We start from the raw sequence: 115343 nt of genomic DNA, 5'->3' as shown, positions 1-115343 counted from the left end.
GTGGCGCCTCGGCCATCGGCGCGATGGCGGGTGTCACGCGCGCGAAGGACTCCGACACGGCCACCCCGATCGCGCTCGTCACGCTGTGTGGCACTCTCGCCATCGCCTTACTCCCAGCACTACGCCCGCTCCTCGGTCTCGACACCGCTGAGTTCGGGATGTGGGTGGGGGCGAGCGTGCACGATGTCGGCCAGGTCGTCGCTACCGCGCAAATCGCGGGAGCTACCGCCCTCGCGGTTGCCGTCGTTGTGAAGCTCACCCGGGTCGCGATGCTCGCGCCGATGGTGGCGCTGGCGGGCGTTGTTGCCGCGCGGGCTGACCGAGTGCAGGCTGCTGCTGCGAGCGCCGCTGGTGAACCCGCTACTGATCGCGGCGAGGTGAAGCGCCCCGCCATCCTGCCCCTGTTTGTTGTTGGTTTTTTGGCGGCCGTTCTCGTGCGTACCTTCGTTCCGCTGTCCGACGGTTTTCTTGAGGCAGCAGCCTACGGCCAAGAGCTTGTACTCGGCATGGCCCTCTTCGGGCTCGGAGCGTCGATCAGCATTGGCAACCTCGTTCGCACCGGCGGGCGCGCTCTCGTGGTCGCGCTCATCTCCTGGGCCGTTATTGCTCTGCTCTCCTACGGCGCGGTGGAAATCGCCCGCGCCGCAGGAGTCGCTGCCCTGGGTTAGAGCCAAAGCCAGAGCCAAAGCCGTTTGCTGATGCCAGCCCCCGCGGCTGACATCAGCAAGGGGCTACAGCCAGCGCCGGACCGGAGCCGAGAACCAGCGGGTTTCGGGCTTCTTGCGTCGCACGAGCTTCTCGACGATTGTCGTGACCGACAGTCGTGACGCGCTGACCACGAAGACTGCGGTAACGATCGAGAGCGCCAGCATGATCGGGTACTCGTCAATCAGTTGGTCGGCGGCCCAGTAGGTGAGCAACGTGAAGGCGCTCATCAAGGCTGCCGGAAGGGTGAGCACTCCGACGATAAGGGCGATACCAAGGCCGACCTCACGAGCGGGAATGGCCCAGCCGAAGAAGCCCGGGGCTCCCCCGAGGAACGTGGGGGTGAATGCCTCGAAGAAGTCGGGCACGCGATTGTTGGAGACGGTGCTGTCTACAACGAGTCCGATATCGGCCCCGTCGAATCCTGCCTTGAGCTTGAACAGACCTTCGTTAAGCCACAGGATGCCGAGGCCCACCCTCGCCGCTCCCGTGATGACGGAAGCGACGAGGGAAAGCGCACGGTTCATCATGAGAGAAGTGCGGATCCGAAGATTGCCTTGACCTTGTCGCAGTAGATGACGACGGTGTCGTAACCGGAGACATCCATGGCATCGAAGGTGAAGGTCTGGGTCTCTTCATCGAAGACGACGGAGTCGATCTGCATGCCGGCTGCAATGGCATCCTCATCGTCACCGTTGGTGAGGTAAATGTGGAGGTCGGGGCCCTCGTCCGAGGAGTACCCGGAGAGCACGATCTCGGAGTCGCTGACCGTGACGGTACCCGCGACCGACTTGTCGCCCTGGCCGGCGAACTCACCGGTGCGCGTTACTTCGTCAACGGGAGCCACAGTCTCGGACTGCGATGACTCCGGGGCGGTGGATTCGCTGCTCGTGGTGTCGGTCGCTGCACCGCTGCAGGCACTGAGCATGAGCGAGAGAGCGAGGATTGCTGCGCGGGCGGGGATATTCCGTTACGGGCATTAGCGACGGTATTCAGGCGCGCGATGCCCTGCGCGGCCCGCTACCCGACGTGCTCATTCTCGATCGGATGCTGCCCGGCGTCGGCGGCGACGAACTGTGCCGACAGGCACGAGCGGCATCCCCACAGCTGCCGATCATCATGCTGACCGCTCTGGATGCCGTGGAAGAACGCATCGATGGTCTCGAACACGGTGCCGATGACTACATCGCCAAGCCATTCTCGTTGCGCGAACTGCAACTGCGGGTCGATGCGATGGTGCGCCGAACGCGCAGCTCGCACGTGTCATCCGAACCGTTCACGCTCGGTCAGTTTCGCGTCGACCCGGCGCACCGCAAGATCTTGCTCGACGGCAACGAGATGACGTTGACCACCCGCGAATACGAGCTGTTTCTCTTTCTGCTGCAAAACCCCGAACGTGTGCTGAGCCGCGACGACATCCTGCGCGAGGTGTGGGGCTGGAGCTTTGGCGAAGCTTCTACCGTCACCGTGCACGTGCGCCGCCTGCACAACCGCCGTGATGCTCGTTGCGCTGCTCGCGCTGCGGCTAGGCCGTCGGCGCTCGATTGCGTTTCAGTTCACGGTCGTCGTGATCGCCGCAATCGTCTCAATCGCCGTGACTACCGTTGTCGCGACCGCGCAAATGTATCTCTCGGCCCACGATCTGCAGGTCGTGCTGTGGGTCGTCGGCATCTCCACAGTGATGAGCCTCCTCGCCGCGCTCGTGAGCGGGCGTGCTGTTCGCCGGGCCTTCGCCAAGTTGCGCGAAAGCGTGGCGCAGGTTGGAGCCGGCGATGTTGTCGCCCCTAATTCCGACACGTGGAAAGAGGTCGCTGAAGTCTCGGTGCAGCTCTCCGAAGCCTCCGAGCGTCTCGCCGCCGCCCGCGACGAGATTGCTCGCCTTGACGCGTCGCGCCGCCAGTTCTTCGCCTGGATCTCGCACGACCTCCGCACTCCCCTGACCGGTATCAGCGCCCTCGCTGAGGCCCTCGACGCGGGCGTCGTGGAAGACCCGAGCGACTACCTGCGCCAGATTCGCGCCCAGGTCGGCACCATGAATCGACTCGTCGACGACCTCTTCGAGCTGTCGCTCATCCAGAGCGGCACGCTCAAGCTGCGTCCCGAGAACGTCGAGCTGCTCGATATTGTGTCGGATGCCGTTGCCGACGTCAGCCAGCTGGCTGCGGCTCGCGGCATCCAGATCAGCCATGCCGGGGTGGAGGGACGGATGCTCTGGGCCGACCCGCACGAGCTCACGCGCGTGGTCGTGAATCTGCTCACCAACAGCATCCGCTACGCACCGGCGAACTCGCAGATTCTCGTCAGCGCCGACCAGCGCGACGAGTCGAGTCTGATGCTCTCAGTGCTCGATCAGGGCAGCGGTGTCGCCAGCGAAGACCTCAGTCACATGTTCGAGATCGGTTGGCGCGCTACCGAAGCGCGCACTCCCGAGCAGGAGTCGAGCGGTTCGGCCGGCGCCGGGCTCGGCCTCGCGATTGTGCGCGGCATCGTGGAAGCCCACGGCGGCGGCGTGAACGCCGAGCAGCTCCCCGAGGGGTTCCGGCTCAACGTCGCACTACCGACCGTCGCGGCCTAGCACGCTAGCTAGCGTTCTAAGAGAGCAGTTCGTCGAGTTCGAGCCAGCGGGTCTCGACAGTGTCGAGCGCCTCTTGCAGAGCCTGCTGTTCACCAACGAGGGCACCCAAACCAGCAAAGTCTGACTGGTCGTGCGTGGCCATGCGCTCGTGAAGTTCAGCGATCTGCCCCTGCAGCTTGGCGATCTTGCGACCGGCAGCAGCGTGCTCCTTCTGCGAGTTGCGCAGTTCGGCACCGCCCAGCTTGGGCTTGGCTTTCGCGGCCGTGGCATCCGGAGCACCCGCAGCAGCACCGGAAGCATTGCCCGAGGAGCCCTTGAGTTGCTGGTTGCGCAGTTCGAGGTACTGGTCGACACCACGCGGAAGGTGACGGAAGTTACCCTCCATCACGGCGTACTGCTGGTCGGTCACGCGCTCGAGCAGGTACCGGTCGTGGCTCACGACGAGCAAGGTGCCCGGGTAGGTGTCGAGAAGGTCTTCGATGGCCGCGAGCATGTCGGTGTCGAGGTCGTTAGTCGGCTCATCGAGAATCAGAACGTTCGGCTCCGAGAGCAAAATGAGCAGCAATTGCAGGCGACGCTTCTGGCCACCCGAGAGGTCTTTCACCGGGGTGGAGAGCTGTGTGCTCGTAAAGCCAACGCGCTCGAGCATCTGGGTGGGCGTCATCTCCTTGCCGCCGGCAACATAGGTGCTCTTGTGGCGACCGATAACGGTGCTCACGCGCTCGTTCCACACGTCTTCGAGCTCAGCGAGCTGCTGTGTGAGTGTCGCGACCTTGATGGTCTTGCCGCGCTTGACGCGACCCTTCGTGGGCAACAGGGTTCCCGAGACGAGCGACAGCAGCGTCGACTTTCCGGCACCATTGACGCCGAGGATGCCGGTGCGCTCGCCGGGAGCGATGCGCCAGGTGACGTCCTTGAGTACGGTCTTCTCGCCCGTGGTTCCGGATGCCGGGTCAGTGACCTGATAGGTGACCGTGACGTCTTCGAGGTCAACAACATCCTTACCGAGGCGCTGCATCGCCATCGACGACAGCGAGACGCTGTCGCGGGCGGGAGGCTCGTTTTCGATGAGTTCGTTGGCGGCATCGATGCGGAATTTCGGCTTTGTGGTGCGCGCGGGAGCACCTCGGCGCAGCCACGCGAGCTCTTTACGCATGAGGTTCTGGCGCTTCGACTCGGAGGCAGCCGCCATGCGGTCACGCTCCACGCGCTGCAGAATGTAGGCCGCGTAGCCACCTTCGAAGGGCTCGATCAGACGATCGTGCACCTCCCACGTTGCGGTACAAATCTCATCGAGGAACCACCGGTCGTGAGTGACAACCAGCAGCCCGCCGGCGTTGGTTCCCCAGCGACGCTTGAGGTGGCTCGCAAGCCACGAGATACCTTCGACGTCGAGGTGGTTAGTGGGCTCATCCAAGAAGATGACATCCCAGTCACCAATCAGCAGAGCGGCAAGAGCAACACGACGACGCTGACCACCGGAGAGGTCGCCAACCTTGGCTTCCCACGGGATGTCGGAGGCGAGGCCCGCAATGACGTCGCGAACCTTGGGGTCGCCCGCCCACACGTGCTCGTCGATATCGCCGATGACGGTCTCGTGCACGGTCTTGGTGCCATCGAGTTCGTCGGCCTGGTCGAGCATGCCGAGGCGCACACCGTTTCGGCGCGTAACGCGACCCTCGTCGGGCTCGAGTCGGCCCGAAAGCATCCGCATAAGGGTGGTTTTGCCGTCACCGTTGCGACCGACGATGCCGATACGGTCGCCCTCGTCGAGGCCGATCGTGACATTGTCAAAGATTACGCGGGTCGGAAATTCAAGATGAAGGGACTCAGCGCCAAGAAGGTGTGCCATTCGGGCAAGCCTAGCCGGGTTAGTCGTTAATAATTCGCGCGCCGTGAACCGGACCGGTCGCCCGCACGACGTTCATTTGCGCTGCGCTCAACGCGATCTGCAATTCGAGGGCCGAATCGAGGTCAGCGGTGAGGAAGGCAACCGTGGGGCCCGAGCCAGAAACGACACCAGCGAGGGCACCGTTTTTCTCACCGAGTTCGATCACGCCAGCAAGCGACGGTGCCATCTTGAGGGCGGGAGCCTGCAGGTCATTGTGGAGGCACTCGGCAAGCATGTGCGGGTCGCCGGCACGCAGCGCCTGCAGAACATCGGCGTCAACCGACGGGGCAACTTCGGCCGGGAAGATGTCTTGAGAGTACTGCTGGCGGTGCTCATCGAGCGCCGTGTACACCTCGGGAGTCGAGAGGCCCGCATCGGAAAGAGCGAGAACCCATTGAAACTGACCCTTGGCAAGAGCAGGGCTGAGCTGGTCGCCACGACCTGTTCCGATAGCGGTTCCGCCGGTGAGTGCGAAGGGCACGTCGGCACCCAATTCGCTGGCAAGGCCGAGCATTTCTTCGCGAGAGATGTTGGTGCCCCAGAGCGCATCGCAGGCCAAGAGGGTTGCTGCGGCATCCGCCGAGCCGCCACCCATGCCGCCCGTGACAGGAACGTGCTTATCGATCTCGAGCCGAACGCCGCCGCGGTAGCCCGTGCGGCGCGCGAGGAGCCGAGCTGCCTTGATGGCGATGTTGGAGCCGTCGGTGGGCATACGAGAAAGATCTACGGTGCCGGTAACCGACACCGAGAAGTCGTCGGCGTGAAAAGCGCGCACATCTTCACACAGTGAAACAGCCTGATAAGCGATGGCAACGTCGTGATATCCGTCATCGAGCAGCGCGCCGACTTTGAGGAAGACATTGATCTTGCCGGGGGCACGAGCGTGAACCATTGTGGAGGCTGCCGGGACGGTAGTCATGATCCAAACTTACCTTGTGGAACGTACCGGTCTGTGCGCAGGCTGGGGATAACGGGCCTCGACGAAAAATCGTGAAGGTCTCGTTACCCTGGTGAAACTACTTCGAAATACTGAGCCCGCGAACTGCCGCGTAGCGGGCCGTCACCGACTCTGCCCACTCGGCGCTCACATGAGCAGCATTGGCCTCAAACCAGCTCAGGAACTCGGCATGCTGCCATTGAGACGCTCCGGCCATATCGAGAAATGCGAACCATTCATCCGGATGCCGCCCCGTTCCTTCCAGAACGTCGCGGTCACTGGGGGTGTTGTTCGCTGCTTCCGACATGAGGCCAACTTACCGTCGTTCGGCACCAAACGGAATGGCTGATCTGACGCAGCCCGCAGCGGGCGAAGTGATCTTGCTAGTTACGCAGCGCGCGCAATAGCAAGGAAATCGAGCACCGTGAGTTCCTCGCCGCGCGCGGTGGGTGCGATACCCGCCGCCACGAGTCGCTCGGAGGCGGCCGCTGAGCTGCCCAGCACACTGGAGAGCGACTGACGCAGCATCTTGCGACGCTGCTGGAACGCGGCATCCACAAGGGCGAACGTTGCTTTACGTTCCTCGATCGTGCCGGGCTGTTCGCGACGCTCGAAGCGCACGAGCACGGAGTCGACATTGGGCACGGGCCAGAACACTTGGCGGCTAACCAGACCGGCGGTGGAGAACTCGCCGTACCAGGCAGCCTTGATGCTCGGCGAACCGTAGACCTTGCTGCCGGGGCCGGCCGCGACGCGATTGCCGACTTCGGCCTGCACCATCACGAGACCGCGGTCGAGCGAATCGAAATGCTCCAAGAAATGCAGCAGCACGGGAACCGACACGTTGTACGGCAGGTTGGCGACAAAAACGCGGGGCTCGTTGGGCAGCTCAGTGACGCGCAAAGCGTCTTCGGTGATGACAGTGAGCTGAGCATCCGGCTGCATCTGGCTCACCGTAATGGGCAACTGGGCGGCCAAGCGCTTATCGATTTCGACGGCGACGACGGATGCCCCGGTCTCCAGAATTCCGAGCGTCAAGGAGCCCAGCCCTGGTCCGACCTCGACCACCGTTTCGCCCGAGACGACGTGCGCGGCCTTGACGATGCGGCGCACCGTGTTGGGATCGATGACAAAGTTTTGGCCCAGCTTTTTGGTGGGCTGGATGCCGAGCAGATCAGCGAGATCGCGGATCTCGGCGGGGCCGAGCAGGGTATTCATCGCGTGCCTACATTCTGTGCGCTCGAGACGGATGCAGCGGTCGTCTCGCCGCGTGCCGGTGCCGGTTCGATGCCCGCGGGAAGTTCGGTATCCCACGAACCATAGACGGCCTCGGTGGTGGCAGCGAGTTGCGCCGAGAGTTCGAGTTCGCTGATTTCGAGGTGGGCTGCCATCGCGCGCACCGTGTGCGGCATCAGGTACGGCGCATTCGGACGGCCGCGCAGCGGATGCGGCGTGAGATAGGGAGCATCGGTCTCGACCATGATGCGGTCGAGATCGATCACGGAAAGCGCTTCGCGAAGGTTCGCCGCATTCTTGAACGTGACCGTTCCGGCAAACGACAAGAACCAGCCGTTGTCGGCGGCGATGCGTGCCATTGCAGCATCGCCCGAGAAGCAATGGAAGACCGTGCGCTCTGGAGCGCCGACGCGCAGCAGCGTCTCGATGACGTCATCGTGGGCGTCGCGATCGTGAATCTGCAGCGCCAGGCCGTGCCGCTTGGCAATCGCAATGTGCTCTTCAAAAGAGCGGAATTGCGCGGGGCGGCCCTCGTCATCCGTGCGGAAAAAGTCGAGACCCGTTTCGCCGATGGCGCGCACTCGCGGAAGCGCGGCAAGTTCGTCGATGGCGGCGAGCGCGGCATCCAACTCCCCCGCCGCAGCGAGCTCAGGAGCATCGTTCGGGTGAATTGCTACCGCAGCGAGAACGCGTGGGTTGGAGGCAGCGAGTTCAGCCGACCAGCGACTCGTGGCGACATCCGTGCCGACCTGCACAACACCGCGAACGCCGACCGAAGCGGCTCGGGCGAGGTGTTCGGTGAAGTCGAGCGCGCCGTCAGGGCCACCGTCAGCGATCTCGAGGTGCGTGTGATTGTCGTAGACAACGCCCCCGAGAGGTTCGGGCAGCCGCGGGTACTGCAGTTTCTCGGAGGCTTTCTCGTCGGCGCTGCGGTGACGCTGCCTGATGAACGGTTCGGTCACGCCGTGCCGCTCTCGGCATCCACTTCAATGCGCGGGAACAGCGACGATTCGAGAGCCGTGACGCGACCGGAGTGCGACCAGTTCTGAGCGTCGTCGATGCGCTGCTCGCGCAATTCGCCGATACCACCGATGGCGGTCCAGAGCTTTTCGGTTGCCTTGGGCAGCACCGGCGACAACAGAATGGCGAGCGTGCCCAGACCGTTGACGGTCGTGGCCAACACGGTGCCGAGGCGTTCGCGGTTGGCGGGGTCTTTCGACAGCGCCCAAGGCTCCTGCTCGGTGATGTATCCGTTGAGTTCATCCACGAGTTGCCACACCGACGAGAGTGCTTCGTTAATCGCAAAGGTGTCGATGTATGCGTTCGACTTCTCGGTGGCACGCTTCTGCGTCGCGATGATCGCTTCGTCGGATGCCGTGAGCTCACCGAGCGTCGGAATCTCACCATCAAAGTACTTATTCACCATCGCGATAACGCGCGAGGCAAGGTTGCCGAAGCCGTTAGCCAGCTCTGCTTGGTAGCGCGCGCTCAGGTCTTCCCAGCTGAAGGAGCCGTCTTGACCGAAGGTAATGGCGCTCATGAAGTAGTAGCGGAAGGCGTCGGAACCGAAGGTGTCGGTGATCTGGCTCGGAGCAATACCGGTGAGCTTCGACTTGGACATCTTCTCGCCACCGACGAGCAACCAGCCGTGGCCGAAGACAGCACGGGGAACGGGCAGTCCAGCAGCCATGAGCATGGCGGGCCAGATGACCGCGTGGAATCGAGCGATGTCTTTACCGACGAGTTGAACGGCGGGCCAGCGCTTGGCGAACTGTTCGTCGTCGACGCCGTAGCCGATGGCGCTGACGTAGTTGAGCAGGGCGTCGAACCAGACGTACACGACGTGGGTTTCATCCCAGGGAACCTTGACACCCCAGTCGAAGCTGGAACGCGAAATAGAGAGGTCGTCGAGACCCTGCTTGACGAACTGCACGATTTCGTTGCGCACGCTCGCGGGCTGCACGAAGTCGGGCTGGCTTTCGTAGAGGTCAAGCAACTTCTGACCGAAGTCGCTCATACGGAAGAAGTAGTTCTTCTCCTTGAGAATCTCAACGGGGCGCGAGTGAATCGCACAGACGAGTTGGCCCTTGTACTCACCGTCGGGGGCGGTGACGAGGTCATCGAGCTGCTTGTACTCTTCGCAACCGACGCAGTAATAGCCCTCGTATTCACCGGCGTAAATGTGGCCGTCGTCGTAGAGGCGCTGCAAGAACGTGGCAACGGCCTTCTCGTGACGCTCATCGGTCGTGCGAATGAAGTCGTCGTTGGCGATGTCGATGGTCTCGAGCAGCGGCTGCCAGGAGTCGGCAACGAGGCGGTCGGCCCACTCTTGCGGCGTGGTGTTGTTGGCGACGGCGGTGCGCAGAATCTTCTGGCCGTGCTCGTCGGTGCCCGTGAGCAGCCAGGCGTCTTCACCCCGCTGACGGTGCCAGCGCGCAAGAACGTCGGCGGCCACCTCCGTATACGCGTGCCCGATGTGGGGAACGTCGTTCACATAGAAGATGGGCGTCGCAATGTAGAAGGAGTCGCCGGCAGACATGCCTTCATTCTATTCGCCTGTGCCGATTGATTACGTCGGGGGTGCTCGCGTTCGCTGGGAGCACTGGATGCCGCACTCCCGAATGTGGGAGTTTGTGGTTTTTTCTGTATTTATGTTGCATTGCCAGACGAAGCCGCGTAGTCTCACAGAAACGCAGTCGGGTGCGTTGACAATCAAAGGAGATTACGGATGTACGCAGAAGAGCGGCAACAGCACATAGAGGGACAACTTGCTGAAGCTGGTCGCGTCGCCGTAATCGACCTCGCTCGCACGTTCGACGTGTCGAGCGAAACGGTCCGTCGAGACCTCGATCAGCTTGAAGCACGAGGCGTGTTGCGCCGAGTGCACGGGGGCGCGGTCTCGACGGCTCGGATTAGTCGGGTTGAAGAAAGCGTCGCCGCCCGCACCGACCGCAACTCCGACGCCAAAGAGCGCATAGCGCTGGCAGCGATGGCCCTCATTCCGTCCACCTTCACGGGCGCGATCAGCATCGACTCGGGCACCACGACCAGCCGCCTGGCTCAGCACTTGAGCGACTGGCAGCCCGCGGCATCCACCGGTTCACTGACGGTCATCACCAACTCGATCTCCATCGCTGCGATCGTAAGCGAGAACCCGCACATCGAGGTTCAGCTCATCGGCGGTCGCCTGCGCGGCATCACGGGGGCTGCGGTTGGTTCCGCCACCCTTGCTCAGCTCTCGGGCATCCGCCCCGACATTGCTTTTCTCGGCGCCAACGGCGTTCATGCCGACTTCGGCTTCAGCACGCCCGACCCCGACGAAGCGGCCGTGAAGAGCGCGCTCACTCGAGGTTCGCGTCGCGCCATCGCTCTCGTCGACGCCTCGAAGCTCGGCATCGAAACCCTCATGAGTTTCGCCTCGCTCTCAGAGGTCGACACGATCATTACCGATCATTCCCCCGACGACGACCTCACCCTTGCCCTCGAGCGCGCGGATGTTGAAACGGTGATCGCATGATTGTCACCGTCACCGCCAACCCGAGCCTCGATCGCACGATCGAGCTCGACTCCGCTCTCGAGCGCGGCGAAGTGCAGCGTTCGATAGCCAGCAGCGAGCAGCCCGGCGGCAAGGGCGTCAACGTGTCGCGAGCGCTCATTGCGTCAGGACTCGACACGATTGCCGTGCTTCCCGGTGATGCTTCTGACCCGATGCTCGTCGCCCTGCGCGCCGAGCACACGCCGACCGCTGGCCTGCCGATCGCGGGTCGCGTGCGCTCCAACGTGACGATCACCGAGCCCGATGGCACGACCACCAAAATCAACGAGCCCGGTCCGCAGCTCACTGCCGACGACGATGCTGCGCTGATTGATCTCGTGGTCTCGCACGCCCGCCGGGCCGAGTGGGTTGTTCTTGCCGGCTCGCTTCCTCCCGGACTGAGCAGCGACTTCTATGTTCGCGTAGTTCAGGCTATTCGCGCCGCTACCGACGGGGGCGGCCCGCGCATCGCCGTCGATTCTTCGGGTACCCCGATGCAGGCCCTCATCGAATCAGGCATTGGCGTTGACCTCATCAAGCCCAACGCTGAAGAGCTCGCCGAAATGACCGGCCTAGCCGACACCTTTGAAGACGACCCGGATGCCGCCGCTGCCGCCGCTCTCAGCCTCGTCGCTCGCGGCTGCCGTGCCGTACTCGCCACACTCGGATCACGCGGAGCACTCCTCGTGACCGCCGACGAAACCTGGCGAGCCACCATGCCTCCCGTCGCTGCCAAAAGCACCGTCGGAGCAGGGGACGCCTCCCTGGCCGGCTACCTCTTGGCCGACCAACGCGGTGCTGCCCCAGAACGACGACTGGCCCAGGCTGTCGCCCACGGGGCCGCTGCCGCCGCCCTCCCCGGCAGCACCATGCCGAGCCCCGAAAACACCACCCCCAACGCCGCTGACGTGCACTTACTCAGCCGCCCCACCGCACCATAAACCTCAGCACGCCAACTGCTGCATACAAGGAGAAAGCAATGTCGCAACTCATCACCCCCGACCTCGTGTTGTTGGATGCCGATCTCGGCACCGACCGCGCGGGCGTCATCCGTGCGCTGACGAATCTCGTCGCCGAACAGGGCCGGGCCACCGCTGCAGAATCACTTTTTGACGACGCGTGGGCTCGTGAGCAGCTGACCGATACCGGAGTTCCTGGCGGTATCGCGATTCCTCACTGCCGTTCCGAAGCCGTCACCGAAGCAACCCTCGTGATGGCACGCCTCGCGCCTGCCGTTGACTTTGGCGCCACGGATGCTCCCGCCGACCTCATCTTCTTGATTGCTGCTCCCGCGGGCGCCGACCAAGAACACCTCACGGTGCTCTCCGCTCTCGCGCGGTCGCTCGTGAACCCCGAATTCGTGGACAGCCTGCGGGCCGCGGCTACTCGCGAGGAGATCGTTGCTCTCGTGGAGCAGGCGACCGCTCCCGAAGAGAAGGCCGCGCCCGCAGCCGCTGGTGCCGGTGCTGCCGCCGCGACGGCTTCCGCAGCTCCTTCCCAGGATGCGAATGCAGACGCGGACGCCGCCGCTCGCCCCGTGCTCATTGCCGTCACCGCGTGCCCCACCGGCATCGCCCACACCTACATGGCAGCCGATTCACTCGCCGCCGCCGCTGAGCGTGCTGGCGTAGAACTCCACGTCGAGACTCAGGGCTCTTCGGGGGCGACGCCGCTTGATCCTGCGGTGATTGCTGCGGCATCCGCCGTCATCTTTGCTGTCGATGTGGATGTTCGCGACAAGGCTCGCTTCGCAGGCAAGGCTGTCGTGCAGTCGCCCGTCAAGCGCGGCATTGACGCCCCCGATGCGATGATCGCGGAAGCCCTTGCCGCCGCCAGCGACCCCAACGCCACGCGCGTTGCCGGGGGCGGAGCAGCCAGCGAAGCCACCAGCAGCACGAGCGACGAGCACTTCGGCCAGACCGTCAAGCGTGCTCTGCTCACCGGTGTGAGCTACATGATTCCGTTCGTCGCCGGTGGCGGTCTGTTGATCGCGCTCGGCTTCCTGCTCGGTGGATACCTCATCACCGAGACCGCGGGCAGCATCATTCTCGAGAACAGTCTGTGGAACCTGCCTGAGGGCGGCATTGCTGCCTATCTCGGCGCCGCGGCCTTCCAGATCGGTGCCGCCTCGATGGGCTTCCTCGTTCCCGCCCTTGCCGGTTACATCGCCTACGCGATCGCTGACCGCCCCGGCATCGCTCCCGGCTTCACCGCCGGCGCGGTAGCTGGGCTCATGGGTGCCGGCTTCCTCGGCGGTATCGTCGGTGGACTCCTCGCGGGTGTTGCCGCTCACTGGCTCGCTCAGCGCAAGACCGCCGCGTGGTTCCGTGGTCTCATGCCCGTTGTCGTGATTCCGCTGCTCGCGTCGATCTTCGCCTCCGGCCTCATGGTGCTCATTCTCGGCGGACCGATCGCTTCGCTCACCGTGGCCCTCAACGACTTCCTCAACGGCCTGAACGGGGCATCCGCCATCGTTCTCGGTCTCATTCTGGGAGCCATGATGGGCTTCGATCTCGGTGGCCCCGTCAACAAGGTTGCGTACTCGTTTGCTGTCGCCGGCCTCGGTGCGGGTGCGATCGACAATCAGGGACCGTGGATGATCATGGCCGCTGTCATGGCATCCGGAATGGTTGCTCCTCTCGCGATGGCTCTCGCCTCTACCGTTCTTGCTCGCCGCCTCTTCTCGCCCGTCGAGAAGGAAAACGGCAAGGCTGCGTGGTTGCTCGGTGCTTCGTTTATCTCCGAAGGTGCCATCCCGTTCGCTGCTGCTGACCCGCTGCGCGTGATCCCCGCCAGCGCGATCGGCAGTGCGGTTACCGGTGCCATCATCATGGCGTTCGGTGTCACGTCGCAGGCACCGCACGGTGGTGTCTTCGTGTTCTTCGCGATCAACCCCTTCCCGATGTTCCTGGTCGCGATTGTCGCAGGAACCATCGTGACGGCACTGATCGTGGTCGCCCTCAAGCGCTTCGTGCGGAAGAGCGACACCGTCGCTCCCGCTGCAGCGCAGGTGCCGGTCGCCGCGTAACGTCGTAGGCTGGATCCCCGGGCACGCTGCATCTCGTTCGCCGAAAGCATCGTGACTCGACTACGGACAAGGGAGCCCTTATGAAGATCACCGAGAGCGTGCACATTGACGCCCCGGTGGAGCGCGTATTCGAAGTCTTCTGTGACCTCGACAACGCTCCCGCTCATCTCAGCGGCATCAACTCCCTAGAAGTGCTCGAGGGTCCAGCCCAACTCAAGCTCGGTACAAAGTGGCGCGAAACGCGCACGTTCGCTGGCCGGGAGGCCACCGAAGTGATGTGGGTCACCGACTACGAACAGGATGTGTCGTACACGGTTGACGCGCAATCACACGGTACGCACTACCAAAGCGTCTACCTGTTCATGCCCAGTCACGGCGGAACGCGCCTCGAGTATCGCTTCACAATGACGCCGCTCACGTTCGGGGCGCGGCTCATGAGCGTTGTCGGTTTGCTGTTTCTCGGCGTCACCAAGAAAGCGTTAACTCAAGACCACCACGAGTTGAAAACGGTGTGCGAAGCCCAAGCCTAATCGCCTTGGGTGCGCGGGCTACTTCTTCTTAGCCTGCAACGCCGCTTCGTAGAGTTCACGCTTGCTCAGCCCGGTCTGCTCGGCCACTTCAGTTGCCGCTTCTTTCAGTCGAGCGCCGTCGGCGACGAGCGAGAGTACGTAGGTGACCGCGGTCGGCAGATCGGATGTCGCGGGGGCCGCACCTTCGACCACGAGACAGATCTCGCCCCGGGCTCCATCTTTGAATTTCTCGGCGAGCTCAGCGGCGGTGCCGCGAGCGACCTCTTCGTACATCTTGGTGAGTTCGCGGCAGACGACAGCGCGACGGTCATCGCCCAGCGCGGTGGCGAGGTCGGCGAGCGCCGCTGGTAAACGGTTGGGGCTCTCGAAGAACACCATCGTGCGTTCTTCGCGAGCAAGGCCACGGAAGTACGCAACCCGTCCCTTGCGGGGCAAGAAACCTTCGAAGCTGAAACGGTCGGTGGGCAATCCCGACACCGCGAGGGCGGTGAGCACGGCACTCGGCCCGGGCAGAGCGGTAACGGTGACCCCGGCGGCGGCGGCGGCGGCAACGAGTGGGAATCCCGGGTCGCTGATGGCGGGCATCCCGGCGTCGCTGAGTACAAGAACATCGGCATCGCGGGCGAGGTCGACGATCTCGGTCGCCTTTTCCGACTCGTTGTGTTCGTGCAGCGGAATCAGTCGCGGGCGGTTCTCAATGCCTAAAGCCCGCATGAGATGGATGGTCGTTCTCGTGTCTTCGCTCGCGATCACCTCAGCGTTCGTGAGTGCCTCGATGAGACGCTGAGAAGCGTCGCCCAGATTGCCGATGGGAGTCGCCGCAAGAATGATCACTCCCCCATTCTCCCACCCGCTCTCGCTGCGTGCGGCGCGGGCGCATTCCGGCACGATCTGACGTGCGCAAAGCACCCCTGCTGAGGTCGTAGTGTTGCACTATGTCGACTCCCCCGCCCTTGAGAGGAACCCCTCTCGGCGCCGCCATGCTCGTGGTCTTTGGGCTCATCTTCCAAGACGTTGGTGCCTCGGTTGCCGTGCTGTTATTCCCCGAGGTGGGGCCCGCCGGAATGGTGTCGCTGCGGCTGGTTTTCTCGGCGGCAATCTTGCTCGCCATCGCCCGCCCTAACCTGCGTGCTATCTCGAAGCGCGCGTGGCTCATGGCGGTCATTTTTGGTATTTCGCTCGGCGGCATGAACCTGCTGTTTTACGAAGCCCTCTCGCGCGTCGACCTAGGCGCTACCGTGACAATCGAGGTGCTGGGCCCTCTCGTTCTTTCCGTCATTGTTGCCCGCCGCGCCAGCGCGTGGCTGTGGGCAGTGCTCGCCTTCGCCGGCGTTGCCCTGCTAAGCCTCGGCAGCGTCGGCGCTCTCGACCCGGTCGGTGTTGCCTTCGCGCTTGCCGCCGCGGTGTCATGGGCAGGCTACATTTTGGCGTCGCGCAAGACCGGGCAGGTGTTTGCCGGGTTGGATGGCCTCGCCATCGCCATGGCGATCGGCGCGATCATCAGCCTCCCCTTCGGTATCGCGCAAGCAGGTAGCACGCTGCTCGAGCCGTCAATTCTGGTGCGCGGCCTCGCGGTGGCTATTTGCTCCTCGGCGATTCCCTATGCTCTCGAACTCATTGCGCTGCGTCGCATTTCGGCCTCGGCCTTCTCGGTGCTCATGGCACTGGCTCCGGCCATCGCGACAGGCGCGGGATTCTTCGTGCTCGGCCAGAGCATCACGCTCATCCAGGGTGTCGGCATCGTGCTCGTGATCGCAGCCTCCATCGGGGCGGTGCGGGCGGCATCCCGCATCCCCGGCGCACCCGGGGCGGGGCCAAACGCACTACTGCCCGAAGAGACTCCGCTGTAGAGCGAAGCTTCTCCGGGCAGTAAACGCCGCGAGCGCGGGTGTGAGGTGTAGCCGGGCGCTAACGGGCAGTCGGTGCTGGGCCGCTGCTCACGTCATCCGGAGCCACGGGGTGAATCGCGTGGCTGCGCTCGAGCGCGGCGCCCTCTACGTCCACGCTCGGCAGGATGCGGTCGAGCCAGCGAGGCAACCACCACACGGACTTACCGAACAGGTGCATCAGGGCCGGGACCAACATCATCCGCACGACAAAAGCGTCGAAGAGCACGCCGATGGCGAGGCCGAAGCCGAGCGGGCGAACGATCGCCAAGTGCGAGAAGATGAAGCCGCCGAAGACGGCAATCATGATGATGGCGGCAGCGGTGACAACGGCACGGCCACTGCGCAGCCCACTCATAACGGCGGCCTTGGCGGGCACCCCGTGAATGTACGCTTCGCGCATTCCCGACACGAGGAAGAGCTGGTAGTCCATCGCGAGGCCGAACAGCACGCCCATGATGATGATCGGGGCAAAGTTCAACAGCGGACCCGGGTCGGTGACGCCGAAGAGCGCGCCCAACCAACCCCACTGGTACACGGCAACCATCGCGCCGAAGGCCGCCAACAGCGACAGCACGTAGCCCGCGGTGGCGATGACCGGCACGAGAAGAGAGCGGAACACCAGAATCAGGATGATCAGCGACAGGCCGACGACGACCGCAAGATACAGCGGCAGCACGTTAGCGAGGTTCTCGGAGATGTCGATGTTGCCACTGGCCGAGCCAGCAACGCCGAGCTCGATGTCTCCCGCTAGCGGAGAGCTATCGCGCAGCTCGTGAACGAGCTCGCCCGTCGACACGCTCGTGGGCCCCTCCACAGGAACGAGCTGGAACGCGAAGTAGTCCCGATCGGCAGAGACGCCGATGGGAGCGACCGCTTCGACGTTATCGAAGGCGAGTAGCTGGTCGACGAGGTCGGCTTGAGTTTCGAGCTCGTTTTCTTCGGAGACGCCGGTGGGGAGCGTCGCCGTGACAAGGAGGGTGCCGTTCTGGCCCGCCCCAAACTCTTCGGCGATCGTCATGTAGGTGCGGTATTGCGTGGAATCTGCGGGTTCTGACGAGCCGTCGGGAAGCCCCAATCGCATCGACAGCGCGGGAATCGCCACGATCAGCAGCCCGAGCGTTGCCACAATGAGCATGACTACCGCACGACTGGTGCGCATAGCGCGGGCCGGAGGAAGCACGTGCGACTCGTGACCAATGTTGGCGCGCGCCTTGCGAGAAAGCACGCGCTTGCCGAGCAGCGCCAGCAGGGCCGGAGTAAGGCTCACAGCGATCAGCACCGAGATGAGAACGCAGACAGCGCCGACAGTACCCATAACGCCAAGGAACGGGATGCCGCTCACATTGAGTGCGAGCAGCGCGACGAGAACCGTCGACCCGGCGAACAGCACGGCGTTACCCGAGGTTCCGTTGGCGAGACCGATCGACTCGTGGAGCTCCATGCCCGCCGCGAGTTGGCGACGGTGACGCTGCACGATGAAGAGCGTGTAGTCGATACCGACCGCGAGGCCGAGCATCACACCCAGAATCGGCGTCACGGAGGTCATGTCGACTACCCCCGAGAACGCGAGCGAGCCTGCGACGCCGACGCCGACACCGATGATTGACGACACGATCGGCAGCGTTGCTGGCAAGAACGAGCGGAACAGCACCAGCAGAACGACGCCAGCCAGCAGCACACCGATAATCTCACCCACGCCTAGCAGACCATCAGTGGAGAGCGTCAGCGTCGACGAATAATCGACCGTCACGCCCTCGATGTCGACACTGTCCAGTTTTTCGGTGATCTCGCTCTTGGTTTCCGCCGAGAGGTCGAGAAGTTCGCTATCGAAGGTAATGAGACCGAGAGCCGTCGCACCATCGTCGGAGACAAAGCTGATGTTGGCGGCCGCATCCATGAGGCGCTCGCCAAAGCCGAGCTCACGCTCTTGCTTTCCGAGCTCGATGACGCCGTCTTCCCACGCTTCTTCTTGCACGCCCAGCTCGTCGAATACCGCGTCGAGCTGCGCCTGTTGAGCATCGAACTCGGCCTGCGAGAGCTCGTAGTAACCACCAGCCTTCGCTTCGGCGATTGCGGCATCCAGTTGGATCTGCCCGTTCTCATATTGCTCGAAAGCGGCGTCAAGCTGGTCGCGAGCCTCGACGAGTTGCGCGTTGGCCGCGTCGATCTGCTCGCGGCCGTCCACGAGCTGTTGCGCTTGCTCTTCACGCTGAGCGTCGGTCTCGAAGGGGTCGATGACCGCGCTGACATCGCTCTGCGAGGTGAGGTCGGCGAGAGCATCCGTAATCTCACTCTGTTGGGAGTCGCTCAGCGCGCTGCCATCTTCTGAACTGAACACGACCGTGGCAGAGATTCCGCCCACGTTTCCGAGTTGTTCGGTGAGTTCATCGGCGACGCGTTCGGTTTCGGTGCCGGGAATGGTCATGGTCGACGAGAGGGTGCCGCCGAAGAGCGCGAAGGCTCCGCCAGCAAGGCCGAGAACGGCGATCCAGCTCACGATAAAGAGCCACGCGCGGCGAGCCGAGAGCCGGCCCAGTCGGTACAGGAGTTCAGCCATGCTGAAGAAAACCTCTCGTTGGGAATACGAAAACGAGCACTTCATCGGGCCTGCGCCAATCGTATTGCTATTTGGCGAGTTTTCCAACAGTTGTCGGAAAACTCTCAATTTGGCCCTCGACATCTGCGACAATCAGAGAATGGATGCCCGAGTCGAACGCACGCGTCACAGCCTGCAGCAGGCACTCTTCGCCCTCACTCAAGAGCGCCCCTTCGATGAAGTCACCGTCGGTGATATTGCCGAACGGGCGGGAGTGAACCGCAGCAGCTTCTACCAGCACTACACCGACAAAGAGACGCTGCTGGCCTTCGCCATCGAATCCGCGGCAGCGGAAGCCAGCGCCCAGTTAACCGACCTCGACCCCGAGAGCGACGTCGCCCCACCCGCCCTCAGCGACTACCTCAGCCATATCGACGCCAACGCTGCCGTGTACTCCAGCGCGCTCGGCCCCCGAGGTTCGGCGCTCGTGGCCTTTCGCATGCGTACCCGCCTCAAACAGATCGTGCGCGACGGCATCGTCAACCACGGCACGGAGCAACTCGAAGGTGTGGCTCTCGAGATCGAAAGCGCCAGCGTTACCGGGGCGACCTTCGGAATTATCGAAGCGTGGCTTGCGATGGAGCCGCGTCCGCCCGCCGAAACCGCTGTGAATTGGATCTGGCGAGCCTTCGGAACTCCGAGCGTGCGCGGGGATGACGCAAGCACTGCCCCCTAGCCGCGCTCTACCGTGGTCCCCGCCGGGCGGCGCGCCGAAACCTGCGATCCGGTCAGCAGCTCACGACTTCCCTCAGTAGCATTACGGGGTGAGCCAGACGAACCCGCGCGACTTCGACGCCATCGTGGCGAACGACTCTCCCGCGAGTTCGACTACGGATGCTGAAGCGGCTTCGGATGCGAATTCCGCACGTGCCACCGGCCACCACTACGCCACCGCCGGGGGTTCCCGCCTCGATGACTGGTGGGCGGCGAGAAGTCCGCTGACCCGCCGCTGGCTCGGGTGGGCCGGGCCGGCGATCGTGCTGGTGATCGCTGCGTTCACGCGACTGGTGGGCCTCGCGCATCCGTCGTCGCTGGTGTTTGACGAGACCTTCTATGTGAAAGATTCGTGGACGCTCGTGAACCTCGGCTACGAGGCACAGTGGCCGGCCGAAGCAGATGCGCTCTTCAACAGCGGCAAGGTCAACATCTTTCTTAACGATCCGTCGTTCGTCGTGCATCCCCCGCTCGGCAAGTGGTTGATTGGTTTGGGCATGTTGCCGGGCGGCGGCGAAGACCCGTTCGGCTGGCGCATCGCCACGGCCCTCGTCGGCATTCTCGCGGTCGTTGTGCTCATGCTGATTACCAAGAAACTCTTCGGCTCCACGCTTCTCGCCACGCTGGCAGGGTTGCTGATGGCGATCGATGGCAACGCGATTGTCATGAGCCGCGTCGCCTTGCTCGACAACTTCGTCATGATCTTCGCTCTGCTCGGGGTCGGTGCCATGCTGCTCGATCGTGAGCATTCGGCCACCCGGCTGGCGCTGTGGATCAGTCGCCGTGGGCTTCGCGGTGCGAGCACCGAATGGGGCCCGGCGCTGTGGTGGCGACCGTGGCTCATGCTCGCCGCCGTTGCCTTTGGGCTGGCTGCCGCCGTCAAATGGAACGGGCTCTACTTCTTGGCGGCCTTCGCCGTCTACAGCCTGGTGGTGGATGCCCTCGCTCGCCGCCAGGCTGGCATCAGCTTCTGGGGCTCCGGCACTCTCTTCAAGCAAGCCCCCGTGAGCTTCCTGCTGACCGTGCCGATTGCGCTGCTCGTGTACCTCAGCACGTGGACGGCCTGGTTTCTCAGCGACAACAGCTACGACCGATCGTGGGCCGACACTGACGGCAATGCGTGGACGGGTGTTCTCAGCTGGGTGCCCCTCGACATCCAGAGCCTGTGGCACTTTCAGTCGAGCGTGTACAACTATCACGTGGGCGAAACCCGACCACACCCCTACCAAGCGAACCCTCTGACGTGGCTGCTACTCATCCGCCCCACGAGCATGTTCTACGAGAACCTCTCCCGCGGCGACGATGGCTGTTTTGCGGATGCCTGCGGCGCCTCCATCTCTGGAATCGCCAACCCGATCATCTGGTGGGCTGCAACCGCAGCCATGCTGTACCTCGTGTATCGCTTGGTTCGCTACCGCCAGTGGCAGACCGGCTTCATTCTGATGGGCGTCGCGGCCGGCTACTTGCCGTGGTTGTTGTACCTGAACCGCACTGTTTTTCAGTTCTACACAATCGTGTTCGAGCCGTACCTGATTTTGGCGCTCGTGGCGGCGCTCGGAGTGATCCTCGGTAGCCGCGACGACGACCGCTATCGACGAACGAGCGGCCTCGGAGTGGTCGCGGTATTCCTGGTCGTCGTGATCGCGGTCAGCGTGTTCTTCTGGCCGCTCTGGACGGGCCAGGTCATCGACTACGACCTGCTGCGGCTGCGCTGGTGGTTGCCGACCTGGATCTAGGCCAGCCGTTTCGTGGCGTTCTGTTACGTCACAAATCTTGAGGCGGCATCCGCTTGGGTAGCCTGTGGCTATGGCTGATCAGAGTGGTTCCGACCGCAATTATGGTTTTCGCACGCGCGCAATTCACGCGGGCAACATTCCCGATGCGACTACGGGCTCTCGCGCCCTGCCGATTTACCAGACGAGCGCGTACGTCTTTGATGACACCGCGGATGCCGCCGCCCGCTTCGCGCTGCAGAAGTACGGCAACATCTATTCCCGGCTTGCTAACCCGACGGTCGCGAGTTTCGAGGAACGAGTTGCGTCGCTCGAAGGCGGACTCGGCGCCGTTGCCACCGGTAGTGGGCTGAGCGCGCAGTTCATTACCTTCGCGTCGCTCGCCGGCGCCGGCGATCACATTGTGTCGAGCGCCAATCTTTATGGCGGTTCCATTACGCAGCTGGATGTCACGCTGCGCCGTTTTGGCGTAGAGACAACATTCGTGCGCTCCGCCGACCCCGAAGACTATGCTGCGGCCATCACTGACAAGACCAAGTTGATTTTCGCGGAGACCATCGCGAACCCGTCGGGCGAGATTGCCGACATTGAGGGTTTGGCGGAGGTCGCTCACGCGCACAATCTGCCGCTCATCATCGACTCAACGGTCGCGACGCCGTACCTGAACCGCCCGATCGAGTGGGGCGCCGATGTCGTCACGCACTCGGCCACGAAGTTCTTGGGTGGCGCGGGCACAACCCTCGGCGGCGTAGTGGTGGAGAGCGGCCGCTTCGACTGGGCCACCGACCGCTTCCCCCTCTTCGATGAGCCGGTGCCAAGCTATGGCGGTCTCAACTGGAGCGGCAACTTTGGCGAATACGCCTTCCTCACTCGCTTGCGCGCAGAGCAGCTACGCGACATCGGGCCCGCCCTGTCGCCGCACTCGGCCTGGCTACTCGCGACCGGCGTCGAAACCCTTCCCTTCCGAATGCAAGCCCACGTCGACAACGCGCGCACGGTTGCCGAGTGGCTCGAAGCCGATTCGCGGGTCGAGACCGTCTACTGGGCGGGCCTGCCGGGGCATCCACATTTCGAGCGTGCGCTGAAGTACCTACCGAAGGGCGCCGGCTCGGTGTTCTCGTTCGAGGTGCGTGGATCGGCAACACAGAGCAGCCGCACTGTCGGCCAAAAGTTCATCGAAAGTGTTGAGCTAGCCAGCCACCTCGCCAACATTGGTGATGCGAAAACGCTCGTGATTCATCCCGCGTCGACGACTCACGCGCAGCTCACCGAGCAGCAGCTCACCGATGCCGGCGTACTGCCCGGTGTCGTGCGCATCAGCGTGGGAATTGAAGACCCCGAAGACATCATCGCCGACCTCGATCAGGCACTAACCGCAGCGACGAAGGGCTAAGGATGTCGACCGAAGACCTGCAGACCACCCAGCTCAGCAACGGGCTCACGTGCGACCTGCCCGCCAGCTCGCCGCTCGCCAAACTGCTCAAGTCGCAGCGAACCTGGGTGGGGCCGGATGCCAAGAAGCGTGCCGCTATTTTGCGCGGTGCGAAGTCGATCGCGATCGTGGGGGCCTCCCCCAATCCCTCGCGTTCGAGCTATTTCGTGGGCACCTACCTGTTGCAGTCGACGGATTACCGCGTGTACTTCGTGAACCCCAACGCCGACACGATCCTCGGCGAGAAGGCGTACCCCGATCTGGCATCGCTGCCCGAAGTGCCCGACATTGTGGATGTCTTTCGCAAAGCCAGCGACATCCCCAGTGTGATCGACGATGTGCTCGCCATCGGCGCACTGCATGGCCAGAATCCGGCTGTGTGGGTGCAGCTCGGCATCTGGAACGAAGAAGCCGCCGTCTACGGCGAATCGCAAGGGCTCACGGTGGTCATGGACTGCTGCCTCAAGGTCGAGCACGCCCGCTTCAATGGCGGACTCAACCTCATGGGCTTCGACACCGGGGTCATCTCCTCGCGTCGCGCGGGGCGCTAGGCGACCGGCTCTTAGTTCGGCTGCTGGCTCGTTCGACGCTCGTCAGCCATGAGCTCGCGCAGAAAGTTCGCGTCGCGGTCATACTCGACGGCTTCATCACGCAAGTGGGGTTTCGCGAGTTCCACAGCCTTGTCGAGAGACATCTGCGCGAGGTCGTGGAGCCGAATAGCTGCCACTCGCAGGATGTCGCTCCACGTCGCATCCGAACCGTAAGCGGCCAAGAGAAGTTCGACCCGACGGCGCGCATCATCCATACCCGGTGCGTTGTCGGGGGTCATTGATGTCAGCGGAACTGCCCGCGTCGCGAAGTAGGCGAGATCCCAGAGCCGAGGGCCTGGCGAGCACATGTCGAAATCAATCGCTCCCACGATCTCTCCGTCAGCGAAGGCCAGATTGTGGGGTGAAAAATCGTTGTGGCAGATGACTTCTGCTGGGACTTTCGCTGGCGACTGCCACACAGCACCGTCTAGGCCGAACCCGATGCTGGCGTCGTGAAGTTGCCGAAGGTGGCGCGCGCCCTGCTCAAGCACGGCATCCGTCCACACCCAGTCGGGCAGCGGATAGAGCGGCACGTCACCCTCGATAAAGGAGAGGCGTTCCCGATCATTCTCAATACCAAGCGGACGCGGCGCCCAGTCGATCCCCGCCACCGCAAGGTAGTCGAGGTAGCGGTGCACGGTCGGTGTCCACGGGCCAGCATTGCGAAGCACCGTGTCGCCGCTGCGCTCAACCGCATTCATGTTTCCGCCGGGAAGAAATCCATCCATGGTTTCAGCCTAGGTGGTGGCCAGCGGTGCAGTAACTTAGCCCTATGGCTGTGGCTCAAACTCGACGGGCGCGTGCTGCACGACGCCGCAAACGTCGGGTTGACGCCGCCGACAACGACCTCACCGCCGCGCAATGGGAAGAGCTCAAGCGCGAGTGGGGCGGCTGCGCGTATTGCACCGCTGCCGATGCTGCGCTTCAGAAGGATTGCGTGCAGCCCATCTCGCGCGGCGGCAGCTACACCGTCGGCAACGTCGTGCCCGCCTGCGGCTCTTGCAACGCCAGCAAAGGCAACAGCGAAGTGACGTCGTGGATGCGCCGCAAACGTCTCGATGAGCGCGCCTTCCTCACGCAATACGTGCACGTGCGGCAGGCGCTCGGGCTCTTCTAGCTCGCCGGCTTGGCTGCCCTCGCGGGTGGCCAGAACACTGTTATGTACATTTCGTTGCCGCAAACGTACAATTGACTCATGTCGACCACCAGCATCGCGGACGCCCGCAAGAACTTCTCCGAGGTCATCGCCACGTCGGAGCGCGAAGCTGTTTTCATTGAACGTCGCGGACAGCGCGCGGCCGTTGTCGTTAGCCCAGAGCAGTATGAGCGCATGATGGATGCGCTAGAAGATGCTGAAGACGTGGCCGCCTTTGACGAAGCGATGGCCGACGAGGGCCCGAACATTCCCTGGGATCAGGTCAAGGCTGACTTGGGCTGGTAGTGGCTTATCGCATTGAGGTCACGCCCGCCGCGGCGCGCGCCCTCACACGAGTTGACCATCATCATCGCGACAGGATTCGTGGCGCGATCGCGCTGCTCGGCCACGACCCGCGACCTCCCGGCACCAAGGCACTTCAGGGGCGACCCGGTTTTCGCGTGCGCATCGGTGACTACCGCATCATCTACACAATTCAGGACGACGTGCTGCTCGTCGTTGTCGTCACGCTGGGGCATCGGCGCGACGTCTACGAACGCTAGTTCGCGCCCAGCAATGCTCGCAGCGCAGGCGCATCGGTGAGCGGCAAGCGACACACAAACTCTTCACACAGGTACGCCGTCGGTTCGCCGCCGGTCGCGGTGCGGGCAGCAAACAGCTCGAAACCGGATGCCGCAAAAGCGTCGGCCTGAGCCTGCGAGACCGCAACACCAATGCCTCCAGCGCGGTGCAACGTGCGGGCCAGACTCGTGAGCTCGCCGCCCGTTGCGGCGCTTCCGTCGGAGGTGCCGCCAGCCGCATCCGCAGCATCACCGGAGGAAGCCGCGCCCGCCTCATCCCCCGTCACAACGACAAGTTGGCGCAAAGGCGCACCAAGCTCCGACATGAGGGTGAGGGCGGTTCCGAACGAGATCGGTTGCTGGGCTGCGAGTTGGCCGACCAGCTTCATGGACGCCTCGGCGGCATCCCGGTACCGGGCATCGCCGGTGAGAGCGAAAAGGGTGTGGGCGGCGGCGGCCATGGCGCTGAGGCCACTGGGGTGGGCTCCGTCGCTGATGTCGGCTTCGGTCGAAAGGCCTTGCGCGGCGAGTACTGAGTCGCTGCCGCCGGGGAGGCCGAAGGGTGAGCTTCCCGAACCTGCCGCGCCCGCGGCGAGCGCTCCGTCGATGAGGTCGCGGGCGGCGAGCGCGTAGCGAACCTCGCCGGTAGCGATCGAGAGTTCGAGCAGACCTTGAGCGAGCATCCCGCTGTCTTCGAGGGTTGCTGCTGCGTCGGAGAGGATGCCGTCAATCGAGGTGCGCACAAGCCGCTCCCCCGCCGCGCCAACGCTCGCAACCGCACCGGCATCACCACCCGAGCCACCACCACGCACGTGCTCGGCAAGCAGGAAGTCGGCGGCACCGCGGGCCAGCGCGATCCACTCGGGCTCGCTGAAACGAGCGCCGGCGAGAGCAAGGGCTTCGATGGCGAGACCGTTCCAGCCGGTGAGGATCTTGTCGTCGCGGGGCGGGGCTTCGACGCGGGCGCGGCTCGCGGCATCCAGCGAATAGTAGAAGCCTTCGACACGTTTGCCGTCGACGGTGCTTTCCGAGTCGAGACCTGATGCGAATGCTCCCGAGGGCAGCAGCAGTTTGTCGCGCAAGAACTCGGCGACGCCCGTCGCGATCTCAGCCGAGTCGGCGAGCGCATACGCGGCAAGCAGTTGGGCGTTGTCGTAGAGCATGCGTTCGTAGTGCGGGTCGGTCCAGTCGGCCTGGGTGGAGTAACGGAAGAAGCCGCCATCGACCGGGTCACGCAGGGCGGATGCCGCCATCGCCGCGAGCGTGCGGTCAGCGAGGCCGGCTGCCTCGGGCGAGTGTTCCGCGGAGCGGGCGCCGCGATCGAGAAGGAACCGCAGCACCGGCGTGACCGGAAATTTGGGGGCGTCGCCGAATCCGCCATGGTCAAGATCTTCGGCGGCAGCGAGCGCATCGATTACGGGCGCGAAGTCGGCGACGAGCTCACTCTCGACGGCACGACTCTGGGCGAGCGCCTGCGCAATCGCAGCCCCGCTGGTCTCCACTTGCTCACGCCGCGCCGTCCACGCCTCCGTCACCGATTCAAGCACTTGCCGAAATGCCGGATGCTGCCCCACCGCGGTCGGCGGCCAGTAGGTGCCGGCAAAGAAGGCTCGCCCCGCGGGCGTAACGAACACGTTGAGGGGCCAACCTAGGTTGGGCGTGAAAGCGGATGCCGCGGCCAGATAGGTGGAGTCCACTTCGGCGTGCTCTTCGCGGTCGACTTTGATCGCCACGAAGTTTTCGTTGAGGTAGGCGGCCAGCACGGGGTCGCTGAAGGATTCGCGCGCCATTACGTGACACCAGTGACACGTGGAGTAGCCAATGGAGACCAGCACGGGCACATCGCGACGTTCCGCTTCGGCGAAAGCTTCGGCAGACCACTCCCACCAGTCCACCGGATTGGTGGCGTGTGATCTCAGGTACGGGCTCGCAGCAGTTTCCAGACGATTGGGCATAGTCTCAGAGTATGTCGAAGTTGACCGTGACCTACATTGGCGGCCCCACCGCGTTGCTCGAATATGCGGGATTACGCATCGTGACTGATCCCACATTCGATGCCCCGCAGCTTTACCCCGACGAGGGCGGTGTGCCGCTCACGAAGACGGCGGGTCCGGCGCTGAGCCGAGCGGATGTTGGCGCTGTCGATCTGGTGTTGCTGTCGCATCACGAACACCAAGACAACCTCGACTATGAGGGACTCGAACTTCTCGCCACGGGTGTGCTGACGATTAGCACCATGAAGGCGGGCTCTGACCTCTTCGGCGGCGGCGTTGTCGGTCTCGACTCGTGGGAATCCCGCGAAGTCGGTGCCGTAACCGTCACCGCAGTGCCGGCGCTGCATGGCCCTCCCGGTTCTGAGGCCCGGCTCGGCCCGGTCACCGGTTTCGTGCTGCAGGCCGAGGGCGAACCCACCATCTACGTCAGCGGTGACAACGCTTCCCTGCCGCTCGTGCAGCAGATCGCAGACCGTTTCCCCGACATCAGCATCGCCGTGCTCTTCGCGGGTGCTGCCCGCATCTCCGCGGTCAACGGTCCTCTCACTTTGACATCAGCGGATGCCGCAGAAGCCGCCAACATCTTGGGCGCCACCCACGTGGTCGGCCTCCACACCGAAGGGTGGGAACACTTCACCGAAACCCGCGCCGACCTCGAAACTGCGTTCGCGGGCACGCGATTGCTCGTGGAGACGCCGCCGGGGGTTGCGGTGGATATTGCGTGCTTGGCTGCGGGCGCGTAGCGCTTCCCGAAACTGATTTATCTTCACTAATCGTCTCGCTTGACGACGCGATCAGGACCGGCTTCGAGGGTGTACGGGAGCTCGCAACGCGGGTGTGTCAGCGCCTAAACACTCGCCGAAAGGTATCGCCCACCGACAGGCCGAGTTTGAGAGGTCTGTCCTCCAAGTGAATTGTGACGAAAGGAAGCCGGAAGAACCGCGATTTACCTAGTGACCAGCGGCCATCGAGGTACGCGGTTGCGGCCTGCAAGTATTCTTCCAAATATTCCAAAGTGTCTTCATCGGAGGCGAGATCATCAGCCTGAAGGTGATAGTAGGGGCCCGGTATCTCCAATTGAAACCACCCGGCACCCCCCAGCGAGATGATCGCATAATCGTCTGGGGCGGAAGGTGACGTCAATTTCAGGAAAGCATGATGGTGTGGAGGAACGCCGTCTATTCCAACATCAGAATTCATTCCGACCGCAGTGCTCGCCAGCTCGCTTAGGAGGGCCTTCTTGTCAACTACATTCAACGGGGCCACCCCCAGACTCTACCCGAACGGTGAAAAGTAACGATTCGCTTCGCTCGCTCCAGATGGACATGAACAGGAAGCAGACGTTTCTTCAAAGGAGAAAGTTTCTCCCAGTATTTAGGTGAGGCGCCCAATGACACCCTGTTCACCGTTCCAGGCGTCTGGGGGCCCCAACGTAAGACCGGTTCAACGAACTTGCGAATCGCCGCCATACTCGCAGAGACGCCAACTTTTCTCAGACCGACAGCTAGCAGCCCGCCCGGAATCAGTAGGCTCAGAGCGGTGGCCGCCGTTTCTGCGTACACCATCTCATCTTCGGTCACTGGATCAAAGCGCTCGCACCCTCGATACCCGTCCCAGCTACCACAAGTTCTATCCTCATCGGCCCCGTTTACGCCGCAAGCTACGTCCCAAGAACAACGCCCGCTCAAGTCGAGCCTGCTAATCGGGTCAGCCGGATAGTCATAAGCATTCGTCACCCCACCCTCAACAGGGTCCACTTCCAGGAACCTGCCGAGCCCGGCAACATACTGCCTGGCACCCATTTCAATCGTCGCGATCGAACCCTGATGCTCATAGAGCTTCCGATGCTGACCCACGAAGGCGTAATCTGCGTCGCCCGGCGAGGTATCCGTGACCGCGTCATCCGCAACCTCTGTGCCAATATCGCCGGTGACCGGGTCGATGGATTGCCCGAACGGATCAAACGCCGCCCGCACACCAATCCGAATACCAACACGGTCCGTGAGGATTATCGAGTCACCGTGCAAGTTCGGGTACGACCACCTCGCATCCGCACCCACCGGCAGTGACACACTTACCCCGCCCGGCAACGACAGGGTCTCCTCGACCAGAGCACCGGCACCATCCAACACACCAAACATGCCACCAGCGGTAAACGTGTAACGGATAACCTCCGCCTCCGCCGCACCCGGTGCTGTGGAGCTGCGCTGAACAATCCGCCCCGTCGCATCCCGCAGATATTCGATCTCGGTGCCGTCATCCAACACGGTCTTCATATGCCGATCAGCGCCGTCATAGAACAGCTGCTGATCGGCCAACCTCGTTGTGTTGCCATGCGCGTCATAAGTCAGACCCGCAGCACCCAGATTTGTCGAGAGCAGAGTGTTTGCCCCCGCCGGAGCACCCGCCACCGCCGTCGACAACAACCGATCAGAGCCGTCATAACAGTAGTCAGTCGTGATCGGGGTGCCGGCATCCTTCACATCCGAGAACGACGTGCGGTTACCGTTACGACCAGCAAGATCACTCGCACCCCCACCACACGTAGTGTCGCCAAAACCATACGACAGCACATGCCTCGGGATGACCGCCTCAGTCAAACGGCCAGCAGCATCGAAGGTGTAGGTAGAGGTTTCCGTTCGCGGATCAGCGGCCCACGAATCCGACAGAGTGTTCTGAATAATCCGCCCCGACTGCGACCGCACCACCGAATCCGACACCACCGTCAAATCCGTGAAAGACCAACTGAATCCAGTACCCGCACCAGCCTCATTGCGGGTGATGCTGCCCAGGCTGCTGCCGTTCGTGCAGCAATTCGCGGACCGCTTCCCCGACATCAGCATCGCGGTGCTGTTCGCTGGCGCCGCTCGCATCTCCACCGTCAATAGTCCTCTCACCTTGACGTCAGCGGATGCCGCAGAAGCCGCCCAAATCCTGGGCGTGGCCACGTGGTCGGCCTCCACACCGAAGGGTGGGAACACTTCACCGAAACCCGTGCCGACCTCGAAGCTGCGTCCGCGGGGACGGGGTTGCTCGTGGAGACGCCGCCAGGGGTTGCGGTGGAGGTTGGGCAGTTCGCTGCGGAAGCGTAGAGAGCCACGTTGACCCGCTCTAGGCCGGCCTCGAGCCTTAGCGTCGCGAGCCCTAAGCGTGACTTCGGCTCCGCTAAGTAGTGCCGAGGTGCATCTCAGCAAGCATCTGCAGCACAGCGCTGGTTACATCTAGTCGCCATCGGAGATCAATTTGACGCAATTCGGCGGAACTCTCCGTTCCCAATAGTCGCTCCCAGTCCAGGCTGGACGCCAATTCAGCGGGCACCGGCAACCCAACGAATGGCTCCTCGGCGGTCTCATCGATTACGAGCAAGTCGAGTTCATCCGCGATAGTCCAATTGAACTCAGTCAATTCGTCATCCAGCACTTCCCGAGCCTCCGGGCTGCATGTGCTCAGATACGCCCTGAGGCCGCTGAGTTCCTTAACATCGCTCGGTAGCGACACAGTATTCACCAAACCGTTTGCGGTTCGCCACATCTAAATCACCGCCGAAAATAAAAATGACGCGTATGCCACAAGTATCCATTCCGATAGGTATCTACATGATAATGATTCCCCGTGGAGCAGAGCCCACGAAACTTGCATATGTGAGGGCGTTTCGCAGCGTAAGTGGTTGCAGCCGACGAAGCAGCTGCCTGAGACTCATAGTTTCCGCCACTGTTTCCGGCGTTATTTCCACCAGTTCGAGGTTTCGTACTCCCGCCGGGAGGACGACCCGATGGCTTTTTCGAGGCCATCGCAGTCACAGTTACTGTTGCTAGGGACACTGCTGCCGCAATCGCGGTCGCCAATGCCGCTCGCTGGATATCTTTCACTGTACGCGCGACCCACTTAGTGGTCTCCACCACAGCCCATACGGTTACCACGACGAGAGCGACGACTACTGCCGTTGCGAGCAGCGCCTCCGCGAGGCCAATCGCGATCGCAACAGGCGCCAAAAATGCGATCTCACCGCTCAGATCGAGCTTGTTAATCGGGTCTGCCGGATAGTCATACGCATTAGTAACACCACCTTCAACCGGGTCAACCTCTAAGAATCTGCCCAATCCGGCAACGTACTGTCTGGCACCCATCTCGATCGTCGCGATCGACCCCTGATGCTCATACAACTTCCGATGCTGGCCAACGAAGGCGTAGTCAGCATCCCCCGGCGACGTGTCAGTGACCGCGTCATCCGCGACCTCGCTGCCGATGTCGCCCGTGACCGGGTCGATGGGTTGCCCGAACGGATCAAACGCCGCCCGCGCACCAATGCGAACACCAACATGGTTGGTGAGGATGATCGAGTCGCCATGCAGGTTCGGGTACGACCACCGCGCATCCGCCCCCACCGGCAGAGACACGCTCACCCCGCCCGGTAGCGACAGCGTCTCCTCAATCAACACACCGGCACCATCCAACACACCAAACATGCCACCAGCGGTAAACGTGTACCGGATAACCTCCGCATCCTCACCCGGTGCTTGGGAGCTGCGCTGAACGATCCGCCCCGTCGCATCCCGCAGATATTCGATCTCGGTGCCGTCATCCAACACCTTCTTCATATGCCGATCCGCGCCGTCATAGAAGAGTTGCTGATCAGCCAGCCGGGTCGTGTTGCCATGCGCGTCATAGGTGAGGGTTGCCGCGCTCAGGTTTGTTGAGAGCAGGGTGTTTGCGCCTGCCGGAGCCCCCGCCACCGCTGTCGATAACAACCGGTCAGAGGCGTCGTAACAGTAATCAGTGTTGATCGGGGTGCCCGCGTCCTTCACGTCCGAGAACGACGTGCGATTACCGTTGCGGCCGGCAAGATCACTCGCTCCCGCACCACACGTGGTGCCACCAAAACCATACGACAGCACATGCCTCGGGATGACCGCCTCAGTCAAACGACCAACAGCATCGAACGTGTAAGTCGACGTTTCCGTACGCGGATCAGCCACCCACGAATCCGACAAAGTGTTCTGAATAATCCGGCCCGACTGCGACCGCACCACCGAATCCGACACCACCGTTGAATCCGGGAAACTCCAACTGAAACCAGTACCCGCACCAGCCTCATTGCGCGTGATGCTACCCAGGCTGCTGCCGTTGGCATACGCGACCGACTCCAGAAGCTGCGTTGCCGATACGTACGAGGGCGTCGCAATGACAACGCCGTTGTGTTTGACCACAGTGACCTTGCCATCTGCGTCGTATGTGAAGGACTGCTCGCCCGTCACACCACCACCGGTCGTCGTGACCGACTTGACGCGACCCGTCTTGACCTCATAATCAGGCGTCGTCACCGTGCCCCACACATCCGTGTAGGTCACCGTGCGGCCAAGAAGGTCACTAGTCGAGACTATGTCGCCAGCCGAATCTGCTGTCGTCACAACCATTTCATCTCCGACGAACCCGTAGGTTGTCGTGGTCGTGCGGGCCGGAGACGAACCGAATGCAGACAGCACACTCGAGGTTGCCCTGCCGCGATCGTCGAAGTAGTTGCAGCTCCAACTCGTGTCGCCAGAACGCTTCGTTCCGACCGAGCGACCCCACAAATCATAGACAAACTCCGTCACTACCGCGCTGCCCACCGCGGGCGTTGCACCGGTCGAAGTCTTTATGAAGCCGTGCTGCGGTGTGCTCAACGGAACTCCACAGACATCCGCAGTGAAACCAGCCTCGGCCAGCGTTTCAGCGTCACCGTAGTAGACCGAGGAGTTGCCCTCAGACGCGGCCGGCGCGGACGCCCCTGCCGCCTCAACAGCGCCCGGAAGGTGACGGGTCAGACGACGCAGATACCCGCTGCCGCCCGGAGCTTCGTAACTTTCCGCCGTCGTCAATGCCAGACCATCGGGGTCAATCGTTGTGCTCGTCGCCGCACCCAACCACGGGTGCTCATACTGCAGCGACGTCACGATGTCAGGCACCTGTGCATTAGACAGCCCACTCGATACCGGTGCTGAATCGTGCACGGTGGTGCGGTTCGCCAGCCCATAATCGGGTGAGAACGCAGAGCCAGGGACCGTTGCCCAGGTCGCCGACCCGGGCACCTTCCACTGCAGATCCAGCTTGGCATTACCCGTGCGATCCGCGTAGGCCAGTCGGATGCTCTTCGTTTGGCCCGCCGTGACCGCAGGGATATCGCGCTCAGCAGAAGTGTGAGCGTTCTCCCCCGCCCAGTCACCGATCACCAAAATGTCGTCGATCCACAACTGCGTCGCGTCATCGGCGACCGTGCGGAAGTTATAGACGCCAGCATCCGGGAAAGTGATCAAACCAGTCGCTCGAAGTGACCAATTATCGGTGACGCCCACCCCTGCCGGTGCTGCTGCGCCCCAGTCCTTGGCCAGCGCGCCACCGGTGCCCTCCAGCCCAAAGTTGAATGCCTTCGGGGAGCCCGACAAAATCGGGTTCGAGTAAAACGCGACGTGCAAACCCTCAAGCGAGTCGTCGAACGCGGTCTCAGTATGCGCAGGCACAATCGCACACGACGGCAACGGCAGTCGGTCTGTACCGAAGCAACTCTCCGGCGCTGGGCCATAGCTGTCCGTCGCGCGGTCTTCGCTGTCGTAGATCGTTGTCGTCATCAGCTTTGTGGCGTCTGTCGCCGACAGAATCATGTCGTCGTCGTTCCACACCTGTGATGCCGTGAGCCCCATCGCGGATGTTGCCGTCAGCTGGCGCCACGCCGAGTCGAAAGTGACCGTCTTTGATGGCGTCGCCGGGGACTCAGAGAGACCAACTACTCGAACCGCGGTGCTGCCTGCTCCATACTCATAACGCTTCTCGGGGCGATCCGCGGCCGTGGTGCCATCGGGTGCCGGCAAAGTCACCGAAGTCGCCTTACCTTCGGCATCGTAGACAATCTCGACAGTCGACTCCGCTGCCAGAGCATTCGACGTCGCCGCGAGCCAGTCGTTAGCAAGCGAATCGCGGATGGACGACATGCGGCCCTCGGTGTCATACCCGAAACTCGACAGTTCGTTGCCGGGATCAAGAATCGCGGCCAACTGTCCGTTGCTGTTGTAGAACAGACGGGTCGTATCATCCGCGCCCTCGACATGGCCAGGGTAAATGATGCGACACAACATGTTTGCCGGTGGCGCTGCATAATCGAGGCCCGACTCGAACGGACAGGCATTTCCTGACAGGTCGGTCGAGTCAGTTAGGCCCAGCCCTACATCGCCAACAACATCGCCCGAATAGGCGAAACGCACCTCGCGCGAGTACGTCGGCGGAGACGTCGCGGGCAGCACCTCAGAAAGCGGGTCAGAAATCCGGTCAATCTGACCAGTGCCCTCCCGGTAGTGCACGATCGGCGTCGCAGGCTTCTGCGAGTCAGCGGGGCTCGTTACCGACCCCACTTTGCCCTGCGCTGTGAACGAATAGACCGTGCCGTCGTCTTCGGTGAGCGTGACGAGCCCCTTGCCATCAACCGAGAGCACACCGTATTCGCCCTTGGGAGTCGTGTAGCCGCCCGCAGACTTCTTGGCGTAGATATGCACGGAGCCGGAGATGTCGGTGAGGGTCACCGATGACTCAGTGACCGTCGCTGAGGCGTAGACACCAGAGTTGCCGTTCACCGGAGCAGAACCGTTCCACCCGAACGGAAGAACAGGGATCTCGGTGGTGAACCAATCCGGCGGAACCTCCATCGCCGTGGCGGCGCCGGCGAATTTCACCAGAAGCTTGACGTTGGCGGCTCCTGTGGCTTGGTAGTAGTCGAATTGGAAGCGCGCAGGAACGCCCGCGGTCAACGAAATGGGGGTGGCGGGGAGCTCTTTCGCGCCGGTCGTCCAAGCGCTAAGCAGTTCAGTATCCGCGACGCGCAACTTCACGCCGTCGTCGCCTACGACCTCGAACACATACTCGCCAGTGCCACCCGTGGGCGGAGTGATGAAACCTGTCCATCGAACCAAGAAATTTTCTTCTGGCACTGCCGGCGCACGCGACTCATCAGTCCACTCGAACGACACTGCTGGGTCTGTGCGCACCAGCACCGGCTGCTTGTCATCAAAATCAAAATCCGGGGTGGATGTCGGCGATGCTTTCGCGTTGTAGTAGCTACCGATAAGCCCCTTCTTGGAGGCAGGCGACCGCAGCGAGTTATAGGCGAACGACATGCCCATCGGCCCACCGACAGTCGACACCATCGGCGAGGTGAAGCCCAAGCTCACGTTTCCATTCGCAAGGTTGACAGATACGGGACCTGCAGCATCGGTCGGAGCGGGACCAGCCGAACCGATGCGCTGGTCGACCTTGAATGAATTAACCCAGTCGGGATCACGGTCGCGGTCAATGCCGTCAGTCGTTTGCACCACCCAGGTGTAGGTACCACCGTCTTGCAGGGTTCCCGCTGGAACTTCCCACGATGGCGTCGGCAACCACCCCGATGAAATGATGGCGCCCGTCTTGCGATCAGTGCCCGTCGCGATGCGGAACTGGTACTCCACCGTCGCGCCGTCAGGATCGGTAACCGCGTCGCTGCTGAGCGTCGGCGTCAGCGAAACTAACACGGCGTCATCGACCGGTGAAGCTGATGCACGGTCAGGCGTGGGCGGCGGCGCACTAGTGGTGAACGATCGCGTCGCAGACGACCTGATAGTTGACGTACCGAGATGACCGTTGTAGCCGTCTTTGACGTAGGCCTTCCAGTAGTACTTAATTCCGCCATCCAGCTGGTCCTGCGACGGCACCTGATGCTCCGCTGTTGTCGACCACGGCGACGTGTAAACGGCGCTCGCCTCAACGTTGCTCGTCGTACCGATTTTGTATTGATACGCCAAACCTTGGCCACCCGGATCACTACCTGTGACCTTGAGGCGAGGCATGACAGGCGCGCCAACGGCTCCGTCGGCCGGTGACGGTGCAACGAATCCAGTAACGGACGGGTAGTTCTTCCATGCGATTGCTAGTGCTGTATTCAGTTGCTTATACGTGTAGTTGGAACTCTCATCGCCACGAATGTTCAGCGCGCCACTCGTTGCTCCAGCATTCACGGCGTTGGAGTAGAACTGTGCAATCGGGGTTGCGGAGGTGCTCCCCGATCCAGAACTTATTGAGAATGACCCAAGAGTTGGGCCGTAACAGTTGTATCCCCAACATTGGTTGACGGTAATTTTCTGGGTGCGGGTCGTTGTAGTGCCATAGCCGTCATATGCCCCGGCAAACGTCGCGGCCAGAACCTGCTTGCCCGCCAATGTAGGGAACCTGTATGTCGCTCCGGTACGCCAGAACGTGTTCCCATTGCTACGCGAATTTCCAACCTGAACGGCGTCTGTACGAATGTAGCCATCTGATTTATAAGCCCGAAGGGAGGACACTCCTACGCTGAGCGTCGGGTCGATCATCACGGGGTATTCTCGCTCAGGTGCCGTGAGCCACTCGGGGTCAGCGGACAGCTGCAGCCGCCACTTATCGCCGACTTGACTCAGTTCGGTGTCGAGGTTGATGAGCGATGGCTCGCGCACCTCTTCTATGCCCGAGGAGTCCCAAGCGATCGGCGCAGGAATGTGAAATTTGGTGACGCCAGCCTTGTCGAGGAATACGATCTCGCGGAACTCGTTCGTTTCCAAAGTGAGGCCCGGTGCAGACACAATCCACGCCCACGAGGAGTCAGCCTTCGACGGCACTTCGTTCAATACGAGAGTCTCTTTGACGGACCCGGCTTCTACGTCGTACCGAAGATCAACATCGTCGAATACTTCGTGGTATTCAATGCTGCTCGGGTCGGCCAGACGACGGTTCGCGATCGGACGCGACATCCGACTATCCGCGGAGCCTTCGAGCGCAAAAGACACCTTGTATCCATCGCGGGCAACCTCAAGCACCGCCTTGTCGTCAGCCTCGTCTCCAAAAGTTGGCTTGAGCGGATGCTCGTCTGCTCCCCACCGACCAGCTTCCCAATCGGTGATCTCGGTAGAGAGTTCTGTCCAGTTTCCGTCCGGAGTGCGAACATTCAGCGGCACGAGCGACAGCTCGGTCACGTTCGTTCCGTCTTCGAGTCGATATGTCGTCTCGAATTCAGTGCGCGACACGACATCGGCATCGGCGGGATCGAAATCATCGAGGTCCACGTTCGCAGGGCGGGGCGCCGACTTAGCCAGGCCCCTGCGCGTTGCTTCGTTCAAGGGTTGGCTTGACGCTTCATCAAAGCGGCCGGCCGGAAATTCCGAGGCATCAGGCACGACCGGTGGTGAGTCAATTGCCGGAAGCAGCTCAACCGATTCGGCGAGATCAACAGGAGCCGCGGCTGCGCGCTGCACCGGCTGAATCAGCGTGGCGACCAGAACCAACGATGTGGTCATTGCAACCACGAAGAACAGGGACCAACGAACAGAAAGAAGCAAGACAGCACCTTCGGATGGCGGTACCCGCGACCCTCGGGGAGGACGTGGGGGCGAATCCACGCGAATGGCTGCCAATTCAGAAGGTAGCGGTTCTGAGATTTACTCCGCTGTCCACATTGATGAGGACAACCCAGCTCCTTGTGACCCCAGTTCAGGGGTGCTCGACAGGCAATTCCCTCACTTTTGGGGGCGCGCAATGCCGTCCCCGCCGTGCTCCTAGCTCGGAGCTGGGAGCACGGCACGACCGCACGGCTCTATCGCCGACAACGTAACGTCTGCGAGCTAGTTGAGTAAAATATGACGCGTAAGCTATATTTGCGAGAGAGAAGGCGGTGATACGTATGCCGAATGCATCCACGTTGATCCGGGCTGCCCGAAAAAGTCGTCGCCTAACCCAGAAGCAGCTCGCTTCCCGCTCCTCAATCGATCAGGGCAGCGTTTCCCGCTCAGAACGAGGTCGCGATGCAAGCTTCGACACGATTGACCGCCTCCTAGCTGGAGCGGGGCACCGGTTATATTCGGCCCCCACTCGCCGGGACGACGCAGCAACCGCCGCTACCGAAATCCGTCACCAGCTCGCTGCCGGCGACAAAGACAGGGCGCTTCGGGCCTTGCTGCAGCTCAACGACAACCTTGTGGCCGAGCACGGACTGATTCGCGGAGTCCTTGGGCTTGCCGAGCCCGAGTCGACTCGAGACCCAGTGTGGGATGCCGCACTAGCAGCGCTTGTAGCGTGGCGACTCGCAGACGGGGGCATTCCTCTGCCGCAGTGGGTTGATCTCCCCAACCGGTTCCTCAGCAAACACCGAGCTCTTGACGTGGATCCCGCAGACCCTGTTGCTCCCCTCGCAGATGTCCCCGCCGAGTTCGCTAAACGCGGCGTTCTTGCGTGGCGTGACACGTTCGAAAGCGTGTAATCGTGGCAACCACTCTCGGCCTTTCACCGAAACGTCTGCGGGATTTCTCGCAGTGGCGAAAAATCGCCTTTGAACACGTCGAGCTCAAATAGTTCATCGAACTGATCCACGTTCAACGTGGCGGAAATCCACATGCCGTCGACATCAAAGAAAGTTACCTCCGCTACTTGATCCTCGAACCGTCGTTCGAGCGAAGGAGGACCGATTGCCAAGCTGCCCATACCGCCATCGTTCATCGCTGCGACGGTCAGTTCTGTTAGGGCGGCAGGCGAACCCGAGAACCCCGGGGCTCGCTCGACCAAAGCACGCAAAAGCCGCAGCTCTGCCTCGGTTGGGGATCGATAGTTTTCCGATGAAGGACTAACGAACTTTCGTCGAGTTGCGGCGGCCTGTGAGGACCGCATCCGCGACCAGAAGCCGAACCACACGACGCCAACAACGGCAAAGGTGATCGGCAGCCATATCAAGAAAGTGAGTGCGAGTGGCCCGCTAGCAACCCAAATCACAAGGAGCGCCGTCGTCAGGACGGCCGCGCCCGAAGTAACCGCTAGAGAAATACCATCCAGTCGGCCACGACTACCGAGAAGAGCGCGGAGGCCGAGCCCCGAGCCAACCGCCACAAGCCCAACGACGCCGCCACCGATTGGGGCGGCGATCACTAAAATCAGACCGAAGATTCCGAACATCTCTGAGCCCCAGCTTGGGACGATCATCGCGAACCCAAGAAGAAGACCAGCGGCTGCTCCGAACAGCGATCCGTAGAGCGCAACGACCCACGGGCCTACGTTGAGCGGTCGTCGGATTCCGCGGATCATTCACTCAATGTAGCGGCAGCAGCGTTCAGCGCGAAGCATCCGGAGGCGTGAATCACCGCCGCCCTCACTGGCGTGCTTATGCAGGCTGCTCGAAACGAGCCCACGGGCCGTCCGCGGCGACGCGTGAAACGTATTGCAATTGGTCGCCATCGCGCTCCCAACCCGAGGGGTGCTGAATGGGTTCATCAATCCTGAGCCCGTGGAACAACTCGCGGCGGGCAACATTCTGAAGGTGCGCCGGAGCCCACTCGATGTCGAGATCGCGAACGGTTGCGACTCCGAAGGCGTCTTGGGCTACAAAAACTTCGTCTTCGCCATCGGGGCCTCCGCCCGCAATGCTGATCTCCCACATGCGCTCAGCACGGGGAAAGAGCTTGACCAGATTGGAAAAGACGTACTGCCCTCGATACTCACCGGCGCGACAGACGCCCACCGTAGGAAGCAATGGAATAGAAAAATCCACCCGATCTCTATCACTCACGGGAACGAACGTCGACGTGTCAGAGTCGGCCGCCGGAACCGTTCGACGCCGGAACACCCGCCGACATGATTCATCGACCGAGAGCGAGAGAGGGAGCGGTATCGAGCCATCGCCAGTGTCGATGACAACAGACGGCAGCCGGAACAGTCGCGATGTTCGAGCACTCCAGTGGCCAGAAAAGTACGCCAACGCAGCGCTGACATACTTCTCCAGATACTCGCGAGCATCATCATTAGTGGCCAAGTCATCCGCTACAACATGCGCCAGCCTGCCCGGGATCTCCAGCTGAAACCAGCCGGCCGTATCCACGGAAACGATCGCGTACTCATCGCGGTTCGACAGCGAGGTGAGCTGGAGAAACGTCTCATCGTTCGGGTGCACTCCCCCGATACCAACTTCGGCGTGCACGCCGTCAGTCGATGCCGCCAGCTTTTTGAGGAGCGTGAGAAGAAAGGTCCGGTCCATGCTGCCTCTTTCGTGGGGCGCTATTGAGCCGGAAGTTCTCGAGCGTCGTGCAGTTCAACATCGCCGTTCGCAGACACGACTTCAAGAAGCACACGCCAGTCGCCGCCGTTGCGTTCTATAACCGCGGGCCGTCCCTGAGTCATGTCGAGCACATCATCTTCAGTAAGGATGACACCGTATTCGTCAGCAGCCCAGCCCTGCACTGCGGTGGTGTATTCCGCGAACGCCACTGAATGACGTTCCTCGAAGCTTTCCGCCGCAGCCACGAGGCCAAGCGCGCTTGCCGCTCCCGCAGCAACGGCCAGCACGGTGAGCGCGAAAGCACGAAGCCGAAACTTGCGGCCGGGGCCGGCGAACCAGTACAGCACCGCGATCACAGCGATGCCAAAGGTCGCTATCGCACCCAGAAACGGAACAAACGCCCACCCCTCAGTGGGGCTCTGATAGAGACCGGGGTTTGTCATGACTCTGGTCCTCGCCGCTCGATGTGTTTTGTAGCACCCGGATGAAATAAACCGAGCAACACTCTGTGAGCGTCTAGCGTACCAGCGCCTCAACGACAGAGGCCGGCATCCACACACCGAAGTGAGTAGGGATGCCGGCCCCTGTGCGAAGCGCGAAGCGAGCTTTAGAAAGTAGCCTCGTCGGGGTTCGAGCCCACGCGCTGGTCGCGGTCGATCGCGTCGATGGAGGCCATCTCATCCGCCGAAAGTTCAAACCCGAAGACGTCGAAGTTTTGAGCCATACGCTCGCGCGAGTTCGACTTCGGGAACACGATGATGCCGCTCTGCAGGTGCCAACGGATCGCAACCTGAGCCGGTGAAACACCGTGTGCTTCGGCGGCATTCTGCAGTGCCGTCTCGCTGAACAGGTCGTACTTACCCTGCCCAAGCGGGCCCCACGCCTCAGTGTGGATACCAAGCTCGGCACCATAGGCGCGCAGCTCGCGCTGAGCAAAAGCGGGGTGAAGTTCGATCTGGTTCACTGCGGGAACCGTTTCACTGCCCGCGAGAATCTTCTCGAGGTGCGGGCGGTGGAAGTTGCTGACACCAATCGAGCGCGTCTTACCTTCAGCCTTGATGTCTTCCATCGCGAGCCACGTCTCGAGGTAGCGGTCGAGGTCGGGGCGAGGCCAGTGGATGAGGTAGAGATCCACGTAGTCAAGGCCCAGCTTTTCGAGGCTGAGATCCATGGCATCGCGAGCAGAGTCTGTGCCCTGGTCGCTGTTCCACAGCTTCGTCGTGATGAAGAGTTCTTCACGCGGGATGCCCGAGGCCTTGATGGCGTTGCCAACGCCCTGCTCGTTGCCGTAGATCATGGCGGTGTCGAGGTGGCGGTAGCCAACCTCGAGCGCGTCGGTGACGATGCGCTCGGTTTCTGCGGGGTCAACCTTGAAGACTCCGAACCCGAGCTGCGGGATGGAATTGCCGTCGTTGAGTTCAATCTGGGGAACAGTCATTTCCCCATCTTGCCACTCACGACTGACGATTCCACCCGCGCGGCTCAAGCTCCTAGCGAACGTGCAAACTTCTAGCCGATGTGGCGCTCGTCCACTCCCGAATACGCAGCGAGGGGGCGGATGAGGGCGTTCGAAGCAGCCTGCTCCATGATGTGAGCGGTCCAGCCGGTGATTCGCGCCGCGACGAACAGCGGCGTGAACATGTCGGTGTCGAAGCCCATGAGGTTGTAGGCCGGGCCACTCGGGTAGTCGAGGTTCGGCTTGATGTTCTTGCGGCTCGTCATGGCCGTTTCGAGAGTTTCGTAGAGTTCCATCATGTCGGGGCGGTCGTACTCAGCAATAAGAGTTTCGAGCGCTGCCTTCATGGTGGGCACTCGCGAGTCACCGTTCTTGTAGACGCGGTGACCGAAGCCCATGATCTTGCGCTTCTCGGCGAGTGCTGTCTCGAGCCATGCCTCGGCGTTTGCGGCGGTGCCGATCTCGTCGAAGACGTGCATGACGGCCTCGTTTGCGCCACCGTGCAACTGGCCCTTGAGCGCACCAATTGCTGCCGTAACCGCACTGTAGAGGTCACTCAACGTGCTCGTGACAACACGGGCAGTGAAGGTCGAAGCGTTGAAGGAGTGCTCGGCGTACAGAATCATCGACACATCGAATGCGTTGACGACAACGAGGTCAGGCACCTCACCGAAGGTCATGTGCAAGAAGTTGGCCGAATAGCTGAGGTCGTCGCGCGGCTCCACGAGCTCCTGGTCACGACGGCGGCGCTGGTCGTAGGCGATGATCGCCGGCAGCTTCGCCAAGAGGGTCAGCGAACGCTGCTGGTTGAGTTCTTCGTCGATCATGCTGGCGGGGTCGGTGAGGGTGTCGTCGATGGCACCGATCACGCTGACGGCGCTGCGCACGACATCCATCGGATGCGCGGTGAGCGGCAACTCGTCGATCACTCGCTTGGTGTGCGCGTCGAGGTGGCGCTGCGCACGCTCGGAGGCTTGGAACGCCTCCAGCTGCTCGCCGTTCGGCAACTCACCGTGCCACAGCAGGTAGGCAACCTCTTCGAAGGTGCACTTCTCGGCCAGCTCTTGCACGGGGTAACCGCGGTAGAGCAGCGAGTTCGTTTCGGGGTTGACCTTAGAAATCGCGGTGGTGTCTGCGATGACCCCGGCTAGGCCCTTGCGGATCTCATTTTCGGGGGTTCCGTTTGAGTCAGTCATGTTGCTCCTCGGTTGTGTCTATCGAGTCAAGAGTGGTGAAAACAGTCAACTAAAAGTGGTTATCGAGAGTGAAGTTGAACACCGACGAATCGAAAGAGTTGTAGCTCTCGTAGTCGAGGAGTTCGTAGAGGCGGGCCCTCGTCTGCATCTCACCGACAACAGACTGCTGAGTGCCGTCGGCGTTGATTGCATCGAGGGTGCGCTCTGCAGCACCCATGGCACTACGCAACAGGGTTACGGGATAAATAACAATGTTTACGCCGATATTGCTCAATTGTGTTGTCGTGAAAAGCTCACTCTTTCCGAACTCTGTCATATTCGCGAGGATCGGAACATCCACGGCATTGCGCATCGCCTCGAACTCGCCGAGGTCTTTCATTGCCTCGGGGAAGATCGCGTCGGCGCCCGCATCAACGAGCTGCTTGGCGCGGTCCATCGCAGCATCCAAACCATCAACGGCACGGATGTCGGTGCGAGCCATGATCAGCAGGTTCGGATCGCGGCGCGCGTCGGCAGCCGCACGGATGCGCTTGAGGGCGGTGTCGGTATCGACAACCGCTTTGCCATCAAGGTGTCCACAGCGCTTCGGGTTGACCTGGTCCTCGATGTGGAGCCCAGAGACTCCGGCATCTTCGAGGGTCTGCACGGTGCGAGCCACGTTCATGGGCTCGCCGAAACCGGTGTCGGCGTCAACGAGTGACGGCAGGTCGGTCATCCGCGAGATCTGCTGCGAACGACCAGCCACCTCGGTGAGAGTCGTCAGACCGATGTCGGGCAACCCCAGATCGGCGCTGATGACAGCGCCCGAAATGTAGACGCCGTCAAAGCCCTTGTCTTGGATCAGGCGAGCACTCAGCGGGTTGAACGCACCGGGCACGCGCAGCAGTTCGCCGCTCGCGAGGCGCTCGCGAAACTGGGCTCGCTTGGTGGCTGGATCTGTTTGGGCGTACAGCATTAGAAGATTCCTTTGGCGGTGGTGGCGGGGAAGCTGCCGCGTACGGTCAGCTCTCCGAGTTCGGATGCCTTCAGCTCGGGCAGGCGTTCGGCCGCAGCCAAGAAGCGTTCGATTTCGTCACTCGCGAGCACGCCAGCCGCGAGGGTGCGGAACTTGGAGACGTACTGAGCGCGAGCGAAGGGGCGAGCACCGAGCGGGTGAGCATCCGCGACGGCGATTTCTTCAACAATGCGGCTACCGTCGGTCAATTCGATTTCGACGCGACCACCAAATGCCTTCTCGGCGGGGTCGATTGAGTGGTAGCGACGTGTCCACTCGGCGTCTTCTTCTGTGGTCACGCGCTTCCACAGCGCCACCGTGTCTGGGCGGTTGGCGCGCTCAGGCGCGTAGCTGCGCACGTGGTGCCATTCCTTATCTTGCAGGGCAACAGTAAAGATGTACGGAATGGAGTGGTCGAGCGTTTCGCGGCTCGCGTTGGGGTCATACTTTTGCGGGTCGTTGGCTCCTGAGCCGATCACGTAATGCGTGTGGTGGCTCGTGTGCAGCACGATGCGGTTGATGTTCTCTTCAACCAGTTCAGGATGCTCGCGCCCGAGCTTGCGGGCGAGGTCGATCCACGCTTGCGCCTGATACTCGGCCGAGTGCTCCTTCGTGTACGAGTCGAGGATCGCGGTGCGCGGCTCCCCCAACTCAGGCAGCGGAACTTCGTAGTGCGCATCGGGACCATCGAGCATCCACGCGATTACGCCGTCTTCGCCTTCATAAATCGGGGTGGGGCTGGTCTGCCCGCGCATGGCACGGTCGACTGCCTCAACGGCCATCTTGCCGGCGAAAGCGGGAGCGTGGGCCTTCCACGTGGAGATCTCACCCTTGCGCGACTGGCGCGTGGCGGTGGTCGTGTGGAGCGCCTGGCCGACAGCCTGGAAGATCGTTTCGGTGTCGAGACCGAGGAGGGTTCCGATGCCAGCGGCGGCGCTCGGACCGAGGTGGGCAACGTGGTCGATCTTGTGCTTGTGCAGGCAGATCGCCTTCACGAGGTCGATCTGAATCTCGTAGCCGGTGACGATGCCGCGCAACAGATCGGCACCCGTGCGGCCAGTGTGCTGGGCAACAGCCAAGATCGGCGGAATGTTGTCACCGGGGTGCGAGTAGTCGGCGGCCAAGAAGGTGTCATGGTAGTCGAGCTCGCGCACGGCAACGCCGTTGGCCCAAGCTGCCCACTCCGGGCTGACGCGCTCGTCGGAACCAAACACGGTAGCTCCTGGCGTGTACGGGTGGCGCTCGGCCTGCGCCCGAGCAGCAACAACCGGCGCCCGGGTGAGGGATGCGGTGGCAACAGCAGCGTTGTCAATCACTCGGTTGATGACCATGTCGGTCACGGCATCCGTGGGTTCGAGCTGTTCTGCAGCGATCGCTGCGATCTTGTGGGCGAGCTGGTCTTCGCGAGCGAGGTTCTCGTCGCTGCGGTAAACGCGGAGGGCGTGGTCTTTCACAATGGAGCCTTTCAATTGGCGGCGCGCAGCGGAGAATCTGCGGCCATGGCTAGTGCGCTCGTGAGCGCGTGATGGAGGTGAACATGAGTGGCGTGCGCGGCAAGCTCAGCGTCGCGAGCGACGATGGCTTGCACAATAAGAAGGTGTTCGCGAGCGGCTGCGGCCAGTCGCTCGGGGTTGTCTTTGGCGAGGCGACGCACGCGCACGAGATGGGTACGTAGCGAGTTCAGCGCGCCCGTGAGGTAGTCGTTGGCGACCGCATCGTCCACGGCGCTATCGAAACGGCGCACGAGATCGAAGTACGCGCTCCGGTCGCTATCGTCACGCGCCAACATTTGGGGCACGGCCTCGAACTCGCGCTCGAGATCAGCAAAGGTGCTGCCGGTGTGGTGCTCGGCAGCCAAACGTACGGCCTTCACTTCGAGGGCCTTGCGCACGTCAAAGAGTTCGCGGATGTTGTTGACCGACACGTCGGTGACCACAAGTCCCCGACCGGATTGGCTTGCCACCAGCCCATCCGTCATGAGCCGCGACAGCGCTTCGCGCAGCGGGGTGCGGGAGACCCCGAGCCGCGCCGCTTGTTCGACTTCGCCGAGAATCGTGCCGGGAGCGAGTCGCCATTCAACGATGTCGTCGCGCAGCGCTTGGTAGGCGCGATCGCTAGCTCTGAGTGGTGTTGCCATGCGCACCTCCTGAACCAGCGAACTCAACACCGGGGCGAGAGGCCCCAGAACGTGAGTTTGTATACAAGAACTTCAGTCTAGGCTTGATCTAGAAGAAATCAAGCCAAATTCTCGGTGAACTGTATACAGATCAGCGCAGTGCGCGAGCCTCGAGATAAGCGGCGAATGCTTCCCGACTCGTTTTGCTCGGGGTGAAACCGAAGGTGTTCTTGAGCGCAGTGTTGTCGAGCACAGGCCGATACAGCAGAAAGTTGACCTGAGCAGGCTTATGGGGCGTGAGCTTGAGGGCGTGGCCAATGCCCAGCGCCACAGTGAACAACCACGGCGGAATCACAAACATCTTCTTGCCGAGCGCGCTCGCGATCTCCGCGACCGTCATCTTGCCGTTTCCCGCGACGTTGAAAATCCCGGCCGGGCCACCACTGGCGGCACGCACCATGACCTCGACGACGTCATCCACCCAGACGAACACAAACGGGCTGTCTGAGCCAGCGAGTTTCAAAACCCGCTTCCCCTCCCAGAGCGCCGTGATCTGATTGTCGACTGCCGGACCCAAGATGGTGCCGATACGAAACACTGTCTGCGTCAGTTGCGGTGCCGTTTCGCGCAACTCGGCCAGCATCTCTTCGACCATGCGCTTGTGACGGCTATACGGAAAGTCATCATTGCCACGAATGGGGTCGCTCTCAACAATCCACTCAGCATTATTCGGGTGGTAACCGTAAGCCGCACCACTCGACGACACGACCACGCGCGAGACTCCAGCCGCAACGCAGGCGTCGAACACGGCGCGCGAACCCTCAACGTCGACCGCAAATTCTTGAGTGACCGTGGTGCTCTCGCCCGGGTTCACGATGGAAGCCAGGTGAACGACTGTGTCGATTTCGTGGCGACGCAGCAGCTCGGGCAGGTCAGGGGCATCCGTCACGTCAACGCGTTCGTACAGCACCCCCGGCAGTCGCACGCCGGGGCTGGGAGCTCGAATATCGGCGCTGACCACGCATTCAATGGCGTCGGATGCAGCCAACCCTGCCACTACCGATGTGCCCAAGAATCCGGTGCCACCCGTCACAAGAACTCGACTCACGAGTGTGCCTCCGCTTCGTTTGCTGAGCTACCGGAATTCGGCCCCGAGCTGTCTGTGGCACCCCGTGCCTTGCGGCGGCCCCACCAGGTCGCCAGTGCGAGCCCGGCGATGATGTCCCAGATACCCCACCATCCCGCAACAACGGCCATTCCGCCAAGTCCCCCAAAGAAGGTGAACACCAAACCCAACCCCAGCCCCGCATTCCGAATTCCCACTTCAAAGGTCACCGCTTTGGCTTCGTAGAGCGCCAGACCTCCAAGACGTGCACTGGCGTAACCGAGGCCGAGCGCAACGGCGTCGTGCAAGAAGACAGCCAGCAAGACAACGCCAACGTAGGCAATGAAGAATGCGAAGTTACCGGCAAGCGCCGCGATGATGAACCCCAGCAGTGCCAGCAGGCTGATCCATTTCACGGTGGGCTGCACCTTCTTGGCGAATGCCGGCCAGCGGTTCTTGATCGCAAAACCGAGCACGAACGGCAGCCCAATAATCAGAACGATTTCTAGCAGCATCTGCCAACCGTTGAGACTGACATTTTCAACAATCGCGGATGCTGTGGGGTGCCAGCCTCCCCACAGGGACAGGTTCACCGGCAACATGACGATGTAAATCACGTTGGTGACCGCCGTCATCGAGACCGAGAGAGCAACGTTGCCCCGCGCTCGATAGGTGAGAACCTGGGAAATATTTCCCGGCGGACAACACGCAACCAGAATCATCCCGAGCGCAATTGAGGGGCCGACCTGCAGCAGTAGCGTGAGCCCGAACGTGACGGCGGGCAAGAGCACGAGCTGAGCAACAAGGGAGATCGCGAAGGCGCGGGGAGCTTTCAGCACCGCTCGAAAGTCGTCGATGCTCGTATCGAGGGCGATGCCGAACATGATGAGGCCGAGCACAATGCTCAGCGCGATGAGCGAGCCCGGACTGAAGTTGAGCAGCGCATCATCGATGGTCATGACTGTTCCTTAATGTCGCGTGCCTTACGGGTAAGGGCCTCACGAGCGCGCCGCACTGCGCGCCGGTAGGCATCCTTATTGACGTAGTACGACATGCGTTCCAGCGCCAAATACTTGTAGCCGCCGGTGAGATCGGGCCACGGTTGTTCAACCTGCGCGCGAAAGTGCGCCGCAGCCCGGGGAGCTTCGTCTTGAGCGGCGAGGTAGGCCGCGAGCAGCTCTGCTTGTTCGTACCGGCCCTGCCACCCAATGCCACTGGCCTCAATCATTCCCATGACATAAAGACCATTGAAGCTGGGCGGGAAAATATTGAGATAGAGCTCGGGGGCGAGGGAAGACCAATTAAGGTGCTCACGATCAACAAAGGGGTAGTCCAAGGAGTAACCGGTAGCCAAGACAATGAGGTCGTAATCGGCTTCCGTGCCGTCGGTGAAGTGCACGGTATTGCCCTCGAAGCGCTCCGGCGCGGGCACCACTCGCAGGTCGCCCTGACCGAGGTGCCCCAGCACCAGCGTGTTCACAATGGGGTGCGACTCATAGATCTTGTAGTCCGCGGGCGGAAAACCGAACTTCACTGGGTCACCCGTAAAGGCCTTCAGCACGCGCGTGTCAACGAACTGCTTAATCTTCGCCGGCAGCGGTCGGCCCTGGTTCAAGGTGTCCGCTGGTTTGCCGAACAGGTAGCGCGGCACGAAGTAGTACCCCCGCCGCACACTCAGGTCAATGCTGTTGGCGTGGTGCACCGCATCCACCGCAATATCGCAACCGCTGTTGCCTGCGCCCACAACCAGCACGCGCTTGCCCGCAAAGATGCGAGCTTTCTTGTACTCGCTCGAATGAATGATCTGACCAGCAAATTCACCCTCGAACTGCGGGATGCTGGGGTGGGCTAAAGTGCCGTTAGCCAGGATCACGCCGTCGAATCGTTTCGTTCGCGGCACATAGCCGCGCGTCACGCTCGTAACGTTCCAGCCGCCATCGTCGGTGGGCTCGAGCCGCTCTACCGTGGTGTTGAAGAGAAAGTTCTCACCGAGATCGAAGCGATCGCTGTACGCCCGAAAGTACTTGCGCAATTCACGATGGCTTGGGTAGTCGGCAGTCGACTGCATCGGCAGTTCACGAAACTCGGTCGTCGTGCGCGAGGAAATGAGGTGCGCAGATTCGTACATTGTGCTGCGCGGGTTATCGATGTTCCAGAGGCCTCCGACGTCGGCCGCGGACTCGAATCCGACGTACGCAATGCCTGCCTTATCGAGTGCGCGGGCAGCAGCAAGTCCTGAAGGACCAGCGCCAATGATGGCGATGGTGCGAGGCATCCATTCCTCCCCCGGGTGAACAACGTTATTCAAGGCGTTTCCGCAGCTTACTAGACCGCTTTTGGCGAGTAGAGCAATTAGTCGTCCCGTAGCATTTTCTTGCAAAGACTAGGCCCAGTACTAATACTGGGCGTGCAAGATACCCGACGGCGATTACCCGAAAATCGCCGATCTTGCACAAGGGGACCTAACCAACATGCCCAAAAATCCTATGGTTGCGCCTGCCCGGCGTCGCCAATGGGGCGCTGAATCACGCGTCGAACCGCTGCCCACCGTTCATCCCGCGCCGAGCGATCGCACCATCGCGCTCGCTCGCCTAGCGATTGTCGCCACCGTTGTCTTTTGGCTGACGTACGTGATCTATACGATCCTGCGTCAGTTCATCAACAACGGCACCGAGAGCTTCCGCTTCACGGCAGAAGCAGTGTCGTACCTGATCGTGGTGACGTTCTTGACGTTCTCCGCGCTCATGTACTTGATTGCGCGCCACGGCGCCTACCAGCGCTTCCGGGCGCACGCTCGCGTGCCGCGTGCCGAACTCGGCCGCCACTTCGCCGATGTTCTTGCCGAGGGCTTCGATGGTCACGTCGCGAGTTCAGCCAAGACCATCACGACAGAGGAACCCGCCGACCCGTCGGACTTCGTGGATGACCCGGCAACGAGCCCGTATCCGATCTGGAAAGAAGACGCCAGCTACCTCGCCGGCACCAAGATCGTCTGGCACCGCAGCGTGTATCAAGCCAAATGGTGGACCCAGGGCGACAGCCCTGCGGCGTTCTCTTCTGACCCCGACGGCTCGCCGTGGGTTCCCCTCACCTCAGACGACATCAAGGCAATCGCCGACACCACCACGAGTGACGAGTCGACGACATTAGCTCCAGCCAGCACGGAACACTAGATTTCCTGTTCCTTGCCCGGTTGGTCACGGGAAGCAGACGGCGGGAATCGGGTTCCCGCCGTCTGCTGAAGTTCCGTATTAGGAGAAGAGCGCTTCCCGCTCGCTGCGGCGGCGACGCTGTTCCTCAGGGTCTGGCAGCGGAACGGCTGCGATAAGGCGTTGCGTATATTCCTCTTGGGGATTACGCAGCACTTGATCGCGGGTGCCCTGCTCGACGATCTTTCCGCGGTGCATCACAGCGATGCGGTCGGCGAGAATGTCAATGACGGCCAGGTCGTGGGTCACGAAGAGGCAGGCGAAGCCCAGTTCCTTCTGGAGCTCTTGAAAGAGTTCGAGCACCTTGGCCTGCACCGAGACGTCGAGCGCCGAAGTAGGTTCATCGGCCACGAGTAGCTTGGGGCTGAGCGCGAGCGCACGGGCGATTCCAACGCGCTGACGCTGACCACCCGAAAGCTCGTGCGGGTAACGGTTGCGCATGTGGGCCGAGAGCTGCACGCGGTCGAGCAACAAGCTCACGCGGGCTTCCTCGTCTTTGCGACTGAAGCCGCCACCGAGGCGCATCGGCTCTCCGATGCTCTCGCCGATCGGCATCCGGGGGTTCAAAGAGGAACCCGGGTCTTGAAAGACGATGCCGATGTCACGACGTACGGCGCGCAAGTTGGCCTTGTTGATGCCGACCATATTGGTGCCAACGATGTCGAGCGTGCCTTCCACTGCGGGAAGCAGGCCGACAACCGCGCGACCGATCGTGGTCTTGCCCGAGCCAGACTCCCCCACCAGACCCAGAACTTCGCCCTGGCGAATCGTGAGGTTGATGTCATCTGCAGCGCGGAATGCGGGAACCCGGCCACGCTTGGGGTATTCGATGGCGACGTTGGTCATCGTCACGACGACCTCACGATCATCCTTCGAGGCGGATGCTTCGCCGGCTTCACCGAGGTGAGGAACCGCTGCGAGCAGAGCCTGAGTGTACGGATGCGTGGCTCCGGCGAACAGCGAGTCTGCTGTTCCCGTCTCCACAACTTCGCCGTCCTTCATGACCATGACGCGGTCGGCGAGGTCGGCAACGACACCCATGTCGTGGGTGATGAGGATGATCGCGCTGTCGAGCTTGGAGCGCAAGTGATGCAGCAGTTCCAAGATCTCGGCCTGCACGGTCACGTCGAGCGCCGTCGTCGGCTCATCTGCGATGAGCACGCGGGGGTCGCACGAGATCGACTGAGCGATCATGGCACGCTGGCGCTGACCTCCCGACAACTGGTGCGGGTACGAGTCGAAAGCCTTTTGCGGGTCGGGAAGCTCCACCATCGCGAGCAGTTCCAGGGCGCGCTTTTTGGCATCCACCCGCAGCATGCCGGCGTTGTGCACTTGAAGCGCCTCCACGATCTGGAACCCGATCGTGTACACGGGGTTCAGCGCCGTCATGGGCTCTTGGAAGATCACGGCGATACCGGCACCGCGCAGTTGGCGCAGACGGTGCAGGGATGCTCCGACCAGTTCTTCACCGGCCAGCTTCACGCTGCCCGAGATACGTCCGTTCTCTGGCAGAAGTCCGAGCAGCCCCATTGCGCTCGTGCTCTTACCCGAACCCGATTCGCCCACGATGGCGAGCACTTCGCCACCCTGCAGCGTGTAGCTCACGTTCTTGGCAGCGGTAACCCACTCGCCCTCGACCCAAAAGTCGACACCGAGGTCAGTGACCTCGATCGCGGGAACCTTCGCGGTTGCCTCGGTAGTAGCTGATTCAGTCATCAGGAGTCTCGCCTTTCACCCTGGATGCGTGGCTCTCGTGGGAACATGGTTCCGTGTCGCCAAACTTCACCCTGCACTCGCGATTCGGGCGCGTACTTTCGATTGTTGTCATTGCTGCCTTCGCAGCGGGACTTCTTGTCACAGCTTTTCAAGGCCGGTGGCTGGATGCTCTGCAGGTCGCGCCCGTCTTCGGACTGCTCGGCCTGCTCACGTGGGGCATGTTCTGGCGCCCCAATGTTCGCGTCACGGCGTCGGGTGTCACCCTGCGCAACGTACTGCGCACCATCGAGGTCGCGTGGCCCGAAATTCGCCGCATCGATACCAAGTACGCGCTCACTCTGGAGACCGCGCATGGCACGGTCACCGCGTGGGCTGCCCCCGCTCCGGGCCGTCATGCCGTGTTCAGCGCTGTGCGCCAAGACGGTAAGAACCTGCCCGAATCGAGCTACCTTGCGGGCACGGTGCGACCCGGCGACCTCATCACGTCCGATTCCGGTCAGGCTGCATACGTCATCCGTAAGCACTGGGAGCAGTTGCGCGATGCTGGACATCTGGATGACGCCACGAGCGAGTTCACGAAGCTGCGAGTCGCGTGGCACTGGCGCACCATCGCGGCTCTCGTGGCGCTGACTCTGCTCAGCATGCTCACGACGTTCGGCTAGCTGCGCCACACTCATTTGTTGGACGTTCCGTCGCCGGGACGTGCGCCGGGAATGTACGCCTTGAAGAAGTTGCCAATCTCGGAACCCAGGCTGCGCTGACGAGGAACACGCTTCTGGCGAGGGTCGAACGCGTCGCGCAGTCCATCACCGATGAAGTTGATGCACAGCGCGATCACCACGATGAACAGACCTGGCCACCAGAACAGCCACGGGCGCGTCTTGAACGCTTCGTTGTATTCACTGATGATCTGACCGAGCGAAATATCCGGAGCCGTAATTCCGAAACCGAGGAAGCTCAGTGAGGTCTCGAGCAGAATCACCGCGCTCATCAGCAGCGTTGCGCTCACGACGATCACGCCGACTGTGTTGGGCAGGATGTGGCGGAAGATGATGCGGAAGTCGCTGGCGCCAGCCACCCGGGCTGCATCCACGAACTCGCGTTCGCGCAGGCTCAGGAACTCGGCGCGCACGAGTCGTGCCATTCCGGTCCACGCAATGAGCCCGATCATGACGGCAAGCAGGAACGCGTCGCCACCGATCGTCTGGCCGAGAACGGCACCGAGGATGAGCAGCGGCACGATGATGATCACGTCGGTAAGACGCATGATGACCTGGTCAACCCACCCGCGGTAGTACCCCGCGAGAGCGCCGAGAACGACGCCGATAACGGTCGAGATGATTCCCACGATGAAGACGACGTTGAGCGACTGCTGCATGCCGCGCATCACGCGAGCAAAGACGTCTTTACCGGTGTTGTCTTGACCGAAGGGGTGCTCGCCAAAGCTGAACGGCCACCACGTAAAGGTCGGGGCACCACCGGGGAGCATGATGTCGTAGCGCTCCCACCAGGTGTAACCCCACCACCCGGGGATGCGGAATCCGTCGACGATCAGGCGGGTACCGCTGGGGTCTGGCGTGAGCTTTCCGGTGCCGCCGATCACGGTGCCCACCGAGGTGAACGCGAGCAGTACGAGGAAGAGCAACACGAACACGGAGACAACAGCACCGCGGTGCTGCAGGAAACGGCGGCGCACGATAGCGCCCTGGCTGAGACCTACCGTGGCACGCTGTTCGATGCTGAGTTCTTGGCCCGACGACTGTTCGTCGGCTACGGGCTTCTTGTCGGTCATGATCAGCTCACCCGAATTCTGGGGTCAAGGGCCGAGTACAAGAGGTCGGCAATAACGTTGAAGATAACGGCGAGGATGCCCGTAACGAGGAAGAAGCCCATCACGAGGTTCACGTCGATGCGGTGAAGCCCCTCGTTGAAGAGGGAGCCCATCGCCTGCCAGGCGAAGACTCTTTCTGTGATCACGGCACCACCGATCACCGCCCCGAAGTCGAGCGCGATGATGGTCGCGATTGGGATCATGGCGTTGCGGAAGGCGTGACGCATCACGACGGTTCGTTCGCCGAGACCCTTGGCGCGAGCAGTGCGCACGTAGTCCTGGTTCATGACATCGAGCAGGCTGGCGCGGGCGTAGCGCGTATAGGCCGCAAGAGAGATGATCATGAGCGCGATCGTGGGCAGCAGCATGTGGGTCAGCGAGTCGAGCATGTTCAGCCACGTGTCATCCACGCGGCGGATGGCGGGAGTCGAAGCACCGATCGTCGCGATCACACCGTTGCTGAGCGGGATGCGCGCAACATACTCGTCCCAGCGGATGAACATCTGGTCGAGCACGAGCGGAAGCACGCCCAAGCCACCGACGATGGCGGCGGTACGAGCAACGACGGCCTTGCCGTCACCTCCGACAAAGAACCCTACGAGCAGGCCGAGCCCCACCAAGATGGCGAGCACCAGCAGCACGGTCCACGGGCTGTTGACGTAGTAGAAGAGGAACTGGAACGGCCAGCTCAAGATGACAGTGAGAACGACGATGATTCCCACGGCGAGCAAAGCGCGACGGTTGTGGAAGCCGGTGGAGGTGAAGAGCACGACCGCGCCCGTCGCCACAGACATCAGCGCTATACCGACGAAGCCAATCGAGGGGCTTTCGAACCAGCGAGTGACATCGAGAAGGATAAGCAACGCGGCAATTCCGCCGCCAACGCTCACAAAAGAAATAACCCTGGTTCGCAATTCGCCGCCGACGATCGATGAGGCGATGAAGCCCATCACGACACCGATGATGAGTATCGACCACCACGGTATGACGGGGTTGCCAAGGAACGAGTTGAACTGAATGGCGCCGAACTCTTTGAGGAGCACCGCGACCCAGAAAATGGGGAGCGAGTAAAAGACGAAGGTGAGGAACGTGACGACGTAGTCATAACCGCTGTACTGGCGAAGCGCGGTCGTCATTCCGATGGCGACACCGATGACGATCGCGAGGATCGTTGCGGCGAGCACCAGTTGAAGTGTGGAGCCGAGTGCTCCACCGATGGCTTCGATCACGGGCTGTTGGCCACGGGCGACCGAGATGCCGAGGTCGCACTGACCGATGAAGCAGGCCCCGACTCCTCCGAGCCAGGAGAAGTAGCGAAGCACGGGAGGCTGATCGAGATTGAGCAGCCCGCTCAAGTACGCGATTTGATCTTGAGCGCTGGGATCTCGACTGCCTCGAAGTTCTCGAAGCGGATCACCGGAATTGGCGGTTAGTACATAGACGATAAATGAGGCCACAAGCAGAACTAAAAGAGTGGCCACAAGGCGCCTGGCGACAAAGGTCAGCACCGGAGATCCTCATTTCGGGGGCATGCAAAACAGAACAAAACAGTGCCGCTGAACGGCATTACGACGTGCACGCAAGTGGGCCGGACTAGGAGCCCGGCCCACTCGTGAGCGCTACCGAGTAATTACTCGGAGTCGGTCGGCGCCCACTCCCAGAAGTTCCAGAAGTAGGTCGGCGACAGCGGACTCGGGTCCACGTTCGTTACTGAGTTGTTCCAGACGGTGATTCCGGGGAACTGGAAGATGGTGACGCCGTAAGCGTCTTCCCACACCAGCTTCTCGACTGCAACCTGAATCTCGGTCTGGGCGTCAGGGTCCAGCTCGGTCTCGAGGTCCTTGAGGAGTCCGTCTACCTCGGTGTTGGAGTATCCACCGAAGTTGCTGGGCTGGCCGGTACCGAGGTACTGGTCAGAACCGGTGAGCGCGAGGCTCGTTGACTGCCAAGCGAAGATAACCGCGTCGTGCGGGTTGACCGGCAGTGCTTCCTTGTCGGTGAACGCCCAAGTGGGCTCCGAGTCGTCAACAACCGTGAAGCCGGCAAGAGCAGCCGACTGCTGGATGAACTCGAACTCTGATGCACGACGGACGTTGCCCTCGGGGTACCAGAACTTGACCTCAACGGGAGTGGTCACTCCGGCATCAGCGAGCAGCTTCTTGGCGCCTTCGATGTCAACCTCGGCGTAGTCAGCCGAACCGTTGCTCGAAGCGATCTCGTCGTAGCCGGGAGCACCAGGAATCTGGAGTACCGAGTCACGCAGGGTGGCGTTTTCGTTCAACGGGACGATCAGCTTGTCGAGGATCTCCTGACGAGGAATGACCTTCAGGAATGCCTGACGAACTGCCTTGGCCGTGTCTTCGTCTCCACCGTAAGCGGCGGCGTCGAACGGACCACCGTTGTTGAACGTGAGGTCAACGTGCTCGTAAGTCGCTTCATCCGCGGTTACGTAGTCAGCGTTGTCGAGTCCCTTGACGAGCTCAAGCACGTCGGGAGTCGGCTGGCCGGCGGCAATCTGAACGTCACCGTTCTCGATAGCCTGAACCTGAGCGGTCGAGTCCTCGATCTGGCGAACAATGATGCGTTCGTACTTAGGCGACGGGCCCCACGTGTAAAGCGGGTTGGCCTTGAGCGCAACGTACTCGTTTTCTACGAGTTCGTCGAGAACGTAGGCACCACTCGAGAGAGCAACGAGGTCGCTGTCGGGAGTGCTCGGCGCCTGGTAAGCGTCGTTCCATGCCTTGGCTACCGGGGTGAGCCATGAGACGTCGTCGTTCTGAACTGCTTCGACGAACATTTCCTTTGCTTCCTCGGGATCAGTGATCTCGGGGTAAGCAAGCGACACGACACCGTGAGCGGCGACACCCATGTCGAACTGGATCTCCCAGTCAACGTAGGCCTTGTCATACACAATCGTGATGCTCTTGTCGTCGATCTCCGGAAGAGCCGAAGCAAGGTCGCCACGCGGGTTGGCGTGGGTGAAGAGCGGTGCGCCCTCAGCATCCTCAACACCGGCGAAGATAGTGGTCCACGCAAGCAGCAAGTCGGCGGAGTCGATGGGGGTTCCATCAGACCAGGTGACGTTGTCGTTGAGGGTGTACTTCACCGTCAGCGGGTCATCGCTCGTCTTTTCGAACGAGCCGAAGTCGGTGTTACGCACGAGAGCTGGCTCGCTGTTGTAGTACAGGAACGTCGAGTTCATCATGTACAGCACAACGTTGTTCGCCGTGTTGTTACCTGCTGCACTGCTTCCGTTGAAGTTGTCAATCAAGTCATTCCACGCCACCGTGATCTCGGTGTCGGCAATTACTTCTGACTCATACGGCGGAGTACACCCTGTTAGGGCGAGGGCTCCGGCCGCGAGCACAGCTATGGCAGCTGAGACGCGCTTCTTCTTCATCTTTCCTCCAGTAGAAAGGTGGTCGAAGGGACGGCGTAGACCAATCCCATGGCCGCAATTACACCGTATTGCTGAACGTCAGGGCAATAGAAACTGACGATTCGCACAATTCGCAACAAGAACGACACATTCCTGCGTGGATAACTGTGTCTACCCCACAGGGAGGGTGATGCGCGGATGGGCGCAGGGTGAGAGCCCACAGCATTTGTGGGCTGTCGAGGTGTTGCACAGACTTAACACAACGATCAGCCTCCCAGGCGAGCATCCAACTTAGACTTGACGCCAGCGAAGCCCACACCGGCCGTCACTGTTGCCGCTGGACAACAGAGAAGGAGTGCGCTCATGTCGCCCGAAAACGCCCCGATCACGATCTCAATCGAACGCACTGTCGACCCAGCGCGCATCGCCGAAGCAACTGCTTGGATGCAGACCGGCATCAACCTTGCCACCAGCTACCCCGGCTTTCTCGGCTCCGGATGGGTGCGCGCCGGCACCAACAGCACCACGTGGCACATGCTCTACCGATTTGCGGATGACGCAGCACTTTTGCACTGGGAACAATCGCCCGAACGTGCGTGGTGGCTGCAGAGCGGCAGCGGGTTTGTGCACGATCAGCGCACTGAGCGACGCACCGGAATCGAAGGCTGGTTCGACGAGCCCACCGAAATCACGGTGGAACACGCGGGCCTCGTCTCGCCGGTTCCCGCCGCTCCCCCGCGCTGGAAGCAAGCGGTCACCATCTGGTTGGGCTTCTTCCCCCTCAACCTCGTCTTCACTCTGCTCGTGACGATGTTCGTTCCCGGCTGGGATGAGCTGCCGATCGTCGTGCGGGTGCTGCTGACCACGCTCTTCCTCACGCCGATCATGACCTACCTCTTGCTACCCGGCGTGACGCGGATGCTTCGCCGCTGGTTGTCACCGACGCCCTAGTTACCGCCACACCGCGTAAGCTGAAGGGCTATGTCTGCCTCCGAAGTTCACTCCGCCAGCACCGCAGCCGCGCTACCCGCTGACGTTGTCGTGACGTACCCGCCCGAGCTGCCCGTCAGCCAGCGCAAAGACGACATTTTGGCGGCCATCCGCGACAACCAAGTCGTGATCATCGCGGGCGCGACCGGTAGTGGAAAAACCACCCAGCTGCCCAAGATTTTGCTGGAACTGGGTAAGACATCCATTGGGCACACGCAGCCACGGCGGATCGCTGCGCGCACCGTGGCCGAGCGCATCGCCGAAGAGCTCGGCACCGAGATGGGCGACCTCGTCGGTTACCAAGTGCGCTTCACCGACCGCGTCGGCAAAAACACGCGCGTGAAGCTCATGACCGACGGCATTCTGCTGAACGAGATCCACCGCGACCGCGACCTGAAAAAGTACGACGCGATCATCATCGATGAGGCGCACGAACGCAGCCTCACCGTGGACTTTCTGCTCGGCTACCTCAAGCAGCTACGCGCCCGGCGCCCCGATCTCAGCATCATCATCACGAGTGCCACGATCGACCCCGAAAGCTTCTCCAAACACTTCGACAACGCACCGATCATTGAGGTGTCTGGCCGCACCTATCCGGTCGAGATTCGCTACCGCCCGCTCGTTGCCGAAGAGCTGGAAGCGGAAGACGCTGAAGAAGAGGCCGCCAACCGCGCCGACCGCGACTACCTGCAAGGCATCAACGACGCTCTCGACGAGCTCGCCCGCGAAAGTGACGGCGACGTGCTCGTGTTCCTCTCGGGCGAAACCGAGATTCGGGATGCCGAAGAAGCGATTCGCGGCCGCATCAGCGGTGGAGGGTTGCACGAAGGCACCGAGGTGCTGCCGCTTTACGGTCGCCTGAGCGCTGCCGAACAACACCGTGTATTCGAGTCACGCCGCACTCCCGGCACGCGACGCCGGATCGTGTTGGCCACCAACGTGGCCGAAACCAGTTTGACTGTGCCCGGCATCCGCTACGTCATCGATGCGGGAACCGCGCGCATCAGCCGCTACAGCACGCGCGCAAAAATTCAGCGCCTGCCGATCGAAGCGATTAGCCAGGCCAGCGCCAACCAGCGCTCCGGGCGTTCCGGCCGAACGAGCAACGGTATTGCGATTCGCCTCTACTCCGAAGAGGACTTCAATTCGCGGCCCGAGTTCATGGAACCCGAGATTCTGCGTACTAACCTGGCCGCGGTCATCCTGCAGATGGTGTCGCTCGGGCTCGGCAACATCGCCGAGTTCCCCTTCTTGCAGCCACCCGATTCGCGCGGCATCAAAGACGGTCTCGACCTGCTGACCGAGCTGGGCGCCGTGGAGAACACCGCCGGCATCCGCAGCACGAAAACATCGTCGAGCGTGAACGGTCCGCGCGCGGGAGCGAGCGCCGCGAAGGATGCCGCCCCGCGCATCACCCGCATCGGCAAGCAGCTCACGCAGTTGCCTATCGACCCGCGCCTCGCCCGCATGGTGATCGAATCGAAGCAGCACGGCACCACGCGCGAGGTCATGGCGATTGTCGCCGCGCTCAGCATTCAAGACCCCCGCGAGCGCCCCCTCGATAAGCGCCCGCAAGCCGACCAGCAACACGCTCGCTTCATCGACCCCACAAGCGACTTTCTCACCCTGCTGAATCTCTGGAACTATCTTGAAGAGAAGCAGAAAGAACTCTCGGGCAACCAGTTCCGACGCCTGTGTAAGAACGAGTACCTCAACTATTTGCGCGTGCGCGAATGGCACGACGTCTACCGCCAGTTGAGCCGGATGGCCAAGCCGCTTGGGCTGGTTATTGGTGACGCGCACTCGAACCCCGACGGCATCCATCGCTCGCTGTTGGCGGGTCTTCTCAGCCACATTGGCCTCAAGGATGTCGCGAAGCGCGACTACATTGGCGCGCGTCAAACCCGCTTTGTCATCTTCCCCGGCTCTGCTCTCGCGAAGAAGCAACCCAATGCGATCATGAGCGCTGAACTCGTGGAAACGAGCAGGCTCTTCGCGCGCACCAACGCCGCGATTGACCCCGTCTGGGCCGAGAAGCTCGCGGGCGACCTCGTGAAACGCAGCTATTCCGAACCACACTGGGAGAAGAAACAGGGCGCCGCGGTCGCGTTCGAACGCGTGACCCTCTACGGCGTGACGCTTGCCGCTCGCCGGCGCATCCAATTCTCGCGCGTTGATTTGCCCGCCGCTCGCGAGCTGTTCATTCGTCACGCTCTCGTGGAGGGCGAAGACGACCTCACCAAGCGCGATAAGCGTGTGTGGGGTTTCGATGCCTCCAACCGCGCGCTGCGCCGCGACCTCGAACAGCTCGAAGAACGCAGCCGTCGTCGCGACATTTTGCATGATGACGAAACGATCTTCGAGTTCTACGACAAACGCATACCCGCCACCGTCGCCTCGGTTCGCGACTTTGAGGGCTGGTGGAAAAAGGCGCGCCACGACTCTCCCGACCTGCTCACGCTCACCACCAATGACCTGCTCGAGAACGCGGATGACGCTGAAGTCGACGAGACCGCCTTTCCCACCACCTGGGTGCGCGGCGATCAGACACTGAGCCTGACCTACCGCTTCGAGCCCGGAACCGACGATGACGGTGTCACCGTTGCTGTGCCGCTCCCGCTGCTCGCCGGGCTGCGCCCCGAAGGCTTCGACTGGCAAGTACCGGGGTTGCGCGAAGAACTTGTCACCGCGCTCATCAAGTCACTGCCGAAACCGATCCGCCGCAACGTCGTGCCCGCCGCCGACTGGGCTCGCCGCCTGCTCGAGGAGGCGCCGGCTGATCCGGCTGCTGCCGCCCTCGACGATGGCCCCGGCATCACTGACTATCTCGCCAAAGAAATCGCTCGCCTGACCTATGTGAAGGTTGCGGCATCCGACTTCGATCTCGACCGAGTGCCTGCCCACCTCAAGGTAACCTTCGCGGTGATCAATGAGCGCGGCAAGAAAGTCGGCGCCAACAAGTCGCTGCGCAGCCTGCAAGCAAGTCTCAAGCCCGCCGCCCGCGAGAGTGTGGCGCGTGCCGTTGAAGGCGCCGCTGGGCGATCACCCGAGCGTTCGGTAAACACTCTCGAACGTTCCGGCATCACCGCGTGGGACTTCGGGCAGCTCGACCGCTCTCGCGACACGAAGCACGGCGGCAACACCATTCGGGCCTACCCCGCGCTCGTGGATGACGGCGACTCGGTCTCCCTTCGCCTCATGTCGACCCCGCACGATCAGGCCATCGCCCACCAAGGTGGGGTGCGTCGCCTGCTGCTGTTGGCGATTCCCTCGCCGCTCGGGTACATCAACGAACATCTCACGGGCACCGAAAAACTCGTGCTCGCGCAGAGCCCCTACCGCTCGACCAACGCCCTCTTCGATGACTGCCTGCGCGCCTGCGTCGACTCCGTCATGGGCGACCGCGAGGTGTTCGAGCAGACCGAGTTCGAGGCGCTGCGCAACGAAATTTCGGCAGGGTTGGTCGACTCGCTTTTTGCGACTGTCTCGCTCGTGGCATCCATTGTGTCGGGGGTGCGATTGGCCGATAAGGCGATTCGTGCCGCGACAAGCATGCATCTGATCGCGCCTCTCGGGGATGCGCGCGAACAGCTCGATGCTCTCGTCTATCCCGGCTTCGTTTCGGTGACCGGGCTCACCCAACTGCGCCGCCTCCCCGTCTACCTCAAGGGCATCGAACACCGCGTCACGAAGCTCACCGAGAACCCCGGCCGTGACCGCGGGTGGATGTCCGAAGTCGAGTTGGCAACCCGCCGCTACAAGGACGCGGGCGGCACGCTACCGCTCGAGCAGCATCCCGAACCGCAGATCGCCCGCGCCCGCTGGATGCTCGAGGAACTGCGCTTGAGTCTCTTCGCCCAGCACTTGGGAACAGCCGAATCGGTGAGCCTTCAACGCATCGCCAAGGTGCTCGCCTCCTAAACGCGCTTTTTCAGCTCCGCGGCGCCGCTACACGTTACCCTTGAGGCTGCGAGTGGCACGACAACGTGGCCTCACTTCTGAAAGAAAGCAGTTACCGCGTGTCCGAAAGCAACGCCGACCACCCCACCACTCACGATGTTTCCGCGGAAATCGCACGATCGTGGCTCTTGGTTGCGGCAACCCGCCCCGAAGACTTCGATGCCGCTGAGCGCTCACGCGCCGACCAGATCATTCTCGACGTTGAAGATGCTGTTGACCCCCGCCTCAAGTCAAGCGCCCGTGACGCCGTTGTCGAATGGCTGAGCAACGGTGGCAGTGGTTGGGTGCGCATCAACGACCGCACTTCTGACTTCTGGTCAGATGATGTGGATGCCCTCGCCGGGCTCCCCGGGCTGCGCGGCGTCATGCTCGCCAAGGCTGAAGCTGCCGCCCATGTTTCCGAAACCTTCGACCGTCTCAAGGGTGTCACCCCGGTGATTGCTCTTGTGGAGTCGGCTCTCGGAATTGAAGAGGCCGTTTCGATCGCTCGCGCCCGCGGCGCCTACCGACTGGCGTTCGGTAGCGGCGACTACCGCCGCGACACTGGCGCCAGCGCCGATGATCTTGCCATGGCCTACCCGCGCTCGCGCTTGGTCATTGCCAGCCGTGTCGGCAACCTGCCCGGCCCGATCGATGGCCCGACAGTCGGCACAAGCCATCCCGTTCTACGCGAGCAGGGCGACATGGCCGTCTCTCTCGGAATGACGGGCAAACTCTGCCTCGACATCGAGCAACTGCCCATCATCAACGAGGTCATCAGCCCCACCCGCTCCGATGTGGCGTGGGCTCGCGACTTCTTGGACGACTTCGAAGCTCGTGGCCGCGTCATCCGCGACGGTAGTGACCTGCCTCGCCTCGGTCGTGCCCAAAAGATTGACAAGCTTGCTCGCGCGTTTGGTGTTGAACCCGCCTAACGCAGTCACTGTCGTTGCTCTTCCCCGCATCCGCACCCGCGGTTAGGGTTGAGCCATGACAACGGCAGTCATTGTTGACGCGATTCGAACGCCCTCGGGCCGGGGCAAACCCGGCGGGGCGCTCTCGAGCGAGCATCCGGTCGATCTGCTGGCCGTAGTTCTGCGCAGTCTGGTCGATCGTCACGATCTCGACCCGGCCACCATCGACGATGTGATGGGTGGCTGCGTCACGCAATCCGGCCGCCAAGCCGCCAATGTCACCCGCACCGCGGTTCTCGCTGCAGGGTTCCCCGAGTCGGTGCCCGCCACCACGATCGACCGTCAGTGTGGCTCAAGCCAGCAGGCAGCGCACTTTGCCGCCCAGTCGATCATGGCGGGCGTCAACGACATCGTGATCGCCTGCGGTGTCGAGCTCATGAGCACGCATCCCCTCGGGCAGGCCACGCTGGGTCAGGGCGGCATGAGTCGCTTGATCCGCAATCGGTACCCCGAAGGGTTTGTTACTCAGGGCATCTCTGCTGAGTTGATTGCCGCACGCTGGGGTCTTGAACGCGACGACCTCGACGTTTATGCGGCTCTCTCGCACGCTCGCGCTGCCGCCGCCGATTTCAGCTCGGAGATTCTGCCGCTCGCCGGTCTCGACCGCGACGAAACCGTGCGCCCCGGCACCACCGCCGAGAAGCTCTCCGGGCTCTCGCCCGCCTTCTACGACGCCAAGATCGCCGGTCGTTTTCCCGAAATTCAGTGGCGCGTGACCGCCGGCAACTCCTCGCCGCTCACCGATGGTGCCTCGGCGGCGCTCATCATGAGCGAAGAGCGGGCGGCCGCCCTCGGTCTGACGCCTCGCGCACGCTTCCATTCCTTTGCGGTGGTCGGCTCCGACCCCATCGAGATGCTGACCGGCATCATTCCCGCCACGCATCGCATTCTCGAACGCAGCGGCATCCGTCTCGACCAACTCGACAGCATCGAAGTCAACGAAGCTTTCGCCTCGGTCGCCCTCGCCTGGCTGCAAGAGTTTCCCGTCGATCCCACGATCGTGAACCCTCGCGGCGGAGCCATCGCCCTTGGACACGCCCTCGGTTCATCGGGTACTCGCCTGCTCACCACCCTCGTCAACAATCTCGACGCCAGCGGCGGCCGCTTCGGACTCCAAGTCATGTGCGAAGGCGGCGGCATGGCCAACGCAACCCTCATCGAAAGGCTTTAATGAAGATTCAGGATGCCGCAGCTCTTATCACCGGCGGCGCCAGTGGCCTCGGCTTGGCCACCGCTCGCGCCCTCGCCGCGCAGGGTGCTCAGGTCACCATCGCCGACCTGCCCAGCTCCCGCGGAGTCGAGATCGCCGCCGAACACGGCTTCCAGTTCGCGCCCACTGATGTGCGCTCCGAAGCGGACGTTCAGGCTGCCGTCGATCTCGCCGGCTCGGTGGCTCCGCTGCGCATCGTCGTGAACTGCGCTGGCGTTGCGACGCCGGGCAAGACCCTCGGCCGCAAGGGCGTGCTGCCATTGGAGACCTTCGAGACCGTGATCGGCATCAACCTTGTGGGCACGTTCAACGTCATCCGGCTCGCTGCGGCCGCGATGGTCGAAACCGAGCCCATCGATGGCGAACGCGGCGTGATCGTGAACACGGCATCCGTCGCCGCTTTCGATGGCCAGATCGGCCAGCCCGCGTACGCCGCCTCCAAAGCGGGCGTTGCCGGGATGACCCTGCCGCTCGCCCGCGAGTTCGCAGCGAGCTTGCTGCGCGTGATGACGATCGCTCCGGGCATCTTCGAGACGCCGATGATGGCGGGCCTGCCGCAAGAGGCGCAAGATTCCCTCGGCGCGCAAGTGCCGCATCCGTCTCGCCTCGGACGACCGGCGGAGTATGCCGCGCTCGTGCAGCACATCGTTGAGAACCCCATGCTCAACGGCGAAGTGATTCGGCTCGACGGTGCGATCCGGATGCAGCCGCGCTAGCAGCAGCACCCGGACCGACCGAAGCTCGCGAGCGAGCTAAAGGATCCGAGCGAATGGAGCGAACCGAACTTAGAGAACCTTCGAGAGGAACGCTTTCGTACGTTCGTGCTGGGGATTGCCCAACACCTGGTCAGGGTCACCCGACTCCACGACAACGCCGCCATCCATAAACACGAGCTGGTCGGCGACTTCGCGCGCGAACCCCATCTCGTGAGTGACAACAATCATGGTCATGCCCGATTCGGCGAGACCCTTCATGACATCGAGAACTTCGCCCACGAGCTCCGGGTCGAGCGCCGACGTCGGCTCATCGAAGAGCATGAGCTTGGGCTCCATGGCGAGAGCGCGCGCGATAGCCACACGCTGCTGCTGACCACCCGACAAGTGAGCCGGGTAGGCATCCGCCTTGCCCGCGAGACCAACCCGAGCGAGCAGTTCTTGAGCGTGCGCGACCGCGGCCTCTTTCTTGACCTTGTTCACCCGGATGGGCGCCTCAATGATGTTTTCGAGAGCCGTCATGTGCGGGAACAGATTGAAGCGCTGAAACACCATGCCGATATCCCGACGCTGGCGAGCAGCTTCGCGCGGCTTGAGCTCATAGAGCTTGTCGCCTCGCTCTTCGTACCCGACCAGAACGCCTTCGACACTGAGTCGACCGGCATCCACTCGTTCAAGGTGGTTGATGCAGCGCAAGAAGGTTGACTTGCCCGAACCGCTAGGCCCGACCAAACACATCACTTCACCCTGCGGCACCGACAGCGAAATGCTCTTGAGTACTTCGTTAGAACCGAAGCTCTTCGAGACACGATCGGCGTGCACCATGGGCACGCTACTAGTAGCCGCGTTCATCATTGGTGCTCCTTTCCGGAAGGGTCGGTACTGGCATCAGAACCGGCGTCGCCGTCGGCAGCGGATGCCGCCCCGGGCGTCGAGATAACACCCGTCTTCAGCGTGATTGCTCCTGTCTCGGTGCCTGCCTTATCGGGGCGAGCCTGACCGACACCGCGCGAGAAGCGCTTCTCCAAGAAGTACTGGCCCACCATCAGAATCGAGGTGAACAGCAGGTACCACGCGGAAGCAACAAGCAACAGCGGAATCGGGTCGAAGATCACAACGGAGATGTCGCGTGAACGACCGTAGAGCTCCAAGCTGAACGGGATGGCTGTGACCAGCGAGGTGGTCTTGAGCATCGAAATAACTTCGTTGCCCGTGGGCGGAATGATGATGCGCATGGCCTGCGGAATCACGACGCGAGTCATGGTCTGCATCCACGACATTCCGAGCGCGGTGGCAGCTTCGTCCTGGCCTTTGTCGACCGAGAGGATGCCGGCACGAACGATCTCTGCCATGTACGCAGATTCGTTGAGCGCGAGGCCGATGACGGCCAACCAGAACACGCTGATCAGGTCGTTGGTCTCGAACGAAAGCCACGGCTCCGTGAACGGAATGCCGATGTCGATCGTGGAGTAGATCGTCGCGAAGAGACCCCAGAACACGAGCTGCACGTACACGGGAGTGCCGCGGAAGACCCAGAGGTACAACCAGGCGATGCCCTTGACGACCGGGTTTTCCGACAGGCGCATGACCGCAAGGGTGACGCCCAAAATGATCGCAATGACCATGGAGTAGACCGTCAGCAGCAGCGTGTAGCCCGCTGCCTGCGAAATGCGCTGATCGAAGATGTACTTCGCGAAGTTCTCCCAGCCGTAGGCCTCGCGCTGGGCAGCATCCAGCACAAAGAGTGCGAGCATCGCCACCAGAACGACGGCGACTATGTTGCGCCAGGGATGGCGAAGGCGAACGGCTTTGATAGCCTCCGCTTGATCGGCGCCGTTCGGCGACACCACTGCTGGTGTCGCCGAACGGTTAGAGCCTGATGCAGCCATCTACTTAGCTAGCGGTTGCCGCGTTGATGGTGATGGTGTCAACAGCACCGCTGAAAACACCCCAGTCATCGAGGATCGACTTGTAGGTTCCATCGTCGATCATCGACTGCAGTGCAGCCTGCAGAGCGGCGGGGAGGGTCGAGTCCTTGGCGATCGCGATTCCGTACGGTGCGGTGTCGAAGGAGTCGCCAGCGAGCTCGATCTTGTCTTCGACCTGGCTCACGGCGTACTGCGTGATGGGTGAGTCGGCGCTCATCGCGTCGGCACGGCCCAGAGCGAGCGCGTTGGTGGCTTCGTCTTGGGTGTCGAACTTGAGGATGTTGATCGGCTCGTTGCCAGCATCCACGCACTCTTGCGACTTCGCAGGCAGCTCGTCAGTCTCTTCGTAGGTTGCGGTCTGAACAGCAACGGTGAGGCCACACGCGTTAGCAGGGTCAACGTCAACGCCGATGAGCTGTGCCCACTGGATGCCCGCTTCGTAGTAGTTCACGAAGTCGACGACCTTCTCGCGCTCCGCGTTGTCGGTGAACGAGGAGAAGCCGATGTCGTAGCTTCCGCCAGTAACGCTGGGGATGATCTTGTCGAAGCTCGAGGGCTCGTACTGGGTCTCGAGACCAAGAGTGGCGGCCATCGCGTTGGCGAGGTCAACCTCCCACCCGATGGGGTTTCCGGCGTCGTCCTTGTATTCGTTGGGCGCGTAGGTCGGGTCGATACCGATCACGAGAACGCCGGCTTCCTTGATCTCATCAGGCAGCAGAGCGGCAGCGGCTTCGTTCACTCTTACGTCAGGAGTGTTGCCCCCGGTGGTGGTTTCGGTGCCAGCGCTGTTGTCAACACAACCCGACAGCATGAGCGCTGCGGCAACAACCAGTGCCGGAGTCACGTACTTGATTCTCATGATTCAACCTTCTCTATTTCCCGATGAATAGTGGCGTCGGTTACGAGAACCGAATCCGGAACGGATGCGCCTCGCGTCAACGCCGACCAAGGAAGCCTACCTCCGGCCGCGCAGAGATCATCGTTTGGTGAGAAACGATCCGGTATCCATTGCGGCCTCATCGCCACAATCGTGCGGGAGGCGAAGAAAAGGTGCGGCGGATGCGCGCTTGTCGAGCTTTCGAGCGCGACTTTCGAGCGGCGGTTAGTACTCGCCTTCGTTCGCTGCTTGCAGCTCGGCGAAGTTGATGTTGCGCAGCTCCCGCAGCCGGGTTTCGCGGTTCTTTTCATACTGCGGGTCGGCCTCGGGCATGTAGGCATCGCGCAGCTTCGCGATGATGGCTGTGCCGATCTCGCTCCAGGCCAGTTCACGTGCTTCGTCGATGATGTTCGAGATCAACTCGCCATCCATGGATGCCTGCCGAAGTCCCTCGGTGAGGCCCTCTTGAACGGCGCGGTTGCGGTCGGTGCGCGTGACCTTGAGCAGGCGCTCGGCTTGATCGGCCAGGTGATCGAATTCCACGTGAACGAGGCCCGCAAGCGCGCCGTCGTCGTAGTCGAGGTGGTCGCGCGCAGCGTCGACAATGATGCGGTTCTTGACCGCCATGCGCACGGCATTACGCGCGATAAGAACACCCTCTTCGACGACACGTTCGATGGGTGCTTCTTCTACCGGCTCGGGCGCCGTAAATTTGCCCAAGTTAAGGCGCGGGCGCCGCCGGAAAAGTCTCACAGTGCAATTGTTTCGAGTTAAGTGGACGAAGGGTATCCCCCATCCGGTGAAGCTTAGAGGGCGTAGCTGAATGAACTACAGGGTTTTCTCGTAGCAAATGCCGAACGGGATGTTGGCGTACTCGCCAAAAGCCTCGATGTGGGTGTAGCCGAGGCTCTCGTAGAGGGCCATTGCGGGCAACTGAGCGTGACCCGTCTGAAGAACGAGCGAGTGAGCGGATGCCTCACGCGCGACCGCCTCGAGTTCGTTCATGAGGCGGCGGGCAGCGCCCTTGCCCCGATGACGCGAATCGACGAAGACTTTCTTCACTTCGAGCGATTGCCCGAAGGGACGAAGCGCGGCGTGACCGATGACGGTCTCACCATCGAGCACCAATAGCGTGTGACTGATGTCCTCGGGCGAGACCGTCAACGCAGCATTCACTGCGTTGCGGCCTGCCTCGTCGAGGGCGGCCTGACGATCGGCATACATCGCCGTCGTTTCGACCGTCATCAGTTCGCGCTGGTTTACCGCTCGTGGGTCGAGCCAGTCGACCCACTCAACGGTCAGGCTCACTCCGCTTTTGCTTTGGTGGTTGCCGATGCGTTGGCCTCGTAAGAGGTGTTGGTCGACTCAAAGAAGTTCACGAGCTCGAGAGTGTCGTTGGCTGTTGCCATCCACTTGGCCGGGTTCGACACGTTGTAGTGCGGCTCGAAGCCGAGCTCTTCAAGGCGACGGTCAGCCAGGTACTTCACGTACTGGTTGATGTAGTTGGCGTTGAGGCCGAGGATGCCACCGGGGAGCAGGTCGTGGTTGTAGGCCTCTTCCATCTCCACAGCATCCAAGATCATCTGGCGAATTTCGTCAGCGAACTCTTCGGTCTGAATCTCGGGGTTCTCTTCGAGCACCGTGAGGATCAGGTTGATACCGAACTTGAGGTGCAGGCTCTCATCGCGAACAACCCAGTCCATGAGCGAACCGAAGTTGCGCAGCAGATTGCGCTGGCGGAACGACAGGGCAACCATGAAGCCCGAGTAGAACCAGATGCCTTCGAGCACCACGTTGTAGGCCACGAGGTTGCGGATGAAGTCCTGCTTGCCCTCGATGGTGTTGATGTCGAGGGTTTGCTCCGTCATGCGACGGATGTACTTCATTTCGAACTCTTCCTTGCGCGCCATGGACGGCACATCAACGTGAGAGTTGTAGGCCGCTTCGCGGTCGATGGGGAAGGTTTCGAGAACGTACTCGAAGCTCATGCAGTGGTTGGCTTCTTCCCACATTTGCTTCGCGAGGTACAGCGAGCACTCTGCGGCAGAAACGTAGGGGTATACGCCGAAGGCGAGTGCCTTGTTGACGAGCAACTCATTCGGGTTGAAGTAGCTCATGAGGAAGGTCACCGCGTGACGCTCTTCATCAGTCATCTTCTTGAAGTCGGCGATGTCTTCGCCCAGCTGGATCTCGTTAGGGAACCAGGTGTTAGCCACGGCCTGGTCGTACAGGTCCATAGCCCATTGATACTTAATTGGCTTTAGCAGGAGGCCGTCTTGCAGGCCTGTACCTAGAATTCCCATTCCGGTGACTTCTTCTTTCTCGATTGGTGCTCGATGTGTGTGATGGGGAACACGACGGTGTGGTGTCGTGTCCCCCGGGGGAGGTTAGTGAGTGGCTGCTCTTACTGGCAGCTGTCGCACTGCAGGTCGTCCATCGGATCGACCGGTACGAAGTAGTCCTCAACGGTGTTTTCGCGGTTCATGATTACTCTGCCTTCTTTGCGAATCCGCCGAAACCTCGGCGTGCGGGAGCTGCGCCCGCTGTTGATGTGGATGTCGAGGCTGTTGCAGCCTTGGTCGACGAAATTTCTTCTGCCTTGTTGACCTTCACCGTGGACTGCTCGGCCTGGTGGCGAGGCTTCATGTGCAGGTAGTAGGTGGTCTTGACTCCGCGCGACCATGCGTCGAAGTAGATGTCCATCATGTCGCCGAGGTCACGCGTCTCGAGGTACATGTTGCGGCTGATGGCCTGGTCGATCCACTTCTGGGCACGAGCGGCAACTTCAAGGAACGCGTACGGCGAGAGCTGGAAGCTCGTCTTGAATACGGCCTTGATGTCGTCGGGGATGCCTGCAACGTTCTGCACGTCACCCTGGCTACGCAGGATCGCTTCGCGGTTCTGCTCCCAGAGGCCCTTTTCTTGCAGAGTCGCAACGAGGTTGCGGTTCACTTCGAGGAACTTACCGTTCGAGGTCGAGCGGCTGAAGATCTGCGAGAACTGCGGGTCGAGACCGGGCGTGGTGCCGGCGACGAGACCAATGGATGCGGTGGGAGCGATCGCCATGAGCGTTGCGTTACGCATTCCGCCCTTGACCTTCTCGCGCATGGCATCCCAGTCGAGACGCGTCTTGCGGTTGACCTTGATCTCTATGCCACGGTCGGCTTCGGTGAGCGCGATGGAGTCGAGCGGCACGAGGCCCTCTGACCAGCGGCTGCCTTCGAAGTTCGTGTACGAGCCACGTTCCTTGGCGAGCTCGGTGCTGGCGTCGATCGCTGCGTACGAGACGTGCTCCATGATTTCGTCGATGAGGTCGTAGGCCTCTTCGCTCTCGTAGCTGTAGCCGAGCTTCTCGATGATGTCGGTGAATCCCATGACGCCCAGACCGACGGCGCGGTTCTGCTCGTTGGAGAAGTCAGCTTCTTTCACGCTGGAGCGCGTGATATCGATGAGGTTGTCGAGCTGGCGAACGGCCAGTCGAGCGCTCTCCGCGATCTTCACGAAGTCAACGCCGCCTTCGGGCAGAAGGTGACGCGAGAGGTTGATCGACGCGAGGTTGCAGACGGAGACATTGTCTTCATCCTGCGGCAGCGTGATTTCGGTGCAAAGGTTGGAGAGGTGGATCGTGCCCGTGTTGTTGTTGAGCGCACGGTTGTTGATCGTGTCTTTCCAGGTCAGCCATGGGTGGCTGGTGGTCTGCAGCGAGATGAGGATCGACTTGAACTGCTCGCGAGCACCGATCTTCTTGAACATGTGCATTTCGCCGGCTTCGGCCATGGCGACATATTCGTTGTAACGCTCGGAGAACGCCTTGCCGTAGAGCTCGTTGAGGTCAGCAACTTCGAGCGGGTCGAAGAGGTACCACGGCTCGTCGTTCTGAACGCGCTTCATGAACTCATCGCTGATCCACACGGCCGTGTTGGCGGTGCGGGTGCGGCGGTAGGGGTCACCGGAGTTGCTGCGGAGTTCGAGGAACTCCGGGAAGTCCATGTGCCAGTTCTCCATGTAGAAGCACAGCGCACCGAACTTCTTGCCACCACGGCTTACCGCACGAAGGATCGAGTCGATCGTGTGCATGAAGGGGATGGGGCCGGTGGACGTGGTGTTGTTGGAGCGGATGGGCGAACCCTGAGCGCGCAGCTTGGTGACCGAAAGGCCAATTCCGCCGGTGCCCTTAGTGAGCCACATGACATCGCGCGTGGTCTTGGCGATGTGCTCCATGTCGTCTTGCATTTCCATGACGAAGCAGTTGGCGAGCTGCGGGTAGATCGTTCCCGCGTTCACGAGAGTGGAGCCGGCAGCCAGATATTCAAGGCTGGACATCTTCTCGTAGAACTTGAGCGCGGCCTCGTTGGGGTTCGCTTCGTTGAGCGAGAGGCCCATCGCGATACGCATCCAGAAGTACTGCGGAACCTCGAGGGCATCGCCGTTGCGACCCTTGATGCCGTAGCGGTTGTTGAGGGTGACAACACCGATGTACTTGAGCAGCTCGTCGTGAGCGGGCTCAAGGTGCTCGGCGAGAGCATCCAAGTCGAACATGCTCGTGAGGCGAGGGTCGAGGAGTCCCTCTTCTACGCCGCGGGTGACGTTGGTGGCGAAGTGTTCTTTGTGCAGGCGCTTGAGGTCAGCAGCGTCGGTGTAGTCACCGAGAACGCGCTTGTAAATGGTCTTGAGGAGAAGACGGGCGGCGACAGTGTCGAAGGCCGGGTCATCTTTCACGTTCTGGAGGGCAACCTGGATAACAGCTTCGTCGAGCTGCTGCGTGGTGATGCCGTCAAACAGCGTCAGTTCGAGCTCAGATGCGATCTGAGTGACCCACGTGATGTTCTCGTCGAGGCCGGCTGCGGCTTCTTCGATTGCGATGTTGATCTTGTTCGCATCGTACGGCTCTCGCTGACCGTTGCGCTTGACGACTGTGATTGCCACAAATACTCCCTAAAATCCCCATAAAACACTCAAAACCGCGACCCCCGGCCAAGCGGTTCCACCACTATATATCGTGGGTGCCACCGGCCGCCAACCCTAGATGTAGTGGGCGTGTCCTCCACAGCTGTGGATAACTTCGCGGGGTTTTCCACAGCCTATGGATAACCACTGACACCCGGAAAACCCGCAGAAACCCGGCCTCTGAGCGCCGAAAATTGGCCCAATTCGGCAGCTAAGCTGGAGTCCTTGTGAACGCATACATCGACCTGTTGAAAACTCCGGGCATCGCCAGGATTATCGCCGCGCAGCTCACTGCCCGGCTTCCGAGCGGAATGCTCTCGTTGGCGATCCTTCTTCACGTCGAGCAGATCCACGTCTCCTACGGCGCCGCTGGCCTTGTACTCGCCGCCACGAGCGTCGGTCAAGCCGTTGCCGGCCCCTTGACCAGCCGGTGGATGGGCGTGTGGGGAATGCGCAAAGTTCTCATTCTCACCCTCGTGATTTCAGCGGCATCCATTTTTGCGATCGCCCTCATACCGATGAGCGTCGGAATGTTCATGGTGGTCGGGCTCATCGCTGGGCTCAGCAACCCACCGGTGCAGCCAGCAGTGCGCACGATCTACCCCAAGATGGTCAACTCCAAACAGCTGACGCCACTTTTTTCGCTGGATGCGTCGGCCCAAGAAATTATCTGGGTTGCCGGCCCCGTCGCCGCGACCTTCATTGCGGTACAGATCTCCACAACTCTCGCGATCGTCGTCGCCGGCACCTTCCTCATCTTGGGTGGCATCTGGTTCATCGCTAGCCCCGAAGTTGGCCAGGTGCGCATCCCACGCAGCAAGCGTTCCTTCGGAACCGTGCTGCGCCGCCCGCCCGTATTGCTCGCGACCATCACGGGCTTCCTGCTCGTTGGCGCCGCTTCGGCAGTCGAAGCATCCGTCGTTGCGGTCTTCGGACACGGCGGCCCGCAAGCCGGTATCGTGCTCGGCATCTGGGCCATCGGTTCACTCTTCGGTGGCTTGCTCCTGGGGCACCTCCCCATTGGGCCGTGGGCTCTCGCACGCCGCATGTTCATCGTGTTCGTCGGCATGGCGTTAGCGATGATCTACCTCGACTTCTGGTGGCTGGCCATCATGCTGCTCATCGCCGGCATCGGTATTGCTCCTGCGTTCGCCGTGATCTTCGCCATCGTCTCCGCCAGCGTAAAGTTCAGCGACACCGCTGAGGCCTACGGATGGGTCGGCACCGGCCAGCTCATCGGTGCCGCGCTCGGCTCGGCCGTCGCCGGATTCCTCATCGACGCCTATGGCCCCATCGGTGGATTCTGGGCAGCGACCGTCATTGCTGCCCTCGGAGTTCTCGTGCCGACGCTGCTGCGCGGCTGGCACCCTGACCTGCGCGGCAAAGATGCGAGCCCCATCCCCGACACTGAACCGATCAGCACCCTGCGCCAGTAGCGTCCACAAACAGCGACCCTGCACGCAAGTCCTGCACCAGCAAGTCGTACGCCAGCAGCCATCGCGAAAGACGCCCGCGTCCCGCCTTTAGAGGCATGACGCGGTCGCTCTACCCGTATGTGATTACCAGCGTGGATGCACGGAAGCGCGGAAGTGGCGATCGTAGATGTCGCGCACCCCGGCCATGAAGCCTTCGCTCAGCGCAGGCACTTCGCCGGCGCCGGCGTTGGACTGAGCCTGAGCCACGTTGCGTGCTCCCGGAATCACCGAGCTCACGCCGGGCTGCTGAGCAACCCACGCGAGTGCAACCTGTGGCGTCGAGTAGTCGGCGACGGCAGGCTCCGCGGCGAGGAGCGCCGTGAACTCCTGAGCCGCGGCAACGCCGGTCTCGAAGTCGACGCCGGAGAAGGTCTCCCCCACGTCGAACGCTTCGCCGTTGCGGTTGTAGGTGCGGTGGTCGTTTTCCGCGAACGTCGTGTCAACGCGGTACTTGCCACTGAGCAAACCAGAGGCCAGCGGAACGCGGGCGATGATTCCTACACCGGCGTCGAGCGCGGCTGGCAGTACGGCATCCAGCGGCTTGAGGCGGAAGGCGTTGAGGATGATTTGCACGCTGGCGACGTTCGGTCGCTCGATCGCGGCGAGCGCCTCATCCGCGGTCTCCACACTCACGCCGTAGGCAGCGATCGCACCCTCGGCGACGAGCGTGTCGAGGTCATCGAAGACACGGCCCATTCCGAAGACGGCGGTGGGTGGGCAGTGCAGTTGTACGAGGTCGAGAATGTCGACGCCGAGGTTCTGGCGGGAGCGGTCTGTCCACTCGCGAAACTTGGCGAGGGTGAAGTTGCTGGGATCTTGCGCTTCGCGGCGGCCCATCTTGGTCGCGACGGTGATGTCGAGTTCGGGGCGGTCGGCGAGGTAGCTGCCAATGAACTTTTCGCTGCGACCGTCGCCGTAGACGTCGGCGGTGTCGAAGAAGGTGACGCCGCCGTCCACCGCGGTATCGAGCACGCTGCGGGCATCCGCCTCACTCACGTCACCCCAGTCGGCACCCAACTGCCACGTACCAAGACCGATTGCGGAAACAGAACGGCCGGTGCGGCCCAGAGTGCGAATGTCCATGCACTAACGCTACGCCTCCGCGGCGACAAAGTTCGACCGCGCAACAAACGTCGCCCGTTCGTGAGGGCAGTCACGAAGGGGCGACGCGTGTGTGGTGCTTAGGCTGCGACGCTCTCGAGCGCCGGAGCGAAGTGTTGACGGAGCACCCGCGACCACCGGTTGTGCGGCAGTTCTGGGCGAAGGGCGGCAAGGCCGGTCGCAAACTTGGAGATGCGATCCGGGCGGTGCCCCATCTTCCACAGCAGACGGTCGACCTCACTGGCCTGGCCCGACGACTTGGTTTCGACAATGACAGTGTCGTCGAAGCGAAGCGCGTCGTCGTCGCACTCCCAGGCGAGAGCACTGTCGATCGTGCAGCGGCTGCCGCTCCCCGGCAAGAACAGAGTCGTGCGGGTGTAGCGCGTCGTGAGTACCGGCTTCATGGCGTCGGAGTCGATACCGACGACCGAGGCATCCTGCAGCAGTTCGTCGATGTACTCGCGACCCTCGACCGTGAGACGGTCGCGCTCGTCGAAGCTGTACGACAGGCGCTGCTTGGCGGTCGTGCCGCGCGAGCCCTTCGTCTTCACTTCGAGGTAGCAATCCCCCGTGGCCAGATAGCTGCGAGTGCGGGCCTTGAAGCGACGGCGTCGCGGATGCGCGGCCAACAGGTAGCTCGCCGCCTCCGGAGTATCGAAGTACACCGACTCGTAGTCAAAGTGCTGCTGCCCGTTGATCTCGAGCACCCGAGCCTGAGACTCGAGCTCAGCGAGCAGTGCTTCCAGGTCGGATGCCGGAACCAAGTACTTGCGGTCGACCCGCGTCAGTAGCGAGGCGCGTTCGGCCAGTTCCTCGAGCGAGATGGATGCGAAGCGGGTGGTGCTTGGCGTGCTCATCGCTGTGCTGCCTCGAGGTTGTCGTGCGCACCGTTGGCGGTAGCTGCGGGCGCAGCGGTTGCGGTGTTTCGGGCCGAGCGAGCGCGCTCAATGAGGCGGTAGCGAACATCCACCACCGTGGTGTCGTTGACGAGGTCGAGCTTGACGACCGTGAGCGAGTGAACGCGAGCGCCCAGCAAGTTTTCGAGACGCACACGCAGGGTGGGCTCGTCGGCAATCGCGGCATCCAGCATCACTGTCTGCTGACGGTAGGCGCGGAACAGTCGCGGGTGGTCGCCGAAGGCCATTACGAGCACGATCATGGCCATGAGCGCCGGGGCGACGTAGACCGAGACCAGTGAGGTGGATTCGCTGGCGACGCCGGCAGCTCCGAGACCCGCGATGAGACCGAGGGCGAGTGAGGCGAAGTAGTACGCCACTTCGTGCTGCGCGATCTCCGAGGAACGGAGGCGGATGATCGAGAGAACTCCGAACAGGCCGAGACCAAGGCCGACACCGACGGCGCTATCGGCCAGCATGACCGTAACGGCCATCACGCCAACGTTCACGATGAGGTAGGCGACGAGCAGGTCGCGGCGGCGGTGACGCGCAAAGTACAGAGGGAAAGTGAGAAGACCGACGGCGACAAGGTCGAGGGCGATCATGGTGAGTTGGCTCATTGCGGGGCTCCAAAGTTGTTACGAAGTGTGGTCGTGCTTTCACGCTGGTCCCCATTGAGCCCAAGAACTCTATGGACTTTCTATGAACGATCTCGACGCGGCGTGGGAGTCCTAAAAAGACCTCGCTCGTGGCTTCGAGGTGAGACAATTCCCGAATGGATGCCCTTCTCGACTCCCTCGCCCGCACGACCCCGGTCGACATCTCGCCGACTCTGCTGATCGTGATCGTGGCCGCAGCGGCCGTTCTGAGCATCCCGCAGCCCATCTGGAAATGGTTCGGACTCTTCACGACCCTCGTGCACGAGCTCGGCCATGCTGTCGGCGCGATTCTCACCGGTCGCTTCGTGCACGGAATGAAGATTCTGATGAACCACTCCGGTGAAGCTGTCAGTAGCGGCCGCGGCAAACTGGGCTCCGTGATCAGCGGATCGCTCGGCTACCCCGCGCCGGCCATCGTCGGAGCCGTGCAACTCTGGTGCGTCACCCAGGGCTACACCGCCATGGCACTGTTCATCGGCGGCATCATTCTCGTGCTCACGCTGCTCGTGATTCGCAACCTCTTCGGCTTCCTTGTCGTGGCCGTTTCCGCCGCCGCGAGCGCCGCCCTCTGGGTGTGGGCAACGCCCGAGCAGCAGAGCTACGTGCTCCTCGTAATCGCGATCGCCCTGCTCGTGGGAAGCGTGCGCGGCCTCGCCACCGTGATCGGCGTGCACACTCGCCGCCGCGACCAGCTGAGCACCTCCGACGCCTACCTCCTCTTCAAGCGCACCGGAATTCCCTCGGTGTTCTGGCTCCTCGTCTTCGCCGCCCTCATCGGTGCGAGCGTTGTCTGGGCCGTCACGATGGTGCTCGAGACGTACTAGGCGCGGGCTCAGCGGACAGCAAGGGCTGACCGCAGGCTGGCGTGGGTTCGGTTCGAGCTAGGCGCGCGGCTTCAGGATGCCCGGAGCGATGCGTTCCGGGCGGAAGCCATAGCCCACGATTCGCGCCAAAATCGGGCGCACGCGCGGCAACACCACCGCGATCACCAAGCGTTCGCGCAGGCGCGGTGGGTTGTGCAGAACGACTCCACTCGTGGCGCGATTGATGAGCCGGTGCGCTACTCGTTGCATGCGCTGCATGAGCACCGTGGGCAAGGTGCGGCGACGCTGCACCGCGGCGCATACAGCATCGATTGCTGCGGCATCCGTCCCCTTCTTGCGCAGCACGGGAACGAGAGTATTCGCGAGGGCCACGGCGTCTTGAATCGCGTAATTGATGCCTACGCCGAACGCGGGCGACATCGCGTGGGCGGCATCGCCAATACAGATCGCGCCGGGCACCGACCATTCAGGTAGACGATTGATTTGCACCGACAGCAGTTTCACGTCGTCGAAGCTCGCAATCTCGTGGGTCACGTCGCGTAGGCGTGGTGCGGTCGCCGCAATCTTGTTGCGGAACGCTTCGATGCCCGCCTTCTGAAATTCAGGAAAACTGCCTTTTCGGATGAGGAGCCCGCACTGAAAATAGCCAGGTCGCGGGATCGTGACGAGAGCGGAACCGCCGCGGATATTGGCGAGAGTGTCGCGCAGCGGTTTCGTGGGGCGCGGCACCCGAAACCACAGCACATCAATGGGAACGCCATAGTCTGCCGGCACTAGGCCAAGGGCATCGCGCACCGCTGAAGCGCGCCCATCGGCAGCCACCGAGAGCGCCGCGTTCACGCGAAGCGGCCCGTCGGGCGTCGTCGCCTCGATTCCGACAACGCGCCCGCTTTCCTGAATTTCCGAATGGGCTGTGGCCTCGAGCACCGGACGAAATGTGGGTTGCCGCTGGGCTGCTTCCACCAGCACGTTCAGCAGATCCCACTGCGGCATGAGCGTCACGTAGCGGTGTGGCCCCGGCAGCGTCGTGAAGTCAACGGCACGAAGCCGGATGCCGTCAATCACCGCATCGAGAACGGAAAGCTCGCTGTGGTCAATCTTCGCCGCCGCCTCGCCCAACCCGAGCTGGTCAAGCAGATTCAGCGTGGACGGATGAACCGTGTCGCCGCGAAAGTCGCGCAGAAAGTCGGCGTGTTTCTCAAGCACCACGACATCGATGCCGGCGCGAGGCAGAATGAGGCCGGCCACGATTCCGGCCGGGCCTCCCCCTGCGATGCAGACGGTGGTGTCGAGTTGCTGGGCCATGAGAGTTCCCTCCGTTGGCCTCCACGCTATTCCTGCCGATCGCGCGGGAAACCGCTCGCTAGCGGGCCTTCTGCGCCAGTTCGGCGCCGCTATCGATCACGGAGACCAGTCGCTTGGCCAGGCGTTTGCGCACGAGGTGGTCGTTCGCTTCGACGCGATGCATCGTCACTTGCCGCATCTGCTCGACGATGCGCATCGTTCCCGGTGCGATGAATTGGTCGAGCGAGCCGTACACGACGTCGATCGGCACCCGCACGGAGGCGATATCGCTCACGGTTGTTTGAGTTTCGATGCAGTTCTTGAGGCTCAGCACGAAGGCTTGCCAGTTGCGCTCAGACACATCGAGGATGTCCTCGAGCTGAAAGAGACGGCCTAACGTTTCGGCGGTCGCCATCGTGAAATCTTTGTTGTCGCGCAAGAACTCGTAGGCCCGCATGTAAGCACCGACGCGGGCACGCACGAGCGGATCGCCGATCTGGTTCGGCGGCACGTAGATGGGTGGGCTCACCAGAACGAGGCGACTGACCTTGCTGGGGTGCATCGCCGTGTACCGCGCAGCGAGAAGGCTGCCGAGCGAATGCCCCACGAGAATAAAAGGGGCGTCGAGCTTGAGCGAATTGATCGTGGCACGGATGGAATCCACGTGCTCTTCGATGGTGAAAGTGGCATCCATAGGGCTGGGCGATTCGCCAAACCCGAGGAGGTCGAATGAGATGCAGCGGTAGTGATCTGAAAGCTGCGGGATGACGTGGGTGAATGTCGCCGCGGATGAGGCGATCCCGTGAAGAAAGATAATCACGGGGCCTTCACCCTCATCCGCAGCAATATTCAGCAGCGGTGCCTTCGACGGGGTAACCCACCGTCGAAACGCCGCCCATAAACCCATGTGCCCAGTATCCCACTCCCAGACGGGTGGATGCTGAATTAGCGAACCAATTTAGCGAAGGTTCTCTTTGTACTCGTTCTTCGCTTCGGTGGCTTCGCTCTCGGCTTTCGCGCGCTCGAGGTCGGCTTCTGCCTTCTTCACCTCGGCATCGGCCTCAGCCTGGTCGGCTGCGTCACTGACGCGCTCCTTAGTGTCGTCGACGAACTCTCCGACCTTCTTTGCTGTGGCTTCGCCGGCATCCTTTGCGTTATCGATGAGACCCATGATTCCTCCTTGTGTAAGTAATCCGTGTCTTTCAGTGCCTCGCTGTGAGGCACCATTTCACGATATCTGCGGCGTGCCAGCGGCATCGAATTTCCCATAGAACCCCAAGTGTCCTTTCAGAAAACGTCAAGCTCACGCCCACCGCGCGCGAAGCTCACGAACGATATCGATCAGGTGGTGACGCTCGAATCGTGACAAACGTTGGGTAGTTTTTCCGCATCCCGCAGCCCTACATTGAAAACATGAGGCGCACACTAAAGATCACCACAGCACTGGCATTTTCCGCACTCGTTCTCTCGGGCTGTTCTGCTGGGATGAGCGATCTCTCGACGAGCGAGTCGTCGGAGTATCTCGTTGACGAGGCGATCGAGGGGCGGTCTGGCACGTCCGGCGACGTTCAAGAACTTGGCGCCCCCGCCGCCGACGGCGCTCTCGCGAATGAGTCCGACATCAGCCGCGAGGTCATTACTACGGGCTACATGGCTGTGACGGTAGTGAGCCCCGATGAAGCGACCGCCGAAGCCATCCGTATCACCGAATCTGTGGGTGGTCGCGTTGACGGCCGCAACGAGTATGCGCCGTCGGAAAGCAACCGGGGCAGCTCCACCCTCACGCTGCGCATTCCGGCATCCAACCTCACCGCCACGCTCGACAAGTTCAAGGAGCTGGGAGAGCTGCAAGAGGTCTCCACCAACGCCCAAGACGTCACGATGCAGTCGCGCGATCTGGAAGCGCGCATCACGGCTCTCGAAGCGTCGGTCGACCGTTTGCTCGCTCTGCTCACGAAGGCAAGCGACACCGAAACGTTGATCCAACTGGAGACCGCAATCTCTAGCCGCCAGGGGGAACTCGAGAGCCTGAAATCGCAAAAGCGGTACTTCGATGATCAGGTTGCGATGTCAACGCTCACGCTCAGCCTCGTCTCCGAAGCGGATGCCCCCACCACCGAACCCGACACGTTCCTTGACGGACTCGCGGCCGGCTGGGCCGGGCTCGTTGCCTTCTTCTCCGGCCTTCTCGTACTGCTCGGAGTGTTGCTGCCGTGGCTCGTTCTTCTCGCGATCGTCGGCGGTGTCATCGTAGTGATCGTGCGAACGGCACTGCGTTCAAGCCGACGTTCGACCTCCGCAGCACCGGCCGCGACATCCGCACCGGTTGAGACGACCCCAGCTGAGACGGAAATGGCATACCCCGACCCAGCTACCACCACTACCCCCGAGGAGCCGAAGGCCGACTAGGCCTTCTCAGCCAGCAACTCTCGCACCCGAGGAATGACCTCGGTGGCGTACAACTCAATACTGCGCATCATACGTTCGTGAGGCAGGGTTCCTGCGCTGTACTTCATGTCGAATCGCTGGATGCCGAGGGCAGAGATAGTGTTCGCTATCTTCTGTGCCACGGTCTCCGGCGATCCGGCGTACATGGAGCCGTGCTTCACTTCGCCGATGAACTCATCAACGCTCGACTCGGGCCAGCCGCGGTCGCGACCGATACGGTCACGCATCGTCTTGTAGTGCGGCCACATCTCCTCGACGACCTTGTCGTCGGAGTCGGTGATGTAGCCGGGCGAGTGAACGGCGATCGGCAGGTCGGGTTGTCCCAACTCGGCCAAGGCGTTGTGGAACAGCTGCGCATAGGGCGCGAAGCGTTCGGGCTGGCCGCCGATGATCGCCAGCACCATAGGCATCCCGTAGCGAGCCGCACGCACGACAGATTCGGGGCTTCCGCCGACGCCGATCCAGGTCTTGAGCGAGCCCGATTCGGTGCGCGGAAAGACCTCTTGGTTCTTCAGACCGGCGCGAAGAGTGCCCGACCACGTAACCGGCTCTTCCTTGATGAGTTCAGAGAACAGGTCGAGCTTCTCAGAGAAGAGCGTTTCGTAGTCGGCGAGGTTATAACCAAAGAGCGGGAACGACTCGGTGAACGAGCCGCGACCGAGAATGATTTCCGCGCGGCCATTCGACAGAGCATCCACGGTGGCAAAGCGTTCGTAGACGCGCACGGGGTCATCCGAGCTCAGGACCGTGACGGCCGAGCCCAGCTGAATGTTTGTGGTCGCGGCGGCAAGAGCGCCCAAGACTGTCTCGGGAGCAGTGATCGCAAAGTCGTCGCGGTGGTGCTCACCCACGCCGAAGTAATCAATGCCGAGCTTGTCGGCCAGCACTCCCTCGGCCACCACATTGCGGATGACCTGCGCCTGACTGAGCGGCGCACCGTTTTCATCCACCGTGACGTCGCCAAATGTGCCGAGTCCAAACTGAACCTGCTGATTCACGAGCTCCCTTTCGCTGAGACGCCGATCGCGTCTGTAGCGAGAACCGTAGCCGGGCATCCGCTATTCCACGATTCCGAGGCAGGCACCCGCCAGATGGCGGTGGGGCGGATGCGGGGCTCGCGGTCGAGGCGAGCTAGACCGAGTCGCTCCGCACACAACAGCGCCCCGGTCGAGATGGAGACCGGGGCGCTGCTGGAGCCGATCAGTTGATCGGAGAGGGTGTACTTACGCTGCGGTGAGCGTGTTCGTTACCGAGATGAGGGTAACGATTGCCGCGTTGATGAAGCCGGCGATGTACGGGTTGTTCGTCTCACGGTAGATCTTGCGCGAGATGACTGCGGTTACGGCCAGGATGAGGATGACCGGGTAGAGCCAGATGCTGAAGATTCCGCCGAAGCCGTCGATCGTGTACCCCGTGGTGAAGAAGTTGGTGTACTGAGCAACGACGAGAACGATGGGTGCCAGAGCGTTGAAGAACGCCAGCAGTGCTGTGTTGATCCACTCCTTGCCGCGGATGGAGAAGCGGTTGAAGGCGTTGACCGCAACCGAGTTCGCCACGAAGTAGATCGCGAAGAGCGGCAGGTACATGAGCGCAATGCCGACCTTGTCAGGCGTGAAGGCCTTGACGGCGACGACCCACCAGCGGAAGTCCGTCTTGAAGAAGTAGTCGAGCACGAAGACGATCGCGTAGGCCGACACAACGACGACAAACGACAGACCGAGGCCGTGGAAGAACTTCTTCCAGCCAGGCAGTACTCCGGATGCGCGAAGGTCGAGACCGTTCTTGCGTCCGAAGACAAGGTACGAGATCACCATGATGATGATCGCTGCGATGGCGTTGACCGCGGCCCAGAAGGCTACGAAGAACACGGCGCCCTGAGGCATGAAGAACTGAACAGCGTTGAACGCGATCGCGCCCACCCACGGGGTGTTAGCGAGGATCAACCAGCTCCAACCGGAGATGATTGCCGAAACAACCAGTCCGCCCCAGAACCAGGCGAGTCCCTTACGGGTTGCGGGCACTACTGCTGCAGCAGGAGCGCGCAGTCCAGCGAAGGCGCGGGTCGAGAGCAGTGCACGCGTGAAGGCGACGAGGAAGATTCCGAAGCCGATCAGTCCGAAGAGCGTGAAGGTCTCCTTGACCTGCCACACCTGCGAACCGGCCGCGATCTCGTTGGGAGCGCCGAAGGCTTCTTGGAAGAACTCGATCTGGCTGCCGACTGTCGTCTTGGAGATGGTTCCCCACGGGTGGTTCTCTGCTGGCGTGTAAACGATGCGGAGAGCATCCTCACCATCGACAGAGTCGGTGTAGAACTCGCTCGCTTCGCGAACGTCAGAGGAAACCTCTTCTGGGTTTGCACCGAAGTGGAGGAACGACTGTGCGTTCGGGGTTCCGATGTACTCGCGCGGCGGCGTGAGAACTTCGCCCTCGGGGCTGTAGCTGCGGAAGAAGAACTCGTCGTACTGGTCAGCAACGATTCCGACGTCGCGGGCACCGTAGAGGTTGAAGTACGCGTTCTCAGCTTCGGCATCCGTGTAGACAGCGTCGTTGTCGACGAGCAGGATGGCCGAGATGAGCTGTTCGTCAGCGGCGTTGTCGATCACGGTCGAGAAGTTTGCTGCGCGCGCACCGTTCGAGTGACCGCTTACACCAATCTTGTCGGTGTCAACGTAGGGGAAGTCGGCGACGAGCTTCACAGCGTCGTACATACCGGTTCCACCGAGCGTGACGTCAGGGGTCAACGGTGAGGAGTTTCCGTGACCGTACATGTCGATCGACACGACGACGTAGCCGCGACGTGCAAGCTCAACGTAGTTGGCGTCTTGCATTTCGCGGTTGTTCCACCAACCGTGGCTGACCACGATGGCCGGAACCTTGTTGTCGACGGTTGCCGTGTCAGGCTTGAAGAGCAGCGCGCTCATCATCTGGCCCGACGAGGTCTCCCAGCGCATGTCCTTCACGCTGATTGAGCCTGCACCGGTTTGAACGATGGACGCACCGATGGATGTGACCAACATCATGACTAGCGAGAGAACGAGCCAGAAGCTGTTCCTCTTTACTAACGAGGTTTTCATTGATTCCCTACCCCTTCGTGGGTATCGATTGCTGTGTGGTTATGGACGTGACTGACAGCACGCCCGTCATGGGTAAATCAGGCAGATCAGGTCTCCACGTCCTCATCAACCCAGCCCATGGTCTTGGTTACCGCTTTTTTCCAGTTGCGGTAAAGCTGATCTCTCTCGAGGCGAGCCATTTGCGGCTTCCACCTCTTGTCTTCGTTCCAGGTCGAGAGCACGTCGTGCTCGCTGCCCCAAAACTCGACCGCGATGCCGGCCGCGAATGCGGCGCCGAGAGCGGTGGTTTCGGTGATGCGGGGGCGGATGACATCCACGCCCAGCTGGTCAGCCTGAAACTGCATGAGAAGTTCATTGGCCACCATGCCGCCGTCGACGCGGAGTTCCGCGAGGTCGACTCCGGCATCCGCATTCATGGCGTCCATGACCTCGCGCGTTTGGTACGCGGTGGCTTCGAGCGCTGCACGAGCGATGTGGTTCTTGGTGACGTAACGGGTGAGTCCGAGGAGAGCTCCCCGGGCATCCGGTCGCCAGTAGGGAGCGAAGAGTCCGGAGAAGGCGGGCACAAAGTAGGCGCCACCGTTGTCTTCGACTTCGAGCGCGAGGCGCTCGACATCGGGAGCGTCGGAGAACATGCCGAGGTTGTCCCGCAGCCACTGGATGAGCGATCCCGTGACAGCGATCGATCCCTCGAGGGCGTACACGGGAGCGGCGTCGCCGATCTTGTAGCAGACCGTCGTGAGCAGGCCGTTGTTGCTATGAACGCGCTTGTTGCCGGTGTTCAGCAGCAAGAAGTTGCCGGTGCCGTAGGTGTTCTTAGCCATTCCCTCGCTGAAGCAGGCCTGACCAAATGTCGCCGCCTGCTGGTCGCCGAGGATGCCCGCGATGGGCACTCCGGGCAGCGAACCGTGGTCGCGGCAATGGCCGAAGATCTCGCTCGAGGAGCGAATCTCGGGCAGCATCGACATCGGGATGCCCATGTCTGCTGCGATGTCTTCGCGCCACTGGAGAGTGTCGAGATCCATGAGCATGGTGCGGGAGGCGTTGGTCACGTCGGTCGCGTGCACTCCCCCGTCGACACCGCCGGTGAGGTTCCAGAGCAGCCAGGTGTCGATCGTGCCGAAAAGTAGCTCGCCGCGGTCTGCGGCTTCTTGAGCGCCGTCGATGTAGCGCAGAATCCACGTCACCTTGGGGCCGGCGAAGTACGGAGCGAGCGGGAGCCCCGTGATGGCCTTGTACTTTTCGAGGCCCTCGGAGCCCGCGAGCTCCGTGATGATGTGCTGGGTACGAGTGTCTTGCCAGACGATCGCGTTCGTGACGGGAACACCCGTGGTCTTGTTCCACACCACCGTGGTTTCACGCTGATTGGTGATACCGACCGCGCCAATGTCTTGGTAGGTCAGGTTGGCCCGCGAGAGTGACAGCCCGACGGTCTCTCGAACGTTGTCCCAGATCTCCATCGGGTCGTGTTCGACCCAACCGGCACGAGGGAAAATCTGCTCGTGCTCGAGCTGACCGCTCGAAACGATACGCGCGTCGTGATCAAAGATGATCGAGCGCGAGCTCGTCGTTCCTTGGTCAATCGACAGTATGTACTGTGTCATCGTCGGCGTATCTCCATTGATCGTCTGTACTTCGTGAGGCGCTTGGGCGCCCAAATCCAGTAGTTCGGTTACTTTGATTCGAGTGCTGCGGGGGTGACGAGCGGCACGATTTGCGGTGCTGCTTCGCGCACGTCTGATGCGCTTTCGTCATCGCGGGTGAGCGCAGCAGCTGCTACGGCCTCCGCCATCTGGGTGTAGACAGCGACTTCGTGAGCGGTGGTCTGCTCATCCCAGCCGAGGAGCTTCGCGGCAATTTCTGCCACCTCGGGCACAGCGGCCATTGCCTCGTTGAGGTACTCGTAGTTCATGCGGGTGCGACGAACCATGAGGTCTTCGAGGTGCAAGGCACCTTCGTGGGTGATCGCGTAGGCGATTTCGGCACGAAGGTAAGCGGAGGCTTGCGCCAGCGGCTTGGCCATCTCCGGCTCGGCTTCAGCGATGGCGGCGATCTCGGAGATCTTCGCGCCGTAACGGTGCAGCAGGTGGTCGATCATCTGATCGCTCCAGCCAAACTTCGCTCCGAGTGCTGCGGCACCGGCGGTTGCTTCCTCGAGTCCTTCAGCGCCCAACAGTGCGACAGTTTCGGTGGTGGAAGGGTTGGCCTTGGCCGCGTCCTTACCGATCGCGAAGTCAACGGCATCCTTCGCCATCACGCGGTACGTGGTGAACTTTCCACCAGCGATAACCGTGAGGCCCGGGATGGGCGACGCAACAGTGTGCTCACGCGAGACCTTGGCCGAGTTTGTGCCCTCCATCGTGCCCGGCTGCAGCAAGGGGCGAAGTCCCGCCCAGGTGCCGATAACGTCGGTGCGGTCGATGGGGTTTGCGAGCACTGCGTTGGCTTCGGCAATGACGTAGTCAATGTCATCGGCGGTTGCCGCAGGGTTGAGAAGGTTCTCTTTCCACGGAGTGTCAGTAGTGCCGATGACCCAATAGCGTGACCAGGGAATCACGAAGAGCACGCTCTTGGAAGTTTGCAGGATCAGGCCGGCTTCACCCTTGATGCGTTCGCGAGGAACAACAATGTGGATGCCCTTGGAGGCCAGAACTTTGAGTCCGCCGCTTTCGTGGGCGAGGGCTTGAGTCTCGCCGGTCCAGACGCCGGTGGAGTTGATGACGGCCTTGGCGCGGACGGGGAATGTCTTTCCCGTTTCGAGGTCAACCATGACGGCGCCGTTGACGACACCCTCATCGTTCTTCGTGATCTCGACGACCTGCATGCGGGTAGCGGCGCCGGCGCCGTGAGCCGAGGCGGTGCGGATGACGCTCACGACGTAGCGAGCATCATCGACGTTGGCGTCCCAGTATTCGATCGCGCCAACAGCGGCGTCGTGAGCGAGGCCGGGGAAGCGAGCAGCGAGCTGCTTGCGCGACAGGTGGCGGTGCCACGGAACGCTGCGCTTGCCCGAGGTGCTCTTGACGGTAACCGAAGCGAGGAAGTCGTAGAGAGCAATTCCGGCGCCGACGAAGGCGCGCTCCCACACGTGGTGGCGCAGCGGGTACAGGAACGGCAGCGGACGCACGAGGTGCGGTGCCACATTGTTCAGCAACAGGTCGCGCTCGGTGAGTGCTTCGTGCACGAGCTTGAAGTCGAGCATCTGCAGGTAGCGGAGTCCGCCGTGGATGAGCTTGCTGGCGCGGCTGGAGGAGCCGGCGGCCCAGTCTTGGGATTCGACAACGACGGTGTCGAGACCACGCGTGGCGGCATCCAGAGCAATTCCGGCGCCGGTGATTCCACCACCGATGACGAGAACGTCGAGTTCACGCCCCGGCTCTGCGCTCTCCATAAGACGCTGGATGGCGCTGTCGCGGGTTTCGCGGGTGAGGGACTGGTCAGCCATGAACACTGCTCTTCTATCGTGTGGTGGTGGTTACCGCCGAAGCGGCTGTGAATCTTCTGGGATGATCCACTGCTCAGCAGCGTATTACGCCAGCTAGGGTCAATGACAAACTGAGCAGCACATCTGCACGAACGTGCAAGGATGGACGTTATGGAACGCGAAGAGGCAATGCTGGCCGCATCGTCGATGTATTACTTGCAAGACATCAAGATGGACACCATTGCGAACCACCTACATATGTCCCGCTCAAGCGTGTCCCGATTGCTGCGGGATGCCCGCGATAGCGGCCTCGTAGAAATCACGCTTCGCCCCACTCCCACGCGGGGCCCGGGCCTGGCGAAAAAGATCGAAACGTGCTTCGGAATCGCCACCCATGTCGTGCCCGTCGCCGACCTTGCCGACGAGACAGAACGGCTCGAGCAGGTAGCGAAAGCCACCGCTCGAATGGTCACCGGCTGGTTCGATTCCGACATGATCATGGGCGTGGCCTGGGGCACCACGTTGGCCGCAATCTCGCGCCATTTGGGCAAAAAACCCACCCGCGGAAGCGCCGTCGTGCAGCTCAACGGAGCGGCCAACGTTCGCACCTCGGGCGTGGAATATGCCGGCAACCTCATCGCCAACTTCGGCGACGCGTTCGACGCCCAAGTGCACTTATTCCCAGTGCCGGCGTTCTTCGATTACGCCGAAACACGCAATGCCATGTGGTCAGAGCGGTCAATTGTGCGCGTGCTTGAGTACCAGCGTCGCGCGGATATTGCGCTCTTCTCGATCGGCGCCATCGCCGGTGAAGTGCCCAGCCACGTCTACTCCGCCGGCTACCTCGAAGCGGGCGACATCGAAACGCTCGACAGCGAAGGCATTGTGGGCGACGTGTGCACCATCTTCCTTCGCGAAGATGGCAGCTACGAAGACCTCTCGATGAACGCACGTGCAACCGGCCCCACCCCGGCAGAACTGCGTGCGATCCCCCGCCGCATCTGTGGTGTGGCCGGCGATAACAAGGTCGTTCCGCTGCTCGCAGCACTGCGGGCGGGCGTCATCACCGACCTCGTGATCGATGAACAGACCGCCACGAAGCTCGTTGAGCACGTCATGGAGCTGAAAGAAGGAGCAGCGTCAGCCGAAGAGCTAGCCTTCCAAGAACGCCAGAGCGACGCCGAGCAGGGTAGCGCCGAGCAGAGCGATGCTGAGCAGAGCGCGACAGAGCCGGCGACTGCTGCCTAGAGACTGCTGCCTAGCGACTGTTGGCTAGTGGACGACGTGCATGGCGCGTGCGGCATCCGTAATGCTGCCCGTCAGTGACGGGTACACGGAAAAAGCGCGCGCAATCTGGTCGACCGTGAGGCGGTGTTCTACCGCGAGCGCCATCGAGATGATGAGCTCAGAAGCGTTCGGCGCCACGACCACGCCACCGATAACGGTGCCAGAGCCGGTGCGAGCGAAGAGCTTCACGAAGCCGTCCTTGATGCCCATCATCTTGGCGCGCGGGTTAGAGGCCAGCGGCAGCTTGTAGATGGTGCCCTGAGCGAGGCCGTCTTCGATCTGCTTTTGCGACCAGCCGACGGTGGCAATCTCGGGCTGAGTGAAGATGTTGGATGCCACGTTGCGCAGTTCGATCGGCGTAACGCCGTCGCCCATTGCGTGGAACACCGCGGTGCGGCCCTGCATTGCGGCGACCGAAGCGAGCGGGAAGAAGTCTGAGCAGTCACCGGCCGCATAGATCGACGGCATCGAGGTGCGGGCAACGCGATTGACGCGGATGTGGCCGGATTCGGTCAGCTGCACGCCAGCCTCTTCGAGGCCAAGACCTTCGGTGTTCGGCAGCGAGCCGACGGCCATGAGGCAGTGCGAGCCCTCTACGGTGCGTCCGTCGCTGAGCGTCGCGATGACGCCATCCTTGGTGGTCTTCACGGATTCGGCGCGCGACTTGGAAAGAACGGTCATGCCGTTCCGCTTGAAGACATCTTCAATCACGCGGGCGGCATCTTCGTCTTCTCCCGGAAGCACGCGATCGCGCGAGGAGATCAGGGTGACTTTGGCACCCAGCGCGGTGTAGGCCGAAGCGAACTCGGCACCGGTGACACCAGAGCCCACCACAATGAGGTGCTTGGGGGTTTCGTCGAGTGTGTAGAGCTGCGTCCACGTGAGGATGCGCTTGCCATCGGGCATAGCGGAGTCGAGCACACGCGGGCGTGCCCCCACGGAAACGATGACGGTGTCAGCATCCACTTCGTCGAAGTCGGTGCCCGACTTGCCTTTGCCGGTCGAGACAACGAGGCGCTGGGGGCCGTCGAGACGCCCCTCACCCTCGATGATGCGTACGCCGGCCTTGATCAGTTGCGACTTCATGTCGTCTGACTGCTGCTGGGCAAGGCGCATGAGGCGGGCGTTGACCGCAGCAAGGTTCACGGTGATGTCGGGGCGAACGGCCCGCCCGGAGTCGGACCGTGAGTAGAACTGCACGCCCAGGTCGGCCGCATCCCGAATCGCGTTCGTCGCTTCTGCCGTTGCGATCAGCGTCTTCGAGGGCACCACATCGGTGAGCACTGCTGAGCCGCCGACGCCGGCGCGCTCAACGAGAGTTACTTCGGCTCCCAACTGGGCACCTGCAAGGGCTGCTTCGTAGCCACCGGGGCCACCACCGAGTACTGCAATTCGTTGGGTGCGCTCAAACTCATAGGCCATGCCCTTATTCTCGCGCGGTTCTGCCCCAGCGACAAACCGTCGACGCACCGATGTGCATGCGGCTCTCATCAGCGGCTCGACAGCAGCGACACGCGCGCTTCGCTGCTCACATTCGCGCTCAACCGCTCGGCGAGTTAACTGCCCCAGCGTTTAGAGTGGATGCCATGTCACAGTCGCCACTCACAAACCCCCTCGACGACCCCACTGCAGACCCGTTTGAGGTCGCTAAGGAAGCCGCTGCCGCAATCGCAGCCGCGACCGGAGTCGAGAAGCACGACATTGCCCTCACGCTCGGTAGCGGCTGGGGCAAAGCCGCCGACCTGATCGGCGAAACTACTGCCACGATCCCCGCCTCCGACATCCCCGGTTTCTCCAAGCCGGCGCTTGAAGGCCACGTCGGCACCCTGCGGTCGATCCTGTTGCCGAGCGGCAAGCGCGCCCTCGTCATCGGCGCACGCACCCACTACTACGAGAACCACGGCGTTCGCCGCGTTGTTCATTCCGTACGCACCGCTGCTGCTACCGGTGCCACGACCATGATTCTCACCAACGGTGCCGGTGGCATCAAGGAGACGTGGAAGCCGGGAACCCCCGTGCTCATCAGCGATCACCTCAACCTCACGGCAGACTCGCCCCTCGAAGGCGCGACGTTCATCGACCTCACCGACCTGTACAGCAAGCGCCTGCGCGAGATCGCGAAGTCAATCGACTCGAGCCTCGACGAGGGTGTGTACACGCAGTTCCGCGGCCCGCACTACGAGACTCCCGCCGAAGTTCAGATGGCTAAGACCATGGGTGGCCACATCGTGGGAATGTCCACGGCGCTCGAAGCGATCGCTGCGCGCCAGGCTGGCATGGAAATCTTGGGAATGTCGCTCATCACCAACTTGGCGGCGGGCATCCAGACCACTCCCCTCAGCCACGAAGAAGTGATTCAGGCGGGCAAAGACGCCGAAGTGCAGATCAGCAACCTTCTCGCCCAGATTGTGAGCGCCCTATGAGTGCAGCACCCCTCGGCACCGACGAACTGCTCGCCGCCGCCAATGCCTGGCTCGAGCAAGACCCTGACGCGGTGACGCACACCGAGCTCGAAGCCTTGATTACGGATGCCACCCAGGGCGACGAGGCCGCTATTGCTGGCCTCCATGACCGCTTTGATGCGCGGCTCGCCTTCGGCACGGCCGGGTTGCGCGGCGAATTGGGTGCCGGCCCGAACCGCATGAACCGGGTGCTGGTCACTCAGGCGGCTGCGGGACTTGCCGCCTACCTGCTTGCCCACGAGCTGAGCCCCAGCATCGTGATCGGCTACGACGGTCGCGTGAACTCTGAGGTCTTCGCCCGCGATACCGCCACGATTATGGCCGGGGCCGGAGTGCGCGCCATTCTGTTGCCGCGCCTGCTGCCAACACCTGTGCTCGCGTTTGCTGTTCGTCACCTCAACGTAAGCGCGGGCGTGATGGTTACCGCTAGCCATAACCCGGCGATTGACAATGGCTACAAGGTCTATCTGGGCGGCGACAACCACGGCTCGCAGATCGTCTCCCCCGCCGACGCCGACATCGCCCACGCGATTGATGTTGTAGCCAAGGGATCAATCGCTGATCTACCGCGTTCAACCGATTTCGTCACGACCGACGACGGCGTTGTCGATGAGTACATCGCGCGCACGGCAGCTCTCGCAGGCCCGGTCAAAGACATCACTTACACGTATACCGCGATGCACGGTGTCGGTTGGGAAACCACTCAGGCGGTGTACGCGAAGGCTGGCCTCCCGGCCCCCGCGCTCGTGGAAGAACAAGCTCAGCCCGACGCCGCGTTCCCCACCGTTGCCTTCCCCAACCCTGAAGAGCCGGGCGCCATGGATCTCAGCTTCGCGAAAGCTCGCGAAGCTGGTGCCGATCTGGCGATCGCTCACGACCCGGATGCCGACCGTCTTGCCGTCGCCGTGCCCGGTCGCGATGGTGAATGGCGCCGCCTGAGCGGAAACGAAGTCGGCATGCTGCTCGGCTGGCGTGCCGCAGAGCGTTCGAACGGAACGGGAAAGCTCGCCGCGTCGATCGTCTCGTCTCCTGCCCTGCACGCCATTGCCGCCGATTACGGCCTCGACTACTCCGACACCCTCACCGGTTTCAAGTGGATCTCTCGCATCGATGGGCTGATCTTCGGCTACGAAGAAGCCCTCGGCTATCTCGTCGACCCCGACAAGGTTCGCGACAAAGACGGCATTTCGGCCTCGGTCGACTTCCTGTCGATGGCGGCCGAGCTCAAAGCCGAAGGCTCCACGATCCTTGATCGCCTCGATGCGTTCACCTCACGCTTCGGAGCTTTTGCTTCGCGCCAGGTTTCACTGCGCTTCGCTCAGATCTCGGAAATCGGCGACACCATGACGCGCTTGCGTGCCGCGGCACCCACGAGCGTCGGCGGCCTCGCGGTCGAATCGTTCGATGACTTCGAGAACGGCGTCGACGGGTTCGCCCCCAGCAACATCATCCGCTTGCAGATTGAGGGCGGCGCCCGCGTGATTGTGCGCCCCAGCGGCACCGAGCCCAAACTCAAGTTCTATGTGGATGCCTCCAGCACGGCAGGCGACGGCGCCGAACGGCAGGCTGCCGCAGAAGCCGTCGCGAGCCAGCTTGAGGCAGGCATGCGCGAGCTTCTCAGCTAGCGCTAGCGCGAGAGCTTACGCGCAATCAGACACTCTCAGAGGGCGTCCTTGGTCTAACCGAGGGCGTCCTCGAGTTTTTGTGCCAGTTCAGACGTGTCGAAGAGATTCACGATCACGATGACGTCCGCATTTGTCGTACCGATCGCTTCAACGAATTCTTGGCTGGTGAGGATGATCTGGGCATCAGCGGCAACAGTGCGCACGGTGCTGACGTCGGCGGCGACCACGGTCGCTTCGAGGTCAAGAGCCTTGAGGGCACGTTCCGCGTTGATCTTGAGAACACCAGAACTGCCGATACCAGCACCACAGATGGTCACGATCTTCATTCGGGGGTCACTCCCATAATGCGCTGAACTTCGGCGGGGGTTGTCGCGGCAGCCAACTGGTCGATTGCCGAGGAGTCGTTGAAGATGTTCGCTACGGCGGCAACCGCGGCGAGATGCGCGCCGGCTTCTGTGATGGCAAGGCCGAGAACGACACGAACCGGGTCGTTGTGCGCGTGCCCGAAGCGAACGGGATCCTTGAGCGTCACGATCGACAGCCCGTTCGCAATTACTTGCGGGCCGGGGCGTGCGTGCGCCAAGGCTAGGCCCGGTGCGATCACAACGTAGGGGCCGTGGTCCTCGATCATGCGGATCATCTCGTGGGCGTACCCGGGATGAGCCGCTCCAGAACGCGCGAGTGCTTCGCCAGACAGCGCAACTGCAGCGCGCCAGTCCTTGGCGCTCACGCCAATTTCAATCGCTGATTCGGGCAGCGGGGGAAGTGACATCACTACGCTCTCTCGAAACCGACGCTGATTGCCTCGGAAAGCTCTTCGCGTTCTTCGATGGGCAAGAACGCTGCCGCAGCGGCATTGATCTGGAAAACCTCAAGGTCGGTGAGGTCGTACCCGAAGGCTTCGGTGAGCAACGCAAGCTCGCGGCTGAGGGTCGTGGCGCTCATGAGGCGGTTGTCGGTGTTGACCGTCACCCGGAATCCAAGCTGGTAGAGCAGGTCGAAGGGGTGGTCGATCATTTCGTCGCCCCACTGCTCAATAGCGCCCGTCTGCAGGTTCGACGAGGGGCTCAGTTCGAGCGCGATCTCGCGATCCTTGACCCACTGCGCCAAATCGCCGAGCGTGACGTACGTGTTCTCGTCGTCTTCGTTGGCGATCGTGATGTCTTCAGCCAAGCGCACACCGTGGCCGAGGCGAAGCGCGCGACCGTCAAAGAGGGCGCTACGGATGCTGTCGAGGCCATCCGCTTCACCCGCGTGCACGGTGGCGGGCATGTAGTTGTGCGCGAGCAGGTCGAAGGCTCCACGCATGCGGCTCGGCGGGAATCCCGCTTCGGGGCCGGCAATGTCGAAGCCGATGACGCCGCGGTCGCGGTGACGAATCGCGAGCTCGGCGATGTCGGTGCCGCGCTCGGTCTGGCGCATGGAGCTGAGAAGCTGACCAACGCGGATGCTGTGCCCACTCGAGCGCACGGCGTCCACACCCTCTTCGAGACCCTGTTGCACGGCGCTGACAACCTGATCGAGGTCAAGGCCCTTCTGCAGGTGCTGCTCGGGAGCCCAACGAATCTCGCCGTAAATGACGCCATCTGCGGCGAGGTCGTGAACGAATTCGCTCGCGACGCGCTTGAGACCCTCAGTTGTTTGCATGACAGCGATGGTGACGTCGAACGTTTTGAGGTAGTCGACGAGAGAACCGGAGTCGGCCTGACTCGAGAACCACGAGGTGAGTTTCGCGGCGTCATTCTCGGGAAGTTGGTAACCGATTTCGTCGGCCAACTCCACGATTGTCTGGGGACGAAGCCCGCCATCAAGGTGGTCATGCAGGGAGATCTTGGGTAGCGCAGTGATGCTGGCGCCGCCTCCGGGCATTACGAGATTCTCAACAGCGGCGTTCATACCTACAAATCTACCGTGCCGACCGCTGAAAGCGCCCTGAAGCTTCGCTGGATGACGTTACGATCCTGTGAAAGCTTCCTCGCTGAGCAAATTCGAGATTTCTTTCACCGCTGCTGTCGTCAGCTTTCGCACGCTTTCGGGGTCGACTTCGCTGAAGGTCGTGGCGACGTACGGCACCGTGAGAGCTGCGACGACGAGTCCGTTGGCTCCAATGATCGGCGCGACGACATCCGTGATTCCTGGCTGCAAGCTGTCGGCGTGCACGGAGGCTTCGGGGCATTGACCGGCGGGCGCTGATAGCACCCCACCCGTTGCGGTCGTCGTGATGCCGAAGCCGGCTCCGACGCGCACCCGGAAGCCAAAGTCTGCTGGTGATTCAACCTGAGCGATGACCCGCACTTCGGTGCCATCAATGACTGAGAGGTTGCATGACTGGCGCGCTGCTTCAGCGAGCCCCTGCATGATTGGCAGTGCGACGCTGATGAGACCGCGCAGCGGCGGATGCCGGTGAGCCAGTTCAAACAGCTTCATCGCCAGCACATAAAGCCCCGACTGCTTGTCGCGAAACACGTAGCCGCGTCGCTCCAGGGTCGCGAGCACGCGGAAGATCTGGCCGGTGCTGCGACCGGTGGCTTCGGCGATCTCTGATTGGCTCAACGAGCCGGAGGTCGCGGCGAGAAGTTCCAGGATGTCCAGCCCCTTGTCGAGGGCGGGAGCGGTGTATTCGGGAGCCTTTGACACTAGCGATCCGCTTTCATCGTGGCGAGCATCCGCCGGGCAATCTCACGGTTGATCGAGTCGGGCACGGGCTGCGCTCCGGCGACGAGCGTGTCAGTGGCGGTGGCAACCTGTTCGAGTGAGAGCACTTGCAAGAGAAAGCCGAGATCCATTGACTCGATCGAGTTGCCCTTGGGCTCGCGGCCAGCAAGGTTCATCATGCGACCGTCGGCGATGAGCGTGACGTGCCGCTCGCCCGGCAGATCGATGCGCTCGATGGCGGTGTCGATTTCGGTGCTGCCGGTGGCCAGCGCCCGCAGTGCGGGAACGTCGATCTCCCACGGGAAGTGACCGCAGTTCACGAGCATGGCACCATCGGCGACCCGGTCGAAGAACTCGGCGCCCAGAATTTGCGGATGCCCTGTAGCCGTAATGAACACCTCGCCCCAGTCGGCAAGGTCGAGCACGTTTGCCACGCGGTAGCCGTCAAGCGCGGCTTCGAAGGCCTTGATCTCATCGACTTCGACGATCGCAACTTTGCCGCCGAGCGCCCTCAGGTAGTGGGCGACTCCGCGACCGCACCAGCCGTAGCCCGCGACCACGAAGCGGCGACCGGGCACCATGAGGTTGGTGATGCGCATAAAGCTTTCCACCACCGATTGACCGACGGCGTGCTTATTCTCACCAATTGCTTTCAACGGACTGTCGTTGATCACGATGACGGGATACGGCACCTGATCAGCAAGTTCGTCGCGAAGGCGGTAACCGCCGGAGGTGGTTTCTTCGGTGCCGCCCACGATCTGCGCGCCGCGACCGGCAGCCACGATGCCTGCGACAAGGTCAGCGCCATTGTCGAGAAGGATGTCTGGCTCAGCGGCCACAACGCTCGCGACGTTGGCGTGGTGTTGCTCAAGGGTGTCATCGCGCGCACCAAAGATGGTCATTCCCTGGTCGCGCAAGAAAGCGACGATGTCGTCTTGGGTAGAACCGTGGTTGCCGGTGGCCACGATCTCGGCTCCCCCGGCGGCGAGGGTTTCGAGAAGTACGGCTGTCTTCGGCTCAAGGTGAAGAGACATTCCAATGCGGTGGCCGGCGAAGGGCTGGCTCTCGGCGAACCGCTCGCGCACGTCGGCCAGAAGGGCCATGCGAGAGCGAATCCACGTGAGACGGGCAGCAGCGCGAGCGATCAGTTCGTCAGTCATATCGTCACTCTACATATATGAAGACACTTTTCATATATGCTTTTTGCTATGGCTGAAAAAATTATTCTCGACTGCGACCCCGGGCACGACGACGCGATTGCGATCCTGCTCGCCCACGGCAGCCCCCACATCGAACTGCTCGGCGTGACCACCGTGGTGGGCAACCAGACCATCGAGAAAGTCACCCGCAACGCCCTTGCTGTTGCGCGCGTCATCGGCATGACCGATGTTCCTTTCGCTCGTGGCGCCCACCGCCCGCTCGTTCGCGAGGTAGAGGTCGCGGAGTCGATCCACGGCGAGTCCGGCCTCGACGGCCCCGTACTGCCCGAGCCCACGATCGAACTCGACTCGCGTCACGCGGTCGACTTCATCATTGACACTGTGATGTCGAACGAGCCGGGCACCATCTCGCTTGTTCCCACCGGCGCTCTCACCAACCTCGCCCTCGCCGTGCGCAAAGAGCCCCGCATCGCTCAACGCGTCAAGCAGGTCGTCATGATGGGTGGTGGAGTCAACGTCGGCAACTGGAACGCGACGAGCGAGTTCAACATTGTCATTGACCCCGAAGCTGCGCACATCGTGATCAACGAGAGCTGGCCGCTCACCATGGTCGGCATCGACGTCACCCACGATGCTCTCGCTACTGAAGAAGTAGCCGCAAGCATCGCCGCTGTCGGCACCGGCCCGGCCCGTTTCGTGGGTGAGCTGCTCGAATTCTTCGGTGCCACTTACCTTGAAGCTCAGGGCTTCGAGCACCCTCCCGTGCACGACCCCTGCGCCGTGGCCTACCTCATCGACCCCACCGTCATGGAAACCGCCAAGGTGCCGCTGGATGTCGAACTCACCGGTTCCATCACCCTCGGTATGACTGTGGCTGATTTCCGCGCGCCGGCTCCCGCCGACTGCACGACTCAGGTTGCACGCAGCATCGACGTTCCCAAGTTCTGGGGAATGATCGTCGACGCCCTCGAGCGCATCGGCGACCCCAAGCTCTAAATCGCGTGAGCGTGACGGATGCGGCGACCGATTTCGGTTCGCCGCATTCGTCGTTTCAGGCGTGCTTTACGCGGTTGCGAGCGTTCGTTCGCGCCGCTTGCGGGCGCCGAGGTCAACAACGCCAATGAGAATAGCGATGGCAAAGAACACTGTCGTCGCGATCATGCCCGTGCCGTACGCGTGGTGGTACAGCTCAACGGTGCTTTCGCCGCTGTTGCGCTCGTTATAGAGCGTTGAGTAAAACAGTGAGAGCGCTACGGCGGTGCCGATCGCCGTTCCGATGCGCTGCCCCAGTTGGCCCACGGATCCCGCCAAGCCGCCTTCGAGTGGCGGGATGTCGTGCAGCGTTAGCGTCTGGTTAGGCGAGATCACAAGGCCGCCACCCGCGCCGCCAATGAACATCGCCGCCGCCATCACGAACGGAGTGAGCGCCGGCGGAGTAAGAATTGCCGCCGCCATGAGTACGCCGATTCCGATCATCAGAATCGCGAGCCCCACGACCACGAGTGAGCGACCATAGCGTTCGACGAGGATGCCGCCGCGCCACGACGAGAACGCGCTCGTCAAGGCGAAGCCGATCGTCACCATGCCAGCGAAGACAGGCTCGAGCCCCAAGCCCAGCTGCAGGTACAGCGTGGTCAAGAGGAACATCGCGGGCATCGCCGCGAAGTACACGGTCGCGAGCAGGGTGCCGTTGCGGAACGAGCTGATGCGAAAGAGTGTGAGCGGCACGAGGGGCGCGCGTCCGCCAGCCGCGTAGCGGCGCTCCCACCAGATGAACGCCGCGGCAAAAAGCACAAACAGCACCAGCAGCCACCAGCGGTTGGGGTCATCCGTCGGCGCACCGGTAGTGAAGAGGAAGGGCCACATGAGCGCCAGTACCGTGACGCCGAAGATGGCAATCCCCACCGGGTCGAGGTCGAGGCGGGCGTAGGTGGTCTTGGCTGTCGAGGGCAGGATGCGCCAGGCCAACACGAGAGCGATGATGCCGAGCGGAACGTTCATCCAGAAGATGTAGCGCCAGCCGTCTTGGGCACCGCCGAGAGCGATCATGAGGCCGCCGAGCGTGGGTCCGAAGGCGGTTGAGATGCCGATCATGGCACCGAACAAACCAAAGGCTCGCCCGCGTTCCGGGCCTTGGAACAACTGCTGAATCAGACCGATCACCTGAGGCATCTGGATGCCGGCCGCGACTCCCTGCAGCAAACGGAAGACCAGCAACATGGCCGCATTCGGCGCGAGCGCGCAGGCGATGCTGGCGACGGTGAAGACCGTCAGCCCGATCAGAAACAGGGTTTTGCGCGAGCGCTGGTCACCGAAGCGCCCGGCCGGCACGAGAATCAACCCGAAGGTCAGCACATAGCCCGAGACGATCAGTTGCAGTTGAGTTGAGGTTGCGCCGAGGGCGTCTTCAATCGAGGGCAGCGCCACATTGACCTTCGACAGGTCGAGAATCGTGATGGCTGCGACCACGACGCAGACCCAGAAGGCGCGCCATTTAGTGGAGTGGTCGATGTCTGTCTCGCCGGGGGCAGGGGTGGTGCGCCCGGCAGTGTTCCGCGCTGGTTCAGCGCTGGGAACGGTCTCATCCGCTGTCGTCATTTCAACAACTGTACGTCAGCGGATGAGACCCCTCGTTCAGACGCAAAGTCGCGTCGTCAGTAGATTCGTTAGTCGATGCGTCCGGCGATGAGCGGACCGCCATCGTGCACGGTATCGCCCGCATCGCCGATGCGGTAAGCGCCCTCGAGAGACTCGAGTGCACGCTCGAAACGAGCGGGTTCGTCAGCGTGCATCGTGAAGAGCGGCTCGCCCTTGCGTACGGTGTCACCGGGCTTCGCGTGCAGGTCGATGCCAGCAGCGTGCTGCACGGGATCCTGCTTGCGGGCACGGCCGGCACCCAGACGCCACGCGGCGATACCGAACGGCAGCGCTTCTTGTTCAACGAGAACGCCGTCGCGGTCAGCGGTAACAACGTGGCTTTCCTTCGGCTGCGGCAGGGCTGCATCCGGGTCTCCGCCTTGCGCGCTGATCATGCCGCGCCAGGCATCCATTGCCTGTCCGTTGTCGAGAGCAGCCTCGACATCGGCATCTTCGTGACCGACCTGAGCGAGCATTTCGCGGGCGAGAGCAATCGTGAGCTCACGCACGTCAGCAGGCCCGCCACCGGCGAGAACCTCAACAGATTCGCGCACTTCGTTGGCGTTACCGATGGCAAGACCGAGCGGCACGTTCATGTTCGTGAGCAGGGCAACCGTCTTGACGCCGGCATCCTTGCCCAAGCGAACCATGGTCTCGGCCAGTTCGCGGCTACGGTCGGCGTCCTTCATAAACGCGCCAGAACCGAACTTCACATCGAGCACGAGAGCCGAAGTGCCCTCTGCGATTTTCTTGCTCATGATCGAGGATGCGATCAGCGGGATCGCCTCAACGGTTCCGGTGATGTCGCGAAGGGCATACAACTTCTTGTCGGCCGGAGCGAGCCCCGAGCCAGCGGCGCAGATAACGCCACCAACGCCACGCAGCTGCGCGTAGAACTCTTCGTTGGTGAGGTCAGCGCGCCAGCCGGGGATGCTCTCAAGTTTGTCGAGCGTTCCGCCGGTGTGGCCGAGGCCACGCCCTGAAAGCTGCGGTACGGCCACGCCGAAGGACGCCACAAGAGGAGCGAGAGGCAGGGTGATCTTGTCACCAACGCCACCCGTGGAGTGCTTGTCGGTCGTCGGCTTGCCGAGGCCCTCGAAGCTCAGGGTCTCGCCGCTGGCGATCATCGCGAGCGTGAGGTCGCGAATCTCTTCGCGCTCCATGCCGTTGATAAAGATGGCCATCGTCATGGCAGCCATCTGCTCGTCGCCCACGTAACCGCGAGTGTAAGCATCCACGAGCCAGTTGATTTGGTCGGTGCTCAGCACCCCCTTGTCACGCTTGGCGTGGATGAGGTCAACGACGTCGAAACGTTCGACCTGCTTGGCTTCTGCGCTGTTATTCACCGCGGTACTCCTCAAGGGTTCGTGGCCCGAACGCGTCGGGAATTACTTCGTCAATGGTTTTGATGCCCGATACCGTCTCCAGCAGCATGCCTTCGGCAGAGTGCTCGAAGAGCAGCTGGCGACAGCGGCCACACGGCATGAGGGCGTTGCCCTTGCCATCGACGCAGGTGAAAGCAACGAGCTTGCCACCGCCAGACATGTGCAGTGCCGACACCATGGAGCATTCGGCGCACAGCGTGAGGCCATAGGAGGCGTTCTCTACGTTCGCGCCCGAAATTACCCGGCCGTCGTCGACGATTGCGGCGACGCCGACCGGGAACTTCGAATACGGAACGTAGGCATGGGTGAGGGCATCTGTGGCGACGAGCCTCAGTGCATCCCAGTCGATTGATTGTGGCTCGATCGTCATAGCGTTACCCCTTTACGTACGGTGTTCCGGATGCTGCTGGCGGTCGAGACTTTCCGACCAGACCGGCGACAGCAATGATGGTCACGACGTACGGCAGCATGAGCATGAACTCGCTCGGCACCGGCGAACCGACAACGCTGAGCGCGTTCTGCAGGTTGCTGGCGAAGCCGAAGAGCAGCGCGGCAAGCGTTGCCTTGATCGGGTCCCAGCGTCCGAAGATCACGGCAGCGAGGGCGATGAAGCCGGCGCCCGCTGTAACGTCTTTGCCGAACTGACCCGTTTGGCTCAGCGTGATGAACGCTCCACCCATACCGGCAATCGCGCCGGCAAGGGCGACGTTCCAGAAGCGTGTCAGCGTCACATTGATACCTACAGTGTCGGCGGCCTTGGGGTGCTCTCCCACAGCGCGCAGACGGAGGCCCCAGCGTGTGCGGTACATCGCGAAAGCAACAGCAGCAACGATGATGTAAAGCAGGTAGACGATGACGGTCTGCTTGAAGAGCACCGGCCCGATGATCGGGATGCCGCTGAGAATCGGGATCGGCAGCGTGGAGAAGCCTTCCGGGTTATTTAACTGCCCCGGGCTTTCGGTGAGCCACTGCGAGTACAAGAATCCGGTCAGACCAGACACCAAGACGTTGATAACAACACCCACGATGATCTGATTGACGAGGTACTTGATCGCAAAGACCGAGAGCAGGAACGAAACGAGCATTCCCGCGACGGCAGCAGCGAAGAGGCCCGCAAAAGGTGACCCGGTGATGGTGCCGACAACAGCGGAGACGAAAGCACCAGCAAGCAGCTGCGCTTCAATCGCAATGTTGACCACACCAACGCGCTCAGAGATAACGCCACCGAGGGCACCAAACACCAGCGGCACAGCGAGAACCAGCGAGCCGGCGAACAGCTCGGGAACGCGCAGTGTCTCGTCTGCAGCAGCCCAGGTGAGGAATCCCGTGAGGGCGAAGATAGCGCCCGCAATCGGGATCCACTTGGGAACGCTGCGGTCTTGAGAAATCATGAACGCAGACCCGACAGCGATGAGGGCTGTCAAAATCGTGACGATGACTCCCGTGGCCAACGCAGGCAAGTGAACTACCGGCAGTTGGATGAGGTCGGTACCGGTCGAGAGGTTGAACCCGGTGGGAGCATCCTCAGCGAATCCGATGAAGAGAACGCCGGAAATCAACGAGACGATCGCGAAAGCAATCGGCAGCTTCCAGCTACGGCGGTCGATTTTCGATGCCGCCGAGGTCTTACTTTCAGTGTTGTTCGTGAAAGTCATTAGCTAAGCACCTTCTTTGCGCGAGCGCCGGGTTGCGGCAATCGGAACACGGCACGCACTAGTGGTGGTGCTGCGATGAACAGAACGATGAGTGATTGAACAACGAGAACGATGTCAATCGGGATGCTCTGCGATGCCTGCATCGTGAAGCCACCGGCTTTGAACGCGCCGAAGAGGATTCCGGCGGCGAATGTGCCCCACGGTGTTGAGCGCCCCAAGAGTGCAACGGTGATGGCGTCGAAGCCGATACCGGCATCCACCCCGGACGTAAAGCCACTGGTCGTCGTTCCGAGCACCTCGGTGCTTGCCGCGAGACCGGCGTAACCACCGGCAATCAGCATCACGTAGACGTAGATGCGCTCGACTTTGACACCTGCCACTCGCGCCGCATGAGGGTTGAGGCCCACAGCGCGGAACTTGAAGCCGAGGCTTGAGCGGTCAATGAGCCACCACGCCAGAACAGTCGCCGCAACCACCAGGACGAACCCCCAGTGCAGCTTGAAGCCGTCGCCGAAGATGGGCTGCAAGACCGCGCTTTCTGCTGCCGGCGGAGTCTTGGGGTTGTTCGAACCGGGGTTCTTAAGCAGGTCGGTGCGAAGCAAGAAGCTGATCAGGTAGTAGGCGACGTAGTTGAGCATGATCGTGACGATCACCTCGTGGGCGCCGGTGCGAGCCTTCAACAGCCCCGCAATAGCTCCCCACAGAGCACCACCGATGATTCCCATCACGACAGCAACAATGACGTGGATAACGATCGGCAGGTCCCAAGCGAAGCTCGCGTATCCCGCGAATGCCGCGCCCACGATGATCTGGCCGCGGCCACCGATGTTGAACAGACCAACGCGGAACGCGATGGCGACGCCGAGTCCAGCTGCGATTAGCGGAGTTGCAAAGACCAGAGTCTGAGTCAACGGCTTGATTGCCGAAAGGAAGTCATCGCGACGGAAGTCGTAGACCGAACCTTGGAACAGTGCGAGGTAGGCACCACCGACGGCACTCCCGATCGCGGCAAACAAGTCTCCCGGGCGGGCAAAGAAGTATCCGGCGGCTTCTTGCACATCAGGATCGGTGAACGCGATGAGCACGCCGCCGATCAGGATGGCGAGCACAACAGCGAGCACAGAAAGCAGGGCGTTACCAGAGGCGATCTCGCGGAACGCATTCGTCCAGCGTGCCGCATCCGGGTTAATCTGCGAGCTCTCGGCGTCGTTCAGTGCGGCGACATCCTCTGGCTTCTGTTCTTCGGGTTTCTGGGGTGTTGGCTCGCTCATGCTGCCTCCTCCGTAATGCGTTCGCCAGCCATCATGAGGCCGAGTTTTTCGCGCGGGGTATCCGCAGGCACGATTCCAACAATTTGTCCCTTGTACATGACCGCGATTCGGTCGGCTAGGGAGACGACCTCATCGAGCTCGGTAGAGACGACGATGACGGGTACACCACGATCTCGCACACCCACGATTTGTTCGTGGACGAACTCGATCGATCCAACGTCAAGTCCACGAGTCGGCTGCGAGACGACGAGCAACGAGAGTTCACGGCTCATTTCGCGGGCCAGAACTACCTTCTGCTGGTTACCACCGGAGAGCTTCGAGACGTGCTCATGGATGCTCTGCGAACGGATGTCGTATGACTCGAGCTTTTCCGTAGCGAACTCGTTGAGCACCTCGGTCTGCAGAGTGCCGAACTTGACGAAGGGTTCTCCATCGCTGCGGTCGAGCATGAGGTTTTCAGCAACGCTGAAGCCGCCGACGAGGCCGTCAACGGTGCGATCCTCCGGCACGTAACCAACGCCCGTGTCGAGAATCTGACGGGGGTTGAGCCCGAGCAGTTCTGTGCCATTCAGCGTGATGGATCCGGATGCGCGAGACTGCATGCCAAGCAGCGCCTCAGCGAGCTCCGTCTGCCCGTTGCCCTGAACGCCAGCGATTGCGAGGATCTCACCACCGCGAATGGTCACGCTGAGGTCTTTGACAGCTCGGTGGCCAAACTCATCAGCGATCGTGAGGTTCTCGATCACGAGCGCGTTGTCGGTGAGTTGTGCCGGCGCTTTGTCAATCGTCAGGTCGACCGCACGGCCGACCATGAGTGAAGCGAGTTCTTCTTTGCCTGCGTTGGGGTCGGCTTCAGCGACGACCTTTCCGAGACGAATTACGGTGATGCGGTCCGCTACTTCGCGGACTTCACGCAGCTTGTGCGTGATGAAGACGATGGATGTTCCCTCGCTCTTGAGCTGACGCATGATTGCCATGAACTCATCGGTCTCTTGCGGGGTAAGCACCGCGGTGGGTTCGTCAAAGACGAGCACTTTGGCTTCGCGGGAAAGAGCCTTGACGATCTCAACCCGTTGCTGCACACCAACAGGAAGGTCTTCGATGAGGGCGTCGGGGTCGATGTCGAAGCCGAATCGTGCGGAAATATCGCGCACGAGCGTGCGGGCGGCATCCAAGTTGAGAAGGCCGGGCCCATAGACCTGTTCGTGCCCGAGAGCAACGTTTTCAGCGACGGTGAAGACCGGGATCAACATGAAGTGCTGATGCACCATGCCAATTCCCGAGCGCATAGCGTCTCCGGGGCCGGCGAAGTGGCGGACTTCGTCGTCAATGAGAATTTCGCCCTCTTCAGCCTGGTACAGGCCGTAAAGCACATTCATCAACGTTGACTTGCCCGCGCCATTTTCACCGAGGAGACAATGAATCTCGCCCTCTTCGACCGTGAGATCAATATGATCATTCGCGATTAGGTCACCGAAGCGCTTGGTTATACCTCGCAGCTCAAGCTTCACAATCTCTCCTCATTGCTGTGATGGCGTCTTCGCCATCGTGGGATTCACAAGAATAGCCTCAGGTAGCTATTCGAAAACGAAGGGGGCTGACCCTCGCGGGCCAGCCCCCTCAGAGTTATCTAACTAGTTAAGGTACGACTTCACTTCGATGCTGCCGGAGATGATTCCGTCCTTGACCGTAACGAGTTCGGCCTCGAGGCCTGCGTCTACCTTCGACTCGAATTCGTGGAACGGCGCGATGCCAACTCCACCGTTTTCGAGAGTTCCGATGTACGGCGTGGTGTCGAGCTTTCCGCTCGATGCCTCGGTGACAACGTCTTCAACTGCGACACGGATCTGCTTGAGGATCGAGGTGAGGAAGAGGTCTGCAGCTTCCGTCTCGGTCTCGGTCAGGTCGGCGTCAACACCGAGCATGGCGACGTCCTTGCCGGAGTCGCGGATTGCCTCAACCGCGCTCTGGAAGATGGGTCCACCAACGGGAAGCAGAACATCTGCACCCTGGTCGATCAGGTTCTGAGCTGCTGCGCGCGAGTCGGTTCCGGGAGCGAAGCTACCGATGAACGTTCCGTCCTGAGCTGCAGTGTCCCAACCGCGAACGGTAACAGCAGCACCCTTTTCAGCGTTGTAGTACTCGACGCCCTGAGCCGCACCATCCATGAAGATCGAAACGGTGGGGAAGTTCATTCCGCCATAGGTACCTACGACGCCCGACTTCGAGTAGCTTGCTGCGGCGTATCCGGCGAGGAATGCTGCACCAGCGGTGTCGAAGAGGATCGGCTTGATGTTCTCTGCGTCGGTCGTGCCGTCGAAGTCGTTGTCAGCGGCATCGTCGACGATGGCGAAGTTGACATCGGGGTTTGCCTGAGCGAACTCAACAGTTGCTGCGGAGAGGTTAAATCCAACAGTGACGATCAGGTCGCAACCCTCAGCGATGAGGCTCTCGATGTTCGGCGCGTAGTCTGCGTCGCTGGTCGATTCGACAGTGTTGAACTCAACACCGAGTTCGTTTGCAGCGGCTTCGATGCCTTCGTAACCGAGCTGGTTGAACGACTTGTCGTCGAATCCGCCCGAGTCAGAAACCATGCAGGGAAGGAAGTCAAGCGTTTCGCTCGATCCTGCGTCGGTCTCTTCGGGTGCTGCTGCGCAACCGGCGAGTACGAGTGCGCTGGTGGCAACGAGCGCCATGCCGCTAAGTGCGCGGCCGTGAGTGCTGATTCTCAAGGTGTCCTCCAAGATGCTGTTCGACAGAAATTGTCGAAACGTAGTGAACCTACGCTACCGAAGAATCAAGAGTTTCATTGTGCGAATATGAGCGCTGAAGCCGAATGGTTACAAACGTGAAATCACATCGTCACAGGACGTCGTTGCGACCGGATATTTTTAGAGCATCCACTACAGATTTCACGCGCTGAGCGTTTGCAGTTGTCGTAACCAGCAAAGCGTCAGGGGTATCGACCACGACAATGTCGTTTACCCCAATAAGGGAAATAAGCCGGTCAGTCTGACTAATGACTACTCCGGTCGACTTGTCGGCCAAAACTCGAGCATTCTCGCCCAGGATGGCGAGGTCAGATTTGCGACCACCGGAGTGCAGCTTGGCAATGGATGCGAAGTCCCCAACATCATCCCAATCGAAGTCGCCGGGCACGACGACGAGCTTGCCCTCCGCCGCTGCGGGCTCCGCCACCGTGTAGTCGATGGCGATCTTGGTGAGGTGAGGCCAGACGGCATCCACTACGGCATCACGCTGCGGGGTATCCCACGCTTCCGCGAGCTCGGTCAGCCCCGCGAGCAGGTCTGGCTCGGCCTTGCCCAGTTGCTCAAGCAGTACATCCGCTCGGGAAATGAACATGCCGCCGTTCCAGAGGTAGTCGCCGCTGCCAACGTACGACTGCGCAGTTGCGAAGTTGGGCTTCTCTACGAACGACTTGGCGCCGATCGCGCTCGGAGCACCCTCGATGTCGAGGGCGGCACCGCAGTGAATGTAGCCAAAGCCGATTGCGGGCTCAGTGGGGGTGATGCCGATGGCAGCGATGAATCCGGCATTGGCGACTGCGATTGATTCACGAACGCTGCGCCTAAACCCTCGGATGTCACGAATCACATGGTCAGCAGCAAACGATCCAATAATGACGTTGGGGTCGCGCTTGAGCAGAATCGCGGCCGCAAGCCCGATGGCAGCCGAAGAGTCTTTCGGCTCACTCTCGAGCACAACATTGGGGTCACTGAGTTCGGGAAGCTGCTTTTCGACGGCAGCACGATGCGCTCGCCCGGTGACGACCATGATCCGGTCGGGCCCGGAAAGCGGTGCGAGCCGATCCCACGTATCGCGAAGCAGGGTTTGCCCCGACCCGGTGAGGTCGTGCAGAAATTTGGGAGCATCCGCGCGCGAAAGCGGCCAGAGCCGTGATCCGATGCCGCCGGCAGGGATCACGCTATAGAAGTTGTCGAACGATGCCTCATGTTGGCTCATGCTTCCACCTTAGACTTCAGCACCCGTTAACTCGCCGGTTATCCACGCCTCGTACCGTCAGCACTACGAGACCGATTGAGGTGCTGATTGTGCGAGTCGTCATTGTGAGCGAAAGCTTTCTTCCCACTGTCAACGGAGTCACGAACAGCGTGCTCAAGGTGCTCGACTATTTGAGTGCCGAAGGGCACGATGCGATTGTCATTTGCCCATCGGCGGGGGCACCAAAAACCTACGCGGGGTTCCGTGTTCACGCGGTACCGGCTCTGGCTTACCGCCAATTCCCCGTCGGGCTCCCCAATCCGCAGGTGCACAAGCTGATCGCAGACTTTCGGCCCGATGTTGTTCACGCAGCGGCCCCGTTCCTTCTCGGCGCACAGGCGATCTCCTCGGCCAACCGACTCGGTATTCCCACGGTTGCCATTTTTCAGACGGATGTCGCTGGCTACGCTCGCCGCCACCACCTCGGTCAGGCCACGAAATTGGCCTGGCGCATCGTGCGCTGGATCCACGATGGCGCGCAATTGACTCTCGCTCCGTCGAGCACAGCCATGGCCGACCTGCAGGCCATCGGCCTGACGAAGCTCGAGCGCTGGGGCCGCGGCGTTGATCTGGCGATGTATCACCCCGCCAAGAAGCTCTCCCCCGCAACCGCCCGACTGCGCAAACGGCTCGCCCCTCGCGGCGAAGTGGTTGTCGGCTACGTCGGACGCATCGCTCCGGAGAAACAAGTGGAACGCCTGCGAGCTCTTCGCGGCCTCACCGGAGTGCGCGTGGCGATCGTCGGAGACGGTTCATCGGTACCTCTTGTTAAGAAGGAGCTTGCCGGCATCCCGGTCACGTGGCTTGGCAAGCTGGGCGGCGAAGAATTGGCCACGGCGTATGCCGCTTTCGATGTGTTCGCTCACACGGGCACGGAGGAGACCTTCGGCCAGACGCTTCAGGAAGCTCATGCAGCCGGGTTACCGGTCGTGGCTCCCCGCGCGGGCGGGCCAATCGACCTCATCACGCACGGCACGAATGGCTTTCTTTTCGAACCGGATAACGAGGATGAGTTGCGGGCCTATATAGAGGCGCTCTGCCTTGACCCGGCGCTTCGTGCTCGCATGGGTGAGGCCGGCCGTCGAACAGTGCTGAACAAGTCGTGGAGCGGCATCTGCGCTGAACTCGTCACGCACTACAACGATGCAATCGCGACGGTGCCGGCACAGCTCACGCGCTAGGCATCGCGCAGCTCGCGACGCGACGGAGTCCTCAGCAGGTTCGTTGCTCGAAAAACTCTTCAACTGCTGCGGCTACACGCTAATTTTCTGGGCGAACGCTCATTGGCGCTCCTTAAGTTCCGCAATATTCACGAAAACCTTCGCGATTTCTTGCTATTTAGGGTCGACTGGGAAGCGGCCGTCTGTAAGCGGGAATAGAATGGGTAGGTCCGCTGTGCGGACACTCATCGGTCGCGGTGGACGCGACCCAAGACCGCAAGGAGGGTCCTCGTGCCAGAGAAGTCGGCGAGCAACCTAGTGGCGGAGCCGCAGTCGCCGCCCAAGATTCGCTCACCCAAGAGACCTGCTGGCACCCTGTACCGGGGTAACGAGGGCATGTGGTCGTGGGTGTTGCACCGTATTACCGGTGTTTCCATCTACTTCTTCCTCCTCGTGCACATCTTGGACACAGCACTCGTTCGCGTAAGCCCTGAGGCCTACAACATCGTCATCGACTCCTACAAGACGCCGCTCATGGGTCTTGCTGAGATCGGTCTTGTTGCGGCCATCGGGTTCCATGCGATCAACGGACTGCGCATCATCCTGATCGACTTCTGGGCCTTCGGCGCCAAGCACCAGCGCACCCTGTTCTGGGTAGTCGTTGGTATCTGGCTGGTGCTGCTTGCCGGATTCATCCCCCGCCAGCTAATGCACGTCTTCGGAGGTTGAGCATGAGTCTCATCGAAGCCCCCCGCACTCCTACCCGTGGTCGCCGCACTGGCGGCATCAACTGGGAAAAATGGGGATGGATCTACATGCGCGCCTCTGGTGTCGTTCTTGTCGTTCTCATCTTCGGCCACCTTCTCGTCAACATGTTCCTGGGCGAGGGCGTTAAGGCAATCGACTTCGCGTTCGTCGGCGGAAAGCTCTCCGACCCGTTCTGGCAAGTCTGGGACGGCCTGATGCTGTGGCTCGCCCTCATCCACGGCGCCAACGGTATGCGCACGATCGTGAATGACTATGCGGCCAACCCGAAGGTGCGCACGGTTCTGCTTGCCGGAATCGCCGTATCGACCGTCATCCTGATCGCGCTGGGAACCCTCGTGATCACCACCTTCGACCCCTGCCCAGCCGGTGCTGACCCAGCACTGCTTGCAAGCTTCTGTGAGGCGCTTTAATTGTCTACGATCAACACCGGCGACATCGCCGACGGAACCGTTATTGACGGTGTCCACTACCACCAGTTCGACATCGTGATTGTGGGCGCCGGTGGTGCCGGTATGCGTGCCGCTATTGAAGCCGGCCCGCACGCCAAGACCGCGGTGATCTCCAAGCTCTACCCCACGCGCTCGCACACCGGTGCAGCGCAGGGCGGTATGGCTGCGGCCCTCGCCAACGTCGAGGACGACAACTGGGAATGGCACACCTACGACACCGTCAAGGGTGGCGACTACCTCGTTGACCAAGACGCTGCCGAGATCCTCGCCAAAGAAGCCATTGACGCGGTCATCGACCTCGAAAACATGGGTCTGCCCTTCAACCGCACCGAAGACGGCAAGATCGACCAGCGTCGCTTCGGTGGTCACACTCGCGAGCACGGCAAGGCTCCGGTTCGCCGCGCCTGCTACGCCGCCGACCGCACGGGTCACATGATCCTTCAGACGCTGTACCAAAACTGCGTCAAGCTCGGCATCAACTTCTTCAACGAGTTCTACGTTCTCGACCTGGTCATGACCGAGGTTGATGGCGTCGAAGAACCCTCCGGCGTTGTTGCCTACGAGCTCGCTACCGGCGAGCTGCACGTGTTCCAGTCGAAGGCGATCATCTTCGCTACCGGTGGATTCGGCAAGATCTTCAAGACGACATCCAACGCTCACACCCTCACCGGTGACGGCGTCGGAATCATCTGGCGCAAGGGCCTTCCGCTCGAAGACATGGAGTTCTTCCAGTTCCACCCCACCGGGTTGGCTGGATTGGGCATCCTGCTCTCTGAGGCTGCTCGAGGCGAAGGCGCGATCCTGCGTAACGCGGAGGGTGAGCGCTTCATGGAGCGCTACACGCCGACGCTCAAGGACCTCGCCCCGCGAGACATCGTTGCGCGCTCGATGGCTACCGAGATTCGTGAAGGCCGCGGAGCTGGTCCCGACAAGGACTACCTGTTCCTCGACATCACTCACCTTGAGCCTGCCGTTATCGACGAGAAGCTGCCAGACATCACGGAGTTCGCCCGCACCTACCTGGGTGTTGAGCCGTACACCGAGCCGGTTCCCGTACTGCCCACCGCGCACTACGCCATGGGTGGCATCCCGACCAACGTTGAAGCTGAAGTTCTGCGCAACAACACGGATGTCGTCAAGGGCCTGTACGCCGCCGGCGAGTGCGCGTGTGTTTCCGTTCACGGTTCTAACCGCTTGGGCACCAACTCGCTGCTCGACATCAACGTCTTCGGAAAGCGCGCCGGAAAGTCGGCCGTTGAGTACGTGAAGACCGCTGAGTTCGTTCCGCTGCCGAAGGATCCTGCTGGAGGCGTCAAGCGCATCCTCGACATGGTCCGCTCCGGTGATGGCACCGAGCGCATCGCTGTGATCCGTAAAGAGTTGCAAGACTCGATGGACCGCAACGCACAGATCTTCCGTACGGATGAAAGCCTCGAAGAGGTTACCCAGCTCATCCAGAAGCTGCGCGCACGCTACAAGAACATTCAGCTCCACGACAAGGGCAAGCGGTTCAACACCGACCTGCTTGAAGCCGTTGAGCTTGGCTTCCTGCTCGACCTCGCTGAAGTACTCGTGTACTCGGCTCGGTCGCGCAAGGAAAGCCGCGGCGGTCACATGCGTGAGGACTACCCCAACCGTGATGACGAGAACTTCCTCGTGCACACGATGGCGTACCTCACCGGCGACCCAGAATCAGAGGAGGCGGGTGACCACATCCGCCTCGACTGGAAGCCGGTAGTGATCACTAACTACCCGCCGATGGAGAGAAAGTACTAATGAGCACTGCCGTCGCTGACAAGAAGCCTGCCGCAGCCGAAGAGATTCCTACCTTCACTGCGACGCTCATCATCCGTCGTTTCGACCCGGATGTTGACGAAGAGCCGCGTTGGGAAGACTTTGACGTCGAACTGTACGCCACTGACCGCGTGCTCGACGCCCTGCACAAGATCAAGTGGGAGCAGGACGGGTCGCTGACCTTCCGCCGCTCGTGCGCGCACGGTATTTGTGGTTCGGATGCCATGCGCATCAACGGCCGCAACCGCCTGGCTTGCAAGACCCTGATCAAGGATCTCGACATCACCAAGCCCATCTACGTGGAAGCCATCAAGGGCCTGCCGCTCGAGAAGGACTTGATCGTCGACATGGAGCCGTTCTTCGACTCCTACAAGGAGATCAACCCGTTCCTGATGGCTGGCGCCACCAAGGGCGGCAAGGAACGCAAGCAGAGCCCCGTTGAACGCGCTCGCTTCGACGACACCACCAAGTGCATCCTGTGCGCTGCGTGCACGTCGAGCTGCCCCGTGTTCTGGACGGACGGCCAGTACTTCGGTCCCGCCGCCATCGTGAACGCTCACCGCTTCATCTTCGACTCGCGCGATGAGGGTTCGCAGGTTCGCCTCGACATCCTTAACGACAAAGAGGGCGTGTGGCGTTGCCGCACCACCTTCAACTGCACCGACGCCTGCCCCCGGGGCATCCAGGTCACGCAGGCAATCGCTGAAGTGAAGCAGGCCATCATTAAGGGCAAGCCTTAACGGCGCACCCGCACTAAACAAGCTCGCCCCTGTCGCTACCTCGGTAGCGACAGGGGCGACTTGTTTATGGCCGACCGTCACCCACGGCGGCCGACCACAACGAGCATCGGGTTGCTCTACAGAGAGAGACTGACAATGAGCGTCGCTATGACGCGAGAAAAGCCGAACACCCCCGAACTGGGGTTTAGTTCAACAGTCGGATGTTGACGCCCTGGTTGGTTCCAGACGACAGGTTAAGCGGCTTGATGAGGTCGTTGATGAGACCGTCGACGACACCAAGGAGTCCTCCCAGAAGGCCACCGGTACCGACGATGCCGGCAAGGTAGTCGCGATCAATGGTCTGGACAAGGTCGAGTGACGAGAGACCTCCGGGGATACCCGTGACGTTGAGAGCGAAGGTTCCATTGCTCGAAACGGTGGTTGTCGCGTAGACGAGGCCTCCGGCCTGAAGAGAGAGGTGGCCACCGGGTGTCGCAGTGCCTACGAGGTTGAGGTCGATATCAGCGGCGACGACTCCGCCGGGAGCGGTATGGCCCTCGGGAGGTGCTCCCCCGGTGACGGTGCCAACCACCGCATCCACGAGTCCACCTACTGCCCCACCAACGCCGTCTACGACGCCGCCAAGGCCAGTCCCGAGACCGCCGCCAGCAGATTCTCCAGCGACCGTCGCAGAGTCAATCGAAGGCACGGTAGGAATCGTGAGGTTGCTGGGGTCTGCACGGTCGCCGCCGAGGTTGTCATTGACACTTGCCGCGGCTGAAGTAGAGCTGTCGGAGGAGTCGATTGATTGGCTTGATGAGGTGCCGTCGGCCGTTCTGGACTCCGGGGCAACCGGTGCCAACGCAACGAACGATCCAGTGATCGCGATGGCGGCGGCAACGGTTCCCGCGATAGCGACCGGAATCGCGCCTGCACTCGCGCCCCCCACCGCAGTAACGGCGGTCGCTCCGGCCACGTGGGTTGACGCGACGACGGCTGCTGGCATGGCCGGCGCTGCTGCTGCAGTGAGCGACGCGGCGCCACCCTGCCCGAAGGCGCTCAGGAAGCCTCCGCCTGCAACGCCGCCCAGCAGCATCGGGATCATCACGAGTGCTAGGCGTGAACCAACTTCGTCGACTTCTTCACACACGATCGCGCAGCGAGTGCACGACTCAAGGTGAGCTGAAATTCTCTTAGCATCGCGGCCACTGAGGCTCTGACGAGCATGCTCGCCAAACTTGGACATGGCCCACTGGCATTCACCGGATGCCGTGGCATCGTTGATGTGAGCCTGCAACCACGCTTTACGAAGGCCTTCACGCGCACGGTACGACAGCGCAGCGACACTGTTGGCGCTCATCCCCATCAGCGGAGCCACTTCGTGAGGATCCATGCCCTCTACTTCGGTGTACCAGAGCACCGACTGCCAGCGTTCCGGTAGTTCACGGAAGGCTTTTGCGGTGAGCGTGTGGTCGAGGGCGATCGCAATCGGATCGTCAAGCGTGCTGGGGTCTTCGAAGTCTGCGATCTCATCCACTTGTACTTCGCGGGACGCAGCGCCCCAGGTCGAAGCGAGGTTGCGAATGGTCGTATAGAGGTAAGGGCGAAAGGCTCCCTGCGGGCCGCCACCCGCCAGCACACGCTGGTAAATACGCGCGAACGACTCAGACACGAGATCGTCCGCGTCTATCGACGTGTACTGACGGGCAACACATATACCCGAGCGGTAGTGGCGACTCCAGAGCTCGGCAAAGGCGTTTTGTACCCCCGTACGCGCCTGTGCCAGCAGCTGCTCGTCCGAAGTGGTTAGCTTCGAAGCCACGATTCCGCTCATCCCCCTGATCCATTTCCCGGGCCTCCCTTTTGTCCCTTTGGGGCGAAGGTTATGGAGAAAGAACCTTCTTACCCAAAGAGACCGAGTAACCCGTTCTCTATGACGCAGACTACCGAATTTTCTCAGAAATTTGTGACCCCACTAGGGGGGAACAGATCGTTCTGTCCCGAATAGTGCTGCGTTCTAGCGGCTTTCAGACTAGCGGCGCCGGTGCGCCAACCGGGGCTGCACTAGACCACCTATTTTCGCTGACAGCGCTCTCATCGCCGAGATTGTGAGGCGTGGCAGGGACAGCGCTAAACCACTTTCTGGCCGAGGCTCGCGCCCACTTTTGCCAATCAGCACCATTTTTGACCGCGTCGATGAGAGCCACATCGTTCGGAAATTTGTACCCCGATGGGCACGCCGGGCGTTACTGAGAAGCCATCAATTCCGTCGCGAAGACCCACCGTCGGCCGCAGGAATACACCTTTCGGGTGGACCACTTCACGGCATCGCGCCCACGACACGACGCCCGCCACTCCAGC

General features: G+C 61.8%; 99 protein-coding genes and 1 pseudogene (1 of these 100 running past the window's edge). 37 read left to right on the top strand and 63 right to left on the bottom strand.

Features of this window, described 5'->3' with window-relative positions; translation table 11 throughout:
• Positions 1 to 668: the 3' portion of a YeiH family protein gene (locus ACWTV1_RS09560; protein ID WP_498505138.1), read on the top strand. It extends 409 nt beyond the left edge of the window; the window shows 668 of its 1077 coding nt (coding positions 410-1077); the start codon falls outside the window, past its left edge; the stop codon is at positions 666 to 668.
• A gap of 63 nt (positions 669 to 731) precedes the next feature.
• Here ACWTV1_RS09560 and ACWTV1_RS09555 read toward each other — a convergent pair whose 3' ends face one another.
• Positions 732 to 1235, bottom strand: coding sequence for a DoxX family protein (locus ACWTV1_RS09555; protein ID WP_498505137.1), 504 nt, complete (start codon positions 1233 to 1235; stop codon positions 732 to 734).
• Positions 1232 to 1633, bottom strand: coding sequence for a DM13 domain-containing protein (locus tag ACWTV1_RS09550; RefSeq protein WP_498505136.1), 402 nt, complete (start codon positions 1631 to 1633; stop codon positions 1232 to 1234). The genes ACWTV1_RS09555 and ACWTV1_RS09550 overlap by 4 nt, the downstream gene beginning before the upstream one ends.
• 17 nt (positions 1634 to 1650) lie before the next feature.
• Here ACWTV1_RS09550 and ACWTV1_RS09545 point away from each other — a divergent pair.
• Positions 1651 to 2133 (top strand): annotated as a pseudogene (locus tag ACWTV1_RS09545) (response regulator transcription factor); the annotation flags it as partial.
• A 70-nt stretch (positions 2134 to 2203) separates the two neighbouring features.
• Complete coding sequence (locus ACWTV1_RS09540) at positions 2204 to 3280, top strand: sensor histidine kinase (RefSeq protein WP_498505325.1); 1077 nt, start codon at positions 2204 to 2206, stop codon at positions 3278 to 3280.
• A 16-nt stretch (positions 3281 to 3296) separates the two neighbouring features.
• Here ACWTV1_RS09540 and ACWTV1_RS09535 read toward each other — a convergent pair whose 3' ends face one another.
• The 6 genes from ACWTV1_RS09535 to metG form a co-directional block, all read right to left on the bottom strand.
• The gene (locus ACWTV1_RS09535) at positions 3297 to 5132 is read right to left on the bottom strand and encodes an ABC-F family ATP-binding cassette domain-containing protein (protein ID WP_498505135.1); all 1836 of its coding nucleotides are present in this window, start codon (positions 5130 to 5132) and stop codon (positions 3297 to 3299) included.
• A 19-nt stretch (positions 5133 to 5151) separates the two neighbouring features.
• Positions 5152 to 6090, bottom strand: coding sequence for a 4-(cytidine 5'-diphospho)-2-C-methyl-D-erythritol kinase (locus tag ACWTV1_RS09530; RefSeq protein ID WP_498505134.1), 939 nt, complete (start codon positions 6088 to 6090; stop codon positions 5152 to 5154).
• Positions 6091 to 6187: 97 nt separating this feature from the next.
• Positions 6188 to 6415, bottom strand: a complete 228-nt coding sequence (locus ACWTV1_RS09525; RefSeq protein ID WP_498505133.1) for a 4-diphosphocytidyl-2C-methyl-D-erythritol kinase — start codon at positions 6413 to 6415, stop codon at positions 6188 to 6190.
• A gap of 80 nt (positions 6416 to 6495) precedes the next feature.
• Complete coding sequence (rsmA, locus tag ACWTV1_RS09520) at positions 6496 to 7326, bottom strand: 16S rRNA (adenine(1518)-N(6)/adenine(1519)-N(6))-dimethyltransferase RsmA (RefSeq protein WP_498505132.1); 831 nt, start codon at positions 7324 to 7326, stop codon at positions 6496 to 6498.
• On the bottom strand, positions 7323 to 8306 hold the full coding sequence (locus tag ACWTV1_RS09515; RefSeq protein ID WP_498505131.1) for a TatD family hydrolase: 984 nt from the start codon (positions 8304 to 8306) through the stop codon (positions 7323 to 7325). Before ACWTV1_RS09515 ends, rsmA begins: the two co-directional genes overlap by 4 nt.
• On the bottom strand, positions 8303 to 9883 hold the full coding sequence (gene metG / locus ACWTV1_RS09510) for a methionine--tRNA ligase (RefSeq protein ID WP_498505130.1): 1581 nt from the start codon (positions 9881 to 9883) through the stop codon (positions 8303 to 8305). The genes ACWTV1_RS09515 and metG overlap by 4 nt, the downstream gene beginning before the upstream one ends.
• 189 nt (positions 9884 to 10072) lie before the next feature.
• Here metG and ACWTV1_RS09505 point away from each other — a divergent pair, with 189 nt between their 5' ends.
• The 4 genes from ACWTV1_RS09505 to ACWTV1_RS09490 all read left to right on the top strand — a co-directional run bounded on the left by ACWTV1_RS09505 (position 10073) and on the right by ACWTV1_RS09490 (position 14437).
• Positions 10073 to 10861, top strand: a complete 789-nt coding sequence (locus ACWTV1_RS09505; RefSeq protein ID WP_498505129.1) for a DeoR/GlpR family DNA-binding transcription regulator — start codon at positions 10073 to 10075, stop codon at positions 10859 to 10861.
• A complete protein-coding gene (locus tag ACWTV1_RS09500; protein ID WP_498505128.1) occupies positions 10858 to 11820 on the top strand; it encodes a 1-phosphofructokinase family hexose kinase in 963 nt (320 codons plus the stop codon). The genes ACWTV1_RS09505 and ACWTV1_RS09500 overlap by 4 nt, the downstream gene beginning before the upstream one ends.
• Positions 11821 to 11858: 38 nt before the next feature.
• Positions 11859 to 13907 carry a PTS fructose transporter subunit IIABC gene (locus ACWTV1_RS09495; RefSeq protein WP_498505127.1) on the top strand — a complete coding sequence of 683 codons (2049 nt, stop codon included), beginning with the start codon at positions 11859 to 11861 and terminating at the stop codon, positions 13905 to 13907.
• Positions 13908 to 13987: 80 nt separating this feature from the next.
• A complete protein-coding gene (locus ACWTV1_RS09490) occupies positions 13988 to 14437 on the top strand; it encodes an SRPBCC family protein (RefSeq protein WP_100389636.1) in 450 nt (149 codons plus the stop codon).
• Between the two features lie 18 nt (positions 14438 to 14455).
• Here ACWTV1_RS09490 and rsmI read toward each other — a convergent pair whose 3' ends face one another.
• Positions 14456 to 15271 (bottom strand): 16S rRNA (cytidine(1402)-2'-O)-methyltransferase, encoded by an 816-nt coding sequence (gene rsmI / locus ACWTV1_RS09485; RefSeq protein WP_498505126.1) that lies wholly within the window; start codon positions 15269 to 15271, stop codon positions 14456 to 14458.
• A 146-nt stretch (positions 15272 to 15417) separates the two neighbouring features.
• Between rsmI and ACWTV1_RS09480 the strand changes: the two genes are divergently transcribed.
• Positions 15418 to 16287: an EamA family transporter gene (locus tag ACWTV1_RS09480; protein WP_498505324.1), complete on the top strand. Its 870-nt coding sequence runs from the start codon at positions 15418 to 15420 to the stop codon at positions 16285 to 16287.
• 58 nt (positions 16288 to 16345) lie between these two features.
• Here ACWTV1_RS09480 and ACWTV1_RS09475 read toward each other — a convergent pair whose 3' ends face one another.
• Positions 16346 to 18883: an MMPL family transporter gene (locus ACWTV1_RS09475; RefSeq protein WP_498505125.1), complete on the bottom strand. Its 2538-nt coding sequence runs from the start codon at positions 18881 to 18883 to the stop codon at positions 16346 to 16348.
• Between the two features lie 139 nt (positions 18884 to 19022).
• Here ACWTV1_RS09475 and ACWTV1_RS09470 point away from each other — a divergent pair, with 139 nt between their 5' ends.
• The 4 genes from ACWTV1_RS09470 (at position 19023) to ACWTV1_RS09455 (ending at position 23352) form a co-directional block, all read left to right on the top strand.
• Entirely contained in the window at positions 19023 to 19598 is a 576-nt protein-coding gene (locus tag ACWTV1_RS09470) for a TetR/AcrR family transcriptional regulator (protein WP_498505124.1), read from the top strand.
• An 88-nt stretch (positions 19599 to 19686) separates the two neighbouring features.
• Positions 19687 to 21372, top strand: a complete 1686-nt coding sequence (locus ACWTV1_RS09465) for a dolichyl-phosphate-mannose--protein mannosyltransferase (RefSeq protein WP_498505123.1) — start codon at positions 19687 to 19689, stop codon at positions 21370 to 21372.
• Positions 21373 to 21442: 70 nt separating this feature from the next.
• A complete protein-coding gene (locus tag ACWTV1_RS09460; RefSeq protein WP_498505122.1) occupies positions 21443 to 22762 on the top strand; it encodes an O-acetylhomoserine aminocarboxypropyltransferase/cysteine synthase family protein in 1320 nt (439 codons plus the stop codon).
• 2 nt (positions 22763 to 22764) lie between these two features.
• Positions 22765 to 23352 carry a CoA-binding protein gene (locus ACWTV1_RS09455; RefSeq protein ID WP_498505121.1) on the top strand — a complete coding sequence of 196 codons (588 nt, stop codon included), beginning with the start codon at positions 22765 to 22767 and terminating at the stop codon, positions 23350 to 23352.
• Positions 23353 to 23363: 11 nt separating this feature from the next.
• Here ACWTV1_RS09455 and ACWTV1_RS09450 read toward each other — a convergent pair whose 3' ends face one another.
• The gene (locus tag ACWTV1_RS09450; protein WP_498505120.1) at positions 23364 to 24119 is read right to left on the bottom strand and encodes a phosphotransferase; all 756 of its coding nucleotides are present in this window, start codon (positions 24117 to 24119) and stop codon (positions 23364 to 23366) included.
• Between the two features lie 44 nt (positions 24120 to 24163).
• Here ACWTV1_RS09450 and ACWTV1_RS09445 point away from each other — a divergent pair, with 44 nt between their 5' ends.
• The 3 genes from ACWTV1_RS09445 (at position 24164) to ACWTV1_RS09435 (ending at position 25089) form a co-directional block, all read left to right on the top strand.
• Entirely contained in the window at positions 24164 to 24508 is a 345-nt protein-coding gene (locus ACWTV1_RS09445; RefSeq protein ID WP_498505119.1) for an HNH endonuclease, read from the top strand.
• Between the two features lie 78 nt (positions 24509 to 24586).
• Positions 24587 to 24832 carry a type II toxin-antitoxin system Phd/YefM family antitoxin gene (locus ACWTV1_RS09440; RefSeq protein WP_197134372.1) on the top strand — a complete coding sequence of 82 codons (246 nt, stop codon included), beginning with the start codon at positions 24587 to 24589 and terminating at the stop codon, positions 24830 to 24832.
• Positions 24832 to 25089 carry a type II toxin-antitoxin system RelE family toxin gene (locus ACWTV1_RS09435; protein WP_498505118.1) on the top strand — a complete coding sequence of 86 codons (258 nt, stop codon included), beginning with the start codon at positions 24832 to 24834 and terminating at the stop codon, positions 25087 to 25089. Before ACWTV1_RS09440 ends, ACWTV1_RS09435 begins: the two co-directional genes overlap by 1 nt.
• On the opposite strand, the gene ACWTV1_RS09430 is transcribed toward ACWTV1_RS09435, so the two are convergent.
• Entirely contained in the window at positions 25086 to 27062 is a 1977-nt protein-coding gene (locus ACWTV1_RS09430; RefSeq protein WP_498505117.1) for a thioredoxin domain-containing protein, read from the bottom strand. The genes ACWTV1_RS09435 and ACWTV1_RS09430 overlap by 4 nt on opposite strands.
• 11 nt (positions 27063 to 27073) lie before the next feature.
• Between ACWTV1_RS09430 and ACWTV1_RS09425 the strand changes: the two genes are divergently transcribed.
• Positions 27074 to 27844 carry an MBL fold metallo-hydrolase gene (locus ACWTV1_RS09425; RefSeq protein ID WP_498505116.1) on the top strand — a complete coding sequence of 257 codons (771 nt, stop codon included), beginning with the start codon at positions 27074 to 27076 and terminating at the stop codon, positions 27842 to 27844.
• A 97-nt stretch (positions 27845 to 27941) separates the two neighbouring features.
• On the opposite strand, the gene ACWTV1_RS09420 is transcribed toward ACWTV1_RS09425, so the two are convergent.
• Positions 27942 to 28367, bottom strand: coding sequence for a hypothetical protein (locus ACWTV1_RS09420; RefSeq protein ID WP_498505115.1), 426 nt, complete (start codon positions 28365 to 28367; stop codon positions 27942 to 27944).
• Positions 28355 to 30049 (bottom strand): RHS repeat-associated core domain-containing protein, encoded by a 1695-nt coding sequence (locus tag ACWTV1_RS09415; protein WP_498505114.1) that lies wholly within the window; start codon positions 30047 to 30049, stop codon positions 28355 to 28357. The genes ACWTV1_RS09420 and ACWTV1_RS09415 overlap by 13 nt, the downstream gene beginning before the upstream one ends.
• Here ACWTV1_RS09415 and ACWTV1_RS09410 point away from each other — a divergent pair, their 5' ends adjacent.
• The gene (locus ACWTV1_RS09410; protein WP_498505113.1) at positions 30050 to 30193 is read left to right on the top strand and encodes a hypothetical protein; all 144 of its coding nucleotides are present in this window, start codon (positions 30050 to 30052) and stop codon (positions 30191 to 30193) included. It begins immediately after the preceding gene.
• A gap of 73 nt (positions 30194 to 30266) precedes the next feature.
• Here the strand turns inward: ACWTV1_RS09410 and ACWTV1_RS09405 are convergent, their stop codons facing one another.
• Positions 30267 to 30506 (bottom strand): hypothetical protein, encoded by a 240-nt coding sequence (locus ACWTV1_RS09405; protein WP_498505112.1) that lies wholly within the window; start codon positions 30504 to 30506, stop codon positions 30267 to 30269.
• A 131-nt stretch (positions 30507 to 30637) separates the two neighbouring features.
• Positions 30638 to 37426 carry a PA14 domain-containing protein gene (locus tag ACWTV1_RS09400; RefSeq protein ID WP_498505111.1) on the bottom strand — a complete coding sequence of 2263 codons (6789 nt, stop codon included), beginning with the start codon at positions 37424 to 37426 and terminating at the stop codon, positions 30638 to 30640.
• A 383-nt stretch (positions 37427 to 37809) separates the two neighbouring features.
• Here ACWTV1_RS09400 and ACWTV1_RS09395 point away from each other — a divergent pair, with 383 nt between their 5' ends.
• The gene (locus tag ACWTV1_RS09395; RefSeq protein ID WP_498505110.1) at positions 37810 to 38385 is read left to right on the top strand and encodes a helix-turn-helix domain-containing protein; all 576 of its coding nucleotides are present in this window, start codon (positions 37810 to 37812) and stop codon (positions 38383 to 38385) included.
• A 23-nt stretch (positions 38386 to 38408) separates the two neighbouring features.
• Here ACWTV1_RS09395 and ACWTV1_RS09390 read toward each other — a convergent pair whose 3' ends face one another.
• The 11 genes from ACWTV1_RS09390 to ACWTV1_RS09340 form a co-directional block, all read right to left on the bottom strand.
• The gene (locus ACWTV1_RS09390) at positions 38409 to 39200 is read right to left on the bottom strand and encodes a DUF6984 family protein (RefSeq protein ID WP_498505109.1); all 792 of its coding nucleotides are present in this window, start codon (positions 39198 to 39200) and stop codon (positions 38409 to 38411) included.
• A 76-nt stretch (positions 39201 to 39276) separates the two neighbouring features.
• Positions 39277 to 40146 carry a hypothetical protein gene (locus ACWTV1_RS09385; RefSeq protein WP_498505108.1) on the bottom strand — a complete coding sequence of 290 codons (870 nt, stop codon included), beginning with the start codon at positions 40144 to 40146 and terminating at the stop codon, positions 39277 to 39279.
• A 20-nt stretch (positions 40147 to 40166) separates the two neighbouring features.
• Positions 40167 to 40610: a hypothetical protein gene (locus ACWTV1_RS09380; protein WP_498505107.1), complete on the bottom strand. Its 444-nt coding sequence runs from the start codon at positions 40608 to 40610 to the stop codon at positions 40167 to 40169.
• A gap of 164 nt (positions 40611 to 40774) precedes the next feature.
• Positions 40775 to 41605 (bottom strand): aldo/keto reductase, encoded by an 831-nt coding sequence (locus tag ACWTV1_RS09375; RefSeq protein ID WP_498505106.1) that lies wholly within the window; start codon positions 41603 to 41605, stop codon positions 40775 to 40777.
• A 71-nt stretch (positions 41606 to 41676) separates the two neighbouring features.
• Positions 41677 to 42819 carry a bifunctional 2-methylcitrate synthase/citrate synthase gene (locus ACWTV1_RS09370; protein ID WP_341620459.1) on the bottom strand — a complete coding sequence of 381 codons (1143 nt, stop codon included), beginning with the start codon at positions 42817 to 42819 and terminating at the stop codon, positions 41677 to 41679.
• Between the two features lie 49 nt (positions 42820 to 42868).
• Positions 42869 to 43774, bottom strand: coding sequence for a methylisocitrate lyase (prpB, locus tag ACWTV1_RS09365; protein ID WP_341620460.1), 906 nt, complete (start codon positions 43772 to 43774; stop codon positions 42869 to 42871).
• Positions 43774 to 45270 carry an MmgE/PrpD family protein gene (locus ACWTV1_RS09360; protein ID WP_498505323.1) on the bottom strand — a complete coding sequence of 499 codons (1497 nt, stop codon included), beginning with the start codon at positions 45268 to 45270 and terminating at the stop codon, positions 43774 to 43776. The genes prpB and ACWTV1_RS09360 overlap by 1 nt, the downstream gene beginning before the upstream one ends.
• A gap of 8 nt (positions 45271 to 45278) precedes the next feature.
• The gene (locus ACWTV1_RS09355) at positions 45279 to 45950 is read right to left on the bottom strand and encodes a GntR family transcriptional regulator (protein ID WP_498505105.1); all 672 of its coding nucleotides are present in this window, start codon (positions 45948 to 45950) and stop codon (positions 45279 to 45281) included.
• A 130-nt stretch (positions 45951 to 46080) separates the two neighbouring features.
• Positions 46081 to 47037, bottom strand: a complete 957-nt coding sequence (locus ACWTV1_RS09350) for an NAD-dependent epimerase/dehydratase family protein (protein ID WP_498505104.1) — start codon at positions 47035 to 47037, stop codon at positions 46081 to 46083.
• The gene (locus ACWTV1_RS09345) at positions 47034 to 47993 is read right to left on the bottom strand and encodes a bile acid:sodium symporter family protein (RefSeq protein WP_498505103.1); all 960 of its coding nucleotides are present in this window, start codon (positions 47991 to 47993) and stop codon (positions 47034 to 47036) included. The genes ACWTV1_RS09350 and ACWTV1_RS09345 overlap by 4 nt, the downstream gene beginning before the upstream one ends.
• Positions 47990 to 49309: a flavin-containing monooxygenase gene (locus tag ACWTV1_RS09340; RefSeq protein ID WP_498505102.1), complete on the bottom strand. Its 1320-nt coding sequence runs from the start codon at positions 49307 to 49309 to the stop codon at positions 47990 to 47992. The genes ACWTV1_RS09345 and ACWTV1_RS09340 overlap by 4 nt, the downstream gene beginning before the upstream one ends.
• Before the next feature lie 196 nt (positions 49310 to 49505).
• Between ACWTV1_RS09340 and ACWTV1_RS09335 the strand changes: the two genes are divergently transcribed.
• Positions 49506 to 50207: a hypothetical protein gene (locus tag ACWTV1_RS09335; RefSeq protein WP_498505101.1), complete on the top strand. Its 702-nt coding sequence runs from the start codon at positions 49506 to 49508 to the stop codon at positions 50205 to 50207.
• Positions 50208 to 50285: 78 nt separating this feature from the next.
• On the opposite strand, the gene ACWTV1_RS09330 is transcribed toward ACWTV1_RS09335, so the two are convergent.
• Positions 50286 to 51959: an ABC transporter ATP-binding protein gene (locus ACWTV1_RS09330; RefSeq protein ID WP_498505100.1), complete on the bottom strand. Its 1674-nt coding sequence runs from the start codon at positions 51957 to 51959 to the stop codon at positions 50286 to 50288.
• 53 nt (positions 51960 to 52012) lie between these two features.
• On the opposite strand from ACWTV1_RS09330, the gene ACWTV1_RS09325 reads away from it, so the two are divergent.
• The gene (locus ACWTV1_RS09325; RefSeq protein WP_341620469.1) at positions 52013 to 52621 is read left to right on the top strand and encodes a PH domain-containing protein; all 609 of its coding nucleotides are present in this window, start codon (positions 52013 to 52015) and stop codon (positions 52619 to 52621) included.
• A gap of 11 nt (positions 52622 to 52632) precedes the next feature.
• On the opposite strand, the gene ACWTV1_RS09320 is transcribed toward ACWTV1_RS09325, so the two are convergent.
• From ACWTV1_RS09320 to ACWTV1_RS09310, 3 genes are all read right to left on the bottom strand, one after another.
• Positions 52633 to 53751, bottom strand: a complete 1119-nt coding sequence (locus ACWTV1_RS09320; RefSeq protein WP_498505099.1) for an ABC transporter permease — start codon at positions 53749 to 53751, stop codon at positions 52633 to 52635.
• Between the two features lie 2 nt (positions 53752 to 53753).
• Positions 53754 to 55271 carry an ABC transporter permease gene (locus ACWTV1_RS09315; RefSeq protein ID WP_498505098.1) on the bottom strand — a complete coding sequence of 506 codons (1518 nt, stop codon included), beginning with the start codon at positions 55269 to 55271 and terminating at the stop codon, positions 53754 to 53756.
• A gap of 149 nt (positions 55272 to 55420) precedes the next feature.
• On the bottom strand, positions 55421 to 57190 hold the full coding sequence (locus ACWTV1_RS09310; protein WP_498505097.1) for an ABC transporter family substrate-binding protein: 1770 nt from the start codon (positions 57188 to 57190) through the stop codon (positions 55421 to 55423).
• 342 nt (positions 57191 to 57532) lie between these two features.
• Between ACWTV1_RS09310 and ACWTV1_RS09305 the strand changes: the two genes are divergently transcribed.
• From ACWTV1_RS09305 to ACWTV1_RS09285, 5 genes are all read left to right on the top strand, one after another.
• Positions 57533 to 58120 carry an antibiotic biosynthesis monooxygenase gene (locus ACWTV1_RS09305; RefSeq protein WP_498505096.1) on the top strand — a complete coding sequence of 196 codons (588 nt, stop codon included), beginning with the start codon at positions 57533 to 57535 and terminating at the stop codon, positions 58118 to 58120.
• A gap of 30 nt (positions 58121 to 58150) precedes the next feature.
• Positions 58151 to 62080, top strand: coding sequence for an ATP-dependent RNA helicase HrpA (gene hrpA, locus ACWTV1_RS09300; RefSeq protein WP_498505095.1), 3930 nt, complete (start codon positions 58151 to 58153; stop codon positions 62078 to 62080).
• Between the two features lie 98 nt (positions 62081 to 62178).
• Positions 62179 to 63033 carry an HpcH/HpaI aldolase/citrate lyase family protein gene (locus ACWTV1_RS09295; RefSeq protein WP_498505094.1) on the top strand — a complete coding sequence of 285 codons (855 nt, stop codon included), beginning with the start codon at positions 62179 to 62181 and terminating at the stop codon, positions 63031 to 63033.
• Between the two features lie 55 nt (positions 63034 to 63088).
• A complete protein-coding gene (locus tag ACWTV1_RS09290; protein WP_498505093.1) occupies positions 63089 to 64243 on the top strand; it encodes a thiolase family protein in 1155 nt (384 codons plus the stop codon).
• Complete coding sequence (locus ACWTV1_RS09285; protein WP_498505092.1) at positions 64243 to 64998, top strand: 3-hydroxyacyl-CoA dehydrogenase; 756 nt, start codon at positions 64243 to 64245, stop codon at positions 64996 to 64998. The genes ACWTV1_RS09290 and ACWTV1_RS09285 overlap by 1 nt, the downstream gene beginning before the upstream one ends.
• A 69-nt stretch (positions 64999 to 65067) precedes the next feature.
• Here the strand turns inward: ACWTV1_RS09285 and ACWTV1_RS09280 are convergent, their stop codons facing one another.
• From ACWTV1_RS09280 to ACWTV1_RS09250, 7 genes are all read right to left on the bottom strand, one after another.
• Positions 65068 to 65847 (bottom strand): amino acid ABC transporter ATP-binding protein, encoded by a 780-nt coding sequence (locus ACWTV1_RS09280; RefSeq protein WP_425355807.1) that lies wholly within the window; start codon positions 65845 to 65847, stop codon positions 65068 to 65070.
• Entirely contained in the window at positions 65847 to 66884 is a 1038-nt protein-coding gene (locus ACWTV1_RS09275; RefSeq protein WP_498505091.1) for an amino acid ABC transporter permease, read from the bottom strand. Before ACWTV1_RS09275 ends, ACWTV1_RS09280 begins: the two co-directional genes overlap by 1 nt.
• Positions 66885 to 66888: 4 nt before the next feature.
• Complete coding sequence (locus ACWTV1_RS09270; protein WP_498505090.1) at positions 66889 to 67782, bottom strand: ABC transporter substrate-binding protein; 894 nt, start codon at positions 67780 to 67782, stop codon at positions 66889 to 66891.
• Positions 67783 to 68025: 243 nt separating this feature from the next.
• Entirely contained in the window at positions 68026 to 68553 is a 528-nt protein-coding gene (locus tag ACWTV1_RS09265) for a hypothetical protein (RefSeq protein ID WP_498505089.1), read from the bottom strand.
• A gap of 75 nt (positions 68554 to 68628) precedes the next feature.
• Positions 68629 to 69108, bottom strand: coding sequence for a GNAT family N-acetyltransferase (locus tag ACWTV1_RS09260; protein WP_498505088.1), 480 nt, complete (start codon positions 69106 to 69108; stop codon positions 68629 to 68631).
• On the bottom strand, positions 69105 to 70103 hold the full coding sequence (locus ACWTV1_RS09255) for a ribonucleotide-diphosphate reductase subunit beta (RefSeq protein WP_498505087.1): 999 nt from the start codon (positions 70101 to 70103) through the stop codon (positions 69105 to 69107). The genes ACWTV1_RS09260 and ACWTV1_RS09255 overlap by 4 nt, the downstream gene beginning before the upstream one ends.
• A 184-nt stretch (positions 70104 to 70287) precedes the next feature.
• On the bottom strand, positions 70288 to 72726 hold the full coding sequence (locus tag ACWTV1_RS09250) for a ribonucleoside-diphosphate reductase subunit alpha (RefSeq protein ID WP_498505086.1): 2439 nt from the start codon (positions 72724 to 72726) through the stop codon (positions 70288 to 70290).
• 248 nt (positions 72727 to 72974) lie between these two features.
• Here ACWTV1_RS09250 and ACWTV1_RS09245 point away from each other — a divergent pair, with 248 nt between their 5' ends.
• The gene (locus ACWTV1_RS09245) at positions 72975 to 74183 is read left to right on the top strand and encodes an MFS transporter (RefSeq protein WP_498505085.1); all 1209 of its coding nucleotides are present in this window, start codon (positions 72975 to 72977) and stop codon (positions 74181 to 74183) included.
• 123 nt (positions 74184 to 74306) lie between these two features.
• Here ACWTV1_RS09245 and ACWTV1_RS09240 read toward each other — a convergent pair whose 3' ends face one another.
• From ACWTV1_RS09240 to ACWTV1_RS09230, 3 genes are all read right to left on the bottom strand, one after another.
• The gene (locus tag ACWTV1_RS09240; RefSeq protein WP_498505084.1) at positions 74307 to 75305 is read right to left on the bottom strand and encodes an aldo/keto reductase; all 999 of its coding nucleotides are present in this window, start codon (positions 75303 to 75305) and stop codon (positions 74307 to 74309) included.
• Between the two features lie 98 nt (positions 75306 to 75403).
• The gene (locus ACWTV1_RS09235) at positions 75404 to 76180 is read right to left on the bottom strand and encodes a VTC domain-containing protein (protein WP_498505083.1); all 777 of its coding nucleotides are present in this window, start codon (positions 76178 to 76180) and stop codon (positions 75404 to 75406) included.
• Positions 76177 to 76839, bottom strand: coding sequence for a DUF4956 domain-containing protein (locus ACWTV1_RS09230; RefSeq protein ID WP_498505082.1), 663 nt, complete (start codon positions 76837 to 76839; stop codon positions 76177 to 76179). Before ACWTV1_RS09230 ends, ACWTV1_RS09235 begins: the two co-directional genes overlap by 4 nt.
• Before the next feature lie 155 nt (positions 76840 to 76994).
• Here ACWTV1_RS09230 and ACWTV1_RS09225 point away from each other — a divergent pair, with 155 nt between their 5' ends.
• The gene (locus ACWTV1_RS09225) at positions 76995 to 77702 is read left to right on the top strand and encodes a M50 family metallopeptidase (protein WP_498505081.1); all 708 of its coding nucleotides are present in this window, start codon (positions 76995 to 76997) and stop codon (positions 77700 to 77702) included.
• Positions 77703 to 77759: 57 nt separating this feature from the next.
• Here ACWTV1_RS09225 and ACWTV1_RS09220 read toward each other — a convergent pair whose 3' ends face one another.
• Genes ACWTV1_RS09220 through ACWTV1_RS09210 form a run of 3 tightly spaced genes read right to left on the bottom strand, consistent with a single transcriptional unit; the run spans position 77760 to position 80157 of the window.
• Positions 77760 to 79007 carry an FAD-dependent oxidoreductase gene (locus tag ACWTV1_RS09220; RefSeq protein ID WP_498505080.1) on the bottom strand — a complete coding sequence of 416 codons (1248 nt, stop codon included), beginning with the start codon at positions 79005 to 79007 and terminating at the stop codon, positions 77760 to 77762.
• 58 nt (positions 79008 to 79065) lie between these two features.
• Positions 79066 to 79893, bottom strand: a complete 828-nt coding sequence (locus ACWTV1_RS09215; protein WP_498505079.1) for an alpha/beta fold hydrolase — start codon at positions 79891 to 79893, stop codon at positions 79066 to 79068.
• Between the two features lie 51 nt (positions 79894 to 79944).
• Positions 79945 to 80157 (bottom strand): hypothetical protein, encoded by a 213-nt coding sequence (locus ACWTV1_RS09210; RefSeq protein ID WP_100389586.1) that lies wholly within the window; start codon positions 80155 to 80157, stop codon positions 79945 to 79947.
• Positions 80158 to 80399: 242 nt separating this feature from the next.
• On the opposite strand from ACWTV1_RS09210, the gene ACWTV1_RS09205 reads away from it, so the two are divergent.
• Entirely contained in the window at positions 80400 to 81395 is a 996-nt protein-coding gene (locus tag ACWTV1_RS09205) for a DUF4349 domain-containing protein (RefSeq protein WP_498505078.1), read from the top strand.
• Here ACWTV1_RS09205 and ACWTV1_RS09200 read toward each other — a convergent pair.
• The 4 genes from ACWTV1_RS09200 to ACWTV1_RS09185 all read right to left on the bottom strand — a co-directional run bounded on the left by ACWTV1_RS09200 (position 81392) and on the right by ACWTV1_RS09185 (position 87953).
• Positions 81392 to 82432 (bottom strand): LLM class flavin-dependent oxidoreductase, encoded by a 1041-nt coding sequence (locus tag ACWTV1_RS09200; protein ID WP_498505077.1) that lies wholly within the window; start codon positions 82430 to 82432, stop codon positions 81392 to 81394. The two genes, ACWTV1_RS09205 and ACWTV1_RS09200, sit on opposite strands and share 4 nt — an antisense overlap.
• A 225-nt stretch (positions 82433 to 82657) precedes the next feature.
• Complete coding sequence (locus ACWTV1_RS09195) at positions 82658 to 84508, bottom strand: alpha/beta hydrolase family protein (protein WP_498505076.1); 1851 nt, start codon at positions 84506 to 84508, stop codon at positions 82658 to 82660.
• A gap of 86 nt (positions 84509 to 84594) precedes the next feature.
• Positions 84595 to 86112, bottom strand: a complete 1518-nt coding sequence (glpK, locus tag ACWTV1_RS09190; RefSeq protein ID WP_498505075.1) for a glycerol kinase GlpK — start codon at positions 86110 to 86112, stop codon at positions 84595 to 84597.
• Between the two features lie 68 nt (positions 86113 to 86180).
• Entirely contained in the window at positions 86181 to 87953 is a 1773-nt protein-coding gene (locus ACWTV1_RS09185; protein ID WP_498505074.1) for a glycerol-3-phosphate dehydrogenase/oxidase, read from the bottom strand.
• A 150-nt stretch (positions 87954 to 88103) separates the two neighbouring features.
• Here ACWTV1_RS09185 and ACWTV1_RS09180 point away from each other — a divergent pair, with 150 nt between their 5' ends.
• Positions 88104 to 89180, top strand: coding sequence for a sugar-binding transcriptional regulator (locus ACWTV1_RS09180; protein WP_498505073.1), 1077 nt, complete (start codon positions 88104 to 88106; stop codon positions 89178 to 89180).
• A gap of 24 nt (positions 89181 to 89204) precedes the next feature.
• Here ACWTV1_RS09180 and ACWTV1_RS09175 read toward each other — a convergent pair whose 3' ends face one another.
• Positions 89205 to 90641, bottom strand: coding sequence for an NAD(P)H-quinone dehydrogenase (locus ACWTV1_RS09175; protein WP_498505072.1), 1437 nt, complete (start codon positions 90639 to 90641; stop codon positions 89205 to 89207).
• Positions 90642 to 90805: 164 nt separating this feature from the next.
• Here ACWTV1_RS09175 and ACWTV1_RS09170 point away from each other — a divergent pair, with 164 nt between their 5' ends.
• Positions 90806 to 91642 carry a purine-nucleoside phosphorylase gene (locus ACWTV1_RS09170; protein WP_100389576.1) on the top strand — a complete coding sequence of 279 codons (837 nt, stop codon included), beginning with the start codon at positions 90806 to 90808 and terminating at the stop codon, positions 91640 to 91642.
• Positions 91639 to 93306, top strand: coding sequence for a phospho-sugar mutase (locus ACWTV1_RS09165; protein WP_498505071.1), 1668 nt, complete (start codon positions 91639 to 91641; stop codon positions 93304 to 93306). Before ACWTV1_RS09170 ends, ACWTV1_RS09165 begins: the two co-directional genes overlap by 4 nt.
• Positions 93307 to 93359: 53 nt before the next feature.
• Here ACWTV1_RS09165 and ACWTV1_RS09160 read toward each other — a convergent pair whose 3' ends face one another.
• Genes ACWTV1_RS09160 through ACWTV1_RS09140 form a run of 5 tightly spaced genes read right to left on the bottom strand, consistent with a single transcriptional unit; the run spans position 93360 to position 97121 of the window.
• Positions 93360 to 93632: a PTS sugar transporter subunit IIB gene (locus ACWTV1_RS09160; RefSeq protein ID WP_498505070.1), complete on the bottom strand. Its 273-nt coding sequence runs from the start codon at positions 93630 to 93632 to the stop codon at positions 93360 to 93362.
• Complete coding sequence (locus tag ACWTV1_RS09155; protein WP_498505069.1) at positions 93629 to 94078, bottom strand: PTS sugar transporter subunit IIA; 450 nt, start codon at positions 94076 to 94078, stop codon at positions 93629 to 93631. The genes ACWTV1_RS09160 and ACWTV1_RS09155 overlap by 4 nt, the downstream gene beginning before the upstream one ends.
• 2 nt (positions 94079 to 94080) lie before the next feature.
• On the bottom strand, positions 94081 to 95202 hold the full coding sequence (locus ACWTV1_RS09150) for an adenosine deaminase (protein WP_498505068.1): 1122 nt from the start codon (positions 95200 to 95202) through the stop codon (positions 94081 to 94083).
• A gap of 57 nt (positions 95203 to 95259) precedes the next feature.
• Positions 95260 to 95943 (bottom strand): IclR family transcriptional regulator, encoded by a 684-nt coding sequence (locus ACWTV1_RS09145; RefSeq protein WP_498505067.1) that lies wholly within the window; start codon positions 95941 to 95943, stop codon positions 95260 to 95262.
• Positions 95943 to 97121, bottom strand: coding sequence for an adenosylhomocysteinase (locus ACWTV1_RS09140; protein ID WP_498505066.1), 1179 nt, complete (start codon positions 97119 to 97121; stop codon positions 95943 to 95945). Before ACWTV1_RS09140 ends, ACWTV1_RS09145 begins: the two co-directional genes overlap by 1 nt.
• A gap of 48 nt (positions 97122 to 97169) precedes the next feature.
• On the opposite strand from ACWTV1_RS09140, the gene uriH reads away from it, so the two are divergent.
• A complete protein-coding gene (gene uriH / locus ACWTV1_RS09135) occupies positions 97170 to 98117 on the top strand; it encodes a uridine-preferring nucleoside hydrolase UriH (RefSeq protein ID WP_498505065.1) in 948 nt (315 codons plus the stop codon).
• A gap of 66 nt (positions 98118 to 98183) precedes the next feature.
• On the opposite strand, the gene ACWTV1_RS09130 is transcribed toward uriH, so the two are convergent.
• The 8 genes from ACWTV1_RS09130 to ACWTV1_RS09095 form a co-directional block, all read right to left on the bottom strand.
• Positions 98184 to 99719 carry an MFS transporter gene (locus tag ACWTV1_RS09130; RefSeq protein ID WP_498505064.1) on the bottom strand — a complete coding sequence of 512 codons (1536 nt, stop codon included), beginning with the start codon at positions 99717 to 99719 and terminating at the stop codon, positions 98184 to 98186.
• 68 nt (positions 99720 to 99787) lie between these two features.
• Positions 99788 to 101104, bottom strand: a complete 1317-nt coding sequence (locus ACWTV1_RS09125; protein ID WP_498505063.1) for a thymidine phosphorylase — start codon at positions 101102 to 101104, stop codon at positions 99788 to 99790.
• Entirely contained in the window at positions 101097 to 101513 is a 417-nt protein-coding gene (locus tag ACWTV1_RS09120; RefSeq protein ID WP_498505062.1) for a cytidine deaminase, read from the bottom strand. The genes ACWTV1_RS09125 and ACWTV1_RS09120 overlap by 8 nt, the downstream gene beginning before the upstream one ends.
• 4 nt (positions 101514 to 101517) lie before the next feature.
• The gene (locus tag ACWTV1_RS09115) at positions 101518 to 102798 is read right to left on the bottom strand and encodes an ABC transporter permease (protein ID WP_498505061.1); all 1281 of its coding nucleotides are present in this window, start codon (positions 102796 to 102798) and stop codon (positions 101518 to 101520) included.
• Positions 102798 to 104069 (bottom strand): ABC transporter permease, encoded by a 1272-nt coding sequence (locus ACWTV1_RS09110; RefSeq protein WP_498505060.1) that lies wholly within the window; start codon positions 104067 to 104069, stop codon positions 102798 to 102800. The genes ACWTV1_RS09115 and ACWTV1_RS09110 overlap by 1 nt, the downstream gene beginning before the upstream one ends.
• A complete protein-coding gene (locus ACWTV1_RS09105) occupies positions 104066 to 105580 on the bottom strand; it encodes an ABC transporter ATP-binding protein (RefSeq protein WP_498505059.1) in 1515 nt (504 codons plus the stop codon). The genes ACWTV1_RS09110 and ACWTV1_RS09105 overlap by 4 nt, the downstream gene beginning before the upstream one ends.
• Before the next feature lie 123 nt (positions 105581 to 105703).
• Entirely contained in the window at positions 105704 to 106801 is a 1098-nt protein-coding gene (locus tag ACWTV1_RS09100; RefSeq protein WP_498505058.1) for a BMP family lipoprotein, read from the bottom strand.
• 130 nt (positions 106802 to 106931) lie between these two features.
• Positions 106932 to 108053 carry a mannose-1-phosphate guanylyltransferase gene (locus ACWTV1_RS09095; protein WP_498505057.1) on the bottom strand — a complete coding sequence of 374 codons (1122 nt, stop codon included), beginning with the start codon at positions 108051 to 108053 and terminating at the stop codon, positions 106932 to 106934.
• An 89-nt stretch (positions 108054 to 108142) separates the two neighbouring features.
• On the opposite strand from ACWTV1_RS09095, the gene ACWTV1_RS09090 reads away from it, so the two are divergent.
• The 5 genes from ACWTV1_RS09090 (at position 108143) to ACWTV1_RS09070 (ending at position 113003) form a co-directional block, all read left to right on the top strand.
• Positions 108143 to 109273 carry a glycosyltransferase family 4 protein gene (locus tag ACWTV1_RS09090; protein ID WP_498505322.1) on the top strand — a complete coding sequence of 377 codons (1131 nt, stop codon included), beginning with the start codon at positions 108143 to 108145 and terminating at the stop codon, positions 109271 to 109273.
• Between the two features lie 324 nt (positions 109274 to 109597).
• Complete coding sequence (gene sdhC, locus ACWTV1_RS09085) at positions 109598 to 109981, top strand: succinate dehydrogenase, cytochrome b556 subunit (protein ID WP_498505321.1); 384 nt, start codon at positions 109598 to 109600, stop codon at positions 109979 to 109981.
• A 2-nt stretch (positions 109982 to 109983) separates the two neighbouring features.
• Complete coding sequence (locus ACWTV1_RS09080) at positions 109984 to 110430, top strand: succinate dehydrogenase hydrophobic membrane anchor subunit (RefSeq protein WP_498505056.1); 447 nt, start codon at positions 109984 to 109986, stop codon at positions 110428 to 110430.
• Positions 110431 to 112245: a succinate dehydrogenase flavoprotein subunit gene (sdhA, locus tag ACWTV1_RS09075; RefSeq protein WP_189621923.1), complete on the top strand. Its 1815-nt coding sequence runs from the start codon at positions 110431 to 110433 to the stop codon at positions 112243 to 112245.
• Positions 112245 to 113003 carry a succinate dehydrogenase iron-sulfur subunit gene (locus ACWTV1_RS09070; protein WP_100389559.1) on the top strand — a complete coding sequence of 253 codons (759 nt, stop codon included), beginning with the start codon at positions 112245 to 112247 and terminating at the stop codon, positions 113001 to 113003. Before sdhA ends, ACWTV1_RS09070 begins: the two co-directional genes overlap by 1 nt.
• A gap of 184 nt (positions 113004 to 113187) precedes the next feature.
• On the opposite strand, the gene ACWTV1_RS09065 is transcribed toward ACWTV1_RS09070, so the two are convergent.
• Positions 113188 to 114816: a sigma-70 family RNA polymerase sigma factor gene (locus tag ACWTV1_RS09065; RefSeq protein ID WP_498505055.1), complete on the bottom strand. Its 1629-nt coding sequence runs from the start codon at positions 114814 to 114816 to the stop codon at positions 113188 to 113190.
• Positions 114817 to 115343: the final 527 nt, after the last annotated feature.

It is taken from the genome of Salinibacterium sp. VpJ6 (assembly GCF_059767345.1).
The sequence above is the reverse complement of the archived record's forward strand: the minus strand, read 5'-3'. Positions and strand labels throughout refer to the sequence as shown.

Coding starts and splice junctions, on each gene's coding strand:
- ACWTV1_RS09555 (WP_498505137.1), bottom strand. CDS start 1,235: ATGATGAACCGTGCGCTTTCCCTCGTCGCTTCCGTCATCACGGGAGCG.
- ACWTV1_RS09550 (WP_498505136.1), bottom strand. CDS start 1,633: ATGCTCAGTGCCTGCAGCGGTGCAGCGACCGACACCACGAGCAGCGAA.
- ACWTV1_RS09540 (WP_498505325.1), top strand. CDS start 2,204: ATGCTCGTTGCGCTGCTCGCGCTGCGGCTAGGCCGTCGGCGCTCGATT.
- ACWTV1_RS09535 (WP_498505135.1), bottom strand. CDS start 5,132: ATGGCACACCTTCTTGGCGCTGAGTCCCTTCATCTTGAATTTCCGACC.
- ACWTV1_RS09530 (WP_498505134.1), bottom strand. CDS start 6,090: ATGACTACCGTCCCGGCAGCCTCCACAATGGTTCACGCTCGTGCCCCC.
- ACWTV1_RS09525 (WP_498505133.1), bottom strand. CDS start 6,415: ATGTCGGAAGCAGCGAACAACACCCCCAGTGACCGCGACGTTCTGGAA.
- rsmA (WP_498505132.1), bottom strand. CDS start 7,326: ATGAATACCCTGCTCGGCCCCGCCGAGATCCGCGATCTCGCTGATCTG.
- metG (WP_498505130.1), bottom strand. CDS start 9,883: ATGTCTGCCGGCGACTCCTTCTACATTGCGACGCCCATCTTCTATGTG.
- ACWTV1_RS09505 (WP_498505129.1), top strand. CDS start 10,073: ATGTACGCAGAAGAGCGGCAACAGCACATAGAGGGACAACTTGCTGAA.
- ACWTV1_RS09500 (WP_498505128.1), top strand. CDS start 10,858: ATGATTGTCACCGTCACCGCCAACCCGAGCCTCGATCGCACGATCGAG.
- ACWTV1_RS09495 (WP_498505127.1), top strand. CDS start 11,859: ATGTCGCAACTCATCACCCCCGACCTCGTGTTGTTGGATGCCGATCTC.
- ACWTV1_RS09490 (WP_100389636.1), top strand. CDS start 13,988: ATGAAGATCACCGAGAGCGTGCACATTGACGCCCCGGTGGAGCGCGTA.
- ACWTV1_RS09480 (WP_498505324.1), top strand. CDS start 15,418: ATGCTCGTGGTCTTTGGGCTCATCTTCCAAGACGTTGGTGCCTCGGTT.
- ACWTV1_RS09475 (WP_498505125.1), bottom strand. CDS start 18,883: ATGGCTGAACTCCTGTACCGACTGGGCCGGCTCTCGGCTCGCCGCGCG.
- ACWTV1_RS09470 (WP_498505124.1), top strand. CDS start 19,023: ATGGATGCCCGAGTCGAACGCACGCGTCACAGCCTGCAGCAGGCACTC.
- ACWTV1_RS09460 (WP_498505122.1), top strand. CDS start 21,443: ATGGCTGATCAGAGTGGTTCCGACCGCAATTATGGTTTTCGCACGCGC.
- ACWTV1_RS09455 (WP_498505121.1), top strand. CDS start 22,765: ATGTCGACCGAAGACCTGCAGACCACCCAGCTCAGCAACGGGCTCACG.
- ACWTV1_RS09450 (WP_498505120.1), bottom strand. CDS start 24,119: ATGGATGGATTTCTTCCCGGCGGAAACATGAATGCGGTTGAGCGCAGC.
- ACWTV1_RS09445 (WP_498505119.1), top strand. CDS start 24,164: ATGGCTGTGGCTCAAACTCGACGGGCGCGTGCTGCACGACGCCGCAAA.
- ACWTV1_RS09440 (WP_197134372.1), top strand. CDS start 24,587: ATGTCGACCACCAGCATCGCGGACGCCCGCAAGAACTTCTCCGAGGTC.
- ACWTV1_RS09430 (WP_498505117.1), bottom strand. CDS start 27,062: ATGCCCAATCGTCTGGAAACTGCTGCGAGCCCGTACCTGAGATCACAC.
- ACWTV1_RS09425 (WP_498505116.1), top strand. CDS start 27,074: ATGTCGAAGTTGACCGTGACCTACATTGGCGGCCCCACCGCGTTGCTC.
- ACWTV1_RS09400 (WP_498505111.1), bottom strand. CDS start 37,426: ATGACCACATCGTTGGTTCTGGTCGCCACGCTGATTCAGCCGGTGCAG.
- ACWTV1_RS09395 (WP_498505110.1), top strand. CDS start 37,810: ATGCCGAATGCATCCACGTTGATCCGGGCTGCCCGAAAAAGTCGTCGC.
- ACWTV1_RS09390 (WP_498505109.1), bottom strand. CDS start 39,200: ATGATCCGCGGAATCCGACGACCGCTCAACGTAGGCCCGTGGGTCGTT.
- ACWTV1_RS09385 (WP_498505108.1), bottom strand. CDS start 40,146: ATGGACCGGACCTTTCTTCTCACGCTCCTCAAAAAGCTGGCGGCATCG.
- ACWTV1_RS09380 (WP_498505107.1), bottom strand. CDS start 40,610: ATGACAAACCCCGGTCTCTATCAGAGCCCCACTGAGGGGTGGGCGTTT.
- ACWTV1_RS09375 (WP_498505106.1), bottom strand. CDS start 41,605: ATGACTGTTCCCCAGATTGAACTCAACGACGGCAATTCCATCCCGCAG.
- ACWTV1_RS09370 (WP_341620459.1), bottom strand. CDS start 42,819: ATGACTGACTCAAACGGAACCCCCGAAAATGAGATCCGCAAGGGCCTA.
- prpB (WP_341620460.1), bottom strand. CDS start 43,774: ATGCTGTACGCCCAAACAGATCCAGCCACCAAGCGAGCCCAGTTTCGC.
- ACWTV1_RS09355 (WP_498505105.1), bottom strand. CDS start 45,950: ATGGCAACACCACTCAGAGCTAGCGATCGCGCCTACCAAGCGCTGCGC.
- ACWTV1_RS09345 (WP_498505103.1), bottom strand. CDS start 47,993: ATGACCATCGATGATGCGCTGCTCAACTTCAGTCCGGGCTCGCTCATC.
- ACWTV1_RS09340 (WP_498505102.1), bottom strand. CDS start 49,309: ATGCCTCGCACCATCGCCATCATTGGCGCTGGTCCTTCAGGACTTGCT.
- ACWTV1_RS09335 (WP_498505101.1), top strand. CDS start 49,506: ATGCCCAAAAATCCTATGGTTGCGCCTGCCCGGCGTCGCCAATGGGGC.
- ACWTV1_RS09330 (WP_498505100.1), bottom strand. CDS start 51,959: ATGACTGAATCAGCTACTACCGAGGCAACCGCGAAGGTTCCCGCGATC.
- ACWTV1_RS09320 (WP_498505099.1), bottom strand. CDS start 53,751: ATGACCGACAAGAAGCCCGTAGCCGACGAACAGTCGTCGGGCCAAGAA.
- ACWTV1_RS09310 (WP_498505097.1), bottom strand. CDS start 57,190: ATGAAGAAGAAGCGCGTCTCAGCTGCCATAGCTGTGCTCGCGGCCGGA.
- ACWTV1_RS09305 (WP_498505096.1), top strand. CDS start 57,533: ATGTCGCCCGAAAACGCCCCGATCACGATCTCAATCGAACGCACTGTC.
- hrpA (WP_498505095.1), top strand. CDS start 58,151: ATGTCTGCCTCCGAAGTTCACTCCGCCAGCACCGCAGCCGCGCTACCC.
- ACWTV1_RS09290 (WP_498505093.1), top strand. CDS start 63,089: ATGACAACGGCAGTCATTGTTGACGCGATTCGAACGCCCTCGGGCCGG.
- ACWTV1_RS09285 (WP_498505092.1), top strand. CDS start 64,243: ATGAAGATTCAGGATGCCGCAGCTCTTATCACCGGCGGCGCCAGTGGC.
- ACWTV1_RS09280 (WP_425355807.1), bottom strand. CDS start 65,847: ATGAACGCGGCTACTAGTAGCGTGCCCATGGTGCACGCCGATCGTGTC.
- ACWTV1_RS09275 (WP_498505091.1), bottom strand. CDS start 66,884: ATGGCTGCATCAGGCTCTAACCGTTCGGCGACACCAGCAGTGGTGTCG.
- ACWTV1_RS09270 (WP_498505090.1), bottom strand. CDS start 67,782: ATGAGAATCAAGTACGTGACTCCGGCACTGGTTGTTGCCGCAGCGCTC.
- ACWTV1_RS09255 (WP_498505087.1), bottom strand. CDS start 70,103: ATGGGAATTCTAGGTACAGGCCTGCAAGACGGCCTCCTGCTAAAGCCA.
- ACWTV1_RS09240 (WP_498505084.1), bottom strand. CDS start 75,305: ATGGACATTCGCACTCTGGGCCGCACCGGCCGTTCTGTTTCCGCAATC.
- ACWTV1_RS09235 (WP_498505083.1), bottom strand. CDS start 76,180: ATGAGCACGCCAAGCACCACCCGCTTCGCATCCATCTCGCTCGAGGAA.
- ACWTV1_RS09230 (WP_498505082.1), bottom strand. CDS start 76,839: ATGAGCCAACTCACCATGATCGCCCTCGACCTTGTCGCCGTCGGTCTT.
- ACWTV1_RS09225 (WP_498505081.1), top strand. CDS start 76,995: ATGGATGCCCTTCTCGACTCCCTCGCCCGCACGACCCCGGTCGACATC.
- ACWTV1_RS09220 (WP_498505080.1), bottom strand. CDS start 79,007: ATGGCCCAGCAACTCGACACCACCGTCTGCATCGCAGGGGGAGGCCCG.
- ACWTV1_RS09215 (WP_498505079.1), bottom strand. CDS start 79,893: ATGGGTTTATGGGCGGCGTTTCGACGGTGGGTTACCCCGTCGAAGGCA.
- ACWTV1_RS09210 (WP_100389586.1), bottom strand. CDS start 80,157: ATGGGTCTCATCGATAACGCAAAGGATGCCGGCGAAGCCACAGCAAAG.
- ACWTV1_RS09205 (WP_498505078.1), top strand. CDS start 80,400: ATGAGGCGCACACTAAAGATCACCACAGCACTGGCATTTTCCGCACTC.
- ACWTV1_RS09195 (WP_498505076.1), bottom strand. CDS start 84,508: ATGAAAACCTCGTTAGTAAAGAGGAACAGCTTCTGGCTCGTTCTCTCG.
- glpK (WP_498505075.1), bottom strand. CDS start 86,112: ATGACACAGTACATACTGTCGATTGACCAAGGAACGACGAGCTCGCGC.
- ACWTV1_RS09185 (WP_498505074.1), bottom strand. CDS start 87,953: ATGGCTGACCAGTCCCTCACCCGCGAAACCCGCGACAGCGCCATCCAG.
- ACWTV1_RS09180 (WP_498505073.1), top strand. CDS start 88,104: ATGGAACGCGAAGAGGCAATGCTGGCCGCATCGTCGATGTATTACTTG.
- ACWTV1_RS09175 (WP_498505072.1), bottom strand. CDS start 90,641: ATGGCCTATGAGTTTGAGCGCACCCAACGAATTGCAGTACTCGGTGGT.
- ACWTV1_RS09170 (WP_100389576.1), top strand. CDS start 90,806: ATGTCACAGTCGCCACTCACAAACCCCCTCGACGACCCCACTGCAGAC.
- ACWTV1_RS09165 (WP_498505071.1), top strand. CDS start 91,639: ATGAGTGCAGCACCCCTCGGCACCGACGAACTGCTCGCCGCCGCCAAT.
- ACWTV1_RS09160 (WP_498505070.1), bottom strand. CDS start 93,632: ATGAAGATCGTGACCATCTGTGGTGCTGGTATCGGCAGTTCTGGTGTT.
- ACWTV1_RS09155 (WP_498505069.1), bottom strand. CDS start 94,078: ATGTCACTTCCCCCGCTGCCCGAATCAGCGATTGAAATTGGCGTGAGC.
- ACWTV1_RS09150 (WP_498505068.1), bottom strand. CDS start 95,202: ATGAACGCCGCTGTTGAGAATCTCGTAATGCCCGGAGGCGGCGCCAGC.
- ACWTV1_RS09140 (WP_498505066.1), bottom strand. CDS start 97,121: ATGACTGACGAACTGATCGCTCGCGCTGCTGCCCGTCTCACGTGGATT.
- uriH (WP_498505065.1), top strand. CDS start 97,170: ATGGCTGAAAAAATTATTCTCGACTGCGACCCCGGGCACGACGACGCG.
- ACWTV1_RS09130 (WP_498505064.1), bottom strand. CDS start 99,719: ATGACGACAGCGGATGAGACCGTTCCCAGCGCTGAACCAGCGCGGAAC.
- ACWTV1_RS09120 (WP_498505062.1), bottom strand. CDS start 101,513: ATGACGATCGAGCCACAATCAATCGACTGGGATGCACTGAGGCTCGTC.
- ACWTV1_RS09115 (WP_498505061.1), bottom strand. CDS start 102,798: ATGACTTTCACGAACAACACTGAAAGTAAGACCTCGGCGGCATCGAAA.
- ACWTV1_RS09110 (WP_498505060.1), bottom strand. CDS start 104,069: ATGAGCGAGCCAACACCCCAGAAACCCGAAGAACAGAAGCCAGAGGAT.
- ACWTV1_RS09095 (WP_498505057.1), bottom strand. CDS start 108,053: ATGAGCCAACATGAGGCATCGTTCGACAACTTCTATAGCGTGATCCCT.
- ACWTV1_RS09080 (WP_498505056.1), top strand. CDS start 109,984: ATGAGTCTCATCGAAGCCCCCCGCACTCCTACCCGTGGTCGCCGCACT.
- ACWTV1_RS09070 (WP_100389559.1), top strand. CDS start 112,245: ATGAGCACTGCCGTCGCTGACAAGAAGCCTGCCGCAGCCGAAGAGATT.
- ACWTV1_RS09065 (WP_498505055.1), bottom strand. CDS start 114,816: ATGAGCGGAATCGTGGCTTCGAAGCTAACCACTTCGGACGAGCAGCTG.